This window comes from Moraxella tetraodonis (genome assembly GCF_022359095.1).
Taxonomy (GTDB): Bacteria; Pseudomonadota; Gammaproteobacteria; order Pseudomonadales; family Moraxellaceae; genus Faucicola; species Faucicola tetraodonis.
Genome location: NZ_JACSYB010000001.1, coordinates 2306859 through 2422201 on the forward strand (window position 1 = coordinate 2306859; position 115343 = coordinate 2422201).

Sequence of the window (115343 nt, forward strand, 5' to 3'; positions counted from 1 at the left end):
AAAACACAATTTTCTCTAACTTTTGTAACGCTGACGCGATATACTCAACATGCGGCGGATTTTCGGCAAATTCTGTGATTGCCATATCCACGATGAACTGTGGCTTTGACAACGCCCCACCGACTGCCATACCCGCCAAATCACGCTGCGGCGTAAACTGTAACACATCACCGAGTAACAGCTGCGAACGCTCACAGGCTTGCTTATAAACGGTGTAATGCTCAGGATACAGCGATTGGTACTTAAGTAAGGCGCGATGACGAAAAATACCTGACACCGGGACGGGCATGATGAGCGCTTGATAGCGGTCTTGAAACAAGGTTTTTTTATCGACTTGGGTCAGCACTACTTAACCTGCCAGTTATTGGTTGGTTGTTATTGGTTGGTTGTTATTGGTTGGTGGTTATTTGTTGGCGGCTTTTTGCTGTTCAAGCTGTGCAACTTGCTGTTCTAGCAGCTGGATACGCTCTTGTTTTTTACTACTCAGCTCATTCATCATACGCAGCTGGTCTTGCATCATGGTTTCTTGCTCTTTTAGCTGCGCGCTTTGCTCTGACAATCGACTCAGCTCTTCTTTGGCAAGCGCAGGATCTTCAGGCAGTGTCGGCGTAAGAATTTCTTCTGGCGTGATTGCCGGTAGCGCTGCGGTCGCATGGGCTGAGCTAGAGTTGGCATCCACTGCGACGGTTGACGCGGCAGGTAAGCTAGCGCTAGCTTGTGGTTTTACTATAGGCGCTGCAGTTTTGGGTATTGCGTGTGCTTGGGTCTGCGTCTGTGATTGCGCGGTAGAGTTGTTGGGCTCGCTTGACTGCCCCATAAAAAACCATGCCAAAGCAGCCAGTGCCAACCCTGCACCCACTAGCAACCCAAGTTGATTGCGTTTTTTTAACGTCAGTTTCGCTAGTGGTTGACTTGGGGGCCTTAAAAATGGGTTTGCTGTCTGGGCGATAACCGCTTTACTTTCGGGTTTTGTTTTGGTTAACACAACGGGTGGCGTCGTTTCGATAGCCTCGATAGTCTCGATAATTTTTTTATCACTACTTTGTGATGCGATGGGCTGTGCTTGCAGGCTATGCGTGTCTGGTTTTAGGCTTAGTTCTAGGTCTGGATTTGGGTCTGGCTTAGCTGCTAACGGTAGGTTATCAATATCAAATATCAGCGTGTTATCGGTTGTCTGTGACGGTACTGGCTGTGACACTGTCGCTGTATTAGCAGCGTCTTGGAGAGTCACAGTGGTGTTGGGTTCAACAACGCTGGGTAGCTCATCCAAATCAAAATCATCAAAACTCAGCTTTTTGGGCGCGACAGCATCATCCGCTTTTGTGTTATCTGCGGTATAGTCGGTTTTGCCATGAAGTAATTCGTCTTCCAACTGGTTTAAATCAATGGTATCTAGCGAAAACGCATCTTTGATTGCTGTCGTGTTTGGGGATGTGTCTGGGTAATTAGTCGCTTGCATCGGCGGCTGATTAGTTCTATCAAGCTGCAACGGATTATCTGACACGCCTATCATTGGATTTTCAGCCAGCTGTGATGATGGATTGGCATCTTTGCTAGTCGGGGCTGTAGAGTCATTGTCTTTTTTTAGGCTAAATAATTTCATGTTGGATCACTATCCCTATCCATGTCGGGCGGGTCAGATGTCTGTACGATTTCATGCTAGCGATGTATATGCCAAGCTGGCATGAAAATGATGGTGTACATTCGTTTGCTTGTTACTATAACAAACCGCAATCAAAAATAACAACTTTTGAGACAAAAACCTACTTTGAACGCCATACGTTGACCACCCTAATTGTATGACGGGCACTTAAATAGTTAACCTTGTCAAAATTTACCCAAACCGCTTAAACTTGGCTTATTTAAACCTGACAATACCCGCGCCATCGTCGCCATAATGAGCAGTTTCCTGATGATTGGATTGCTGAATGTCAACAATCTCATCGGGTGTTGGGCGACGCTCGGTATAGCCACATGCCGTACACTCGATATACTCATCATACTCGGGCTGATATAGCTGAATTTGAACAACTTTATCCAGTGCTTTACAGCTTGGACAAGCCACCCCCGCCAAAAATTGACGTTTGGGGCGATTGGATTGATATCTCATAGTTTCTTCTTTTTACTAGCCTGTATTTTGACAACCGTGTTACCAAGCTTGGGTATTGGCGTTATCAGTGTCATCGCTCAGCAGTTCATCATAGCTGCTGGTTAAAAATCCCGAGTGACGTAACAGCGCATCAATACGGGCTTCACGACCGCGAAATGCCTCAAAGTTGGCTTTTGCAGATTGGCTACCGCCTTTGGCTAAAATGTTATCACGGAAAGATTTGCCAGCGTTTTTATCAAAAATACTGGTTTCTTCAAACTTGCTAAAAGCATCGGCTGACAACAGTTCTGCCCATTTGTAAGAATAGTACCCTGCCGCATAGCCCCCTGCGAAAATATGGCTAAAACCATTGGCAAAACGGTTATAACTGGCGGTCGGCATAATCGACACATCGGCACGCACGCTGTCGAGTAACGCCAATAACTGTGGATAGTCGGGTGCTGGGGTTTTGGCATGCAATAACAAATCAAATAGCGCAAACTCTAGCTGGCGCAGTGTTTGCATGCCGCTTTGGAAATTTTTGGCAGCGAGCATACTTTGTAGCATGCTCTCTGGCAACGTTTCACCCGTATCGACATGACGGCTGATTAATGCAATCCCTTCAGGGTGCCATGCCCAGTTTTCCATAAACTGACTGGGTAGCTCAACTGCATCCCACTCGACGCCATTCACGCCTGCCACATCGCCCACATTCACTTCAGTAAGCAGATGATGCAGCCCATGTCCAAACTCATGAAAGAGCGTTAATACTTCATCATGGGTTAATAAGCTAGGTTTGCCGCGCTGTGCACCCGTTGGCGCAGGGCTAAAGTTTGCCACCATAAAACAAACGGGTAACTGCTGATAACCGCTATCATCGTGTTGATAACGCGCTTGAAAGCCACTCATCCATGCGCCACCGCGTTTGCCAGGACGGGCATATAAATCAAAATAAAAACCACCGATAAGCTGCTGATGTTCATCAAAAACTTGATAAAAACGCACGTCATCATGCCAGCGCTGCGTGCTTGCAGTTTTATCTTCAATCTGAATGCCATACAGTTTTTGCACAATCTCAAATAAGCCTGCGATGACTGTCGGCACTGGGAAGTACGGACGAACTTGTTCTTGCGATAGATTAAATTGACGTTGTTTGACTTTTTCTGCCAGATATGCGGTGTCCCAAGGTCGCACCTCATCGCCCTCATCACCGATGCCAAACGCCAAACCTTCAACCTGCAGTTGTTTTAAATCCTGCATGGCAAAGGGTCGTGCTTTGTCTGCCAAATCCCGTAAAAACTGCTCTACAGTGTCGACATTGTCCGCCATTTTGGTGGCAAGCGATAACTCAGCAAAATTGTCATAGCCCAATAACTGGGCTTTTTGTGCGCGTTTTGCCAAGATATCCGCCATAATATCGGCATTGTTAAATTCTGGCTGCGCTGACAATTCAGAGGCACGGGTGACATACGCACGATACAAGGTTTCGCGTAACTCGCGGTCATCGGCATAGGTCATCACCGCAAGATAGACTGGAATATCAAGAGTCGCGACATAAGGCGTTGCCAATACTTGCTCAGGGAATTTTTCTGTGTATCGCCTGCCCGCATCTGCCAGCATGGCAAGCGCAGATTCAGGCAGTCCTGCCAGTTGCGATTCGCTTAACGGTAAAAAGTAGCTTTGGGTGGCATCGAGCACATTATCGGAGAATTTGGCTGATAGCGTAGATAACTCGCTGGCAAGTGTGGCAAATTGCTGTTTTTGCGCCTGAGCCAAACCCACACCGGATAACTCAAAACTTTGTAGAGCCAAGGTCAACGAGCGTTGTCTCGCTGGCTCTAAACGCTCAAAAAATGACTGATCGCTCACCACACGCTGATAGCGTTGATACAGCGGGAGATGTTGACCAACCGCCGTGCCGTAGGCAGAAAGCGCGGGTAATAATGCATGATGCAGCGCACGGATTGGCTCATCGCTGACCACGCTATTTAAGTGCGATAGCAAGCCCCAACTGCGGTCTAATGCCAAATTCACATGGTCAAAGGCGATGATATCATTGAGCGCTTGTTGGCTGCTGAGTTGTGCATCGTTAACTTGGCTATTAGCTTGCCCAGCTTTGTTATCGAGGTCGGCTTCATCATCGAGCATAGTCAAAAACGCATGTCCATTCGCCAACGCCTCATCGATTGCCGTCTTGAGTCGCTCAAGCGCTAATTGATTAAATTCAACAAGGTGCAAATTTTTTGTCGGATTTTCTACATCGTTGATCATACTGTTTTCCAATTTTTTATCGCTCGTTGATGATTGAGAGTAAAAGTCGTCATTGCCCAAAATTTTAGCATAAAAACCGCAATGCTTGGCAAAGCTACCCCATTTTGCTACATAGGTTTGCTACATAAATGTCGACAACCATTATATTGTGACAATTTTTTGTCAAAACAAGCCAGCGGTACAATTTCACGTTAAAATAATGCCATGTTTATCACTGTGATTTTATTATGCGCTCACTAACACCTAAAAAAATAACATCTAAGCCAGTAGCATCTAACGAAATATTATCTAACGAAGTATCAGGCACCCAAACACCAAAAAACAGCCTAATCATCACCAGTTATAACATCCATAAAGGCATGTCACCCCTCAATCGTTTTGTCAAAATGGAAGGCATCGCCGCTGCCCTTAACCAAGTGCAATCGGATATTATCTGTTTACAGGAAGTGCAAGGTCAAAATCTCAAACGCGTGGTGAAATACAATGAATTTCCCGACCAATCCCAGCATGAATGGTTTGGCGAGTATTTACAGCTTGAAAACAGCTATGGCAAAAACGTCGAATATAACCACGGTCATCATGGCAATGCGGTGCTAAGTCGCCATCCGCTCGACCCCAAACACAATGTCAATATCACAGTGAGCCGCCTTGAGCAGCGTGGTGTGTTGCACTGCGAAATCCAGCCCAAAGGCTGGCACACGCCCATCATCGTGCTTTGCGCGCATCTAAACTTAAGGGAAAATGACCGTGAAAAACAATATGAGGTGATAAGCCAGTATATCAATAACGAAATCGACCAATCCACGCCGCTGATATTGGCAGGCGACTTCAATGACTGGAAAAAATTATCCTGTCAAAAGCTTGGCTGTGACCTTAATTTACAAGAAGCCGTGCTGACCCATCATGGCAAATTACTGCCCACCTTCCCTGCCAAGCTTCCGGTATTAAGCCTTGACCGTATCTATGTGCGCAATCTACAAGTACACCGTGCTTGGGTGCATAAGGGACAACCTTGGTCAAATCTCTCTGACCATTTGCCAATTAGTGCCGAAGTCAGTCTGCTGGCAAATTAAAAGATTAAAAGATTAAAAGATTAACAGATTAAACTTGCATGATTTTTGCAGAAGGTAGCCTAGCAATTTTTATAGACATGACTGTCAATTTTTGTCCTAGCGAAACCCGATTGGACGTTTTAAGCCACAGACTTTAGACGTCAGGCTTTAGACGTCAGGCTTTAGACGTCAGGCTTTACACGTCGGTTAGCCAAATTGACGCTACACTGGAAATCCTCATGCAATCAAAATTACTCATTATTTTTGCGATATTAGGCATCACCGCACTCGCTATTTTTAACCTAATATCATCACATCGTACCCAGCAAGTCATTGCATCCAATCAAGCCAATAGTAGTGCCGCCTCTGCGCCCTTAGCCATAGCATCAAACGATACGTCATCGATTGGCGAGCAGCCCAAACAAGTGCTTGATAAGGCAACAACAGATTTGAATCAAACCGCTCAGACCTCATCCAACAATTTGGCGAGCGCAGAGAAAACCACGCAATAATAACTTGGCGTATTAGCTGCTAGTACCGCCAAGCAAGACTGGTTAAAGCGCATCAAGCGGCTAAGATTAAGTCGCTAATATTAAATAGCTAAGATTAAGTAGTCAAAGACGTTTTTTGTTTTAGCAGGTATTTGTCTCAACGATAAAAAAAGGGCAAATTGCATTGCCCTTTTTTCATTAACGAGATTTGTTGCGCGCGTTACTTTTATTTTTAGCGCTTTTTGCTTTCCTGGTGCTCTCATTTGGCTTAGATTGAGAATTAGGATTAGATAGCGCGTTGGGATTGGATTGAACAGAATTAGAGGCCGCTTGCGATTGACCGCGACTTTTGCCTTTACCGCGATTATTAAATGACGATTTTTCCAGCTGTGCCACCAAATCAAAATCAATCTGCTGGGTCTCCATATTGACGGCAGCGACTTTGACACGGATTTTATCACCGAGTCCAAACACCAGTCCTGATTTTTCGCCAAATAACTGCTGCGCCTTGTCATCATAAACAAAGTAATCTTCGCCCAAATGCGAGATATGAATCAAGCCATCAATGAATAAATCGGTGAGAGTCACGAACAAGCCAAAATTGGTCACTGTGGTAACCACCGCATCAAACGCTTCACCGATATGGTCTTTCATATAATGGGCTTTGAGCCACTGCTCAACAAAACGGCTGGCTTCATCGGCACGGCGCTCTGTCATTGAGGTCTGTTCACCTGCATCTTCTAGAGACCAATCTGGCAGCGGCGCCTTTTTGCCAGTCACTTTCGCTTTGATGGCACGGTGTAGCATCAAGTCGGGATAACGGCGAATCGGTGAGGTAAAGTGGCTGTATTCCTCATACGCAAGCCCAAAGTGTCCAATATTAGTCGGTGCATAGTTGGCTTGCTGCATGGAGCGCAGTAGTACACTATGGATACTAATCGCATCAGGGCGCTCGCGTGTCGCTTCAATGATACGCTGATAATCTGCCTGTGTCGGGTTTTCTTCAGGAAATGACAAACCAAAATGCTTCACAAAGTCACTGACGCGAGCGGCTTTTTCTGCCTCTGGGGTATCATGATTGCGATACAAGACCGGCAATTCATGCTTGAGCGAAAACTCAGCCGCGCAGGTATTGGCAAGTAGCATCATCTCTTCGATGAGCTTATGCGAGTCACCACGCGTCCGTGCCACAATGGCGCTGATTTTGCCTGCTTCATCAAACTTGATATAAGTCTCTTGGGTTTCAAATTCCATCGCATGGCGCTGTTCGCGTTTGACCAATAGCACTTTGTACAAATCATAAAGCACATCAATCGATTTTTTGACCGCTTTATTACCGGTGATAGTGACAGGCACTTCGGCTTTGGGCGTTTCCCCTTGCGCTTGGGCAAAATAATCATTGACTTGGTTATAAGTCAATCGCGCTTGAGAGTGCATCACGCTTGGATAAAACTCATAGCTGGTCACGTTGCCGCTACGCGATAGTATGATGTCGGCTACCATACACAAGCGGTCAACACTTGGGTTTAACGAGCAAAGCCCGTTGGAGAGTTTTTCAGGGAGCATCGGCACCACAAAATGCGGGAAATACACTGATGTACCACGTTCATAGGCTTCTTGGTCAAGTACTGAGTTGGCAGTCACATAATGACTGACATCGGCAATCGCGACCACCAAGCGATAGCCACCGCCGCGACGTTTTTCGGCATAGACGGCATCATCAAAGTCGCGCGAGTCTTCGCCATCAATGGTGACTAGCGGCAAGGCACGTAAGTCGATACGGTCTTGATAGTCTTTTTGTGTCGGCTCTTTGTAGGCATCGACTTGCTGCATGACTTTTGGGCTAAACTCATGGGGAATATCGTAATTTAGCAGCGTGGTTTTGATAATCAATTCACGCTCGTTATCATCGACCAAGCTTTCAGTAATTTTCCCCGTCGCGTATTCATGCTGGGTGGGATAGTCGATGATATCGACTTTGACGGGATCACCCATTTTGAGTTGTAACGCTTCGACGTTTTCTTCCGTCACCGTAATCGGTTGATGATTGTTTGGGCTAATGAGTTCTACAAAGTAACCATCGTCATCTTTTGCAAGTTTGCCAATATATTGTAGCTGGGCATGGGATACCACTGACAACACACGACCCATCATACGACCACGGTTGTCGGTGCTAGTAGCGATGGCTTTTACTTTATCGCCATGAAATACCCAGCGCATTTCAGTTTCATTCAAAAACAAATCAGGCATATCCTCAAGCACGACAAAGCCAAAGCCTTTGGCATGGGCAGCGACCACGCCAGCCACAGCATCGTTCTCAGTCAATGGGCGATAAATGTAAGGATTGCCACCGTCGGCATCACGGCTTAATTGTCCATCACGCAGCATGGCTTTTAAGCGGTTGCCCAGTGCGTCGTACTCGTCGTCATCTAAATCAAAAATCGTCGCAAGCTCATGTTGGGTAGCTTGTCCGCGCTCAAGTAGGGTTTGCAAAATCAGTACACGGCTTGGAATCGGGTTGTCATAGTTGGCTGCTTCAACAGCGGCATTGGGATCTTGCCAATTTTTCATATTGTTGTCGTCTTTTCTTATCATTTAAAATTTGTCATTTAAACTTTGTCATGCAAATTATTTTATCACCTTCGTTAAATGCTAGGGGAAGTATTATCCATCACAGCGATAAAATCATGTTAAAATTTTGTTGCTTAGCTTAGCTTTAGTTCAGGCTTTAGCTCAGCTTAGGTTGATTTAGGATTTATCGCATTGTATATGGGTGCGTTGCAAGCGTTTTCAAATGGTTGGTTTTAATAATGGTTCGTTTTAAGTTTTAATTAAGCTTTAATTTTAATATAGCTGGCTTCAATAATGAGTGTTCAATGGCTAACAATGAATCGCCACAGTGACATAGACAGTGACATAGATTGGTCAAAAAAATAACAGAGGGGAACCCATGAAAGCAAGAATTTTAGCCGTTGGACAAAAAATGCCAGCTTGGGTACAGACGGGATTTGACGACTATCATAAACGTATTCAGCCCATGCTCAGCACCGAAATCGTTGAAATCCCCGCCTGCAAACGCGCCAAAAACCCTTCGCCTGCCGAACTTGAAAAATATGCCATCACCGAAGGCGGGCTAATCTTGCAAGCGCACCAAGCCAAAAATTCAGCAGGCAAACGCGAGCAGCTGATTTGCCTAGACGTCCGCGGTAAGAATCTATCAACCGAAGATTTAGCGGCTAAAGTTGGCGAAGCCATGCAGCTGGGTGATGACATGGCGTTTGTGATTGGGGGTGCTGATGGCATTTCAAAAGAGGTATTAGCCCATGCGACATTCAAATGGTCGCTGTCCAATCTCACCTTGCCGCATCCGCTCGTGCGCGTGCTACTGATGGAGCAGCTGTACCGCGCTATGACCATTATCCATCATCATCCGTATCATCGTGGTGATTATTTTTAAGTTTTTCCAGTTAACCTGTTATGTTTGATTATGTATGAAATCGCTGACATGGCTTGTTTTTGCGAATTTTTCCCTTATTTAACCTATCAATCCTTTTTAGTTAATCCTTATTAATTCGTTATCATTTCTATTTATCACTGCAACTTTAAGAAAATTGATGGAAAAAACCGAAAAACAACCAATCAGCCTGCAGCCATTTTTACCCAAAACACCGTACCCGCTTTATACCTTGCCCAGTCTGTTTATTTCACATGGGGCGCCGACGATTGCTATCGAAAACAACCGCACTACCCAAGCGCTCAATAAATTTGGGCAAAATCTGCCAAAACCACGCTTGATTATCATCATCTCTGCGCATTGGCAAAGCCAGCATCTAGAAATCAATGGCAATGCGGCGCCCGCTACTTGGCATGATTTTAGCGGCTTTCAAAAAGCGCTGTATACCATCGATTATCCTGTCAAAGGCGACAGCCTGATTGCTGAGCAGCTGGCACAGCAGTTGCAGGCTTTGGGCGTTAACACGTCCGTCAATCGACTGCGTCCGTTTGATCATGGGGTATGGTCGCCACTGGTGCATTTGTATCCGCAGGCAGATGTGCCGATTGTGCAGCTTTCGCTACCGCAGCATTTTGATAGTTATGCGTGTTTTCAGTTGGGGGCTTTATTGGCACCGCTGCGGGCAGAGCAAGTATTACTCATCGGCTCTGGCAGTGTCACCCATAATTTGGCGCAGGTACAGTTTGATAGCGGTGAGGTGGATGCTGAGGCACGTGAATTTAAATATTGGTTGATTCATCAACTCAAACAACATATGCCAACGGCTTTAGATTGGCGGTCACATCCATTTGCCCATCACAATCACCCCACCCCTGAGCATTTATTGCCGTTATTTTTTGCGGCAGGCGCAGGCACAAAGATGAGCATCGTGCATGAAAGTTTTGCCCATTTTAGTTTGGGTATGGATGTGTATCGGTTTGATTAATCCTTAGTCCACATCCGCCACATCGAGATTTTTGTCGATTTGAAATACCAAAAATGCGCCAATAGTCATGAGCATAAACATGGTAATACCCAGCTTGGCCACGGGATTAAAGGGCAGGATATTTAATACTAAGCCGCCAAAAATACCGACGACAAAGTTGAGTGAGCCTTGCAAGGCACTCGCCATGCCAGCGCGGCGTTTTTGAAATGCCAAAGCAATGGCACCTGAATTGGGCTGAGTGAGTCCTAACCCTGCAATACAACAAAAAATACTGGCGAGCACCAACGGTAGCCAAGCTTGCGTGCCAAAAACTAAGCCTAGCAGCATCAAACACGCTGCTGCGATTACTTGCATCACCGCCCCAAATCGCAGCAAGCTGACTAGACGATAACGGTTCACTAGCCATTGATTGACCTGTGTCAACCCAATAAAACCTGCCGCATTCATGCCAAAAATCCAGCTAAAATGCTGCGGCGTGACCCCATACCCTTCCATAATTAGCTCAGGTGCCGCGCTGATATACACAAACATCGAACCCATCAGCAGTCCTGCGCCAATCGCAGGATAATTAAACTGGGTATCTTTGAGCAAATCCCAGTATTGACTGAGCACGTCATTCATCGGACGGTTGTTGCGAAACTCATCGGTCAAGGTTTCATGCAAAAACAGCCGGGTCAGCACGATATTTAAAATGCCAAACCCCGCCAAAAACCAAAAAATCACCCGCCAACTGGCGACTTTTAACAGCAACGACCCCAAGCTTGGTGCCAAAATCGGCGCAATCCCCATCACTAGGACCATCAGCGAAAATGCCTTTGCCATTTGCTTGGGATGCAAGCGGTCACGAATCATCGCCCGCGACACCACCGTTCCCACACACGCACCCAACGCCTGTAGCGTTCGTGAGACAAACAACACGTATTCATTGGTGGTGGTTGCACACATCACCGAGGCAATCACATACAATACCATGCCCACATACAAGGGCTTGATGCGCCCAATCCGATCCGAAATCGGACCATAAAACAACTGCCCGACCACCAATCCCACAAAATAGGCAGGTACCGAATTAGACATAAAAGCCGTTGCTACGCCAAAATCTTTTGCCATACTGGGCAAAGCCGGCAAATACATATCAATCGACAGCGGACCGATAGCAATAATCAACCCCAAAATCATAATCCAAACTGTCGGATAGTCTAAGTCGTGCGATGGTTGAGGGTGCGGTGTTGGCGGTAGGTTCATAGTGATCAATTTAAATAAAAAAGCGTGTCTAAATAAAAAAGCAGGCAAAAATCATAAGTCGGCTATTATAAACAAATTTTCCTAAAATATTTTTCGTTATCGTTTAGTTTATGTGAGCAATCAACCATGCAGATTGGCTAAAACACAGCATAAAAAAGGCAGCCTTTGCTACCTTTTTTTAGCGAATACCTTGACAGCTTACTGCAAAAAAGTACCCAAACGTTGACCCATTGTCACAGGCACTGAATTATAAAGACCTGCACCCCAAGCCATGCCCGCTGATTTTGGTAATACCACAATCGCCGTTGAGCCCAAATAAAACCGCCCAAGTTCATCGCCTTTTTTCAGCGTCATGTGATGGGTTTGACGCTGCACGCGATCGCTACGTTTGATTTTGCCTGTGGCCACTGTTTCAATCCCTGCTACAATCATCGCCCCGACTAGCACAACGCAAGCTTTACCAAATTCGGTATCAAACACACACACGCAGCGCTCGTTACGGGCAAACAAATCGGTAATGTTTTCAGCGGTCTCGTTATTCACCGAGAATAGCTGTCCTGGCACATAGATGGTTTCTACCAAGGTACCGTCAAACGGCATATGCACGCGGTGATAATTGGTCGGTGCCAAATACACGGTGACAAAACTCCCCTCTTGCATGGCTTTGCCAAGTTCATAATCGGCGAGCAATTGCCCGACTTCATACGATTTGCCTTTGGCTTGCAGGATTTGGTCTTTATCGATTTGCCCCAATTGCGATATCATGCCATCTGCAGGACAGATCAGCGCATCTGAGTCATCATCAATCTTGCGCGCGCCGTCTTTGAGCTCACGAGTAAAAAAATCATTAAAACTGTCATACTGAGAAAAGCTACCGCGCGCATATTCCTCTAGCTTGATGCCATACACCGAAGCAAAGGTACGAATAAAGGTTTTTTTCACCATCGGATGACGGCTTTGGGCAAGACGACCTGCGATTTCACTGATTTTTTGTTGTGGGACAAGCGATTGTAACGTCGTAAACAAGGTCATAAGTTACTCGAGATTGGCATTTTAAAGTTGGCTTATTATAATCAAAATCCCCCTTAGAATCACGGTATATTAAACACTGGGCTACGAGCTAAGCGACAAGCTAGCTTTTAAGTTAAGCCGCTTACGCTCAAACTGACGGATAGGAAAAATCATGAAAGCAGTATTACAACGGGTGAAATTTGCCAAAGTAGCAGTTAACCACGCGCCTCACCCACAACAAATCGTCGGCGAGATTGCACACGGCGTACTGGTCTACCTTGGACTTGGGCATGATGATACGCTCGCCATGGGGCAAAAAATGATTGATAAAATCCTCACCTATCGCGTATTTGAAAATGAGCTAGGCAAAATGGATAAAAATGTGCAAGAGGTTAATGGCGGCTTACTGTTAGTGTCGCAGTTTACCCTCCTTGCCAATACCCAATCGGGTAGACGTCCTGATTTTAAGCCCGCGATGGCGCCCGATACTGCCAAAGCTTTGTTTGCCCAGATAGTAGCGTATGCCAAGACGCAATATGCAACCGTGCAAACAGGCGAATTTGGCGCAGATATGCAAGTCAGCAGTTGCAACGATGGTCCAATAAATTTTATTTTTGAACTGTGATGCGACCTGTATTAAGTACCAAAAATTGAGTCAAACACCGAATTTTTTACAACACCACAAATAAAAGCCATAAAAGCTTATCATTGTCATTTTTTTGTCATATTCTGAAGTTGTAATATGGGCATTGTAATATTGTTGTCATAAAATTATTTTGACAAACAGTTGCCTATTTTTATCGCTTGAGAAATTTATGAAAAATGAAACTATTTTGGTAGTGGAAGATGAGCCTGCCATTCGAGAAATGATCGTGACCACACTAGAGATGGCAGGATTTGATTGTTTGCAAGCCTCAGAAGTCTCTCAAGCCCATCATTTGGTGGTCGATCATCGCCCTAACCTCATCTTATTAGATTGGATGCTACCCAATGGGCTATCAGGCATTGATTTATGCCGCCGCCTAAAGAAAGATGAAATGCTCTCTGAAATTCCTATCATCATGCTCACCGCCAAAGGTGAAGAAGACAACAAAGTTCAAGGACTTGACGCTGGGGCAGATGACTATATCACTAAGCCGTTTTCCACCCGTGAATTGGTTTCCCGTATCAAAGCGGTATTGCGCCGTAGTAGCGCATTGTCAGGCGAAAAACCCATTGATGTGGGCGGCTTGTCGCTAGACCCTGCCAGTCAGCGCGTGAGTGCCAATAACAAAGCGGTAGATATCGGACCGACAGAGTATCGGCTACTTGCCTTCTTTATGAGTCATCCCGAGCGGGCTTATACCCGTACCCAGCTACTCGATCAAGTTTGGGGTGGCAATGTGTATGTCGAAGATCGTACCATTGACGTGCATATCCGCCGCCTGCGTAAAGTGCTTGAGCCATTTGGGTTTGCGGACTATATCCAAACTGTACGTGGCACAGGCTATCGCTTTTCTAATAAAATCGACTAACAATAGTCTGATTAATCGCATTGAAATTTTTGCCAACTTATCCCAACTTCGCTATAGTAAGCTTTCTCAATGGACGCTAGAAAAATTAATATGTGGTCGAGCATTTTACCCGTGGTGACAGTTGGGGTTGCAGGGCTGCTCATTGGCGGGCTATTAGGGTTTTGGGGTTGGGGACTGGCGATAGGGCTTTGCCTGTATCAGCTATATTTTTTATGGTCGATACAACGCTTTAAAGCATGGTACAACAAAAACCCCGATGAGCCGCCGCCTGCATTTGAGTCCAACCTTAGTGTCGTTGCCAGCAATATCTACCAAGTCAATCGCCAAGAGAAATTGGCGCATCAGCAAACCGTTTCGCTGGTGCAAAAAGTGCGTGACTCGCTGAGCGCATTGCAAGACTCGATTATTCTGATTGATAAAAACGACTGTATCGAATGGTGGAACAACTCTGCCGAGCGGCTTTTTCAATTTAAAGCGCCCGACCAAGGTCGCAATGTGTTGACCATTATTCGCAACCCGCTTTTTCATCAATATTATCACCACATTGAAGACTATCCAGATGGTGTGCGTATCCATAACCCGTCTAATATCGAGCGCTATGTGCAGTGCAAGATTACCAAATTTGGGCAAGAAAAATTACTGCTGATTTATGATGTCACCCGTTTTCAGCACTTAGAACAGATGCGAAAAGACTTTGTGGCAAATGTTTCGCATGAACTTCGCACGCCGCTTACCGTCATCATGGGGTATGTGGAGACTTTGAGTGAACAGCCTGAGTTAGATCCGCGTATTGCTCGCGCGTTTACTCAGATGATGCAGCAAAGTCAGCGCATGAATAACATCATCAATGACTTACTATTATTATCTAGGTTGGAAAATGATGAAAAGCCCGCTGAGCCCAAAGACATTGATATTCCCAAAATGCTGATGCAATTATTTGACGATGCGCAGATGTACAACAAGTCATACGACCATATGATTCATTTGCATATCGACAGCACGTTACATATTTTGGGTTATGAAGATTATCTGCGAAGTGCGCTCAGTAACTTGATTACCAATGCCATGAAATACACCCCCAAAGGTGGTGAGATTAGTATTAGCTGGCATGAGTATGACGCGGGGGTATGTTTTAGCGTGACCGACAATGGCATTGGTATCGAGCAGCGCCATATTCAGCGCTTAACCGAGCGTTTTTATCGCGTGGACACGGGTCGAAGCCGTGAGACAGGGGGTACCGGTTTGGGGTTAGCAATTGTCAAACATGTCTTGTATCAGCACCATGCCACTCTTGATATCACCTCCACAGTTGGCAAAGGCTCGACCTTTACTGTGACCTTTCCAAAATCTGCCAGCATCCCAACCCAATCCCTTAATCCTGCAAGCCCACAAAGTTAAAATTTACTTGTGGCTGACGTCCTTGCATGATATCAGCAATCGCTTTTGCTGAGCCGTTCGAGTGCGTCCAGCCCAAAGTGCCATGTCCGGTGTTGAGATACAAATTATCAATACGTCCTTGGCGATTGACCGCGCGACCGATAATCGGCACATTTGACGGTGTCATCGGTCGCAGCCCTGTCCAATAATTTGGCTGAGTCAAATCTACCGCATCCCCAAACACCTCTCTCACCCGCCGCGTAATCGCTTGGCAACGAACGGGATTTAGCTCAAGGTTAAAACCGTTAAATTCAGCCGTTCCTGCTACTCGCAAGCGATCGCCTAAGCGCGAGTATACCAGTTTAAACTCATCATCAATCAAGCTCACATAAGGTGTCTCATCGGGTCGCAACACGGGGTACGTGGCTGAATAGCCTTTGGCAGGATAGATGGGTAAATTGATACCCAATGCTTTGACTAAGGCAGGACTATAACTCCCTAACGCCAGTACATAAGCATCCGCGGACAGTATCTGTGACTGCGCTGGCAAAGCGGTATTGTCTCTACTATCAACGGACATTACTTCCACACCATCAATGTGTTGGTTATGATAAATAAGTCGTTTGATGGCGGTATTAAATAAAAATGTTACCCCTTGCTGTTGACAAAGTGCGGCCAAGCGATGGGTGAATTTTTGCGCATCCCCTGATTCATCAAGTGCGGTATAAGTCGCCCCCACCAATTCTTTGCCAATACCAGTTAACGCAGGCTCTAATTCTATCGCTTTATCCACACTAATGACTTGCCGATCACAACCCAATTGCTGCATCCGTTTAGTGGGTGCTATCGCTGCTTGAAACTCAGCATGATCGGTATAAAAATGCATAATACCGCGTGTCAAACAGTCATAATCAATGCCCGTTTGCGCCCTGACTTCGCCGAGTACTTGCCGAGAATATAATCCTAAATTGACCATCTGCACCAAATTAGCATCGGCACTTTTCGCATTACACTGCTGCAAAAACTGCCAACCCCATCGCCACAGCGCCATATCAGGGGCTGCATCTTGTCCCGCGTTGCCCGGCAAACCCAACAACCGACGCCAGCGAAACAACAATGGCGCATCTTCTCGAAATAACCATTTTAGCGCTTTATAGGGTGTATCAGGATTTGCCCAAGGCGTAGCATGTGACACAGATATTTGCCCACCATTGGCAAACGATGTTGACAATGCCGCGCTACTTTCGCGCTCGATTACCGTTACCTCAAACCCTGCTTGTCGAAGCTGCCAAGCAGTGGTGACACCCACCACCCCTGCACCCAGCACGATTACCTGCTTTGTCATAACTTGCCTTATTGTCGTTAGCTGATGAATATCTATAGATAAAAAATGTAGATTGACTAGCAATCAATAAAAAGCCCCCAGTTATCATGGAGGCTTTTTTTCATTTATAAATAACATGGACTGAAATTTTAATCTATCAGCGTGAGTACAAACCGTTATTTGCTTAATTTACTGCTGATTTCACGTAGCAATAGTACTTCTTCTGAAGGTTCTGGTGCAGCCGCTTCTTGTGCTTCGCTTTGACGGCGTAGGCGGTTCATGGCTTTCACCAACATAAAAATGATAAATGCCAAAATAATAAAGTTGATTAAGATGGTGACAAAATTACCATATGCAAATACAGGTACACCCGCTTTTTTGAGCCCATCATACGTCATGGCGGTGCCTGCAGGTACATCACCTAATACCACAAACATATTGGTAAAGTCGATTCTGCCACCCATAATCGCAGAGATAATCGGCATAATAATATCTTCTACCAACGATGTCGTGATTTTACCAAATGCGCCGCCAATGATGACACCCACTGCCAAATCCATCACGTTGCCTTTGAGGGCAAACTCTTTAAATTCTGACATCATACTCATATAACTTCTCCTACTTTCAAACTAATTGCTACAATCGTTGACTAAAAAGCCCTTATCATCATAAGGAATTGTGTAAAATTTTAAACCTTTACTTTGGCAGTGTGTAGATTAAATTAAAAAAGCTTGTAACAGGTACAAGCTTTTTGTAAATAAATGTTAGGCTTTCTCAAAATTTTTATCGCATAGACTCGCTATTATTTACGACCGTTACGTTTGCGCTCATTCTCAGTCAAGTATTTTTTGCGTAGACGAATTGATTTTGGTGTCACTTCAACCAGCTCATCATCTTCAATAAATTCAAGCGCTTGTTCAAGGGTGAAAATGATTGGCGGCGTTAAAATAATCGCATCATCGGTACCACTGGCGCGCACGTTCGTCAACTGTTTTGCTTTGGTTGGATTGACTACCATGTCATCGCTACGTGAGTTTTGACCGACAATCATACCTTCATAGACTTCAGTTTGTGGCGATACAAACATACGACCGCGTTCTTGAAGGTTAAATAGCGCATAGCCCAATACAGTACCATTCACCATAGAAATCAACACCCCATTTTGGCGTTTTGCCACATCGCCTGTTTTCACAGGACCATAATGTGAGAAACTTGAGGTCATGATACCGGTACCTGAGGTAATGGTTAAGAACTCAGAGCGAAAACCGATTAAACCACGTGACGGTACTACCGCTTCAATACGGATACGACCTTTGCCGTCAACTTCCATATTGGTCAATTCGCCTTTACGGTAGCCCATTTGCTCCATTACCGCACCTTGGTGCTGTTCTTCAACGTCAAAAATCACATTTTCAAACGGCTCTTGTTTCTCACCTTCGATTTCACGAACAATTACTTCTGGACGTGATACACCCAGCTCAAAACCTTCACGGCGCATATTCTCAATCAATACAGATAAATGAAGTTCCCCACGACCTGATACTTTAAATTTATCAGGACTGTCGGTATCTTCTACGCGAAGTGCCACGTTATGAATTAACTCACGTTCTAGGCGTTCACGAATATTGCGCGACGTCACGAATTTACCTTCTTTACCCGCAAATGGTGAGTTGTTGACTTGGAAAGTCATCGATACGGTTGGTTCATCGACACTTAGCGCTGGTAAGGCTTCTACGTTTTGTGGATCACAAATAGTATCAGAAATATTCAACGCATCGATACCCGTAATACAGACGATATCACCTGCCTGCGCCATAGGTACTTCGATACGGTCAAGACCATGATAACCCATGATTTGTAGGATACGGCCGTTACGTTTATTACCTTCTTTATCAACAATCGTTACAGGTGTATTGGTTTTAACTGACCCACGCTGAATACGACCGATACCAATCAAACCTTTGAAGTTATCATAATCAAGGCTTGAAATCTGCATACGGAATGGACCTTCCGTATCCACCTGTGGTGGCTCAACAACATTAACGATGGTTTCAAACAATGGCTGCATATCTTCTGCAAGCTCGTCAGGCGATAACCCTGCAATACCATTCATGGCAGAGGTATAAACGATTGGAAAATCTAGCTGCTCATCTGTCGCACCCAAATTATCAAACAAATCAAACACCTGATCCATGACCCAGTCTGGACGGGCGCTTGGTTTGTCAATTTTATTAATCACCACGATTGGCTTTAAGCCACGGGCAAATGCTTTTGAGGTCACAAAACGGGTTTGTGGCATAGGACCATCAACGGCATCAACTAATAACAACACGCAGTCAACCATCGACATCACCCGTTCAACTTCACCACCAAAATCGGCATGACCGGGGGTGTCGACGATGTTAATACGGTATTCAATGCCGTCTTTAGGATTGGTCCATTTGATCGCCGTATTTTTGGCTAAAATGGTAATACCACGCTCTTGCTCTAATGCGTTAGAGTCCATGACGCGTTCAACTTCTGCGGCACGCTCACCAAAAGTACCTGATTGTTGTAACAGTTTATCGACTAGAGTAGTTTTACCGTGGTCAACGTGGGCAATAATCGCAATATTGCGAAGATTTTTGATTGAATCTGACATAAAAAAATAGCTCTTGAAAATTCGGCTAGGAAGGGAAATTAAAACACGCGGTAGTATAACATCTTATCGTTAAAAATAGATTAAATTTATCTAAGTTGAGTTTATAGCTGATAATAAAAATAAAAAAAGCTACCAACGAGGGTAGCTTTTTTTATTTAATAACTAATTATTGTACGTTCATGTCTTTAGTTTGAACGGTTGTGCCAGATTTGTTACCAGTGATGATAGCATATACACGACGGTTCATTGCACGACCTTCAGCAGTATTGTTGTCTGCGATTGGGCGGTCATAACCGTAACCCACTGTGCTAATACGTTGTGGAGCAACACCAAATTGGTTAACTAACATTGATTTAACCGCATTTGCACGTGCTTCAGACAAACGTTGGTTATAGCGCGCAGATGGACCAGTTTTTGAAGCATGACCTTCAATAGAAGCTGTTGAATTTGGGTATTCATTCATTTTTTCAGCAACTTTTTGGATTTCTGGTTTGTACTGATCTTTGATGACAGTCTTGTCATTGTCAAAGAATACACGTAATTCCATACGTAATGCGTCATCCATTGATATTTCACGTGGGCAACCATCAGCATCTACAACAACGTTTAATGGTGTACCTGGGCATTTGTCAACGCTATTTGGTACGCCATCTTGGTCGTCATCACCATCAGTCACAACGATTGGCTCAACAGGTGTAGGCTCAACTACTGGGGCGGCTGGTGCCAAGTGACCACCTAGAACCACGTTAAGACCTGCTAACGCTAGACCTTCCCACCAATCGTTATCGAAGTTATAGATCGCACGACCTTCACCACGTAAACTTAATGCGTCATTGATACGGTAGTAAGCACCAAGACCTAAGTTACCGATAGTGTCTTTAGAAGTTGCTTTGCTGCCATCATCAAATGCCATTGAGGTTTTTGATTGACCTGCACCGATTAACACATATGGCTTGAATGGGCTGTTAGTATAGCCACTAAAGGTTTCAGTACCGATAGTAAAGTTACCTGAGTATGATTTTTGTTCAAACTTATGTCCGTTAACTTTATCGCCATTGCCATTTAATGCGTCAGAATCAGTTTCACCGTACTCTAATTCAAGTGCGATAGTAGGTGTCAATTCGATACCAATACCTGCACCAGTGTACAAGTCGTTATCTTGGTGAGTACCTGCGAATTGCTCGCCTTGTTTGTCTTCAGTATCACCAATACCATCTACATAGTGATAACCTAGTAGCAAAGGTGTAACGGTAACGCCTGCGTTAGCGGCTACTGGCATAACAGCTGCAGCAACAACTGCTAGAGCGATTTTATTTAGCTTCATAGAAGTCCTCCAAAGGATTGGCTCATTTTAAATTAAAATAACCTGATAGTTAATTCACAAAATAATACATCAAAAAACATGTACTTTATGAACTTGTTAAATATAGCTTAACGCCTAAAAATTGTGTTTACAACTCTTTTTTTTACATTGCTACACAATATTACACGAACATCACAATATGTTATATTTTTATTTTTTAGTAGCCAAGCTAATCGCTTACGCTCGATACTAAGAATTCAACAACCATCATGATTCGACATTACACATCAAAACTATACACTTCTCTCGAAAAGGATTTTAATACAGTCTATTTAAATTTACCATATCTTAAATTCATACTGTCACTAAATGATACATTCTAGTGACATTCACTTACTAAATAAAGGAGACATTTACGTTACAGTCACAACATTTTTTTCTTAATAATGTTTTAGAACCAGTAACAATAGGTATTTGAACATTTAAACCCATCTTAGCCTGTGAAAACCTTACTATGTAGAATAGACATTCCATTACCTGATAACATCAGTCGTTTAGTCGCTTTCATTCACTTTCTAGCCACCAGCCTTACCTTATAGTTCAATATTTGTTTGTTAATTCTTTTGAACTCTATATAATAATGAACTAAAATCGTTTATTGTGTTATTCCATCATGATCTAGCCGGTAGCTCTAATAGCATGAATGATTCGAAATCCAATGTGTTCTCAACAAAAAGACAGGGGTTTACTTTGATTGAAACAGTTGTCGTTGTGGCTGTTTTATCTATCATCGTAGCGATGGCTTCGATTACTATTATTAACAGCTTAAAGCAAATGGAAGCAAAAAACATTGCTTCAAGTTTAATGAATTTTTTAAGCAGTGCAAAACAAGAGGCGTTGATTTATCAAAACCCTGTGATAGCCTGTGTCGCCAATGATAACTTGGCTTGCGTGACAACTGGCGGTCATCAGCTGATTAGCTTTATCGATAGAAATAACAATAACAGCTATGAGGCAACGGTAGACAAACTCAATCATCAGCTTACGTTAGAGTTGTCCTGGGGGGTGCTGACGGCAAATATCTCGCTGAATAACAACTATATTATTTTTAAGCCAGAAAATGCTAGACCCATTGGTTATATGGGTAATATTCAATACTGCCCTTTAGATGGTAAGGTCGATAATCGACTAAAGGTAAGTTTTAGTAAAACAGGCATTATTAAATATAAGCCCTACTCAGTTGAACAATTTAATTGCCCCTAACAGCTAGGCTTTTGCCGTAAATGCTTTTCTCATTGCGCTCACCGCTTCGCTAAGTCCCATAAACACACTGTCTGCAATAATGGCATGACCGATGTTTAGTTCATGGATGCCACCCATATTAGCAATGGGTGCAACGTTGTCACGGGTAAGACCGTGCCCTGCATTGACCAGTAAACTTGCTTTTGCCTCGTGGGCATGAGTCACGGCTGTTTTGATACGGGTGATTTCATGGCTAATTTTAACTTGGTCATGTTGCAAACAATAGTCAGCATAAGCGCCTGTGTGTAGTTCAATGGCATCTGCCCCCAATGCAATGCTTTTATCAATTTGTGCCAACTCTGGATCAATGAATAGTGATACTTGAGTGCCGACCTGATGTAACTGTTGAATCGCACTGGCTATTTTGTGCTGATTACCAATCACATCAAGCCCGCCTTCGGTGGTCAGTTCTTGGCGTTTTTCAGGGACAAAGCACACCCAAGCTGGCTTAACATCACAGGCTATCGCAACCATCTCGTCAGTGACTGCCATTTCAAGGTTCATACGGGTGGTTATGACTTTGGCAAGCCGATAAACATCATCATCTTGAATGTGACGACGATCTTCACGCAAATGCAGCGTGATACCATCCGCCCCGGCCTGCTCACAAATTAACGCACCTGCCACAGGATCGGGATACGCCACGCCGCGCGCTTGACGCAGGGTTGCAATATGGTCGATATTGACACCGAGTAAGGGTTGATTGCTGGTCATGATATGCCCTATTTTGTCTATGATTGATACTGAGTAAGCTTATTGATATTGGGTAAGCTGCTGCCAAAGTTCTCGGCTTTGCAAGGTTTGATAATTGAGTAAATTATCCATCAAATGACGGTGCATGGCACTGACGCTATTGACCAATTGTTTGGCTAAATCAAAATCTTGTTGCATCATTTGGTTAAAGCTAGCTTCATCTTGCAAACATTGATACCAAATTAGCAGCTGCTCACCTGTTAATGCTATGTCGGGTTTATCCAAGGGTAAAACTGGCATAAATCCTTGCTGTAGCTGGTATAGATAACGCTGCGATGAGACTATTAAATCCCCTAATGCATCTTTAGCAAAATCGAACCCATAGCCTAATTGTTCAAACAATACATTTTCAAAGCGCCTTAAATGCCACTTTAAACGGGTCATGTCATGTGGCGATTGCGCTGGCTCGACAAACAGCGTTGCCATGTTTGCCACGCACTGCTGATATGCTTGCCATATCTCAGCAAACGGCTCTTCAATAGGCAATAGTTTTTGCAAAATCTCATTGAGATACATGCCTGCATACAGGCTTTGTCCGGTGAGGGTAATGTGATTTTGCAAAATTTGGCTTTGACTAAAGGTTTTTAGGCTGTTTTTACCATTGCCAAAAAATTGTATGGGGACAAATAGTGGTAAGTTTTTTTTACCGATACCATGTACCACCCCCCATTCTTCACTAAACAGGTAAATTAAACTACGGCTTTCACCATACGGCTTTTGGTGCAAAATATAACCTGTTAGCAGTTGATTGCGCATAGTAGCCTATAGCCTAGTAGCCCAAGCTCGTTAGCGCACGCTCATCATCTGACCAGCCTTTTTTGACTTTGACCCACAGCGTTAGCATCACTTTTTTATCAAACATTTTTTCCATGTCTTGGCGCGCTTCGATGCCGATTTGTTTGATTTTTTCGCCTTTATCACCGATGACAATCACCTTTTGACCTTGACGCTCGACAAAAATCGTGGCATCGATAAAGGTCACAGCTTTACGCCATTTGCCTGTTTTTGGGTCTTGATGCGCAGGCTCATCCTTAAAGGTGTCGATTTGTACCGTTAAATCGTAAGGAATCTCATCGCCAGATGCCCGCATCACTTTTTCACGAATGATTTCACTGGCTAAAAAGCGTTCTGAACGGTCAGTGACTTGTTCTGCATCATAGATGGGCGCTGCAATCGGTAAATGCTTACCGATGACTCGTACTAGCTCATCTAAGTTATGCGCACGTAACGCAGATACGGGCACGATATCGCTAAATACTTGGGTGTCATGCAGTTTTTGTAGTAGCGCGAACAGCTGAGCTTCGTCCTTAATGGTATCGCTTTTATTAACCACTGCAATCACAGGGACACCCAAATTTTGCACTTTGGCAAACACCAGCTCATCATCTTCCACCCATTTTAGGCTATCAATCACAAACAATACCGCATCAACGTCTGCCAAAGCCGAGGTTGCGGCTTTATTCATACGCTCATTGATAGCGCGCACTTCGCGGCTATGAATACCTGGGGTATCAACAAAAATCGCTTGTAGTTGCTCGTTGGTCAAAATTCCCATAATGCGATGGCGGGTGGTTTGGGGCTTTCGCGAGGTAATCGACAATTTTTGACCCAACACATGATTCATTAACGTTGATTTACCCACGTTTGGACGTCCGACAATGGCTACATACCCCGTGCGAAAATCCACCGCACGCGCGGGTGCTGATTCACTTTGCCCATTGAAGAATTGACTGATAACATCATGGTTGTTGTCCGCTGATGGATTGTTGGCAGCTGGGTCAGTGGTTGTTTGTTGGGTAGCGTCTGTTTGGTTAGACATAAAGTGGAATCTCAACATTGGTTTAAAGGGTACAAATTATTGTAGAAGAGTTTTGCGCAAATTTCAGTAAGCATTTCATCAAATTTGGGTGTTGACGGTACAGCAGGTTGGCAAATTAGCGCAGCGGGGGTAACAAATCACTGATTTTAGCCAGCATGGCTTCGGCGCAGCGCTGCTCGGCAATACGGCGACTTTCCCCTTGTGCTGTGACTAAAGCTTGGGTCGGTGCTATGGGTTTGGCGGTTTTATTGTCAAAAACAATGTCGACTTGGCAGCTGACCACAAAAATTTGATTGGGGGCATTGCCAATGGTTTCGGTCACTTCATAGCGGGGCAGCGCAAGTTGGTGTGCCTGCAACAGCTCTTGTAAACGGCTTTTGGCATCTTTTAGCACTTTTTGTTCTTTCACTTTTTCGAACAAATCTTCAAACCACGACAGCACACAAGCTTTAACCGTGTCAAAATTTTGACTATCAAGATAAATAGCGCCAATCAAGGCTTCAACGCTATCTGCCAAGATTGAGGCGCGCTGACGACCACCGCCTTTACGCTCGCCCACCCCTAAAATCAAATAATCTGACAGATTGAGCTGCTTTGCAATAATCACCAAAGTTTCTTCGCGCACAAGCGATGCACGTAAGCGACTGAGCCGACCTTCATTATAGTCGGGATAGCGCAAAAATAAGGCTTCTGCGATGATAACACCGAGCAATGCATCTCCCAAGAACTCTAATCGCTCGTAATTGTGTTCGCTATCAAATGAGCGATGCATGAGTGCCATAATGGGTAAATTCACATTATCGAACTGATAACCCATTTGATAAAACAGTGCGGTTAATTGACGCACTTGTGGCGGTAGTTTTTTGAGATTAAAGGTAGGGATAGTGATTGGTAAATTCATCTGCTTCAAATTGTTAGAAAAGTATTCGCCATTTAAATCATCACATGGCTATCACTTACTTAAGATTGGGGCTATAAGCTCAATAACTAATAACTATCGCTTGGCGACTTTGGCATCTTCTGCGCTAATGGTATCTTCAAAGCGATTGACGATATCGATGTTACCAAAAAAGTTGTTTGCTTCATCGTATTTCAATTTCACTGACATCGCACCTGGCGTATTATCCACCACTTCCACGACGTCCTCTGCCTTTTGGCTGAGACCATTGATATGCCATTGGGAATTGACATTACCTAAAAACTCTTTGACACTTTCTTTATTGTCATTGGACTTTTTGAGTTCAAAAGCCAACGATTTTTTGAGTTGGTAGTGACCGACTTGGGCAGGGATAATAGCTAAACCGATTTTGGCACACATGACGATGAGTACAATCATAATCACGATACCCGTAACGCTGGCGCCGCGCTGATGACTTGGTAGGTTCATGCCGTATTCTCCTTTTATCATCGCTCAAGATAGGTTAATGTAAGCTTTAGTTAATTAAATATTCTCAACAACAAAGGCTTTGATATCCAATTTTTTAAAGCAAGCGGTTAGTGTATTGCGCCATTGCGATTAAAAGTGGGTAAACTTAATCCACTGGCTTTGTGCGTCCACACATACACGGCTTTACCCGCTAGGTTCTCATCAGGTACAAACCCCCAAAAACGACCATCAGCACTGCGATCACGGTTATCGCCCATCACAAAATAGTGTCCTTCAGGCACTGTTAGTTGCCATTGTTGACCTTGGCTCGCCATCAATTGAGGTGAGGCTTGCTGCAAAAAGCTGGCATATTGAAACCAATTTTTGTCACCCAAATAGCGCACCAAATGTTGATGATTGCTACTGGGTGATTCTTGCACGTATTTGGCAGACAATTCTTCTTGATTGCCCAGTTGTGCTGCTTGCTCAGCTGTCACAAGCTCACCGGTCTCGGTTTTACCTGGCGGATATAGCTGCGCTGTCATCTTAGGGTCGGGAGTAAAGTTTGCTGGCGTGGTCGCAATCGCTTTGCCATTGACGCTTAACTGCCCGTTGTTAAAGCTCACCGTATCCCCACCCACGCCAATCACCCGCTTGATATAATAAATTTTTGGGTTTTCAGGATAGCGAAATACCACCACATCACCATGCTGTGGCGCGCCCAAATCAAGCACCTTGGTATTCACCAGTGGCAAGCGTATACCATACGCGTATTTGTTGACCGCAATAAAGTCACCCGTATAAAGGGTGGGCACCATCGACGATGAGGGGATATTAAACGGCTCAATCAAAAACGAGCGCACTACGAGCACAATCGCTAAAATCGGGAAAAAATCATACGCCCATCGCACCGGCGCAGTCGATTTCTCCAATCCTTTGCTTTGCTTTTGCTTTAGTACCAATTTATCCAGTAGCCAAATAGCGCCCAAAATCAAGGTCGCAGGGACAAGAATCAAATTAAAATCAAAATCCATACTTGCCTCTACGACTGATTATCCACTTTTAATACCGCCAAAAACGCTTCTTGTGGAATCTCAACACGTCCCACTTGCTTCATGCGTTTTTTACCTTCTTTTTGCTTTGACAGTAGTTTTTTCTTACGCGACACGTCACCGCCATAACATTTGGCAAGTACGTCTTTACGCATGGCTTTGACGGTACTACGGGCGATGATTTGGCTACCAATTGCCGCTTGAATAGCCACATCAAACATTTGACGCGGAATCAATTCTTTCATTTTTTCAACCAGCTGATTACCGCGATAGCGCGCTTGCTCAGCATGACAAATCATCGCCAATGCATCAACTTTTTCGCCATTAATCAGCACATCTACCCGCACCAGTTTATCTGTTTCAAAGCGCTCAAAGCCGTAATCAAGTGACGCAAAGCCACGTGACACCGATTTTAGACGGTCAAAAAAGTCCATGACCACTTCGCCCATCGGAATATCAAAGGTCAACTGCACTTGCTGTCCCATGAACTTCATATCAACTTGGATACCACGACGCTCGATACATAATGTCATCACGTTACCCAAATAATCGGGGGGCACCAGAATGTGACAGCGCGCAATCGGCTCACGAAACTCATCAATCAGACCTGGGTCAGGCATTTTTGATGGGTTATCGATTTGGATAATCTCACCACTCCGTTTTTTGATTTCGTAGATAACGGTCGGGGCGGTAGTAATCAAATCTAAATCGTATTCACGCTCAAGACGTTCTTGGATGATTTCCATATGGAGCATCCCCAAGAAACCACAGCGAAAACCAAACCCAAGTGCGTCAGAGGTATCAGGCTCAAAAAACAACGCAGCGTCATTGACTTGCAGTTTTTGTAGCGCTTCACGAAACGCCTCAAAGTCACTCGAATCAACAGGGAACATACCGGCATAGACTTGCGGCTTGACCTTTTTAAACCCTGGTATGCTATCTACATCTGGGGTTTTGGCAAGGGTAATGGTATCACCCACAGGCGCGCCGCCAATGTCTTTGATACCGGCAATCACAAAGCCTACTTCACCGGCTTCTAAGATATTGGTCTCAAACGATTTTGGGGTAAATACCCCAATCGATGTCACAATATGCGTGCCTTTGGTAGATTTGATATGGATTTTATCGTCTTTTTTGAGCGTGCCTTGACGCACACGTACCAATGACACAACGCCAAGATAATTGTCAAACCATGAGTCAATAATTAACGCTTGCAAAGGGGCATCACGGTCGCCTTCGGGCGCGGGAATACGCTCAACAATCGCTTGTAGCAAATCATCCACGCCCACGCCTGTCTTGGCAGACACGCGCGGTGCATCCATCGCTTCAATCCCGATAATGTCTTCGATTTCTTGAATCACGCGCTCGGGATCCACTTGCGGTAAGTCAATCTTGTTGAGTACCGGTAATACTTCAAGCCCCTGCTCAATTGCGGTATAACAGTTGGCAACCGACTGCGCTTCTACGCCTTGCGCGGCATCAACCACCAGCAAAGCGCCTTCACAAGCCGCCAGTGAACGCGACACTTCATACGAAAAATCAACGTGCCCTGGGGTATCAATAAAGTTAAATTGGTATTTGTCACCGTTTGGGTGGTTATAATACAGTGTGACAGATTGGGCTTTAATGGTAATACCGCGCTCGCGCTCAATATCCATCGAGTCAAGTACTTGCGCCTGCATTTCACGTGCTTGTAGACCACCACACATTTGGATAATGCGGTCGGCAAGCGTGGATTTACCGTGGTCGATATGGGCAATAATAGAAAAATTACGAATATGAGATAAGGCGGTCACAATTACCTACTAACAAAAAAGTATATGATTAAATTTGTAGAAAAATAGCCTTATTGTAACGTATTTTTCTACAATCACCTACTGAATTTATTGTGACAGCTTTTGGGAGATCATAAAAAAAGATAAGCTTTGGGTGTCAATATCCATTGCAAACGCAAAGCCCCAAACAAAGCCCAAACCCTCCCCAAGCTAGGCTTTTTTGACGACGCTGGATTTGAGTTTCATCGCGCCAAAACCGTCAATTTTACAATCAATATCATGATCATCGGTAGCATCATGGAGCAGGCGAATGGATTTGACTTTAGTACCCACTTTAATGGGGGTGCTTGCGCCTTTGACTTTTAAGTCTTTAATAACCGTCACACTATCCCCATCTTGTAGCACATTGCCGACAGCATCTTTAATAACTTGCTCGCTGTCTGCTTCGGTTTCGCCCGCTTGCCATGCCTGCTGCGCTGCTTCAAAGCCACACATCGGGCAAATCAATAAATCGCCATCTTGGTAGGTATAATTTTCTTTACACTTGGGGCATGGGGGACAGGCAGGTAAACTCATAGCACGCGCTCAATTATCTTAGAAAAAATTTAACAGTCGTTAAATGATGTATTGTACGCGATAAGTCACCCCAATAATAGTAATCAGCTAGTACAGACAAACCCTCTGACAAATGACCTAGTAACAGTACTTAGTCAAGCATAAGCTAGTAAAGCATGATTGCAGTCCGAGCCCAATTGTGCAAAACTTTGATTATAGTTTTTTTAGCAAATAAAAAGAGAGCCACCATGACAGATTTCGTCGTCTTTGATATAACCGGTGCCGATGCCCAAAAATTCTTGCAAGGACAATTAACCTGCAACGTCACCAAACTCAGCGAACAATACCAAGCGACCGCGATTAGTAATCTCAAAGGGCGTGTTGCGTTGGGTATTTGGATTAGAAAAATAGCGGATGACGCTTACCAAATCGTCATCAGCCAAGACTGTGCCGATGAGTTTACCAAGCATATCAAAAAATATGCGGCGTTCTCAAAACTTACCCTATCAGCCCCACGTGATATTTTTGCGGTTGTTGACAATGGGATACCTAGTTTTAGCGAATCAGAGAATGGCACTGACACCGACGTTCACCGCAAAGCATGGCAAAAAGCGAGTATCGCTACAGGCAATTACTGGATTGTCAAAGCCACCGCAGGCTTGTGGCAACCCCAAGAGTTGCGTCTACACCAACAAGGCGGTGTTGACTACGATAAAGGCTGTTATTTAGGTCAAGAAATCATTGCGCGGTTATATTTCAAAGCCAGCCCAAAAGCTTGGCTCCACCGCGTAGCAGGTACCGGTGATGTACCTAACGCAGGTGAAAAAATTGGCAGTGTCGATGTGGTCAATAGCATTGCCACTGACACAGGTTTTGAAGCCTTGGTCGTCGGACGTCCCGATGATATTGCTGCCAGTAACCTGACCATTCTTGAGTTACCTCAAGCACTGCAACAACCGGTTGCGCGCCAGCATTAAACACCCACCAAACTTGATTAACGTAAATAAGTGAAAATAAATGGGTTAAAATAAAAAAGGCATTTCGCTGATGCCTTTTTTAACCATTTTTTTAGGTTCATCAATACTTAACCCACTTCAAATCTAAACCATTTATAGCTAAACCACTTCGCCAGCCACAAACCCGCTTGCCCAAGCCCACTGGAAATTGTAGCCACCTAGCCAACCAGTAACATCGAGCACCTCGCCGATAAAATACAAATTCGGTTGTAACTGACTTTGCATAGTTTTTGAGGAGACTTTATCGGTGGCAACGCCGCCGCGTGTGACTTCAGCTGTACGATAGCCTTCAGTGCCTGATGGCGTCAAACGCCAAGCATTGAGCTGCTCACCAAGCTGCGCTAACTTCTCGTCTTTGATATTGGCAAGCTCAGTCTCAGCCATGTCCTGCCATAATAGACTTTGCAAAGTAGCCATCACTTTTTTAGGTAGTGCCGCCGCGCCTATGTGGTCATTTAGCACGGTTCTAATCAGCTGTTTTGGGTGCTGTTTTTTTTGCTCGGCTAAAAATGCTGCCATATCAAAGTTTGGGAATAAATTGATAAAAATCGGCTCGCCCACCTGCCAATAATTCGATAGCTGTAACATCGCAGGCCCGGATAAACCGCGATGGGTAAATAGCACGGGCAACCTAAAACTGATGCGCTCGTTAAACGCAATGACCTCAAAACTAACCCCCGATAACGATTTAATCGCATCGCCAATTTTATCGGTAAAGGTAAAGGGTACTAGTCCTGCCGATGTTGGCACAATGGTATGCCCAAATTGCTGCGCTACTTGGTAACCAAATCCTGTCGCACCCATGGTCGGAATTGACAGCCCGCCTGTGGCGACTACCAACGAGTGACAAGTTAAGGTTTGCTCGCTATTTTTTTGATGTGCTTGTTGATGAGGCTGTTGATTAGCCTGTTGACTAGCTGGTTGATTGACAGTTAACACAAACCCCGTATTGTCGGGTAACGCTTGGATTTGCTGGATGGTGGTTTTTAGTTGAATAGTTACTTGGTTGGCACGGCATTGGGTCAACAGCATTTGCAAAATATCATTGGCAGAGGTATCACAAAACAGTTGCCCATGCTCACGCTCATGATAGGGAATCTGATACTGGCTAACCATGCCAATAAAATCCCAATTTAAATAGCGTGACAATGCTGATTTGCAAAAGTGCGGATTGCTACTTAAATAATGTTTGGGCTCAATGTCATAGTTGGTAAAATTACAGCGCCCACCGCCACTCATAAGAATTTTCTTGCCCGCTTTATTGGCATGATCTACCACCAGTACCCGCCGTCCGCGCTTACCCGCTGTCAATGCACAAAATAGTCCTGATGCCCCTGCCCCGATGATAATGACATCATACGCAAACGTGAAGGGTGCGTTTGTCGACCCAGTGTGATTTTGAACCGTGTCAATCTTTGGTGAAGTATTTGATGAAGTATGTTGTTGCTGCATGATGACCGCTATTTATCAAGTAAAAGACCAAATGAGAATCCGCTTAAAATAAAGATATTTGCCCAAGATCTGAAAAAATATCCTTAAAATATCCGGAGTAACATTGCAAAATTTGTGATTTTTTGCCAAACTAAGGAAAAGGCACTCTAGAATCAAGGATTAGATTGTATTGCATTTTCATAGTGAGCGGACGTTTATTGATGGCTCGTTTTATCGCTCTGTTGCTAGCCCGTGTTACTGCCAACTTGTCAATGTTAGTTTATCAACGTGAAAATGTTGTTTTTGAAGTTAAGCCCGCTACCTATTTGAGCCGTTTGTCAGTTCGTAGCCAGTTAGAGTATTACCCCACCCCCCTGTCATAACAAGGAATGTTTTATGAAGAGCTACCCTCATAGCGCTGAATTTGCCGCTAAAGCCAACACTACTCCCCAAAAATACGCCGAAACCTATCAAGAATCTGTCGAAAATAACGAAGCGTTTTGGGCAAAACGCGCTGAATGGATTGATTGGATAAAAAAACCCACCAAAATCAAAAACGTCAATTATGACCTAAACAATTTTAGCATTAAATGGTTTGAAGATGGTGAGCTTAATCTATCGGTCAACTGTCTTGACCGTCATGTCGCTGAAAACCCTTACAAGCCTGCGATTATTTGGGAAGGCGATCACCCATCACTTCATAAAATTATCTCATACAAAGAGCTACATTCGGAAGTATGCCGCCTTGGTAGTGCACTGCGTCGTAAAGGCGTCAAAAAAGGCGACCGCGTCACCATTTATTTACCGATGATTCCTGAAGCGGCGGTTGCGATGCTGGCTTGTGCGCGGATTGGCGCGGTTCACTCATTGGTATTTGGCGGGTTTTCAGCAGACAGTCTAGCCAGCCGTATCATCGATAGCCAATCAAAAATTGTCATTACCGCTGATGAATCTGTGCGTGGTGGTAAACATACGCCGCTTAAACAAAATGTGGATCGTGCGCTAGACCATGACGGCACCGAATGTGTTGAAAAGGTCATTGTGGTGTACCGTACCGGTGAATCCATCCCAATGAGCGGTCGCCGCGATATTTGGTATCACAACTTAATCGACAATGCGTCTGAAGACTGTCCACCAGAGCCAATGAATGCCGAAGACCCGCTATTTTTACTTTATACTTCAGGCTCAACTGGCAAGCCTAAAGGCGTAGTACACACCACCGGTGGTTATTTGACCTATGCCCTATCCACCTTCCGTGACGTGTTTGATATCAAAGACAATGACGTATTTTGGTGTACCGCCGATGTGGGCTGGGTCACAGGTCACACCTATGTGGTGTATGGACCGCTTGCCAATGGCACAACGACCGTGATGTTTGAAGGAGTGCCGCAGTACCCAGATTGGGCGCGTATCGGTCATATTGTTGACAAGCATGACGTTACCATCTTGTATACTGCGCCAACCGCCATTCGCGCGATGATGAAAGAAGGTGATGATTACGTTCGTAAATCAAACCGTTCGAGCTTACGTCTATTGGGCTCAGTGGGTGAACCTATCAATCCTGAAGCCTGGAACTGGTACTATAACGTGGTGGGCGAAGGACGTTGTCCGATTGTCGATACTTGGTGGCAAACTGAAACAGGGGGTATTTTGATGACGCCAATCCCCAATACGGTTGATCTCAAACCAGGCTCCGCGATGAATCCGCTGTATGGCGTCAAGCCAGCGATTGTCGATGCCGAAGGTGCTGAATTAACGGGCGCTGCCGAAGGCAACTTAATCATCAAAGACAGCTGGCCAGGTCAAATGCGTACCATTTGGGGAGACCATAAACGCTTCTTAGAAACTTACTTTAGCACCTATCCAGGCGCTTACTTCACAGGTGATGGTGCCCTGCGCGATGAAGACGGTCATTATTGGATCACAGGTCGTGTGGATGATGTCTTAAACGTCTCTGGGCATCGCCTAGGTACAGCAGAGATTGAAAGTGCGTTAGTATCGCATCCTTCCGTCGCTGAAGCGGCTATTGTGGGTATGCCGCATGAGCTTAAAGGTCAAGGCGTTGCCGCTTACGTCATCTTAAAATCGGGCGAAGAGCCAAGCGAGATGCTCAAAGGTGAAATCAACCGTCATGTCCGTGGTGAGATTGGTCCAATCGCCAACTTAGACTCGCTCTACTTGGTCGAAGCCTTACCAAAAACGCGCTCCGGTAAAATCATGCGCCGTATTCTGCGTAAACTTGCCGCGCATGAATTTGAAGGTTTAGGCGATACTTCAACCTTGGCAGAACCAGAGGTAGTTGATAACCTCATCAATGTGGTTAAGGCCGATAAACAACCTGCTTAATGGCTTACCAAATTTAAAAAACGTCTGTAGCTACAGGCGTTTTTTCATGGTTTTTCAATTGTTAAATATTTTTAAAAATCCAATTCAAATTTTTAATTTTAATGATGATTTAATTAGACCCAATTGCTTACAATTTCAAGCTTAATCATGCGATAATTGGTTATGCTATAATGCCGACCAAAGGCATTTTTAATAAAACCAATATAACAAGGATAAACCGATGACTGATATGACTGCGGCCACAGCGCCATTAGATTTTACCAAACCCATCAAGTCGCGTGCTGCGGTAGCTTTCGCTGCGGGAGAACCATTACAAATCGTCGAAATCGACGTTGAGCCACCGCGTAAAGGTGAAGTACTCGTCAAAATCACCCATACGGGTGTTTGTCATACGGACGCATTCACCTTGAGTGGCGATGACCCTGAAGGGGTTTTTCCAGCGGTTTTAGGTCATGAAGGCGCAGGTATTGTGATGGCAGTCGGTGAAGGGGTAACCAGCGTACAACCTGGTGATCATGTCATTCCGCTATATACGGCTGAATGTGGTGAATGTTTATTTTGTAAAAGTGACAAAACCAACCTATGCGTCGCGGTGCGTGCCACCCAAGGTAAAGGCGTGATGCCTGATGGCACCACCCGTTTTAGCTATCAGGGTCAGCCAATTTATCACTATATGGGCTGTTCGACGTTTAGTGAATATACTGTCGTTGCTGACGTATCGCTTGCTAAAATCAATCCTGAAGCCAATCCTGAGCAAGTCTGTCTATTAGGTTGCGGTGTCACCACAGGACTAGGTGCAGTAAAAAATACCGCTAAAGTACAAGAAGGCGATAGCGTCGCGGTGTTTGGGCTTGGCGGTATTGGGCTTGCTGTTATTCAAGGTGCCAAACTTGCCAAAGCAGGACGCATTATTGCGGTTGATACCAATCCCGACAAATTTGAGTTAGCCCGTAAGTTTGGCGCGACTGATTTTGTTAATCCAAAAGATTATGACCAACCCATTCAACAAGTGATTGTTGAAATGACAGGTTGGGGTGTGGATCACAGTTTTGAATGTATCGGTAACGTCAACGTCATGCGCTCGGCACTTGAGTGTGCGCATCGCGGTTGGGGTCAAAGCGTGATTATTGGTGTCGCGGCTGCAGGTCAAGAAATTTCCACTCGCCCGTTCCAACTGGTGACAGGTCGCCGCTGGTTAGGCTCTGCATTTGGTGGGGTAAAAGGTCGCTCACAGCTGCCAGGTATGGTGGAGCAAGCCATGCATGGTGATATCCAACTGGCACCTTTTGTCACCCATACTATGGGTCTTGAAGATGTCAATACCGCATTTGAGTTGATGCATAAAGGTGAGTCCATTCGTTCAGTGTTGCATTACTAAACCATTACCAAACTTGGCATTATAAAGAATGGGAAATTCACCATGAAAAAAGTTGAATCGCATAAATTGCACGGTGGTGAGTTACAAGTGTGGCAGCATACCAGTGCTACCACACACACGGAGATGAAATTTGCCATCTATTTGCCACCCAAAGCCATCGTCAATGAAGCAACCAAGACTACTGAAACCACAGCTCAAAAATTTGCGGTGCTGTATTGGCTATCAGGACTGACTTGTACTGAGCAAAACTTTATTCAAAAATCTGGGTTTGCTGGGTATGCCAGTCGTCACAACGTGATTGTGGTGGCACCCGATACCAGTCCTAGGGGTGTCGATATAAGCGGTAACGATGTGCCTGATGACAGCGCTTATGACTTGGGGCAAGGAGCAGGCTTTTATGTCAATGCCACCCAAGCGCCTTGGGCAACGCATTTTCAGATGTATGATTATATCGTCGATGAATTGCCTAACCTAATCGAACAGCACTTCCCTGCCAGTGACCAGCGCAGTATTTTTGGTCATAGTATGGGTGGACATGGGGCGCTGATGATTGCCCTACGCAATCCCCAGCGCTATGCTAGCGTATCGGCTTTTTCCCCCATCGTCGCACCGTCACAAGTGCCTTGGGGACAAAAAGCCTTTAGCGCTTATTTAGGCGATGACCAAAGCACCTGGGCAAACTACGATAGCTTAGCGTGGATGAAGCAGTCGGCGCATGGTAAAAAATTACCGCTATTGATTGACCAAGGTAGCGGGGATGAGTTTTTGGCTGAGCAGCTCAAACCTGAGCTCTTTGCGCAAGCTGCCAAAGATGCTAATTATCCGATGACGCTACGTATGCAGGACGGTTATGACCATAGCTACTATTTTATCAGTAGTTTTATCGCTGACCATTTTGCGCACCACGCCGCTGCGCTTCAAGCTTAATCACACAATTTTAATCACACAATCACTTGTCACACCAGCTTGCTGAAAAGTGATTGACCATTTTGCCATCGCATTACCCCCTCCATCATTTAAAATAACCACAAATTTGCGATGATCATTTTGTCCGCGATCCTATCTGATAAGGAAGATTGTCATGGTTGACAAGCGCACTGATAGCACGGTAACCCCTACCCATAAAGAGCCCTATTTGCAAGGCGTTGTGTTTCGCTACAGCGTGTTTGCCATTGCATTTGCTATCCTTGCCCTGGGGATTGTGCTACTTAAATGGTGGCTGATAGTGATTGGTCTGGTGGGCTTTGTGGTGGGCATTTATGATTTGATGCAAGTACACCATGCTGTATTGCGTAACTACCCAATTTCGGGACATATTCGTTATCTATTGGAGGAGTTTCGACCTGAACTGCGCCAGTATTTGATTGAAGATGACCAAGCCGCCGTGCCGTTTTCGCGCCAGCAGCGTGCGCTTGCCTATCAACGTGCCAAAAACGTCAGTGATACCAATGCCTTTGGTACCTTAGAAAATCTATACCAGTCTGGCAAAGAATGGTTTTTACAATCCACCCTTAGCTATCCCCTCAAAGAAACCAATTTTCGTATTCTGGTGGGCGGTGAACGATGCCTACAGCCCTACTCGATGTCGGTGTTTAATATTTCTGCCATGAGTTTTGGCAGCCTGTCAGCCGCGGCAATCGAAGCGCTCAATCAGGGCGCAAAACTCGGTGGATTTGCTCATGATACAGGTGAAGGTGCGATTAGTCCGTACCATAAAAAACACGGCGGCGATTTGATTTGGGAGCTGGGTACCGGGTATTTTGGATGCCGTAATCATGATGGCACGTTTAGCGCTGAAAAATTCGCTGAACGCTCTCGCATTGAGCAAGTCAAAATGATTGAAATCAAGCTGTCGCAAGGGGCAAAACCTGGTAAAGGCGGGGTGTTGCCCAAAGAAAAAATTACCCCCGAAATTGCCGAAACCCGTGATGTGCTGATGGATGTAGACTGCATTTCCCCAGCGAGCCACTCAGCCTTTACCACCCCGCGTGAGATGGTGCAGTTTTGGCAACAGCTGCGTGAACTATCAGGGGGCAAGCCGGTTGGTTTTAAGCTGTGTGTCGGGCAGCCTTGGCAGTTTATGGCGATTGTCAAAGCCATGATTGAAGCAGATAATTACCCTGATTTTATCGTGGTTGATGGTGCAGAAGGCGGCACGGGGGCTGCGCCTGTTGAGTTTATGGATAATGTTGGCATGCCCCTACTTGATGGCTTTTTGCTTGTGCACAACACGCTAGTGGGTGCGGGGGTGCGTGACAAAATCAAAATTGGTGTCAGTGGTAAAATCATCTCTGCCTTTGATATCGCTCGCATGCTAGCGCTGGGTGCAGATTGGTGTAACTCCGCGCGTGGCTTTATGTTTGCGGTGGGCTGTATCCAATCGCGCGCATGTCATACCAACAAATGCCCAACTGGGGTTGCCACCCAAGACCCGTATCGTCAGCGGGCATTACATATTCCTGATAAGGCACAGCGGGTCTATAATTTTCATAAAAACACGCTTAAATCATTGGCAGCGATTGTCGGTGCGGTGGGTTTACACCACCCAAAAGATTTACAAGCGTATCATATCGCCAGACGCCTGGAAAATGGGCAGATTAAGCTATTATCCAAGTTTTATTATTTTACGGAACCTGGCGTGTTACTCAATTTATCGGCGCGCTCAGATGTTTTTAACCAAATGTGGGTCATGGCAAATCCTGATAGCTTTTTGGCAAATAATGAGGCGTTAATTGCTTACAATCACGATGTGCGTCACGCCCATGAGCACAACGAAAAGCACTTTAATGAAGGCAATTACCCTGAGCGTATCGACAGCTTTGATGAAACCGCAAATAGCTACTATACCTATGATGATGACCCTTCTTAATACTTTGTCCACAAAAAAACCGCTAATCATTAGCGGTTTTTTTGTGTCAGCTTAGCTTATTCCACCGTGACGCTTTTGGCCAAATTACGGGGTTTATCAACATCTGTGCCTTTGGCAAGCGCAACATGGTAAGACAACAACTGTACGGGAATGGTGTGTACTATGGGCGATAACACGCCAATATGACGTGGGGTGCGAATCACGTGCACGCCTTCACTATCGGAAAAATCACTGTCAAGATCGGTAAATACAAACAACTCACCGCCACGCGCCGAGACTTCTTGCATATTGGCTTTGACTTTATCAAGTAGGCTGTCATTTGGCGCTATCACCACCACAGGCATGTTTTCATCAACCAATGCCAGTGGACCGTGTTTTAACTCGCCAGCGGGATAGGCTTCTGCATGGATATAGGTGATTTCTTTGAGCTTTAATGCGCCTTCTAATGCAATCGGGTAATGAATACCACGTCCCAAAAACAGTGCGCTTGGCTTATCAGCAAATTTGCTTGACCAGCTGCTAATCTGTGGCTCAAGATTGAGCGCATATTGAATATCATTGGGCAAGCTGCGCAGCGCATTGGTGTATTCGACCAGTTTAGTGTCATCCACATAGCCGCGCACACGACCGAGCGTCACCGCCAAACCAAATAAAGCCACTAACTGGGTGGTAAAGGCTTTGGTTGAGGCGACCCCAATCTCTGCACCGGCTCGGGTGTAGACTACTAGCTCACTGGCGCGAGGCAAGGCGGATTCCATCACGTTACAGATGGATAGACTATGTTTGTGGCCCATGGCTTGTGCGTATTTCAGCGCTTCCATGGTATCTAGCGTTTCCCCTGATTGCGAGATGGTGATAATCAATTGTTTTGGATTGGCAATCACCTCACGATAACGGTATTCGCTAGCGATTTCGACATCGGTGGCAATTTTGGCAATACTTTCCAACCAATATTTGGCGGTCGATGCAGCATAATACGACGTGCCACAGGCAAGAATCTTAATACTGTCGATATCATTGAAAACGGCTTCAGCATTTTCACCAAAGTTGTTGGCGATAAACCCCGCATCCAAAAAGATTTCGGCGGTATCTGACACTGCTTTTGGCTGCTCGTAGATTTCTTTTTGCATAAAGTGGCTATAAGCCCCCAGTTCAAGAGACGCTAAGGACACTTGCGAAGTGGTGGCTTTGCGGGTCGCTGGATTGCCTTGTTTGTCAATCATTTGTGCCACGCCATCTGCGGTCAACTGGGCAATATCGCCATCTTCAAGATACATGATTTGACGGGTAAAGGCGACAACTGCTGAGACATCCGATGCGATAAAGGTTTCATGCTCACCTAAGCCAATGAGTAATGGACAGCCCATACGCGCCACCACCATGTTTTGTGGCATATCGTTGGCAATCACAGCAATCGCATACGCACCATGAAATTGCTGAGTCGCCGCTTGTACTGCATTGAATAAATCACCGCCGTTTTGTACATAGTGTTGGTGCACCGCATGGGCGATGACCTCAGTGTCGGTTTGTGACTCAAAATGATAGCCATTTTGCTGAAGGCGAGCGCGCTCGGCTTCAAAGTTTTCGATGATGCCGTTATGTACCACCGAAATCAAATCACCCGAGATATGCGGATGGGCATTTGGCTCAGTGACGCCGCCGTGGGTGGCCCAGCGTGTGTGACCGATACCGGTGTGACCATACACGCCGCGCTCTTTGGCAGCGGCTTCCATCAAGGCAACACGCCCCACTCGGCGCACGCGTTTGAGTCCTTCATCGGTTTGCACTGCAATACCCGATGAATCATAACCCCGATACTCTAGGCGTTTTAAGCCATCGGTTAAAAAATCTACCACATTGTCTTGCGCACGAATGGCGCCAACGATACCGCACATAACTGTTCCTTAGTATCCAGTTTTTGGTGTGAGCAATCAAATTTGACTGCTGTGAAAAACAATCCCCCCGTTTACACAGTCGTTAGATTGTTTTATTTTTGCTTAACCAAACGGCTTTATCGTATAAAGCAAGTTTATCGTATTAAGCAAGAATCTGTTAAATTTAGGCAAAAGTTCAAATATCAAGATTTTTTTTCAGGACGTTGCCAACCCTCAATCGTGACTTGTTTGCCACGGGCGATGGACAGTTTTTCAGCAGGGCAGGCTTTACTGATGGCACTGCCTGCCCCAATGGTGGCGCGGTCACCAATGGTCACAGGGGCAATCAGCACCGCATTTGAGCCAATTCTAACTTCATCACCGATTTCGGTTTTAAACTTATTGACGCCATCATAATTGGCAGTGATCGTGCCTGCGCCGATATTGGTCTTTTGTCCAATGGTGGCATCACCCAAATACGCCAAATGATTGGCTTTGGCGCCGCTTGCCATTTGGGTGTTTTTAAGCTCCACAAAGTTACCGATATGCACCTCTTTGTCAGTGACCGCATTGGGGCGCAGACGGGCAAATGGTCCGATTTGGTTGTCTGCGCCTACTACCGCATTGTCAAATAGACTATAAGGTTGCACCACAGTGCCACTGGCGATTTTGCTGTTTTTGATAATACAACCTGCGCCGATTTTGACGTTATCACCTATCTCACAATCACCTTCAATGATGACATTAATATCAATTTGCACATCTTTGCCAACTTTGAGCGAACCGCGTAAATCAAAACGGCTTGGGTCAATCAAATGTACCCCTTGTTGCATCAGCGCTTGGGCTTGATGCGTTTGCCAAGTACGCTCTAGATTTGCCAACTGCAGACGGTCATTCACGCCTTCGATTTCAAACTGATGGGTCGGCGATACGGTGGCGATTTCGATGCCATCATCCACCGCCATTTTGACGATATCGGTCAGGTAATATTCACCTTGGGCATTGTTATTGGTCAAGTTATTGAGATATTGATGCAAAATATCATTGGCGACACAGTACACACCGCTATTGATTTCAGTGATTTTTCTTTGCTCATCGTTGGCATCTTTTTCTTCGACAATGGCGATTACTTGATTATTGTCACGCACAATACGACCCAAACCAAACGGGTTGGCTAAGTTTAAGGTCAGCATGGCAAAACGGCTGTCTGTATTTGCCAATTTCTCTAAGGTATCGACGCCAATGAGTGGCACATCCCCGGATAAAATCAAGCTTTTCCCATCCATAGGCAACACCGGCAAAGTCATTTGCACCGCGTGACCCGTGCCCAATTGCTCAGCTTGCTCGACCCAATCAATTTGTTCATCGGCAAAGGCATCTTTGACTTGCTGACCTTCAAAACCATAGATAATGATATTTTTTTGGCTACCCAATTGTTTGGCAGTGGCGAGTACGTGATGTAGCAAAGGCTTGCCTGCCAGCGGTTGTAGCACTTTTGGCTTGCTCGATTTCATGCGAGTGCCTTTGCCCGCTGCCATGATGATGGTGGTTAAGTTGGTCATGGGAATCCCTTATCTTTTTTAAACTAATTTTAATGATACAACAGGTTAAACATAAGTAACGAGCACACTCACAAAGACTATTAGCACAACCCCTGCCATCAGCCCCGCCAAAATGTCATCAATCAAAATACCAAAACCGCCGCTCACATTTTTATCCACCCATTTAATCGGAAAGGGTTTTAAAATATCAAAAAAACGAAACGCGACAAATGCAGCAAAGTATAGTAGCAGTAAACTTAACTGATGACCTTGCAATAAACCATCATCGTAGAAATGCAGCCATAAAATTGGCAAGAGTGACACCCACATGCCAACCCATTCATCCCATACGATATGCGGGTCATCGTGTACGCCCATCAAATCAGACGTTTTACCGCAGATATAACTACCGACTAGAGCGCCCATCACTGTAACCGCCAAAAATCCCCAAAACCCCAGCGCTAACATCGGAATGGCAACCACCAGTCCGCCCACTGTGCCCCACGTCCCAGCAGCGCGCTTTGGCAATCCTGAGCCTAAGCCGATACCGAGCCAATAAATCAGCTTTTCCCAAACGCTCGCGGTTGGCGGACAAGGCGGGCAAACATTGGCTTTACGGACGTCGGGTTTATGCAGTTGAGTCATAGGGCGTTCTTTGGCTAAAAATGCTGATAGCCAGTGATTGAAAATTCAATTGGTTGGTTATTATAAGTCAGCCTCAAGCCGTTTTCTGTGACAATTTTGCCAATGGCAAAAATTTTATCCGAAAACTGTTGATTAAATTTGACAAAATTTTGCTCACTCATGGTAAAGCACAGCTGATAATCATCGCCGCCATTAAGCTGATGTTGCCACTTATCAGCATTTGGCAAAGCTTGTAATCGTGGGTGCATTGGAATATCGGCCAAATCGACCACCGCGCCCACCTGTGATGCGGTCAGGATATGACCCAAATCCTGCCCTAGCCCGTCTGAAATATCAATCATGCTATGGGCAAACCCACGTAATTTTTGCCCGAGCTCAACTTGCGGAACAGGTAAATCCAGTGCCGGCTGTAAAGCGATTGATTGTAAAGCAATATTGTGCTGCTCAGATTTTTCAGCGTTTAAAATCTGCTGTAAGGCAAAACTTGCTGAGCCAATCTCACCGCTGACACAGATGATATCACCGACTTTTGCGCCCCCTCTAGTAATAGCTTGCCCAGTTGGCACAAAACCCAGTGCAGTGACAGAGATGGTTAAGGTGTTTGATTGGGTGGTATCGCCACCGATGAGCTCGACATCAAATCGGTTGCAAATGTCCGCGATACCTTGGGTGAATGGTTTGAGCCAGTCATCCTGTACAAGCTTAGCAGGCAAGCTAATACCCAGCAATATCGCATAGGGCGTCGCTCCCATCGCTGCCAAATCGGATAAATTGACCGCGACCGATTTATAGCCGATGGCATAAGCGGATGTTGATAAGGGAAAATGCCGACCTGCAACCAGCGTGTCAATGCAGCTCACCAGTTCGCAATCACTTGGCATACTGCTTATCGCGCAATCATCCCCAATACCCACTTGGGTCAAAGGATTTTTGCGTGTACAGTGTTGAAAATGTTGATAAATCAAAGAAAATTCGGACATCTTAGCCATCCGTATCGAGCATAAAAGGGCGTAGCGAGTACGCCCTTTACGGTATTATTTTTCTTCTTCAGTGGTCGCTTGCGATGGCGGCTGCGGCGCATCCTCTGTTTTGGCTTTTTTGGCATCCGCTTCTACTTCAGGCATACGCGCGTCTTTGGCGATTTTATCCATCACCACGTGAATCATTTTATAACCATCTGATGAGCCAAAATGGGTATTGAGCTGAATCGCTTCATCAATCACTACTTTGTAAGGCACTTCCAAGTGCTGCTTCATCTCATACGCACCGACAAGCAATACCGCTTGCTCAACTTTATCTAGACGTGTCCAAGGGCGATCAAGTAGGCTGTCGATATAGGCGATTAAGTCATCGCTTTGCTCAATGATTTTGCTCAGTAGCTCATGATAATAGCCCAAATGCACCGTGTGCATGGCATTCTCACTGCGGGTGTGCGCTTCGATTTCGTGCGATGGATTGCCTGTCAACAGCCATTCATATAACCCTTGTACCACAAAACGGCGTGCTTTACGAATCGCGGTCAGGCTGGTTTTATAATTGACGGCGTTGTCTTGACTCGCCTGCTCTGGTGTGGTGTGGGTTGAATTGTCAGTCATATCGCTACCTTATTCACCAGCCATTTGTGCGTCAATTTGACCCAACACGTTAATCATCTCAAGCGCGACCATGGCTGCTTCTGAGCCTTTGTTACCTGCTTTGGTGCCAGAGCGCTCAATGGCTTGTTCGATGCTGTCTGTGGTCAAAATTGCATTAATGACAGGCACGTCATAATCCAACCCAATCGCGCCTAAGCCTTTGGCAGATTCACCAGCGACAAAATCAAAGTGCGGCGTGCTACCACGAATCACCGCGCCTAAACCGATGATAGCGTCAAATTTATCAGTTTGTGCCATACGGGCAACCGCCAGTGGAATTTCCCAAGCACCCGGTACACGCACGACAGTAATATTGCTACCTGCGATACCATGACGCAGTAAGGTATCAATCGCGCCGCTGACCAAACTTTCTACCACAAAGCTGTTAAAACGTCCTACCACCATACCGATTTTGGCGTGGGCATTGGTGTGTAGTTCACCGCTGATATGCTGTACTTGGGCGAGTTCGTTTTGAAGATTTGCCATGATGATTACCTTTAAATTGTAAAAATTAGAATCTGATTTTGCTAGGTATGATACCATTTTTGTTAGGTTTATTCATGTTATTTAGCATGACCCTAGGTTACTCTTGTTAAAATAAAAAATCCGCCATAGCGACGGACTTTTATACAACATAATTAAGCTTATTGGGTCAAAAAGCTTGGCAATACTTTATGACGTTTTTCCAATTCTTTGGCTTTTTTCTTACTGACACCGCCTAATACTTCAATGGCATGACGCAGGCGCTGCAACGTCATATCCGCCCCAATCAAATACATTGAATTCATCACAGGTGTGCTTGACTTACTACCTGCGATGGCAATAAAAAATGGCGACATAAAATCACGCAACTTAATGCCCATCTCGCCTGCCAAACCAGACAATACCGCTTGGATATTCTCCTCCGTCCATACAGGCAGGGTTTCTAACTGCCATTGCGCAAGTTGTAGAATCTCCACGGTTTGCTCAGTGGATAACACTTTATGCTCAAAGTCCACCTCACTAATCGTTGGCAAGTTTTGGAAATAAAAGCCCGACCAATTCACCGCATCCGACAACAAGTTAATGCGTGGCTGAATGGCTTTGGCAATTGCGGTAAGTTTGTCGCTGTCATTTGCCCAATCGAGAATTTTGGTTTTTAAGGCTTCAGGTGACAGTGAACGCAACCATTCGCCATTGAGCCAAGTGAGTTTTTCCACGTCAAAAATCGGACCGCCAAGCGACACCCGTTTGATGTCAAAACTGGCAATCATGTCATCCAACGTGAATTTTTCAGCTTCATTTGGCATCGAATAGCCCATACGTCCCAAGTAGTTGAGCAAGGCTTCTGGCAATACACCTGCATCACGGTAATAAGTGATAGACGTTGGGTTTTTGCGTTTGGATAGTTTGGATTTGTCTGGGTTTCTAAGCAGTGGCATGTGACATAGCACTGGCATATCCCAACCAAAATATTTATACAATAATTGATGCTTTGGAGCAGAGTTAATCCACTCTTCGCCACGGATGACGTGGGTAATCTGCATCAAATGGTCATCGACCACGTTTGCCAAATGGTAGGTTGGTAGACCGTCGGTTTTAAGTAGCACTTGCATATCCACTTGTGACCAAGGAATCTCGACCTCGCCACGTAGCATATCGTCAAATTTACATACACCCTCGTCTGGCACACGCATACGAATGACGAATGGCTTGCCTTCGGCGGCGAGCTTGTCCGATTGTTCACGGGAAAGTTTCGCATAGCGACCGTCATATTTTGGGGTTTCACCACGCGCCATTTGTTCGGCTCGCATTTGATCTAACTCTTCGGCTGTGGCAAAACAGCGGAATGCATGACCTTTGTCCAACAGTTCTTCGGCGTATTGTTTGTAGATGTCTTTGCGTTCGCTTTGGCGGTACGGTGCATGTGGACCGCCTACGTCTGGACCTTCTGCCCAGTCAAGACCGACCCAGCGCAGGGCGTCCAAAATCATTTGTTCAGATTGTGCGGTGGAGCGCGTTTGGTCGGTGTCTTCAATGCGTAGGATAAAGTCACCGCCATGCGCTTTGGCAAAAGCAAGGTTAAATAGCGCGATATAGGCAGTGCCAACGTGGGGAAAGCCTGTGGGGCTTGGGGCGATACGGGTGCGGACTTTTGACATGGATTTCTCAATTTTACAAAAATTTCAAATTAGCGGCTATTATAGCCGACTATCGAATTTTTATAAATTGAATCCTAGCGATGATAGGTGGCTGATAAAATATAAATTTGGAAGGCAACGCTAAATGCTAGATTGACTTTGGCATTTAGCGTTATTTTTGAAGACTCATTCAATTATTTATCCTTGCGATGGCGAATGATTTCGACAATCATTGGTACCACCGAAAACACAATAATGGCAATCATAATCCACGAAAAATGTTCTTTGACAAAGGGTAATTGACCAAAAAAATAGCCTAGCGTGGTAAAAGATACGACCCATAATACCGCGCCAACGATGTTATAGCGAGCAAACTGGGCATAATTCATGTTACCCATCCCGCCTACAAACGGCGCGAAAGTGCGTACAATGGGAATAAAACGGGCAATAATAATGGTGCGTCCGCCGTATCTTTCATAATAATCGTGGGTTTTTTGCAAATAGCTTTGCTTAAAAATCTTGGAATTGGGATTGGAAAATAACTTTTGCCCAAAGTGTTTGCCAATCTCAAAATTAACAAAATCGCCCAATACTGCCGCTACAATCAATAAACCAATCAGCACAAAGATATTCATATCGCCCACTGCGGCAATGGTGCCTGCCGCAAACAACATCGAATCCCCTGGCAAAAATGGCAACACCACCAGACCCGTCTCGCAGAACACAATGGCAAACAAAATCGCATAAATCCAATTGCCATAATTTTTGACCAATTCTTGTAAATGGTCACCAATATGCAAAATAAAATCAACCAACCACATGGGCTATCCTTATAATTTTAGACAAAATAACAAAATATAACTAATTTACAGTCGTTATATGAAGGCAACATTAAGAACGCATCATTATAGCAAGAATGGGTAAAAATTTTGTGTTTTTAGGCAAAAATCATCTTGACAGCAAAATCAGTTTTCAATAAAATACGCGCACTCTTAGGCAAAGCAGTCTAAATAATTCCCAAAAATGGGGCTATAGCTCAGTTGGTAGAGCACTTGCATGGCATGCAAGGGGTCAGCGGTTCGACTCCGCTTAGCTCCACCACTATTAAGTCTGCTTAGAGCACCTCGTGCGATTGCGTCCCCATCGTCTAGAGGCCTAGGACATCGCCCTTTCACGGCGGTAACCGGGGTTCGAATCCCCGTGGGGACGCCACTTATTTTAAAAAAGCCATTGTCTGACGGACGATGGCTTTTTTGTTTTTGCTGTCTGCTTGTCATAGGCGTTTTTGCTATCTAGTGTTGCCTTGCCACATCCTAGGTTAAATAGGTTACATAGGTTACATAGGTTACAGCATCTTGCTTTTTCCCATGCCCCACCCCACAAAATCAATTTTCCTTGCGCTCAGTTAACGCTTTGTCATCAAAATTAGCATATAATTGAGCGCGCACTTGCGTATGTGATAAATGACTTTTTGGCTATCTGCTTTGAGCTACATGATTTTAGCCACTAAATTTTACCACTTGAGTTTTGACTCGCTGATTTTAAGCTATTGGGAAACTGGGCGAAGACTATGGCAAATTTTAACACCCACATAAGCGTGGCTTTTGTCGCAAGTGGCGTCACTGGCTTGGTGATTTATAAAGCAGGGATGCTGACCGCGCCTGAATACTTGATGTGTGTGGTGGCTGGTACCATTGGTGGCTTGCTGCCCGATATTGATTTGGACCACTCGGTACCCGCGACCGTAGGATTTAATGTCGTATCGCTGTTGAGCGCATTTTTTATTGTTATCTTGTGTGTCGGGCAGTTTTCGTTGGTGGCATTGGCAGGATTGTGGTTAGCATCTTATTTGCTGATGCGCTACGGTGTGTTTAATTTATATAGCAAATTGACGGTTCACCGCGGTATCGTGCACTCGATTCCCTATCTAGGGATTATGGCGATGACCCTCGTGTACGCTAGCTTTTATGGGTTTAAGCAAGGCGCTGTTATCAGTTGGTTTTTGGGGCTGTTTTTGATGTTTGGCGCCATTGTTCATCTGCTGTTAGATGAGATGTTTAGCGTCAACCTGTTAGGGCTGAGTGTCAAAAAATCTTTTGGTACCGCGTTTAAAGTGTTTAAATTCGATCAAGTAGGCTGGTATTTGGGTTTATATGCCGTGTTGGCCGCCTTGATTGTGTTTGCCCCGCCGTTTAAAGTATTTTGGCAAACGCTACAAGACCCGATTAGTTGGCTTATTTTAAAGAAAAATATACTGCCTACCGCCATCAACCTACCGAACATTCATTAACATGATACATACGTCACCTTGCCCGTGCGGCTCTACACTGTCTTATGCTGATTGCTGTGCGCCCCTGCATGTGGGGCAAAAAACCGCCGACACCGCCGAACAGCTAATGCGATCACGCTACTGTGCATTTGTGCTTCAACATATCGAATATATCGTTGCCACCACCGCGCCTTTTCAGCAGTCGCTGCTTGATACCCAAGCGATTAGCGACTGGGCAAAGCAGACCAACTGGGCAGGACTTGAAGTCATCAACCATCTAGCAAAACTTGGCAAACGCCATGCACAAGTTGAGTTTAAAGCCTACTTTCACTTGCCTAATGCATCGGCTGTGCATTCCGCTGGTTTAGATTTAGCTGTTTTAGACAGCAGAGGTTTAGACAACAAAGGTTTAGACAGCAAAGGCGTCCATCATGAGCTATCCACCTTTGTGAATATTCCCACCCATGGCACCAGCCGTTGGTATTTTTTGGATCCGACAGTGGTCATGCCTGTGACCCAAAAGCAGCCTTGCCCCTGCGGCAGTGGTGAGAAATACAAACGCTGCTGTGGACAGTTTTTGGCTTAATCGCTGTACCATTGATAACAAAAACTTTAACAACCGCTCTACAATTTTTTTGTTTTTTAAAAGGGCTTTTTTGCTAGACTAATTTTATTTGCGATTTTGCCATAAAGACAACGATATTAAAGGAGAGTCTCATGCCAGCCCTACGCCAAGATATTGATCCAGACGGTTTATTAGAATACTCTGTGGTCTACACCGACCGCTCGCTCAATCACATGTCCAAAAAATTCCAAACCGTGATGAATGATTTGTCTACAAGTTTGAAAAACGTGTACAACGCCGATGCGGTGGCAATCGTGCCGGGTACAGGGACTTACGGTATGGAAGCGGTTGCGCGCCAGCTTGCCACTGACCAAACAGTGCTCATCATCCGTAACGGTTTTTTTAGTTTTCGCTGGACGCAAATCCTTGAAAAAGGTCGTATCACGGATGACGTGACTGTCCTGACCGCACACATCGGTGACAACAGCGATTCAATTGGGCAGCAACAGCAGTTTGAGCCAGTGGCAATCGAGACGGCTGTCGCTGAGATTCAATCCAAAAAACCTGCGGTGGTATTTGCCCCGCATGTCGAAACCGCGGCAGGCTTGATGCTGCCTGATGACTACATCAAACAACTTGCCGATGCGGTGCATAGTGTCGGTGGTTTACTGGTCATCGACTGTATCGCATCAGGCTGCGTGTGGCTTGATATGAAAGCGTTGGGCATTGATGTGCTCATCTCTGCGCCACAAAAAGGCTGGTCAAGCACGCCATGTGCGGGGCTAGTGATGATGAATGAAACAGCCGTCGCCAAAGTGGAAGCCACCGAATCAACCAGTTTTGGGCTGGATCTCAAACAGTGGCTCACTATCATGCGCGCTTATGAAAATGGCGGTCATGCATATCATGCGACGATGCCAACCGATGGGCTGACCAAATTCCGCGATACCGTCAAAGAAGCCGAAGCGATTGGACTTGATAAGCTCAAAAGCGCCCAATTTGAATTGGGTCAAAAAGTGCTCTCTGTTCTCAATCAACACCATATTATTAGCGTCGCAGCTGAAGGCTACCAAGCGCCCGGTGTGATTGTGGTCTACACTGACCGTGATGATATGCACAAAGGTGCAGCATTTGCAGCCCAAGGCTTACAAATTGCAGGCGGCGTCCCACTGAAAGTTGGCGAACCCGACAGCTTTAAAACATTCCGTTTGGGGCTATTTGGGTTAGATAAATTAACGGATGTGGACGGTACAGTCAGCCGTTTTAAGCAAGCGCTTGAGAAAGTATTAGCTTAATTATCAGCGTATGCATTAGCGCATTGATTAGCAGAACAACGGTTTATTTTAAAAGCTCTGTGAATTTAAAAGCTCTGTGTAACAGGGCTTTTTTATTGCTTTAAAATTACTTATACAGCCTTTTTGCTATGCGAAAGGTATTGCAATGGGCTTCCACCACATCGTCGATGTTTTCTGAGTAACCGCCACCCATCACCACCGCCACTGGAATTCCATGGGCTTTGGCTTGGCTAAATACAAACGCATCACGCTTGGCACAGCCGTCACGGGTGAGCGCAAGTTTACCGAGCTTATCGGTGGCGAGCACATCCACAGCAGACTGGTAAAACAGCATATCGGGTTTCACTTTTGCAATAAGTCTGGGCAGCGTCTCCATTAATATTGCTAAATACGCCTCATCGCCTGTCTCGTTTGGCAAATCAATATCCAAATCGGATGCTTGCTTGCGAAACGGATAGTTTTTTGCGCCATGCATACTGAAGGTGAATACCCGAGGTTCATTTATCATCAAATGCGCTGTACCGTTGCCTTGATGCACATCCAAATCCACGGTCAGAATTTGGGTCGCCTGTCCACGCGCCAACAATAAATTACTCGCCACTGCCACATCGTTAAACACGCAAAACCCTTCGCCATGATCGGCAAAGGCATGGTGGGTGCCGCCTGCAATATTGAGCGCGACACCGAATTGTTTGGCGAATAACGCACATTCATAAGTGCCGTGGGCAATCACACGTTCCCGCTCAACGAGCCTTGGCGTCATCTCAAAGCCGATGGCGCGCGCGTCTTTGGCGGGCAATGTTTGCTGTTTTAGATGCTGCCAGTACCTTTGTGTATGTGTGGTGAGAATTTCGTCTTCGCTCAATCGCTGCGGGGCAAAAAAATTGGCTTGGGTCAATGTACCCTCCGCCAATAACCGCTCCGCAATCATCGGATATTTTTGCATAGGGAAACGGTGATGCTCGGGGACGTCATATTTAAAAATATCAGCATAAGCGACTTTTATCATATTATAAGCTTGCCCCTACTTTGCGGGCGATGGCAATGCCTTCTTCAATGGTTAAGCAGGTCGGATTATCAGGCGTATCTTTAAATAAAATATCGCCATCCCGAAACATCAAACATTCATCCACATACAGCTGTTGCCAGTGTTCGTTGTAAGTCAAAGGAATGGTAGTAATCAAGGTGACTTTATCGGTCTGCGAGGTCACTTCACTAAAATCAATCGCCAGCTCACTGTCAGCGAGTTTCGCCTCACCAAAGGGCGCTTTACGGGTGATAAAAAACAGCAAGCTCCCTGCATAGGCTAGCTGCCAATCGCCATTGCTAATGAGACAATTAAACAAGCCCAACGCCGATAACTCACGACAAATCATGGTCAGAAACTGGAATAACACCTCGTCACTGGGCGGCTCACTAAACTGTGATTTGAGTCGATTGAGCAGATAACAAAACGCCATCTCCGAATCGGTTGTACCTACGGGCTGATACTGGACAGGCACAGGGCTGAGCTGGTCAATAAAATCCATCTGTAATTGCCCATTATGCGCAAATGCCCATTCCTCGCCCCACACCTCACGGACAAATGGATGAGTATTAGCCAAGCAATTTGTGCCTTGCGTGGCTTTGCGAATATGGCTAATCACATTCATCGCCTTAATCGGATAACTATTGACTAAATCTGCCACCGGTGAGCAGAAACTTGGCTTGTCATCGTGAAATTGACGTACTCCAGCTTTACCATTACCCTTTGATGGGTCGGGATTTTTTTCAAAAAACACAATACCAAACCCATCGGTATGGATATCGGTCTGCCCGCCCCGCTGACGAAACCCCGCAAAGCTAAAATGAATATCGGTGGGTGTGTTACAATTCATACCCAGAAGTTGGCACATGGTGATTAGGGTTCCTTTCTACTGCAATTTTGCTGAGTCGTTATTGTCTACCAAGTCGTCATCCGCTAGTTGCGAGGTGTCATCGATATTATCGAGCAAAGCTTTGGCTTGCTCAACATCTTCAGGGGCAACCCATAGCACACCGCCTGTGTTCAATCCCATCAAATCAACGAGTTGGGTCTGTACGTTGATGCCGTTGTTTTGTAAATAGATGGCGTGGGTTTCTGCCAATAAGTTGGTCGGGTATTCGGCAAGTTTCTGCCAGTTGTTAGTATCATTCATCTTACTATTCCGAGAATTATGTATATTTTGGTAAAATTAAATTGAAATCAATCATAAAAATGCTATTATTAATAGGTAGTCTGACCTAGGGCTAGACCCTACAGTAGGACTCATCGGGTTCGGCGAAAGCTGAACCCTTTTCTTTTTAACGTATAACTATGCCTAACGGATGACTTTTACTTGCTTGTTTTAATAAAACTGGCATTAGTCTATCAAGATAATTTCTACCACCTTTCTTTTTAACATATTGATTAGTAAAAAATTTCTGCCCCAAGAAATAAGCATTAACATCGGCTAATTGAATAAAATAAGAATGTGCAGAATCACGATGAATTGCATCTTCTATTACCCATTGTGTGGGCATCATACGATAGCCTGAGCCCAAGTTAAAGCTATTTGGGACAGGATTATATCTTCTCATTCGTCGGGTTAAATTTCTTAATTTTATCTCATCAGTTTTATCAACAAATAACAAAGCTGAATCAGTTGCATTGTTTGAACCAATAAAATTGTGATGATAAAGTGTATTTTCGATACGCTGAATAAGCGTTTGCCAAGCAAGGCTAAAAATATCACTATTTAAAGATTTATTCTTTTTGTTTACCACCACGTTCACAATTTGATAATTAAGTAAACTTGCTTGAAAATCAATAACATCTCGTAACAGCCTGAGCCGTAAAGACTTAGGAATTCTCTGAAAATCACCAGGTTTGTGAATAAAATGAGAACAGTGAATTTCTTCTCGTAATTTAAAACCATAGCTTGCTCTCAGTTCTTTTCTAAAGCCAATCACTGAATTTAACGTGGTTTGCCAATGACTTTCATGAACTACGATAGCACTTAAACAAAAATAATTCGATGGACTATTTACCAAGCCAGTATCACCGCTTTCATCCACATACACAAGAAACATTGAATATCCTTATTTCACGCTCGCCCAATGAAAGCTGGCTAGGCGTTTCATCAAATCAGGATTTTTCACCATAATATTATCGCCCGTGCGACCTTGCTGACGGTTATAATAAATCACATTCAAACGCAGCAGCCAAAACGTCACGCCCGCCATAGCAAGCATAACTGGCAATGCCTTTTTCTCATCATCGCTCAAAGCGCGTTTGCTCTCGTAGCCTTGTAAAAACGCTTGCATTTTGGCGTCATCAAAATTCACCGCTTCGCCATCATTGGCGTTACCCCAAGTGGTGCAAAAATCATTAATGGTAATCGCCACATCCATCACAAAATGTTCAACACTGACTTCGGTAAAATCAAGCAAACCTGTGAGTATTGGCTGGGTTTCATCACTAAAATCCCACAGCGTGTTATCGGCAAACATGTCCAAATGACATAAACCTGTTGGCAAATTTTTGCTCGCTACGGTTTCGTACGCTTGCCAAATATCATTCATCAGTTTGGCTTCATCGCTTGGCATAAACTTGGTTTCACGGTCACGCACCAGATGCCAAGGATATAACTCAACGCCATAGTTTTGTGCAGGGGTCAAGGTTTGCAAGGTTTGGTGAAGAACGGCTAAAGCCTCGCCCATTTGACGGCACATATCAGGCGTGGTTGCTTTCGGGTGACCGCCCGAGAGTTTTGGTGATACCACAATAGCTTTATTGTCAAAATACAGCAAAAACTCGCCGTTTTTGGCGGCTAGCGGTGCTGCTACGGGTAGCTGGTCTTTTAGGCGGTTTAGGATAATTGCCATTTTTTGAATTTCATGCGGTTTGCGTTCTTCAAACAAGGTAAATACATAAGACGGCTCGCCGGCTTTGTCCTTGGTTGTTTCAATAAACCAATTACTGTTTTTGATACCCTGTGTGATAGGTATGGCTTTGGCAAAATCCACGCCAAATTGTTGGCAAAAATCACTAAATTGTTGGTCAGTCAACTGGGTATATACAGACATAAGGCATCCTTGAAGCGCAGCACACCGATAAAACTGCGGTAATGGCAAAGTAAATTTGATAAACTTACGGCTATTATAGAAGGAAATCGAATATGTTAGCAAAACGAATTATCCCTTGCCTTGATGTTGACAATGGCCGGGTGGTCAAAGGTGTGCAATTTGTCGACATCAAAGACGCGGGCGACCCTGTTGAAGTGGCGCAGCGCTACAACGAACAAGGCGCGGATGAAATCACTTTTTTGGATATCACCGCTACCCATCATGGACGCGACACCACCTACCATACGGTTGAACGCATGGCAGAGACCGTGTTTGTACCGCTGACCGTGGGCGGCGGGGTGCGTAAAGTCGATGACATTCGTCACTTGCTAAACGCGGGCGCGGATAAAGTATCGATTAATTCAGCGGCAATTTTTAACCCTGAATTTGTCGGTGAAGCGGCAGCGCGTTTTGGCAGTCAGTGTATCGTGGTAGCGATTGATGCCAAAAAAGTGGGTGACAATCAATGGGAAATTTTTACCCATGGGGGACGCAAAGCGACTGGCATTGATGCGGTGGCATGGGCGGTCAAAATGGCAGGGTTTGGGGCGGGTGAACTGCTTGTGACCTCGATGGATTCAGATGGCACCAAAAACGGCTATGATATCGCCTTGATGAAACGCATTACCGATAGCGTAAATGTGCCAGTGATTGCCTCAGGTGGCGTCGGTAATTTGCAACATTTGGCAGATGGGGTGCTGCAAGGCGGTGTTGATGCGGTACTCGCGGCGAGTATTTTCCATTTTGGCGAATATACCGTGGGGGAAGCCAAGCAGTTTATGGCACAGCAAGGCATTGAAATGCGATTATAATGGCGAGCCTTGTGAGAACGATAGCCGTTGGTAATAACTAAAAGCGCACAGCAAAAAATAGCCCAAACTAGCCAAAACTGCTATGATATTGGCAATTTCGATAATGACTAAATTGCCATGTTTCCACTAATTTTAACTCACCCGCAATGGGATCCTGTCGCTCTGCATTTGGGACCTGTCCAAGCCCACTGGTACGGGCTAATGTATTTACTGGCTTTTGCTGCCGCTTATGCGTTGGCTTGGTATCGCACTAAATCACGCCCAGACTGGAATGCCGACATGGTCGCTGACCTGGTATTTTATGGGGCGATGGGCGTGATTCTAGGCGGCCGTATCGGCTACGTGCTGTTTTATCAATTGAGCGAATTTTTAGCCAATCCGATGTATTTGTTCAAAATCAACCAAGGCGGCATGTCGTTTCATGGGGGATTTTTGGGTGTCGCCATCGCAATGCTATTTTTTGCCCGCAAATACAAAAAAAACATTTGGAATGTGCTAGATTTTATTATTCCCTGCGTACCAACCGGACTGCTGTTTGGTCGTATTGGCAATTTTATCAATGGCGAATTGTGGGGTCGGGTGTCTGATGGTGGTTACAACTGGCTGATGCTGTTCCCGCAAGCGGTCAATGAAGACAATGAACTGCTCAAACAAACCCCTGCCCTGCAAAGTCTTGCGCAAACCTTTATGATTGATGGCAACAATTATTTGTTACTCCCCCGCCATCCGTCACAGCTGTATCAGGCTTTCACTGAAGGGGTGGTACTGTTTGTTTTGGTTTGGTGGTTTGCCAGCCGTCCGCGTCCGCGTATGGCAGTTAGTGGTTTGTTTGTGATGGGCTACGGTATTGCGCGTTTTATTACCGAATTCTTCCGCCAACCTGATGCTGACCAAGGTTTTATTTTATTAGGGTGGATGACAAAAGGGCAAATGTTAAGCCTACCGATGATTATCGGTGGTTTGGTTTTATTGATTTGGGCGTACAAAAACCAAATCTATGATTGGGGCAGTCAAAAGAATGTGGACTAACAAAGAAAATTAACCAAGGAACTCATCACCCATGATTACGTCAAAAAATGAACAAGCCTATTTGGATTTACTTAAACTGGTGCTAGATAACGGCATACAAAAAGGCGACCGTACGGGTACCGGTACCATCAGCTATTTTGGCGCGCAGATGCGGTTTGATTTGAATGAGGGTTTTCCACTACTGACCACCAAAAAAATCCATACCAAAAGCGTGATTTATGAGCTGCTTTGGTTTTTAAAAGGCGATACCCATGTCCAATACTTGCAGGACAATGGCGTACGCATTTGGAATGAATGGGCAACCGCCGAGCAAACTGCCCGCTTTGGCAAGCCTGAAGGCGAACTTGGCGCGGTGTACGGACACCAGTGGCGCAACTTCGGGGCAAGTAAAAAAGCGGACGGCAGCTACCATTCAGACGGTTTTGACCAAATCAGTTGGGTGGTGAATGAAATCAAAAACAACCCAAACTCGCGCCGTTTGATTGTCTCTGGCTGGAATCCTTTGGAGGCCAACGAAGTGGCCTTGCCCCCTTGTCATACCCTGTTTCAGTTTTTTGTCGCCGATGGCAAATTATCTTGTCAGTTGTACCAACGCTCGGCGGATTTGTTTTTGGGTGTACCGTTTAACATTGCCAGCTATGCCTTGCTTACCCATATGATAGCCCATGTGACCAGGCTTGGCGTCGGTGAGTTTGTGTGGACGGGTGGTGATTGTCATATCTATAACAATCATTTACAGCAAGTGCATGAGCAGCTTAGCCGCGCGCCGTTTGCGCTACCCAAACTTTGGCTCAATCCTGACATTACTGACATTTTTGCCTTTGATTTTAACGATATAAAAATTGAAAATTATCAAAGCCATGCCACAATTAAGGCTGAAGTCTCCGTATAAGCTTGCAGCCCAATGCCAAAACTCACAACAATAAGGATAAATCATGAGTTATTCTAATGTGGAAGTCGCCCAAATCGTGGCGATGAGCCAAAACCGCGCCATTGGCAAAGACAATCAATTGCCTTGGCATATATCTGAGGACTTGAAACATTTTAAAAAACATACCAATGGCGGTATCGTGATTATGGGTCGTAAGACCTTTGAATCCATGGGGGCAAAACCCCTGCCCAACCGTACCAATTTTGTGATTACCACCAATTTGGACTACCAAGTGGATGATGATGCCGTCATTGTGATGCACAACCTAGATGACGCACTGACCCAAGCCTCGTCGCTCGCCCATGGTAAAGGTTTGCAAACGATTTGGGTAATTGGTGGCGAAAAAGTCTTCCAACAAGCCCTACTGTTTAGTGATCGCTTAGAAATCACCCAGGTCGACACTGTGATTGACAACGCAGCAGCATTTTATCCAGAGATTACCAGTGATTTTGTCAAAACATCAGAAAGTGAAAAATTCACGGATGAGCAAAGTGGGTTAAGCTATCAGTTTGTCACTTACCAAAAAGCTTAAGCTTGACAGTGACGACTCAGCGCACAGAAAAAACCACGTTATATAACGTGGTTTTTTATGCAGCTGTAGTTTTTTTATTTAGATATTGATGTTTTATTTTGATTGTTCTTGAGATTTGACCGCTGAGGCAACAGGTGGTGCGATATTTGGGGTGTCACCTGTTTTGGCTTTAATCTCTGCTTTGGCTTCAGCCGTTGAGGCATTACGCGCTTCAATGGTCGATGTTTTTGCAGTAGCCGTTGGTGCAGAAGATGGCGTCATAGAAGCATTGTCTGGGCTAGCAACCGTGGCGTTTGGACCTGTTGCGGTGTCTGCATTGGCAGTGGCGGTGGTGGTTTCACCCGCCGCAGGTGAGGTTGCCGCAGGCGTCGAACCCGCTGGTTTGGCAGCGGCAGCAGCAGATGCAGCGGCTTTGGCTTCTACTTCAGCATTGAGTTTTGCAACGTCAACGTGGTTACCAGCGGGGCGAACAATTGCTGAAATAAGGATTAATAAAACCACGCCTAGAAACGCTAAAACGCCAATTAAAGAATAACTAAGTTCTTTTTTGACATTGTTTTCCACGACTTCATGATGAGCCATCGTAAACCTCACTGTAAATCATTGGGGCAAGAGTTGTTGAATCTAAATAAATTCAAGTCTAATTTTTAACTATTATACGGAACTTTGTAACCATTATATACTAAATTTTTGCAATTGGTGACAAAACCTTACTGCATCTAAGGTTTTAACGTGTTTTACGAACCAGCCAACTAATCAGTAGCAATAGCGCTGCCAGTGCCAAGATAGGATAACTACCCCAGCGCATAAATGGCGTATTGCCAACGCGCGATTGGATCTCACCCCGTAGCACCGTGCGCTCAAAGGCTGGCGCTTTGGCAACAATATTGCCTTTATCATTGATGATTGCGGTCACGCCTGTATTGGTCGCGCGCATAAACCAGCGACCGGTTTCAATCGAGCGCATTTGCACCATTTGTAGATGCTGTAATGGACCTGCCGATGTGCCAAACCAGGCATCATTGGATACCGTCAATAAAAAGTCGGTATTTTTGGCATTGCGGCGGGTGGTATCAGGATAGGCGACTTCATAACAAATCGCCACGCCAACTGGGTGGTTTTTGACTTGCAAGGGTGCTTGGTGCGCAGACCCACTGCGAAAACTCATGGTACCGCTCATCAAGTTTGGTAATGCCCAATCTAACATACCTTCAAACGGGATATATTCGCCCACAGGTACCAAATTTTGTTTCTTGTATAAGCCTTTGGCATCGGCGCCCAAAGCAATCACACTGTTGTAAAATGGCTCGTATTTATCAACTTTTGGATCGTATTCATTGACATCCACATACGGAATACCAGTGAGCCATGCGGTATTGCTTTCGCGGGCTTGGGCAGCAATTTGGCTGATAAAGGGCATGGCGTCGGTCTGAAACATCGGAATCGACGACTCTGGCCATAAGATAATGTCCTGCCCCCATTCTGTTTTACTTAAACCTGCATAGATACCCAGCGTTTGGATTTGGTATTCTTGCAGCCATTTTAAGTCCTGCGGAATATTGCCTTGTACTAAGGAGACTTTCAGATTTGGTGTGCCTTTGGGGGTCGTCCATTGCGGGGCAATAAGCCACAGCGCCACGCTTGCCAGTAACATCAAAGACGAGGGAATTAAAAAACGGTATTTTTTTCGCGCCGCTTCCACTAAACTTGCTGAGACAAACACGGATACAAAGCTCAGCGCCAACACCCCAAAAATTGGGGCAAGGCTCGTCAGCCAAGGTTGCGCTGTATAAGCATAGCCCACAAATAGCCAAGGAAAACCTGTAAATAGCCAGGTTTTTAGCCACTCTTGTACCACCCATAATGACGCAAAGCTTAACGGCTGTTTTGCCACAAAGCGATTAAAAATGACCGCCAAGGCACCATGAAACAATCCCATCCCCAAGCCAACAAAACCAATCATCAGCAAGGCTAACAAGGTAGGGGTATCACCATAGGTATGAATCGAGGTAAACAACCAAAACGCGCCCACGCTCCACAATCCCATGCCATACATTTCACCAAGCCAAAACGCCCGCCAATTTGACATTGTGGGCAATAATAGCCAATACAGCACCAGTGGCGACAACAGTGCCACTAGCCAAAAATTGTAAGGCGCTAACGCAAAGATAAATACCGCACCCGCAAGCCAAGCCAGCACCAGTTTGGGTAACAGCGGCTGTTTGGTATTTGCAGATTTGGCACTATCGTGATGAGATTGTACAGAAAGTTGCTTTTTTAGGGACTGGGTAGTAAGACGCATTGGCGAGTATTGCCTTTAAGGTTAAACGGTTTTGCAAACATAAGTAATGGGACTAATCGTCGAGCTGATTATACCCTTTAACCAGTTCAATTTCTTGGATAAATCGACCATCTGCTGACAATACTGTCAAACGACAATCGTCAATAAAGACGGTTTGACCCAACACCTCATTGACTTCGCCAAGCTCTTGCATGACCAGTCCGCCCATACTAGTGACATCCTCACTATCAAAATGGGTACCTAGCTGTTCATTACAGTCTGAGACTGAGGTGATGGATTGCACAATCCATGTATCAGGCTGGTTAGGCACAGGCACTATATGGTTGATATCGGTATCTTCTTCGATGTCGTCATGCTCATCGATGATATCACCGACAATTTCCTCGAGTAAGTCTTCCATCGTCACCACGCCTGATGCCACCCCAAACTCATCGATGACGATTGCCATATGAATTTGATTTTTTTGAAATAGACGCAGCAGGTTGTCAGAACGCGCAGTTTCACTGATATAAATTGGCTGACGTACAATCGCTTCAAGATTAAAATGGTCAATATTTTGACCTTGCGCCTTGGCGACCAAAAACGGAATCAAATCTTTGGCAAGTAAGATACCCATCACTGTGTCTTTATTGTCATCGGTAAATACAGGATAACGCGAGTGGGCGGTTTCCATATAGAGCGACATGATGTCTTGCAAGTTTTGGTGCTGGGTGATGCCTGCAACGTGGCTGACAGGGGTCATGATTTCTCGCACTTGAATGGCGGGTAAATCTAGCACGCCCTCTAACATATCGACGGTGTCGGGCGCCAAAAATCGACGCGAATCATGTACCAATTTGACTAGTTCATCACGGGTTTCAGGGGCGGTGGATAGCCAGCGTTTCAGACCGCGTGACCAGCTACTGCCTTGTTGTTTGTTTGACAGGTGTGAACTCGAATTGTCGTCTGACATAGCCGACGAGACCCTCATATGGCGAAAGATTTTTTTACCTTACCTTAACCCCATGATGATTGCAATGGTATTTTTCTTAATTTTATTGTATTTATTGGCTGATTTTACTCACCCATCAGCTTGTTGAATGCTAGTAAAGCCTTGAATAAATAAGCACTATTGGCGAATCCAATGAATTACCCGTTCTTCTTGCTCTAGTTCAGAAACCTCTGTTTCGGACTGACAGCGTCCCGCCACGCTGATATTTTTTTGGCGCATCATGGTTTGTGTCACGGCGGCATCTTGGGTAAGTAATAAATGCCAGCTTGGTAGTGGTTGCCCGTAGTACAAGCGCTTGTAGGCGCAGCTTGCCGGTAGCCAGTACATCTCGCCAATGTTATCGATGGTTAGGCTGATGCAGTCGGGCACATAGTCGCGCCTTGTTGGATAATGCTGGCAAGCCCCTGTGTTACAATCAAGCAGTCGACAGGCAACATCACTGTATTCAACTTCATCGGTGTCATCGTCTTTAAATTTAATCAAACAACACGCCCCACAGCCATCGCACAAGGCTTCCCATTCAGCTTGGGTCAATTGTTCTAACGAAAATCGCTCCCAAAATTGCGGGCGTAAGGTAACAGATTGGCTCATTATGTTTTCAACTTTTGGCTTGTATAAAACAGTGACAGTATTATAACGGAAAATGCGATGATTTCAGTATACAGTAGTGCCTGTATTAACCGTTGCACTGACTTGCCACGCTTTGAGTAGCGTATGAATCCAGCGTTTTTATAACGCCAGTGTCTTATAACAATAGCAACCAATCATATCATTTACCATAACATAAGGATTTATGATGCCAATTCAAATTTTACAACTCGAATCTACCACCAGCGATGGCGTGGAGCTCAAAAGCTATGTCTGTCTACCAGAATCAGCGAGCCACGACAATCCTGCCCCAGCGATTTTGGTGGCGCCTGAATGGTGGGGCGTCGTTGAGCACCCACAAAAAGTCACTGAGCGTTTAGCCGAAGCGGGTTTTGCTGCCGTCGCCATGGATGTGTATGGCGAAGGTAAACTGACCACAGATGCCGCCCAAGCCAATGAATGGATGAGCCAAATGCTCGCTGACCAAGACATGTTGATGGCGCGCTGTAAACTCATTATGGATGACTTTACCGACCTCGAAGCCGTTGACACAAACCGTCTGGGCGCAATTGGTTTTTGCTTTGGCGGCAAAATCGCCTTAGACATGGCGCGTGAAGGCTTCCCGCTTAAAGCAGTGGCGACTTTCCACGGCAACCCTGCCCCAAAACAACCGGCACAAAAAGGCAAATTCACCGCCAAAGTATTGGTCGCACATGGTGAAGCCGATAGCATGGTGTCAATGGATGCGATTGAAGGGCTAAAAAAAGAGTTGGATAACGCCGATGTAGAGTACACAGTCGATGTATACGAAGGCGCCAAACACGGCTTTACCAATCCTAATGCTGACAAACGCGCCGAAGAAAATGGCGTGGATTTGGGCTATGATGCAGATGCGGCAAAAGCCAGCTGGGATGAAATGATTGCGTTTATGCAAGACAATCTTGTATAACATACAGCCGCTGCATCGTTAGCCCCAAAAGCAATATCCATCATGATATTGCTTTTTTTATGTCTACGTCTCAGTTTGAGTCCAGCTTTGTTAAGTCTGTTGTCAGTCACTATTGAATCCCAACTAGAAAGTCTTATATAGCTATCACGATAGTAACCCGATGGTGAATTTTGAACGCACATCCGAACACAAATCCCTCAACGATGCCAAGTCCCAATCAGCACTTAAGCCACAACCATACCCAAGCGCATACCGAAACGCAGCTTGATAGTTTTGCACCGCGTATTTTGACCTGGTTTGACCATAACGGGCGTCATGATTTGCCGTGGCAGCAGCATCAGCTTGACACGCCAGACCCCTATCCTGTGTGGTTATCTGAAATCATGCTACAGCAGACCCAAGTGGCGACGGTGATTCCTTATTTTGAGCGCTTTATGGCAAGTTTTCCCACGGTGCAGGATTTGGCAAACGCATCTTGGGAGCAAGTCGCTGAGCACTGGGCAGGACTGGGTTACTATGCACGTGCGCGCAATCTGCATAAAGGTGCCAAGCAGCTGGTGGATATCATCGAGCAAACTGGCAAATTTCCGCAAACGGTTGCCCACTGGGAGCAGATTTCAGGGGTAGGTAAATCTACGGCAGGTGCGATTGTGGCGATGGGTGTCAGAGCTGACCAATATGGCGGTGACAGAGGAGTGATTTGCGATGGTAATGTCAAACGTGTGCTGACCCGTTGGGCGGGTATTGACGGCGATATCACCAAAACTGCCACAACCAAAGCGCTTTGGCAACTTGCCGAGCGCCTAACACCGACCCGTGACAGTGGGCACTATGCGCAAGCGATGATGGATATAGGGGCGACGCTATGTACCAAAGCCAAACCTGCCTGCCTACTGTGTCCCGTGCAAGCCGACTGCGTGGCAAATGCCCAAGGTAAGCAAAGTTTTTATCCGGTAAAAAGTAAAAAATCCCCCAATCCGTCTAAGTTTTCGCTAGCGTTAAAGCTGGTTTGCGATGACAAAACCTTGTGGCTACAACGTCCTGACAATGGGATTTGGGGTGGACTGTGGTGTTTACCATTGGCATTTGTCAAAAAACAATCGGGCGAAAAAAACCCAGGTGCGCCGCTACTGGCAACCTGGCAGCAAGAGGCGACGTTTGAAGCAGAATACAACACCGCTGAGCAGATTATTTTTGAGTTCTTACAAGCTGAGCAACTGCTAAATATCCAGCAGGTTAACTTAGATAGCCCTGATACTGTCAAACATAGCCTTACCCATTTTCATTGGTTTTTGACCCCGCTCACCATGACGCTGACGATAGAGCAGGGTATGCGGCTGACGCAAACACTGCAACAAGCGCTGCAAACGCTATCATGGGTAGATGATTCAGCGCAAAACAGCTTAGCCAAACCAAAAGCCATGCAGCTATTGACAAGGGGTTAATGCGTGTAAAATCGTCGCAGGCATTAAATCAGGGATGATGGTTATGTTAAGATTGGCCTGCTGTAATAACATTTGCTCTGCAATACGCGACTGCAATACCAAATAATAACAGCTGGCAGCCATTTCAGTGTTTGCTGTTAGTTGTTGCCAATTTTGCCAGGCGGTCAAACTTGAGATGAGTACAACGATGGGTTGGTTATGGGTCTGCGTTTGCTGCCAAACCGCGAATGCTTGGGTGGTTGCGCTTGGTAAAATCCGTTGGTACAAGTTTAGCAAATGCACTTGCACACCTTTTACCGCCAATGTATCTGCCAATAATTCTCGTCCGCCGATGCCGCGCCATACCTGCAAATAATCGCCTTTACCAAGCGCTTGGATTACCGGCAAATTTAATAGCCCTTCATTGTTTTGCGCGCGTTTTTCATCAGGAAAAATAATGGTAGGTGGTGGCAACTCTGTGAGCTGCTGCCAGGTCTGGTTAAAGTAATTCGCGGTTTTGTCACCCACCGCCACCCATGTAATCTTTTTGGACAATTCAGTTAGCTTGACCAAGGTGGCAAGCCTCGCTAAGCCATACTTTACTGCCGCTTCACTGACTAGCACCACCACTTGATAATGGTCAATCGATTGTAAAACTGCTGTCTCTGTCACTGTCAACGGCTTTTCTACCAATGCCAACAGCGGCAGCTCAGTCACTGTAACGCCATGGTGGCGCAAAAATAGGCTTAGCATCTTGGCTCGCTGATCAGGTCTGGTATTGATAAATTGCATGGCTATGCGTATCATTCAATATCAGTGGTCTTGATAAATCTGCGCCAAGATTTTGTCCGCACCTTGTGCAATGAGCGCTTCAGCCACCACCACGCCCATGGCTTCAGCAATTTGCTCAGACTCCCGTACGTCATCAACTAACGCGTTATGATGCTCGGCTTTTAACAAGGTTTTACCATCCACACTGCCGACACGACCCTGTAAATAAATTTGTCCATCTTGAATGGTAGCAAAGCCTGCAATCGGTACTTGGCAACCACCCTGTAAATGACGATTCATGGCGCGTTCTGCCATCACGCATAGACGGCTTGGCTCGTCATTGAGCGGTTTTAATAGTGCCAGCACATCGGCATCATCACTTCGGCATTCAATGGCAAGCGCACCTTGTCCGACCGCGGGCAGACTGATATGCGTATCAAGTTCATGGCGAATACGATCGGTAAGCCCCAAACGCGTCAAGCCACTGGTTGCCAAAATAATGGCATCATACTCACCTGCATCTAGCTTGGCTAAGCGCGTGCCTACATTGCCGCGTAGGCTGATAATCTCTAAGTCAGGACGATATTGCTGGATTTGGCATTGACGCCGTAAACTTGATGTACCAAGTTTAGCGCCTTGTGGCAACGCATCTATACTTTCATAGTGATTTGATATAAACGCATCGGTTGGCTGCTCACGCTCACAATATGCGCCAAGCGTCAGACCTTCAGGGAGCACCATGGGTACGTCTTTGAGCGAATGCACGGCGATATCGGCACGTTTTTCATATAAGGCTTGCTCAAGCTCTTTGACAAATAAGCCTTTGCCGCCGATTTTGGCCAGCGGGGTATCTAGGATTTTGTCGCCTTGGGTGACCATCGGTACTAGATTGACGGTCAGGCTTGGGTACAGCGCTTGCAACCGCGCTTGGATGTGTTCGGCTTGCCACAATGCAAGCGGGCTTTGGCGAGTGGCGATATTTAAAGTGGTTAACGTAGTCATAGCAGTATCTTTTTTAGCATTCGATAAAAATGCCTAACTCTCTAAGCTAGGCATTTGTCAGATGGGTATCTGTCATTAATTCAGCGAGTTAGGCAACAGTATAGCAAAATGTCAGGATAATTTCTCTGGCTGCTCGCTAAAGCATACGGAAACATGCGAAAGACGACACTACATACACTACATTGATTGGATTTTATCGCGTAGTAATGGCAAATGACGGCGGCTGATGGCAAGTTTGTCGGACAAGCCTTTGAAACACACTTGGTACTGGCCTTGGTCAATCGCTTCAAGCATTTCTAGGTAGTTAAGATTGATTAATGCATTGCGATGGATACGAAAGAACGCATCACCAAATTCTTGTTCAAGCTCTTTGAGCGTTTCATCAATTAAAACCGTGCCACCTTTATGACGGATTTGCACGTATTTTTGGTCGGCTGTAAAATAATAGATATCTTGCAGCGCAATCAGCTCCACCCCGCGATGGGTACGCGCCGCAATATGCTGACGATTTGACTGTGCTAGCGGATCTTCTAATCGACTGATTTCATTGAGCTGTGCATTACTAAGCAATGACGCTCTCGATAGTACCTGTAACAATTCTTCTTTGTTGGCAGGCTTTAACAAATAGCCAACCGCGTGTGCTTTGAATGCGGCAATCGCGTAATGGTCATACGCGGTCACAAAAATAATGGCGGGCGCATTATTAAGCTCATTGAGCTCTTGGGCGCAGCGGATACCATCCATTCCTGGCATCCGAATGTCTAACAAAATTACATCGGGTGCGAGTTCTTTGACTTTTGCAATGGCCTCCATACAGGTGGCTGCCAGGGCAATTACCTCATGTCCCTCTTCTCTTACGATACGTGCCAACCTCTCTCGGGCTAGTGGCTCATCGTCACAGATCACAATTCTCACTGTTTACTCCTTTGCTCCTTTGAGGTCAAAAACACATGCCTTTAACCCTACAAATCTTACTTACTTCAAAATCTTATGCCAAATCCAACACAACCTCTTTGTGAGCAATCAAACCCTTATAAAATAGCGCTTAACTGATTAGATAAACTAATAAACGCATTTTATTAAGTAGATGCTAATATATCATAGTTTGTTAAATAAAATGTAAAATGCCGCGTTAGATTGGTGACTTTTTTATGCCAATTCCGACTAACAACATAAATGGGCTAAAAAGCTGCGACATCTTTGAGGGGATAGCGAATTTGAGTGATTAGCAATTGACCAGATAATTCAAAGTGAATACTGGCTTCATGACCAAAATACTGACGCAAAATTGCCACTTGGCTATTAAACTGCAGTTTTTGGCGAATATCTTGACAAATCAGCTGATACGTCGTTGCCGGTAGCTCAATTTCGATATCAATTTTGGCAACATCGTTTTGCCAATCGATACTAATAATAATGTGAATGGGGTCGGTACTGTTTTCAACAATCAGTACGATCAGTTTTTCAATCACTATTTGTAGCGATAACGAGGTAATCACCATGTCATAGAGCAAATCTTCATCGGGCAGATGCCAGGTTACCTTCAGCTTTTTATCAAAACGGTATTTTTCGATGCTCAAATAGCTTTCGCATAGCTCCATCTCATCAAGTAGCGCAATCTCACGCGTCTCATCAAAGCTCACCCGATACAGATTTGAGATATGACAAATCATTCTCTCTGCTTCATACGCATCGGTTTCTATCAGATATTGCATAGTATTGAGTAGATTAAAGAAAAAATGCGGGGTGATACGCGCCTTTAACTGCTCGTTTTGCTCGATGAGTTTCTGTTGGTTACGCAGTTCAGCGCGGCGAATATTTTGGTACTGTATCTCAAAAAAGGTGAGCAGCACCGCTATCATCAAAAAGGCACATAAAGTATTCACCAGGGTTTCTAGTATCAGCGTATTTAAACTGACTTCATAGCCCAGTGTGAAAAATAACAGCAACCGACCTAGCAAACTCAGTACCGGCACGATAATAAACGAAGTCGATAGCAGATAGCCGGTGATTTGTTTTGAGCGCCAATTAAATTCTCTGAATTTTTTGGCAGAATTCGCCAAAAAAACCATTTCACCCGTCACAACTAAGCTAGTAATCACCACCGTTTCAATGCTATGGCGGATAATCAAACTGATATCATGGGTAAAAGTTAACAGCGTTACAATCGAAACCAGTGAATAAAACGCGATATAGCTTGCCCACAGTTTGATGGTCTGTTTTTCGCTCATATTGGGCAGGAAAAAGGTGCTGGTGAGCGGCTCTTTAATCCGCTTGAGTGAAATTTGTGAGGCATCCTCAGTTTTTGCTATACTAGCCCTAGATTTTGCAGAGGGAAATAACAGCTCCAGCAATCTCATTGTTTTTATTCCTTTCACACTTACACAAAAAATGGACGTATTATGAGCAATCAAATTTCCGCTGATTCTAGCACATCTAGTATGTGGGGGGGACGTTTTAGCGAAGCCACCGACAGTTTTGTCGCTGAATTTACCGCGTCTGTCGGATTTGACCAACGTTTTGCCAATCAAGACATCGCAGGCTCGATTGCTCATGCCACCATGCTGGCCAAAGCAGGTATTATTACCGAGGCGGAAAAAGACCAAATCGTTGGCGGTTTAACCCAAATCAAACAAGAAATCGCCGATGGTAAATTTGCGTGGTCGGTGGCGCTTGAAGACGTGCACATGAATGTGGAGTCTCGTCTGACCGCTATTATTGGTGATGTCGGCAAAAAACTACATACAGGGCGTAGCCGTAATGACCAAGTTGCGACCGATATTCGTTTATATCTGCGTGACCAAACCGATATTATTTTAGGATTGTTAAAACGTCTACAAACGGGCTTACTTGATTTGGCAAGCGAGCATACCGACACTATCATGCCAGGCTTTACCCATCTGCAGACCGCGCAGCCTGTCAGTTTTGGTCATCATGTGATGGCGTGGTTTGAGATGCTAATGCGTGATAGCGAACGCTTGATTGATGGTCGAAAACGTATCAACCAAATGCCATTAGGCGCCGCAGCGCTAGCAGGTACGACTTATCCGATTGAGCGCGAATTTACTGCCGAGCTATTAGGCTTTGAAGGGATTTGTCAAAACTCATTAGATGCGGTATCCGACCGTGATTTTGCGATTGAATTTGCCAGTAGCGCAAGCCTGTTAATGATGCACTTGTCACGTATGAGTGAAGAAATCATCTTGTGGATGTCAGCGCAATTTGGGTTTGTGGTCGTCCCCGATCGTTTTTGCACGGGCTCATCGATTATGCCACAAAAGAAAAACCCCGATGTGCCAGAGCTGGTACGGGGTAAAGCTGCACGCGTGTTTGGCGATATGATTACCCTATTGACCTTGATGAAAAACCAACCGCTGGCTTACAACAAAGATAACCAAGAAGATAAAGAGCCGCTATTTGACGTGGTAGATACTGTAACCGGCTCACTACTTGCCTTTGCTGATATGCTGCCAAACTTGATTCCAAACAAAGAAAATATGCGTGCCGCGACCATGAAAGGGTATGCGACCGCCACCGATTTGGCGGATTATCTAGTGCGTAAAGGCTTAGCCTTCCGCGACGCGCATGAAGTAGTGGGTAAAGCAGTAGCGTTAGGTGTGCAAAAAGGCGTAGATTTGAGTGAATTATCACTCGATGAGCTTCAAAGCTTTAGCGACTTGATTGGTGAGGACGTATTTGAATATCTGACCCTTGAAGGTTCGCTCAATGCCCGTAACCATATTGGTGGTACAGCCCCAAATCAAGTCAAAATGGCGATTGAGCGTGGGCGTGAGCGTATCGAACAATTAGGTCATTAATATGCCAAAACTGTTCTCGTATGGCACATTACAACAAGAAAATGTACAGCTTGCCACCTTTGGGCGTACACTGGTAGGTAGTAAAGACCAACTCATTGGCTACCAGTTGGGTGAAATCGAAATCACTGATGACGATGTGGTCGCCAAAAGTGGCAAACGTTTTCATCCGATACTACTTAAAACCAATAACCCAACCGACAAAGTGGCAGGTGTGATTTTTGAGATTACCGAGGATGAGCTTGCCCAAGCCGACCGCTACGAAGTCGATGCCTACGCACGAGTAGAAGGTCACTTTGACAGTGGTGCTACTGCTTGGATTTATGCCGATGCTAGCGACACAGCCTAGCAACTATTAAAAGGATAACAAATGGAAACTTATAACCCCGCTGACCACATGGTCATGTGCCGTAAATACAAACAAAAGCTACCCAAAATGCCAAAACCACCGTTCCCAAACAAGCTTGGCGAAGAATTGCAAAACACCGTGTCAGCCAAGGCGTGGAACGAATGGCTAGAGCACCAAACCATGCTCATCAATGAAAATCACTTGAGCATGATTGACCCAGAAGCCAAAAAATTTATTACCGAGCAGCGCAATAAATTTTTGGATAATGAAGACTATGAACGCCCAAAAGGCTGGACAGCGCAAAAATAACCTTTAGCATGTATTCAACAAGTCTTTGACAAGGATTTTCAATGTCTCAATCGATTGAAACTATTGACCAAAAAACACGCTTAAAATCTATTTTAGGCGGGTCAGCGGGTAACATGGTCGAATGGTACGACTGGTATGCGTATGCAGCTTTTACCTTATATTTTGCCCCTGTATTTTTTCCAAAAGGCAACCAAACGGCTCAATTGCTGAGTGCCGCAGCGATTTTTGCGGTGGGCTTTGTCATGCGACCGATCGGTGCATGGATAATGGGCGTTTATGCGGATAAGAAAGGTCGTAAAGCAGGTCTTACGCTATCAGTAACATTAATGTGCTTAGGCTCATTGATGATTGCGGTTACCCCAAGTTATGACAGTATTGGGATTTTCGCCCCAATACTGTTGGTGACTGCTCGTTTAATTCAAGGTATCAGTGTTGGTGGCGAATATGGGGCTAGCGCCACTTACCTTAGCGAGATGGCGGGTAAAGATAGACGCGGATTTTTCTCTAGTTTTCAATATGTTACGCTGATTTCTGGGCAGTTAACAGCGCTGGTACTTCTGATTATTCTACAGCAAGTTTTAACCCCTGCTGAACTCAAAGCTTGGGGTTGGCGGATTCCGTTTGTCATTGGTGCTTTGTTGGCGTTTTTTGTATTTTATATTCGCCGTGGCTTGCTTGAGACGGAATCCTTTAATAAAGTTGATACCAGTAGTTCGCAAAAAAAATCCGGCGCATTGGCTTTATTTAAAGAACACCCGAAAGCGGCATTTACGGTCATTGGATTGACGGCAGGCGGTACATTGGCATTTTATGCTTACACCACTTATTTGCAAAAATTCTTGGTCAACACGTCAGGGTTTAGTAAAGAGTCGGCTACCCAAATCACCGCTATTGCGTTATTTATTTTTATGCTCTTGCAACCTGTCGCTGGGGCATTATCCGATAGAATCGGGCGTAAACCGCTGATGATAGGATTTGGTGTGATGGGGGTGTTATTTACTTACTTTATTTTTAGCACCTTAGCAGGCACGACAGACCCGTGGATGGCGTTTGCGTTATGTTTGTTTGGTTTGATAATTGTCACAGGCTATACGTCAATTAATGCAGTCGTTAAAGCTGAAATGTTCCCTGCGCATATTCGTGCGTTGGGCGTGGCGTTACCCTATGCGATTGCCAATACTTTGTTTGGCGGTACAGCCGAGTATGTGGCATTGTCCTTCAAGCAAGCAGGCCATGAAGAATGGTTTTTCTTATATGTGACGATTATGATTGGGATTTCATTGATTGTTTATACTCGTATGAAAGATACCAAAGAGCATAGCTTAATTAATCATGACTAGCCCACCCATAAAAGGCTAAAGTTAGCTAACAAAAAACCCCAAATAGATTTATTTGGGGTTTTTGCTTTTTTGGTGTTGATTAAACCATGACAATCAAAGTTTAACCCATTTAGGCAAATAATAAATAACGCAGTTAAAGCCTTAAGCTTGCGCTTCTTCTTTACGCACTGACAGTTTTTCACGGATACGTGCTGATTTACCAGAACGGTCACGTAGGTAGTAAAGTTTGGCACGGCGTACATCACCACGACGTTTTACTTCAATCTTTGCAATTTGTGGTGAATGGGTTTGGAACGCACGTTCAACACCTACACCACTAGAGATTTTACGTACGGTAAACGCAGAGTTTAAGCCGCGGTTACGTTTAGCGATAACAACACCTTCAAATGCTTGTAGACGCTCACGGTCGCCTTCACGCACTTTTACTTGTACGACAACAGTGTCACCAGGACCAAAACTTGGTACGTCTTGCTTAAGCTGGCTATTTTCGATTTGTTGAACCAAAGGATGTTTGTTACTCATGAGATTTTCTCCTCTCACTGGGGACAGAGGCTAAGCTGACTAAGGTTAGTTGATGTCAGCAAATGCGCATACTCCCCGCTAATTTTATGTGCCTTGATAGCAATCGACACGATTAGGGCATCCGTCAAGTGGATGAATCTGGGTTGCTGTCTTTAGCAGATTGCGCTGCTTCTTTCAGCCATTTTTGTTGCTGTTTGGTTGGCACAAAGGCTTGCCACAAATCAGGACGTCTTAACTGGGTGCGTGTTGCCTGCTGAATAAATCGCCACTTGGCGATGTTGGCATGATGCCCTGACAACAGCACGTCAGGCACTTTCATCCCTTGATATTCAGTCGGTTTGGTATATTGTGGACAATCTAGCAAGCCATCCACGAAGGAGTCTTGCTGCGCCGATAAATCATCGCCCATCACATTGGGCAAACGGCGTATCACACTATCCATCAACACCATCGCGGGCAATTCACCGCCTGTCAACACGTAATCACCAATTGAGCATTCGATATCGACAGACTGACTCAGTAGTCTTTCATCGATGCCTTCATAACGACCGCATAATAAAATCAAGCCGTCATATTGGCAAAAATCAAGCACCCTGCTTTCGCTCAGTGTCTTGCCTTGTGGCGATAAATACACCACAGGACAGCTTTTACCACGCGCATTGGCTTGCGTTTTGGCGTAGTCGATGGCTTTTTGTAACGGCTCTGCCATCATTACCATGCCAGGACCCCCACCAAACGGACGCTCATCGATACGCCGATAATTGTCTGTGGTAAAGTCTCTGGGGTTAATCAGCAAGATTTCCGCTTGCTTGCGAGCCATCGCCCGCCCAGTGATGCCAAAATCAGTAATACTAGCAAACATTTCGGGCAAAATGGTTATTACCGCAAAAAACATACGCTACACTCACTTTAGCTTGACATTAACAACGCCTTGTTAATTGACAACTCCCATCGAATAAATGCTAGGTCCCCGTCAGGGACGTACACGCAAATGTTAATCATCAATGTTAGTTATCAACGTTTAATAATCACTGCCCCAATCGACCATCAGGGTTTGCTTGGCTAAATTCACCTCGCCAATGGTCTGTTTGTGCCAAGGAATCAGTCGTTCTTCGCCATCCACACTATCAGCAGTCGGCTCGACTACCATAATGGCATGAGCCCCTGTTTCAAACAGCTCTTTTACACGTCCTAAAATGACATTTTCTGACTGGCTAATCACCGTCAAACCAATCAAATCTGACCAATAATATTCGTCTTCTGCAAGCTCGGACAGATTGTTTTTTTCTGCCCAAAGGCTCACGCCAAACATAGTTTCTGCGATATTGCGGTCGGGTACTTCGTTAAGTTGTACCACGTAGCCTTTACCTTGTTGTCGCCAGTTTTTTACCGTTAAGGTCTTTTGACCCATGGCAGTATTGATGACCCAAGGCTGCATATGAAATATCGCTTCACGGTCTTCAGTAAAGCTAAATACCCATAGCCAGCCATGAATGCCATAAGGCTTTTTTAGCTCGCCGATTTTAAATAGCGATGCGTTAGCCTCATTGGTATGCAAGTCTGTCGGTTGTTTTGCCATATTAAAGTCCGCTCTACTTAATTTTTATAAAAAATTAAGCAGTTGCTTGTGCTTTGCTAGCTGCTTTAAATAAAGCGGCAACACGGTCAGAAGGTTGTGCACCTTTGTTGATCCATGCTTGGTAAGCGTCAGCGTTGATGCGTAGTGGCACTTCTTGACCTTGCGCTAGTGGGTTAAAGAACCCGATGTTTTCGATGTAACGACCGTCACGGGCATTGCGTGAGTCGGTTACCACGATTTGATAAAATGGGCGTTTTTTCGCACCACCGCGTTGTAAACGGATAACTACCATAATGTTCTCTCTGTGAATGCAATCAATTGAATCTAGTTCAGTGGTTAGAGCCTAAAAGACCCAAACAATTGAAAAAACGGCATAAATACAGTTTTAGCAAAGTTTAGGTACACCAAAAAGGGCAATAGTTTAGCATATTTTTATCAAAATCAATAGCTTTTTGGGGTAAATTTTGACTTTTTATATTTAGCGCAAGTTTAATCACATTGAAGCGATAGCATCATTCACAAGTCGATAAAACCAGTCCATAAAACCAATGCATAAAAAAAAGACGCTTATTTGCGCCTTTTTTACAATTTAATAGCCGATTATCGTATTATCTTATCATCGTTTCAATCAGCACATACACCCCTGCCCCGACCAGATAGCCAATCAGTGCAAGCCAAGTGATTTTTTTCATGTACCACATAAACGGGATTTTCTCCATACCCATCGCTGCCACGCCCGCGGCTGAGCCGATAATCAAACAGCTGCCGCCTGTCCCCGCACAATAAGCTAAAAACTCCCAAAACATGCCATCTTGACGAAACAGCTCAAGGCGCGCGGCTTCAGCTGCCGCCGCTTGCGCGATACTGGCATCGGTGGTCAGCGGATACATATTCATTGCCCCTGCTACCAGAGGCACGTTGTCCACGATTGAGGATAATAAGCCAATCATGACATTGATGACATACACATTGCCAAAAGTGGCATCCAGCCATTTTGCTACGTCACCGAGTATGCCCGCAGTGGCAAGCGCTGCCACCGCCAATAAAATACCGAGGAAAAATAAAATACTGGGAATATCGATACGGCTTAATACGCCTTCAACCCCGATACGCTCACGGATATAATTATCTTGGTGACGGTGCATGATTTCAGTGACCATCCACAGTACTGCCAAGCCAAATAACACGCCGACATAAGGGGGCAAATGGGTAAGGGTTTTAAAAATTGGCACAAATGCCAATGCCCCCAACCCCAGCAGTAACACTGTCATGCGCGTTTTTTGACTAATGCTATCTTGGGCGTTTGATTTGATGGTAGCACGTAAGCTTTCGATACGCTGCTCTATAGGCATACTAGCCAATTCACTGTCAGATTCTTGTCCGCTTGGCAGTATAGGCGCGGTCACGGTTTGACCCTTTAGCTGCATCATCACCAAACCCATGGGGATTAACGTACATACGATACTTGGGATAAACACATTTGCCATAATGCCCGTTGCGGTAATCTGCCCGCCAATCCATAGCATGGTGGTGGTAACATCACCCACAGGTGACCAAGCGCCGCCTGCATTGGCCGCAATCACAATAAGACCTGCAAAATACCATCGCATTTTTTGGTCATCGATGATTTTTGACACCAGTGATACCATCACAATGGTGGTGGTTAAGTTATCGAGTAACGATGAGAGAAAAAAGGTGATAATCGTAATAATGGCGAGTAGCTTACTGGCATTTTTGGTATGGATTTTATCGGTAATCACTCGAAAGCCATCATGCGCATCAATCAGCTCAACAATCGCCATCGCCCCCATCAAGAAGAACAAAATCTCGGCAATTTCTGCCAAATGCTCACGTAACTGCTCGCCGACAAAATGCAAAGAATCTTGATGATTGGCAAGACTGGCGGTCACTGAATGGTTGGCAACAAGCGTATCGATACCAAAGCTCAGCAGTACCCATAACGCAATCGCAGTCAGTAGCGCGCTGGCAGCTTTGTTGACATGGATGTTGTGCTCAAAGGCAATCGCCATGTACCCTAATATAAAAATCCCTGCTATCACCACGTATAACATTATCGCTACCCCTGTTATGCTAATACCCACATGCAAAATATCTTAACCTTATTTGGCATTATACGGTAAAATTATCGCCAAATTCTAGCGACACGCATTTTGACTAACCTAGCTCAACTTTGCGCCAACTGACAACAGGACAACCCCATGACGACGTTATCAACTACGCCAACTTTAATTATCCCTGCCATTGACCTCAAAGACGGCAAATGTGTCCGCCTAAAACAGGGGCGTATGGAAGACGATACCGTATTTAGTGACGACCCTGTCGCAATGGCAAGCCGCTGGGTAAAAGAAGGCGCTCGACGCCTGCATTTGGTGGATTTAAACGGTGCTTTCGATGGCGTGCCTGTGCATAAAGACGTCGTCACCGCGATTGCCAAAGCCTATCCAAATTTACCCATTCAACTCGGTGGCGGTATCCGTAGCCTTGACACCATCCGTCATTATCTAGAAGCAGGTTTGACCTATATTATTATCGGTACCAAAGCGGTCGAACAACCTGAATTTGTTGAACAGGCGTGTCAAGAATTTGCCGGTCATATCATTGTGGGTATTGATGCCAAAGACGGTATGGTAGCGACGCACGGCTGGGCAAATGTCACCAATGTCAAAGCAGTGGATTTGGCAAAACGCTTTGCCGATGCAGGCGTATCTTCTATCGTCTATACTGATATTGCGCGTGATGGCATGATGCAAGGCGTCAATGTCGAGCAAACGGTCAACTTGGCAAAAGAAGGCGGTATTCCGGTGATTGCCTCTGGTGGGGTGACGGATTTACAAGACATCGAAAACCTAAAACCCTACAGTGATTATCTAGAAGGCATCATTACAGGTCGTGCCATTTATGAAGGCACTCTCGATATTGCTGCGGCGCAGGCGCTTCTCGATAGCTAGCAGGCGCTACTCGATAGCTAAATGATATTTAATTCGCTATATGGCGGAAGGTCAGATTAATTCTACCTTCCGTTACTTTTTTGGTCTTAGGCAGGCTGTGCAGCCAATGGCGCTGGGTCTGTCCGCGCATGACAATTAGCTGTCCATTTTGCAAGGGAATCTCGACTTTTTCCTTGGTGATGCGGTGCTTAAATACAAATTTACGGGTTGCCCCTAATGAAACAGACGCGATAATGGGTTCATTGCCCAGTTCGCTTTCATTATCGGCATGGTAGCCCATACCATCATCGCCTGTGGGGTAATAATTAAACAAACAGGCGTTAAAATTTGCGCTCATCTGTTGCTCAGCCAGTAGCAATTCTATGTGCTGTTTTAATGCCAAAACATCCGCAGTCCAAGGTGTTGCCGTCTTGCGTTGTCCAGAATAGTGATAATCGTTTTCACTCATCCACACGATTTGGCGGTGGGTGACATGGGTTTTGCCAAAAATTGTGACAACGTCATGCTGCCAAGGTAACTGCGTTAAAAAATGCCGATAAAGCGCATTGGGCTCATAAGCGGGGCTGTCAAAAACCTGCCCAAAATCATTGACAATGCCATCGTAGGGCAACAAATTCTCGTTGGGATTGGCGGCAAATAAACTCATGTTAGCTTGTCAACTTCAGCTTTTGAAAAATGAGCTTGGCGCATAATTCTGGTGCTTCAAGTGGCAGTAAATGTCCATAGTCATTGAGCACCGTCATTTGCTCCTTGGGCACGAATGTATCCCACATTTGACGTACTTGTTGACTGATAAACATCGACGGCTTACCGATAATTAACTGCACAGGCACTTTGTTGTCGGCAAGAAGCTGTTGTAACGGTTTCATAATCAGCGGTGTACCAAAATAATTGGCGAGTTCTTGCTTGGGTGAAAAACGTAGCGTGAGTTCAGCCTGCTCACCTGCCTCTAAACTATTTTTGGCATAGGTTAAAAGGTGTTCATCGGTGATACGTTTGTATGCTTTATGACGGCGAAGAAATTGATAATACGCATCCACACTGTGCCAGTTGGCTTGTTTGACTTGGGTACTTTTAAAGGGTTCTCGGGTCATTTTCACCATGCGTGGCACTAGGCTATAAAGCTTGCCTTGCTGGTTGGTAAAGGTAACAGGCTCAAGCAAGTAAAGCGCGCTAAACAAGTCCGGGCGTTTGGCAGCTGCCATGGTGGTGGCAGTTGCCCCTTGTGAATGCCCGATACCGATGACGGGCTTGCCGTCTCGCTCTGCTAGGGTCGCTTGCAAGAACTCAATCAAGACATCCGCATCTTGTTCCCGCGTCAGCGCGTTTTCAGTCGGTTTATCGTACCATTCCCCCCGCATGGTTAGCGCGGTGATATTAAGATGTTGCGCTAAGTCGCTCAAGAGTGGCTCGTACACGCCTAAGGCAAAGCCGTTACCGCCGTAAAAATGGGCAGTCTGGCTGGCGGTGGGGGTTTTGATGTTATAGTATTTGGCGTTTTTGCCATTTAGATTGATGCGTTGTTCTTCCATGCCAATTGTCCTAATTAATCACTTAATCACTTAGTCACTTGATTATAAGACCCAGTGAAAAGTTATGACTACCCCTTTTGTGACTTGCCATTCACCCCTGCCATTGGGTTATATCAAATCTAGCGTAAGTTAGCCGTACCTTTATTTAATCATCTTCCCCCAAAAACCCGCCACTTTGTCTTGCCCATAATTTGGCGTACACACCATTTTGAGCCAATAGCTGGGCATGGCTACCTTGCTCGACGATTTGCCCTCTATCCATCACCACCAATCTATCCATCGACGCAATCGTCGATAATCGGTGAGCAATCGCAATCACGGTCTTGCCTGCCATCATATCGTTAAGGCTGTCAGTGATGGCGTATTCCACTTCGCTATCGAGTGCTGAGGTCGCTTCATCCAGCAGCAGAATCGGCGCATTTTTGAGCATCACACGGGCGATGGCGATGCGCTGGCGTTGTCCACCCGAGAGTTTGACCCCTCGTTCACCGACTTGGGTATCCAAGCCGACATTGCCTTTGGCATCGCTTAAATGTTGGATAAACTCCCACGCATGCGCTTGTTTGGCGGCGCTGATGATTTGCTCATCGGTGGCATCTGGGCGACCATAGGCAATATTTTCTCGCACGGTGCGGTGCAGTAGTGAGGTATCTTGGGTGACCATGCCGATTTGTTGGCGTAAGCTCTCTTGGGTGACATCGCTGATGTTTTGATTGTCAATCAAAATCGCGCCACCGTCGACATCATAGAAACGCAGTAGCAAATTCACCAAGGTTGATTTACCTGCCCCAGAGCGTCCCACTAGACCGATTTTTTCACCTGCCTTAATTTCAAGGTTAAAATCATCGAGTAGTTTTTGCTTGGCATCGGTGTCATTGGTTTTATTGCCACTGCGACCATAATTAAAATCGACATGGCTAAAGTTGATTTCGCCTTGCGTGATGAGTAAATCCCTAGCATTCGGCTTATCTACCACGGTATGCGGTTTTGACAAGGTTTTCATGCCGTCCTGCACGGTACCGATATTCTCAAACAATGCCGCCGTTTGCCACATTATCCAGTGGGTCAAGCCGTTAAGACGCATCGCCATCGCAGTCGCTGCCGCAATCGCTCCCACGCTCAAGCCGTTGTAATACCACAGGTACAAACCGAGGGCTACCGTAGTACCGACCAATACCACATTAATCAAATGATTGACCAGTTCAAGGCGGGACACCCAGCGCATTTGGTCATGCACCGTATCCAAAAACTGGCTCATCGCATCTTTGGCATAAGTTAGCTCACGGCGAGAGTGGCTAAATAATTTTACCGTCGTGATATTGGCATACGCATCCGTAATCCGCCCTGTCATCAAGGCACGCGCATCGGCTTGGCGACTGGCAGAGTTTTTAAGCTTGGGGATAAAATACGCCACAGTGGCAAAGAACATCACCATCCATAACAGAAATGGGATGAGTAACCAACCATCAAGGTGAAATAAAATAATGCCACTACTGACAAAATACACCAATACATACACCAGCATATCGGCAATGGTCATAATGGTATCGCGCACCGCAAGCGCGGTTTGCATCACCTTGGCAGATACCCGCCCGGAAAACTCGTCTTGATAAAACTGCATGGATTGACCGAGCATTTGACGGTGAAAACGCCAGCGCATCTGCATCGGGAACACGCCTTGCAAGGTCTGAAAATGAATCAGCGAACTTAACCCAACCAAAATCGGGCTGACCACCAACACGGCCGCCATCATTAGCAAACTATCGCCTTTTTCTGCCCACAGATTAGCGGGCGTATAAGCACCCAGCCAGTTGACGATATCGCCAATCCACTTATAAAGTAGCGACTCATACACGCCTATCAAGCCTGTCAAGAACATGAAGGCAAAAATCCAACCACGCAGACCCTTGGTACACGCCCACAGAAACTTCAGAAAATTATCCGTCGGTAGGTTGTAATTGTCTTCTGGATAGACTTCCAGACGATTTTCAAAAAAACGAAATAAACCCATAATTGATTATCAGTAGTTTAAAATTATCTGTGTTATTTTAGCAGATATTGAGGATTGATAGCAGGGTTGCCGACGGCTAGCTACAATCCTTTACATACAAGTAAACAATTTTCAACTTAATCCTAAGAGGTAGTTATCAAAACTTTTTTATCGCCATAAAAAAGCCATTATTCTAGAATAATGGCTTTTTTTGAGGCTTTTTTTGAAGCTTAGTCAACCGCTACAATATTGGGTAAAAGTGCTAAAATAAAGCAATACAAATGATATTTTTATGAAGCCTTATAAAGTTTGTGCGATAGATTGATGATAAGGCAAATTTACTGCGGTTAATTCGCCTTTTTTTATCCACTAATCAAACCGATAAATATCCATACCCAGATTGTAGTGAGCAAAGCTTTCATGCACCACCGACATCACATCCCCTGCGCCCCGCGCAAAAAATACAGGCAGTAAATGCTCGGGCGTTGGGTGATTGTGGCGCGCCAAGCTATGCGTCTGCCAATCAAACATCGTTTTGTCATTGGCTTTTAGCTGATCTATTATCCAGTATTTAAAGGTTTTGGCTTGCGGCTCAATCTGTTGGCTGTTAAAACGCACGCCATACAAGTTATGGGTAATACTGCCCGATGCCACAATCAACACCCCTTGTTGCCGTAGCGGCGCAAACAACTGCCCAAGCTGATACAACTGACTGGGGCTAAACCCGTGTGGCAATGACACCTGCACGATTGGCACATCGGCATTGGGGTACATGTGTAGCAGCGGTGTCCAGACACCATGATCAAATGGTTGATTGTCGACCACTTTAACCGCCACTTGCATTTGCGCTAGCTGCTTGGCGATACTTTGCGCAGCGGCCGGATGACCAGCTGCGGGGTACTGGATTTCAAATAGCGCTTTAGGAAAACCGCCAAAATCATGTAAAGTGCTAGGCGCTGGATTGGCGTTGATTAGCCACTCGCCACTTTCCCAGTGCGCCGACATGATGATGATAAGCTTTGGCTTGGGTAAAGCTGCACCGAGCTGACGCAGCGCCTGAGTAAATGGCGTATCTTCAATCGCAATCGTCGGTGCGCCATGCGAGATAAATAAACTCGGCAGCGTTGGCTTGTCAATGCTTGCGCCTAATACATCAGTTAATGTTAAACCATTCATGGCGACCTCCTATTGTTATCACCTAAGACTTTTATTAGCTAAAATTTTTATTACCTAAGATTTTGATTAATTAGGCACTGACAGCTTGTCCGCGATTATCGAGTGAGAAAGCACCCGCGCCTGCAACAGATAAGTATAAGAAAGCAAAGCTATACAGTACAGCGGCTTCCCTTTGGTTGAGCAGTGGCAACCAAAAATTCTCAATACCCGCGTGCATCATAAAGTATGCCACCGCCATTTGACCTGACAGAATAAAAGCGACAGGACGCGTAAAGCACCCCAAAATCAGTAACACGCTACCGACCAATTCTAACACGCCTGCTAAGCCCATCAGCGAAAACAATTGCAAGCCATCAAACATCGCCACATGCGGCACCCCAAATAATTTTGCCATGCCATGTAGCATAAAGGTGTAGCCCAGTACGATGCGAAGCAAGCCAAGTACATAAGGTTGATATCGAGAAACATTGTTCATTGTTGTGTCCTATTAGTCTAAAGTTAAAGTCATGACTATATGTGATAACGCCATTATATTGATATCTTATTAAGAGAAAAACACATAAAATATTGATATATTATTTCTTAATAGTTGATAATTGAGATGACGCATTCAAGCGTTAACTCACTTAAGGATACGCATGGATACGCTCAAAAGCTTGCAAGTGTTTCGCACCATCGTAGAAAAAGGCAGTTTTACCAAAGCCGCTGATGCACTCGATATGTCGCTTGCCATGACCAGCAAACACTTACAACACCTTGAAGCCTATGTGCAAGCCAAGCTATTACATCGCAACAACCGTAATTTGAGCCTCACTGAAGTCGGTCAACGATACTACGCTGAAGCGGTACACGCCCTAGATATTTTGCAGCAGGCAAAAACCAAGGCACATGATGGCAGTGTATTGCCGGAAGGAAAACTGCGAATCATTGCACCGGTATGGTTTGCCACGCCCTATTTTGTCAATCTGCTTGCCAAATTCCAGCAAGATTACCCAAAAATTGAGCTAACAGTTGATTTGGAAAATCGCTTCACCGATTTGATTGCTGCAGGCTATGACCTAGCGCTGCGGGTGGTCAACACGCCACAAGATAATTTAATTGTGAAACCGCTCGGTAAAATAGATTTTTATTATGTCGCAAGTCCGCGTTTTCTTGCGCAGCACGAGCCGCCTACGTCTGCAGAGGCGCTCAGTAACCTGCCAGGGATTTTACCCAACTATACGCACATGGCAACCACACTCAAACCCTATAACAGCAGTAATAACACCGTGATGATGGCACAGATGGCGCTGACAGGCATGGGCGCTGCGATATTGCCCGAATGGCTGATTGAGGATGAGATTGCGCAAGGGCGACTGGTCAAATTGTTTGAGCAGCCATTTAGCAGCGTATCAATCTATGCGGTCTATATGAATCGAGCATTTTTAAATTTAAAAATACGCTTATTAATTGATTTTTTGGGGGAGAACTTAATAAAAAACGATTAGCCTGTTAACTGTTTCTATACTTTAAGTCACGAGCCTTAGCGTCGAGTAATCAACGAAGCCGGCATCCGACTAGTTCATGTTGTTTGAATTGTACAAGTTGGGTATTGACTATTGCTATTAGTATGCGCATTATCTGGTGATGTATTGCAATAATTTTTAATAAAAAAATTTTTCATATAACAACAATTTAGTAGAAAAATCTTCGTTTAATTTTTCACCAAAATATTTCTCTTGCATCAATTTGGTTAATGTCATGATTTTTATGCGCCTATGGTATAGATTTTTTGTTTTACACTGCACCAACTTCAATAATTCGATTAATTTTGGTGCAAAATTGAGCGATTTTTAATCTATTTTTCAACTATTTAACTGCCTTTTGCTTTGTTTTTTTGGCATAAAATTTGATGAATTATTTAATAAGTTATTTATAGAATAATCTGTCAAGAAAATATCTGCCATCGTGAGGCAAAAACTATTCCATCTTTTGTCATACATAAGGAGCCAATAATGCCAATTGCCAAAGCATTTGATGAACTGCAACTCGCCGATGGGCAATATAGACACTCGGCACAACAGGTGGGTGCTTGGCTTCAAGAGATGAATTCAGACACATTAATTAGTTTGAATAACCAAGCATCGGATATTTTTTATCGCCGCGGCGTGACCTTCACTGTGTATAGCGATGCCAGCAACATTGAGCGCATGATACCGTTTGATATCATCCCGCGTATTATTGACATTCAAGAATGGCAAGTGATGGAACAAGGCTGCCAACAACGTATCCGCGCGCTCAATCAATTTATCCATGATATTTATCACGAACAGACGATTGTCAAAGAAGGCATTGTGCCAAGCGAGTTTGTATTTAAAAACAGTGGTTACGAGCCGTGGATGCTGGGTATCAACTTGGATAAACCCGTCTATGCCCATATCAGCGGCATTGATTTGATTCGCGATCAGCACGGACAATACTGTGTGCTCGAGGACAACTTGCGCACCCCTTCTGGCGTCTCTTATATGCTTGAGAGCCGCAACGTGTCGCAAACCCTACTAAGCAAACTCTACCAATCTCAGTCTGTATTGCCGGTGGCGGACTATCCAAAACGCTTAAAGGCGTGTCTATCAAGCACCACCAACAAATACGACCCACAAATCGTGGTACTCACCCCAGGGCGTTTTAACAGTGCGTACTACGAACATGCGTTTTTGGCGCGTGAAATGAATGTGCCTTTGGTGCATGGCTATGATTTGATTGTAGAAAACAACCATGTCTATATCCAAGGGGTACGCGGCAAGGTACAAGTGGATGTGATTTATCGCCGTATTGACGACCCATTTTTGGACCCGTTGGCGTTTTTACCCGATTCAATCTTGGGGGTGTCAGGGCTGATGAGTGCGTATCGCGCAGGTAATGTGGTGATAACCAACGCCCCAGGCACAGGGATTGCTGACGATAAAAGCCTTTATCCATTTGTACCCAAAATAATTGAGTATTATTTGGGTGAGAAACCGATTTTACCCAATGTACAAACCTATCAATGCAGTGATGCCGATGAGTTGGCATATGTGCTCGACCATATGCCAGAGTTGGTGATTAAAGAAACGCAGGGCTCGGGGGGGTATGGGATGCTGATAGGACCGACATCAAGCAAAGAACAAATTGCCGCTTACCGCAAACGCTTACTAGACAACCCAGCAGGGTTTATCGCCCAGCCGACCATTAGCTTGTCCACCAATCCAACCGCGGTTGCCAGTGGCATCGCACCGCGCCATATTGATTTGCGCCCTTTTGTGTTGTCACATGGCGATGGCACAGTGGATATTGTACCTGGCGGATTGACGCGGGTGGCAATGACCGAAGGCTCATTGGTGGTCAACTCATCCCAAGGCGGTGGGGTAAAAGACACTTGGGTGGTCGATACCGTCAATGGCAAACTCAGCGGCAAACAAGGCACCGCTCATTTGGGTACCATTCAAACCAACCATGAACGAAAATCGCAATCATCGACTTTATTGGCGTATGAAAATATCAACCATAACCGCTTAATTTTGCTGTTATCGACAGCGAGCTATTTAGTGTGGCTAGGTCGATACAGTGAGCGCTTACGCTACTATGAACAAATCATTACACGGCTGTCAAATGATCAGTGCAGCCAAACAGATGTCGATGCAATCGTGCACAATCTTGGCTTGCCGATTTCAGCCGATGCCGATGCCCTATATGAATACCTTGCCAACAAAAAGGTGCCTGAAACCATTGGCTTTATCGAGCAAAATGTCCAAGACGTCAAAGGCGTTATTGGCAAAGATACGGCTGAACTCTATAACCTCATCAAACGGTTAGCCAATACGGGAGCGTACCGCGCTGCTAGCCTACAGCTATATGCCTGCAATGCATCGATGCAACAAGAAAACCCGATTGTGGTCACCTTTTGGCAACTCGGACAATGTTTTGAATCGCTGGACTGTCATATATTGATGAAAAAAGATTGCCGTGAGTGCGTGCAAAAACTTAAAGAAGTTGTTAATACCTTGCCAGAAAACACCCGCTGGCGTGAGCTGGATCGATTGGTCAATCAACTGTTAAAGTCTAATCAATCAAAAGATTTTCAGTCACTATCGGGCGCGTTTTCAAATATTTTACAGCAAGGTGTATAAGCCAAATCTATTAGATGACTACCATCATTTTGACAAAAATAAGCAGTTAGTGAGAGTACAATGAGACTTATAATCAGCCACCAAACCAATTATTTTTATGAACAACTTGCCTTACGCAGTGTGCAATACATCCGCATGACGCCGATGACACTACCCCACCAGACCATCCATAACTGGCAAGTGATGCTGCCTAAAGTCGCACAAATGCAAACGGACGGCTTTGGCAACCAATGGCTCACCCTAAGCCGTCACGAACCGCACAACAACTTGCAAATTCAAGCCTTTGGTGAAGTAGAAATTAACGCTGATACCTTATTTATCCCTGACAATCAGCAAGTGCCGTATCAGATTTTTGCCGTACCCACCAAGCTGACCCAATGCTCTGAAGCCATGCGTGAATTTGCCCATGACGCGCTTGAGCAGTTTTTGCAAAGTGAAGACATCGATGCCCAGTTAACTATCCTCAAGTCATTGGCAAAAGACTTGCTCGATAAAATGCCTTATACCAAAAGCGTGACCCATGTCGGCACCACAGCAGAGCAAGCGTTTGCGATGGCGGCTGGGGTGTGCCAAGACCATACCCATGTATTTTTGGCGCTGCTACGGGATAAAGGCATTGCAGCACGCTATGTATCGGGTTATATTTATGAAGCGACCCAAGCGCATATGGCAAGCCATGCCTGGGCAGAAGTCTGGCTTGCAGGTAATTGGTACACCTTTGATATCTCTAACCAACATTTTACCCCCAATTCTCATGTCTACATCGCCTTTGGGCGTGACTATGCCGATGCGGCGCCAGTGCGCGGGGTGAGAACAGGGGGCGGTGACGAGCGACTGTATAGTCAAGTCATGGTATCTACAAGCCCCCAGTACATACCGCAGCTTAACGCGCAGTTTGCAGCGCAGCAGTAATTTGCCACTATTGATTCACCAATATTTGCTAAAAAAGGAACAACCATGACCTATTGTGTGGGTATCCGACTCAAAGACGGGATGATTTTCGCCAGTGATACTCGCACCAACGCGGGCGTCGACCAAATATCAATGTTTCGCAAAATGTATCAATACGGCATTGAAGGCGAGCGGTTTTTGGTGCTACAAACCGCAGGCAACTTGGCTACGTCACAAGCGGTATTTACCAAATTAGATAACGCCATCAAACTTGCGCAAGAGCGTAATCTTCATACCGTCCCTACCCTGTATGATGCCGCGCAATTGGTGGGTGAGTGCTTACGAGAAACCACCATCCATGCGCAAACCATCGCACAAGAAACGGATACCAAGTTTAGAAGCAGTTTTATTTTGGGTGGGCAAATCAAGGGACAATCACCCGAAATTTATTTTATCTACCCTGAAGGCAATTGCATCAGAGCAACAACCGATACGCCTTTTTTCCAGTTAGGCGAAAGTAAATACGGCAAACCTATTTTAGACCGTTCCATGAATTATGACGCATCACTCAAATCAGCGATGCGAGCCATTTTGATTTCTTTTGATTCAACCATCCGCTCCAACTTATCCGTCGGTATGCCCATTGACGTGTTGGTCTATCACAATGACAGCTTACAGATGCCACAAGGTTATCGCATTGATGAAAACGATGAATACTTTGCCAGCATCCGCCAACACTGGTCAGATGGGCTGAGAAAAATTCTAAATGAACTTGAAGACTCACCGATGAGCTATTGGCAATAGCAACTGTCACACAGTTAAAAATCAACCCACGTCAAGCCATCTAGCAAGTTCTTCACTGCGTCATCCCCTGTCGATTTATACCGCTCTTGAGACATAATGCGCTACCGTTTATATCGACCTGTCTTAGACAATTGTCTTGTCATAGATAATGTAAATACCTTGGGTTTTTGGTAGGCGGTTATTTTGGTGGGTATGGTATGATGTGATTTTTTATGATTGTTTGGTTTTTATGCTATGCAGCTAACTGATTTGGCACCTTGGGGTGAATCACTCAGAATCGCCGTAGAAGTCATTGGCACCATTGCTTTTGCCTTGTCAGGTATCTTGGCAGGCGTGCGCAAACGTATGGATATGTTTGGGGTAGCGGTGCTGGGATTTTTATCGGCGTATGGGGGTGGCACGCTGCGTGATACTTTGCTAGAGCGGCGGCCGTTTTTTTGGGTGTCCCAAGAGCTGATGTTATGGCTGGTGTTTGCGCTTTGTATTGTGGTAATGCTAGTCAATAGCCGCCGCCCGTTTCGTATCACGCCTGCGGCGATTCAATTGGCAGATGCGTTAGGGTTGGGCTTGTTTGTTGCCTCTGGGGTACAAGCGTCACTGGCAAGCGGTATGCCAATGGCGGTGTCAGTCATCATGGGGATTATCACTGGGGTATTTGGCGGGGTGATGCGCGATATCGCCTGTGGTGAGATGCCCACCGCGTTTTTTGACCATCGTCCTTATGCCATGTGTGCGTTGGTTGGCGGCTGGGTGTATGCGATTTTGGCAGTTTACAGCTCGCTTGCCGCTTGGGTGATTATGTTTATCAGTACCATCACTACCACAGGGCTGCGTATTGCCGCGCTGGCGTTTAATTATCATTTACCCGGTTGGAAAAAAAGCGCCTCTTAGCCAACAGATTGGGTAGTTAACAGATTAGGTAGCCATCAGACTTGGCAGCTATCAGATCTGTCAGTCATCGGATGTGACTTGACTGCGGCAATCCGTTAATGAATTCAAGGCTTTATCAAGCGGCTAAATCAAGCAAATAATACCGATGCTCGCATTTGATGACGTCAAGCTTGTAAGTCAGATAGGCATGATGGTCGGTTGGGGTTGGGATGTCAAGTGCTGCAGCCGCAAGATAATGATACAGCAAAATCTCGTTATATCATTATCTAAGCTTAGCGTATGCGGTTTTGGACAATAGTCGCTGTCGGTATCTAGATGGCTTACTTTTGCCAGATTGAAATAAATACTACTTACACCAATCGCTCGACCGCTTTTTTCTTCCAAACAAATTGGTAGTACAAGCCTTGTAACACGCTCATCACTATAAAATTCGCCACATACGCCCACCAAATGCCTTGCAGTCCAAAATGACGACTGAGTAAAATCGCACTGGGAATCTCTACCAATAAGATAGTGCCGATACTGATAAACATGGGCTGCCACACCATGCCCGTCGCACGCATCATGCCACTAAAAATCATGCCACTGCTAAAGAAAAGCAAACTCCATAACACAATGTGCAATAACTGCTGCGCCAGTACAATCACGCCTTCCACCGTGATAAACATCGCCATCAAATAACGGGAAAAAAGATACGCCAAAACAATCAACCCGCCAGTAATAATGAGATTGGTCATCATGGCAGTGCGAGTGACGCAGTTTAGGGCAGTCACTTTACCTGCGCCAATCGCTTGCGAGGCATAAATTGATGCCGCTATCGCAATCGACATGGCAGGAAATTGCACATAGCTCAACACTTGGTTGACTGCGCCATAAGCTGCGGTGGCATTGGTACCAAAGCCATTGACCAGCCCAATAATCACCAAGCCAGATATCGCGCCCGTGACCATCTGAAACGCGGTAGGTAACCCCAACCGAATCACTTTACGCGCGATGTCGGGTTGGATGCGTATATATTTGAGTAATTGAGTATCAATTTGTAAGGGGTGATTTTTGGCACGGGTATAAAAAAACAAAAACAGCAATACCAACAACTGTGACAATAAAGTCGCAATCGCAGGGGCTTGGATATCGAGCTTGGGTAACCCGAACCAACCTTGAATGAGCGCAGGCGTCACCACAATCCCAATCACAATAGAAATACCCACGGCAAACAGGGGCGTCACCGAATCGCCAACCCCACGCAATAACGAAGTATAAGCGATAAATAAAAACAGTAGCGGACTTCCTGCCAACATCAATTTGGCATAACGGTTTGCCAAGCCTTGAATCTCAGCAGGGACGCCCATCTGCACAATAATCAATTGACTGAGCAAGCTACCTGCAATCGCAATCATCACCCCTAATATCAAAATAATTGCAAAGCTATTGCCCGTAATTCGTTTGACCAAATCCAACTCTTTAGCACCCCAAGCCTGCCCTACCAAAATTGATGAGCCTGAAGCGATACCGATGATAAATGCCATCAAAAAAAACAGCACTGGGGCAAACACCGATACGGCGGCAATCGCCTGTACCCCTAGCATCTGCCCAACAAAAATGGTATTAATCGTCCCTGACAGCGATTGCAAGATATTGGTCAGCAGCAAAGGCAACAAGAAAAACAAAAACGGTCGCCATAGCGTGCCGACCGAACTAAAATCTGGAAGTTGTTGTGATTTTTTCATACCGTCAAATTTGCTTAATGATAATTGCTTAATGATGATAATGATAACGATGGCTATTTTAATTATTTTTTTATTACTGACCTGCTAGGTAAGTTTTATACAGTGTTAGATAGCAAAACAAAGCGTATCGAAAGGCCAAAAATCTACCGACGCTGGCAAAATTTCGTTCATAGTAAACGATTGCTCAACAACATATCGCAATAAAATGTTAACTATCTTTCCTTATCACCCGTCATGTTACCGCTTACTTTAACAAAGATAACAAACGACACATATTCTCAAACTTTTATGGTCGATAACTCTGTTAAACTTTACCCTGTGCTTTGGTGCATAAGTGGCGATAACCAGCCGCTTTGATAATGACAGAATCAAAAAAATTCACTAAAAAAGAGAACAATAATGACAACCGACAACCAAACCGATACCCAGCAATTTCGCAGCGAAAAAGACACCATGGGCGCTGTCAACGTCCCTATAGATGCCTACTGGGGCGCGCAAACCGAGCGTAGCCGCAATAACTTTAAAATCGGTGGCGAAACCTTGCCACAGCCGCTGATTGAAGCCATGGCACTGGTCAAAAAAGCCGCCGCCATCACCAATGCCAAATTAGGGCGTATCAGTGATGATAAACGTGACCTTATCGTGCAGGCCGCCGATGAAATCATCAACGGGGCACTGCGTGACCAATTTCCTTTGGTGGTTTGGCAGACAGGCTCTGGCACCCAGTCAAACATGAACATGAATGAAGTGCTTGCCAACCGCGCCAATGAACTTGCCGGTCAAAGCAAAGGTCGTTATCAGCCGATTCATCCCAATGACGATGTCAATCATGCTCAGTCTACCAATGACAGCTTTCCCACCGCGATTCGGGTAGCGGCGGCGCGTCAGATTGTCTATCTGCTTATCCCCGCGGTGCAAAAACTGCGGGACACCTTAGCAAGCAAAGCTGAGCAGTTTGCTGGCATTGTAAAAATCGGACGCACCCATCTGCAAGATGCCACCCCTTTGACGCTAGGACAAGAGTTTAGCGGCTATGTCAGTCAGTTAGATCATGCGCTCATTCGTCTGGATGCCGCGCTACAAGGTCTGTATGAACTGCCTTTAGGCGGTACTGCAGTCGGTACAGGATTAAACGCTCACCCCGATTATGCCGAGCAGGTCGCGCAAACCTTAGCTGCGTTGACCGATGTGCCGTTTGTCACGGCGCCCAATAAATTTGAAGCGTTAGCGGCCAGAGACGCTGAGGTTTTTGCCTCAGGTGCCCTAAAAACTTTGGCAGCGAGCCTTAATAAAATTGCCAATGATGTGCGCTGGCTGGCTTCAGGTCCTAGATGTGGGATTGGTGAGCTTAAAATCCCTGAAAATGAGCCAGGCTCATCCATCATGCCAGGTAAAGTCAATCCGACCCAGTCTGAAGCCATGACGATGGTCGTGGCGCAAGTGATGGGTAACGATGTCACCATCAATATGGCGGGGGCTTCGGGTAATTTTGAACTCAATGTGTTTATGCCAGTCATCGGCTACAACCTACTACAATCGATTCGCTTACTTGCCGATACTTGTGACAGCTTCAATGACCATTGCGCGGTAGGCATCGAGCCTGTGACAGAAAAAATTGATTATTTCCTACACAACTCATTGATGTTAGTCACCGCACTCAATCGCCATGTCGGCTATGAAAATGCAGCAAAAATTGCCAAGACTGCTTATAAAGAAAATAAAACCTTAAAACAAGTTGCCGTTGAACTGGGTTTATTGACTGACGCCCAATTTGATGAATGGGTCAAACCTGAAGCCATGACTAGTCCAAAGTGATATAAGCGTTGATGGGGCATAATCCCATTGTTTGATAAATCAATTTTTATCAGCAAATTTTTAGCCAGATGACAGCCATCTGGCTAAAAGCTAACGCTCGCATCATTGGCTATTTACTAAATCGCAACTAGCTCCCTGATGCCTTTTTCTGGCATATCACCACCCATGCCTTGGGCAATGACTTGCCCCCGTGCCATAACCGTATAATTGTCGGCAAGTTCTTCAGCAAAGTCATAAAACTGCTCGACCAAAATAATCGCCATATCGCCTTGGTCAGCCAAGCGACGAATCACCCGCCCGATATCTTTGATAATCGATGGCTGAATCCCTTCAGTCGGCTCGTCCAAAATCAGCACCCGTGGCTCAGATGCCAGCGCCCTGGCTATCGCTAATTGTTGTTGTTGACCGCCTGACAAGTCACCGCCCCGGCGCTGGCTCATTTCATCGAGCACAGGAAAAATCTCGTACAAATGGCTTGGGACTTTATTGGCTTTGCTGCCTTTAAACTTTGCCATGCCAATCAAGATATTTTCTTCTACGGTTAAGGTTGAAAAAATATCTCGCCCTTGTGGCACATACGCCATGCCTGCGCGCACGCGGTTTTCGGGCGATAATTTGCTGATGTCTTTGCCATCGAGCAAAATTTGACCCGATTTAATCGGTAAAACTCCCATCAGGCACTTTAACAGTGTGGTTTTACCCACGCCATTGCGACCGAGTACCACAGAACACTCACCCACAGGCGCAGTCAAACTGACATCGCGCAAAATATGACTACCGCCATAATATTGATTGATTGTGTTTACTTCTAACATCGCTATCCCCTATCGCCCTAGATATTTTTCGATGACATCGTCGTTGGCTTGTACTTCAGCAAGCGTGCCTTCTGCCAAAATCGCCCCTTGTGCCAATACCGTCACTTGCTCACTGATGGTGTCAATAAAGCTCATGTCATGCTCAACCACCACCAAGGTATGGTCTTTTTTGAGCTCCAAACATAGCTCGGCAGTGCGTTCGGTTTCGGCATCGGTCATGCCTGCCACTGGCTCATCGAGCAAAATCAGCTTGGGGCGCTGCATCAGTAGCATCCCAATCTCCAGCCATTGTTTTTGCCCGTGCGACAACAATCCTGCAGGTTTATTGACAAACTCACCCAAGCGAATCGTCGCTAAAGTCTGCTCAAGGGCATTTTGGGCATCTGGGTCAAGCTTGCTAAACAGGCTTTTTTTGACCCGCTTATCTTTGGGTGCGGCAAGCAGTAGGTTCTCCATGACGGTAAAATTTTCAAACACCGTGGGTTTTTGAAATTTTCGCCCAATGCCAGCTTCGGCAATTTGCTCGGTGGTCATGCTGGCAAGATTGTGGGTTTGTCCAAAATACACTGACCCTTCCGTGGGGCGAGTTTTACCGGTAATCACGTCCATCAGCGTGGTTTTGCCCGCACCGTTAGGTCCGATGATACAACGCAGCTCGCCTTCTTTGATGTACAAAGATAAGTTGTTTAAGGCGCGAAATTTATCAAACCACACGCTGACATCTTCCATATATAGGGCAATGCCTTTGCTAAAATCCGCTTCTTGTGACTTTAGCCGTCCGTAGTTACTCTCAGCAAAGTCATTGATATTATTATCGTTTGTATTCATAACAGACTCTTTGATGTGTTATTAATGGGGTGTTTATGGGCTATCAGTCATCGGGTATAATCAAACTAACTACTGGGTTGCAGGCGGTCAGCATGACGCCACTGTCGCCCTTGAAGCCCCTGCCGCCTAAGATTCTTTTTTTGTTTCTGCGTTTGTTTCAATGTTTGTTTGTATGGCTGTTTCCATATTTTTTACGCTTGGCTCGACCGTTTTTTTGCCATGCGTGATTTTATCCAATAGACCAATAATGCCTTTGGGTAAAAACAAGGTGACGACCACAAACAACCCGCCCAAAATCAATAGCCAAGCTTCGGGATACGCCACGGTAAAGTAAGTTTTCACCGCATTGACCACACCTGCGCCCAATATCGCCCCAATCAGCGTGCCGCGTCCACCTGTAGCGACCCAGACCGCCATTTCAATCGAGTTGACAGGGTTCATCTCACTGGGATTGATAATGCCCACTTGTGGCACATACAACGCGCCAGCAATCCCTGCGATAATCGCCGATAACACCCACGCAGATAGTTTGTACCATAGGGTACGGTAGCCAAGGTATTGCAAACGGTTTTCGCTATCACGCACGGCGCCCAATACGCGACCATACGGCTTGTGCATCAAATAACGTAAGCCAAGGTAGGCAAGCATCAGCACGAATGCTGTGGCAAAACATAGCAGCGTGCGCGTCATGGGAGCAGCGATGTCCATGCCCAAGATAGTTTTAAACCCGGTAAAACCGTTGTTACCACCAAACCCAGTTTCGTTACGGAAAAATAGAAGTGATGCGGCAAACACCATGGCTTGGGTGATAATCGAGAAATACACGTCTTTGATTTTTGAGCGAAAGGCAAAAAACCCAAATATAAAAGCCACCAATGCCGGCACCAGCACGACCAATATCATCGCCCAAGCAAAGTTGTCTGTGCCTGCCCAAAACCAAGGCATTTTATCCCAGCTTAAAAACCGCATAAACTCCGGCAAGCTGTTGCCTGATGCTTGGCGCATCAGATACATACCCATTGCATACCCGCCAAGGGCAAAGTACAAGCCATGCCCAAGGCTCAAAATCCCCGCATAGCCCCATACCAAATCCAGTGCCAATGCAACCATCGCCAGACACATGATTTTGCCAATCAAAGTGACCCAATAAGCGGATAAATGCAGCGCCGAATCGGCAGGTAGCAAATGCAACCAAGGCAACACCATCAACACCGCAAAACAGCCCATAATTGCCAAGCGACTCACTGGTTTATCTGCAAATAATTGTAAAATACGCATTCTTTCACTCTCCAATGATTACTCGACAAAGCGACCTTTAAGGGCAAACAGACCTTGTGGGCGTTTTTGGATAAATAGCACCACCAGCACCAACAAAATGATTTTGGCAATCACCGCACCCATGCCAATCTCAAGCACCGTGCCACTCACGCCTAGACCCAAGGCGGCCAGTACTGCCCCCCAAATTTGACCGACACCGCCGACCACCACCACCAAGAAAGCATCGATGATGTAGTTTTGCCCCAAATCAGGACCGACGTTGCCCACTTGCGCCAAAGCACAGCCTGCCAAACCTGCCAAGCCAGAGCCGAGCCCAAACGCCATCATATCGACACGCGCCGAGCGAATACCCACCGCGCGCGCCATTTGCCGGTTTTGGGTCACAGCACGTACAAACAGACCAAAGCGGGTGTATTTGAGTAAAAACACCAGTAATAACAATACGATAATGGTAAAACCGATAATGGCAATACGGTTGTATGGCAACATCAAGCTTGGGGTCAAGGCGACAGCGCCGCTTAGCCATGAAATATTGGAGACTTCGACGTTTTGCGCCCCAAAAATCATGCGAACTAACTGCATCAGAATCAAACTCACGCCAAACGTGGCAAGCAAGGTTTCTAACTGTCTGCCATATAGCGGACGTATCACCACCCGCTCAATAATCATGCCAATGACGGCGCTCACCAAAAACGCCAGCGGAATCGCGGCAAGCATGTACCAATCGACATAGCCTGCCAAATGGCTTTTAAAAAAACTTTGTACCACATAGGTGGTATAGGCACCAATCATAATGAGCTCACCATGCGCCATGTTAATGACACCCAATAAACCGTAAGTAATGGCAAGTCCCAACGCCGCCAACAACAAAATACTGGCGGTGCTGAAGCCAGAAAACACGTGTCCTGTCCACTCACTGGCTTTGATACGCGATTTGACTTTGTCTTGGGTGGTTTGTAAGGCTTGTTTGAGCTCAGGGGAATGGCTGGGTTGTTTTGCCATCCCTTCGATATCGGCTAACACATCGGGGCTGTTACTGGACGCCAAGGTTTTTAATGCCGCAATCTGGGTCATCTCATCGCCCGATTGCAAATCCATACGTGCTTGCAGTTGCGCCAATGCTGCTTTTACCGTACTGTCTTTTTCATTGGCATAAATATCGGCAACGGTTTTTTTATCGAGCGTGGCGATATTGTCGGCTAGGATATCCACCGCTTTAAGGCGCTCGCTGGCATCGTCGGATTTGAGTTTGGCTTTGGTTTGCCCTAAGGTCAACGCCGAACGCAGCGCGTTATTAAGCGTGACTTGGTTCAGGTCGCTTGGCCAATTGCTTACCAAGGTGTGCGCAGGATAGTGGTAGAGTTGGTCGGTATTTTCTAAAGTATAGACATTGCCGGCATCATCACGGTACAGCTCGTCTCTGTTAATCAGCTCGACCAGTTTGTCATAGGATTGGCTCGTGCCTGTCCAGTTGTTGAGCATGGCTTGACGCCCCGCAAAATCAGCGGCTACGAATTTTTGAATATCATCGCCTGCGCTGGCTGTGGTGCTTGTGTCTGACGTGCTTGTGGCTGCGGTAGTTGGGGCTGCTGTGGTTACTGTACTGGTTATCGTAGTGGCCGAAGCGGTAGTTGCCTGTGCATTACTCACGCTTGGCAACGCAATGCCCATCGTGGTCGCTAGCGACATGCCGAGCACAATTTTTTTACTTTTTTGCAAAAACTGCCCGAGAGAATGATTACCATTGAGCATGATGGTCGCTCCTTAGTTTATATGATTAGTCCATCTGTTTGGTGGTGTGACGGATCAATGTTTAAATCAATCAATGTTTAAATCAATAAAAGGTGAAATCGTAAAATTTTGGCAAAAAAATAAGCCATACCAGCTGGGGTATTGATGCACGGTATGGCTGTCACAACATCGATTGTTAACTTCATTCAAGCTTATTGGAAAGGCTTATTTTGGGATACTTATTTTGGGATATAAGGACTCCAAGGTTCAGCTTTAATGGCATCTTTGGTTTTGTAAACCACATCAAACTGACCATCGGCACGGATTTGCCCAATCATCACAGGTTTGTGTAAGTGGTGATTTTCGGCATCCATGGTTAGCGTGTAGCCTGATGGCGCAGCAAAGCTTTGACCTGCCATGGCAGCACGGACTTTATCCACGTCGGTGGAGCCCGCTTTTTCAACCGCTTGTTTCCACATATTGATACCCACATAGGTGGCTTCCATTGGGTCATTGGTCACTACTTTATCGGCATTTGGCAGTTTGTGGTCAATGGCGTATTTTTTGTAAGCATTCACAAACTTGATGTTTACAGGGTTTTTGACCGATTCAAAATAGTTCCATGCTGCCAAGTGTCCGACTAATGGGGTGGTGTCGATACCGCGAAGTTCTTCTTCACCCACAGAGAACGCCATCACAGGAATATCCGCCGCTTTGATGCCTTGGTTACCAAGCTCACGGTAGAAGGGGACGTTTGAGTCACCATTGATGGTGGAGATAACTGCGGTCTTTTTACCCGCTGAGAATTTTTTAATATTACCCACGATGGTTTGGTAGTTGTTAAAGCCAAATGGGGTATATTCTTCCATGATATCGCTATCTGCCACGCCTTTAGACTTTAAGAACGCCCGTAAAATTTTATTGGTGGTACGGGGATACACATAGTCAGTACCCAGTAAGACGAAGCGTTTGGCACCGCCGCCTTCTGGTGACATCAAGTATTCAACCGCAGGAATGGCTTGTTGGTTTGGCGCGGCGCCAGTATAAAAGATATTTTTGGACTGCTCTTGTCCTTCGTACTGCACAGGGTAGAACAATAAGCCGTTTAATTCTTCAACCACAGGCAACACGGATTTACGAGAAACCGATGTCCAGCAACCAAAGATAACCGCGACTTTGTCTTGTGTCAGCAGTTGGCGCGTTTTTTCGGCGAACAATGGCCAGTCTGAGGCAGGGTCGACAACCACAGGCTCAAGTTTTTTGCCCATCACCCCACCTTTGGCATTGATTTCATCAATCGCCATCAACGCGGTGTCTTTGAGCGATGTTTCAGAAATTGCCATGGTACCTGAGAGTGAATGCAAGATACCCACTTTGATGGTATCCCCATTGCTAGGGGCAGGCGCACTACCGGTGGCAGCAGTGGTTGACGTGCCACTGGCTGGTTTGGCGTCACTTGATGATTGCGGTTTTGAACAACCTGTCAACATCATACTGCCCGTTACCGCTAGGGCAACCAAGGATCTGCCAAATGCACGACGGCTTAATTGACGCTCAGTCGTGGTTAGCTCGGTGGTTTTTTTGTCTAACATGTGTCACTCCTAAAATAGATGGATTGCCGTTTTAAGGTAGAGCGTAACGGATAGGCTTTGGCTATCGGTTGCTGATTGTCTTAACTGACTATAGTGACAATTCAATTAGTGTGCCAATCTGCATATTAAAAGCTATTTTTGAAAATTTTATCAATTAAATCAAAAGGTTGAATTGTTATAGTTAAAGAAAGTTATTTTAAAAAATCGCCCATTGGCTAAATGCTGCTCCTTGGTAAAAAGTGGGCAAACTTTGGCGACCTTAGCGATTTCACCAATCTGATGAACTGGAATGGTTTTTTGCACTATTACCATTCATCTAGCATTACTCTAGCATTACTCTAGCATTCCTATGGCATTGCTCTAGCATTCAACTAGCATTGATTGACGCTAAATAACGCTTTATCGCCAGTGTCTTTATGACAGTACCCAATTTGTTGCATAAAAAAAGTGCAAGCCAGACAGCTTGCACTTTTTATCAAAAACGTTGTTAATCCCTAGTTAGCCAATACCAGTGCCATACCCAATGCCGCTATAATTGAAGGTAGCCAAGACAGCTTGGGATGCGCATGGGCTTGTGCTTTTACCCAATTCATCACCCCTGCACCCACAGCAAACAAGGCGGACATCGCGGTTATCATGCCTAAGCCAAATCCTTGACTCACGCTACTGACTGGCATCTCCACAGCATGCGCCATACCATGAAATAGCGTCAAACCAAATAAGCTGATCGCCATCATAAGCGAAAAGCTTTTCTGATTGGCTTGTGCTATCTTGGTACGCTGCGCCAAAACTGCGACCGCTGTCAACACCACCGATAGCAAAATCGCACCTTCAATAATCGATGAGCCAATCGCCACATGAGCTAGTTGCACCAAAGCAAAGCCTAACAGTAAGCTTGTCACCAATAAGCCTAAACCCAGTTTTTTGTGACGGGCAAACACCATGCCCATGCCAACTGCAAGCACCACGTGGTCAAGACCAGAGATAGGGTGCATGAGCCCTGCGGTGACGGCAGCCATTAAATCTACTGAACTTGCACTTGCATGATGGGTTAAACCATGACCAACATGCGCCATTGCCACACTTGAAAGGCTAAAAAGCGCGGCTGCCAACGCCGTTTTTTGGGTTAAAGTTTTCATTATGTCTCCTTGATTTTATTGAATTTTTTACATATTTTCGCTTGAGCTTGGTAAATGTTGGACAGGCTGTGACGGAATCTCTAGCGCTCTTAGCATGCCCTGTTGTTGGATAAATTTGATAATGTCATCCAAACCGTCTTGGGTTTTCATGTTGCTAAACACAAACGGCTTATCGCCGCGCATTTTTTTGGCGTCTTTGTCCATAATCGACAAATCCGCGCCCACGAGTGGCGCAAGGTCGGTTTTATTGATAATCAGCAAATCTGATTTGGTAATCCCGGGTCCACCTTTGCGGGGGATTTTGTCGCCTGCACTCACATCAATCACATAAATAGTCAAATCCGACAACTCTGGGCTAAAGGTCGCCGCCAAGTTATCACCACCTGATTCAATGATAATCAGCTCAAGACCGTCAAAGCGATTTTGCAAGATGGCCACGGCATTAAGATTAATCGATGCATCTTCACGAATCGCTGTGTGCGGACAGCCGCCCGTTTCCACGCCGATAATCCGCTCAGCGGGCATGGCATCGTGGCGGGTCAAAAACTCCGAATCTTCTTTGGTATAAATATCGTTGGTAATCACCGCCATGTTGTACACGTCTTTGAGACGGCGGCACAGACTCAAGGTCAAAGCGGTTTTGCCAGAGCCAACAGGCCCGCCAATGCCAAGGCGTAACGGGGATAAGCGAGGCTGTTGGGTTGGGGTTTTTTGGGTAAAGCCAGTCATGGTGTTTCCTTGTGATTGATGTTAAAGACGGGTTGTTAAAGACAGGGGTTTTAGGAACGAAACAGGCGACTATATTGTTGTTCATGATGACAGGATAATTCTGCCAACGACGGTACAGACGCTGATAGTTGCAAGTGGTTGATTAACATCAGTAATGTTTGGGCATGCTGCTGTGCCTGTAAAAATTGTGGCGCAATGTCTTTTAGAGCAGCCATAGCCGTTTGCTGATGATTGATGGCTGTCAATGCCGTTTTGACTTTGCTGGCTTGCGTTTGGCAAAGCTTGGCAATCGGTTCATCCATCGCTTGCCCCAATTGCCAAATAATACGTTGCCCTGCCATTTGTCCCAGCGGTAAGGTTTTGACAATCGCCAAGGTCAGATTTTCCATTTGAGCAAACGCATAGGTCGTCAGGCTATCGGCTATCGGCAGTTGCCAAAAATACGCCAAGCGGGCAAATAACGGTAAATAGCCTTGCGCTATCCAATCTTGTGGCATCGCAAGGTCGAGCACGCCATCAAGCCAGGCACAAAATGCCTGCGCCAATTGTTGACTCTCTAATAAAAACTCATGGCTATCACGGCTTGCCGCGTAAAAATTGGCTAGACTATCCACCAAGCTATCGTGAGTTGTTTGCGCTGACAACTGCATCATACTTGCCATCAGCGGCAGTTCAAAATTGAGTAAGACCTCTTGCTGATACGCTTGCAAAAACGCCAAACTGCTGGCTTCATCATGGATAAAGCCTTGCTCAATGGCAGACTCCACGCCTTGGGAATAGGTATAACTGCCAATCGGCAAATTGCTCGACGCCAGCATCATCAGCTTAAGCAATTGTTGTGGCGGTGTCGTCTGTGTAAGGTGTGATATTGTTGTCATCGTTTTCATGAAAAAAACGTGGCTTTGGTTAAATCACCGACGATTGTGCTTTGCGTATCTGCGTGGCTTAACCGATTATCATGTCCATGTCCATGTGCGTGTGAATGTGAATGTGAATGCCCATATGCCCCTGTTTCGGGTTCAAAAGCATGTTCCACCTCGCTCACGGTTAAGCCTAATTTCACTAGCATATCGGCAAGCACATAATCGGGCTCAAAATACAGGGCGTAATCATTGTCATGCTGAACCAACATCAAAGGCACATGACGGTTGCCCAAATGGTACGCCCCGCGCATCAGTTCAAAAGCATTGTCGGCGGTGACTTTGGTGAGGGTTTGCGGTTTGGCAAAAATTTGTATGATGTCGCCTGACGCATTTTGCACCACATCACCGTCTTTGAGCGTACCTGTGCGTGGTAGGTCGATACCGACCGCTTCACCATTTTGCTGGGTGGCACGAAAGCGTGACCGCTGGCGCGTGTCAAAATCGAGCTGCAAAAACTGCCCTTTTGCTTGTTGGTTAACCAAATCGGCTTGCTGTTGGTCAGTTAACTGTTGCACGCGCTGATTATAAATTTTCATCATTATCCTTTGTTAAATTTTCTACCTACTTAGAAGTTTGCCCATGACAACCGCATTTTTGACAACGACCCGCTTTAAATTGATGTTCACAGTTGTTATAGCCCATACAGTAAATGCGATTAGTTTGGGCAAAGATTTTTCATTGGCGATACACTGTTAAAAAACTCACTGCCACATTCATCACAGAGTAGATGAGATTGTTCGGTTTTAGTCATCACATTGGCATTCATAGCTAAAATCACATTTAAAATAAGAAATACCGCTGTGCCATTGGCAACACAGCTGACGGCTCGCAAGTGAGAAGCTCACCATCGGCACGTACTTCATAGGTTTCTGGGTTAATCGACATCTCAGGGCAATAGCTATTAAACCGCATATCTTTTTTGCGAATGTTACGAATACACTGCACAGGGCGAATCACTTTTTGCAAGCCGAGCTTGTGTTGGATATTGTTGTCAAAGGCGATTTTGGATACAAAAGTGATACTGGTTTGGTGTGTGGCTTTGCCAAGGCTTGCGAACATCGGACGATAATGCACCGGCTGCGGGGTTGGAATGGAGGCATTGATATCACCCATCGGGTAAGCGGCGATGCTACCACCTTTTAAAATCGTGTCAGGTTTCACCCCAAAGAATTTGGGCGACCATAGCACCAAATCCGCCCATTTACCGACTTCCACCGAACCGACTTCCTCGGCAATACCGTGGGTAATGGCAGGATTAATGGTATATTTGGCGATATAGCGTTTAATGCGAAAATTGTCATTTTCTGTCACTGTATCTTCGGTCACTGTATCTTCTGTCACTGGGTCGATGTCATGAAGCTCACTGTTAGACGCATTTTGGCTCACTGTGTCGGGTGCTAAAAATCCGCGTTGGCGTTTCATTTTATCCGCCGTTTGCCAAGTGCGGATAATCACCTCGCCCACCCGTCCCATCGCTTGCGAATCGCTACTCATCATCGAGATTGCCCCCAAATCGTGCAAAATATCTTCAGCGGCGATGGTTTCTTGGCGGATACGGCTCTCAGCAAAGGCAATATCTTCGGCAATCGCAGGGCTCAAATGGTGACACACCATCAGCATGTCCAGATGCTCATCAATGGTGTTGATAGTAAACGGACGTGTGGGGTTGGTCGAAGACGGCAACACATGCGGCTCGCCAATCGCCCGCAAAATATCAGGGGCGTGCCCGCCGCCTGCGCCTTCAGTGTGAAAGGTGTGAATACAGCGGTCTTTAAAGGCATTTAGCGTGCTTTCTAGATAGCCACTTTCGTTGAGCGTATCGGTGTGAATCGCCACTTGCACATCATACTCTTCGGCAACGCTCAAGCAGTTATCAATCGCTTGCGGCGTGGTGCCCCAGTCTTCATGCAGTTTTAGCCCGACCACGCCCGCTTCGATTTGCTCGATAATCGGCTGCGGCAAGCTAACATTGCCTTTGCCCAGTAGCCCAATGTTCATGGGCATATCATCAAGGGCTTTGAGCATGGTTTCGATATGGTATTTGCCGTTGGTGCATGTGGTGGCAAGCGTGCCTTGGGCAGGCCCTGAACCACCGCCAATCATGGTGGTTACCCCAGACATTAAGGCAACCTCCGCTTGCTGTGGCGCGATAAAGTGAATATGGGTGTCAATCCCGCCCGCGGTCAAAATTTTGCCTTCACCTGCAATAATCTCGGTGCTTGCGCCAATGGCGATGGTGACATTGGATTGAACATCGGGGTTGCCCGCCTTGCCAATCGCCCAAATTCGGCTGTCTTTTATTGCCACATCGGCTTTATAAATCCCGGTATAATCCAAAATAAGCGCGTTGGTAATCACGGTATCAGCCACCTCAGCAAATGGGCGCTGCCCTTGCCCCATGCCATCACGAATCACTTTGCCACCACCAAATTTGACCTCTTCACCATAGCTGGTAAAGTCTTTTTCCACTTCGAGCCACAGCTCGGTATCAGCAAGACGCAGTTTATCCCCCACGGTTAAGCCAAAATGCTCGGCATACATTTGGCGAGGTACGGATTTTTGTGATTTTGGCAAACTTGCGGTATCCACAGATGCGGTGGCTTGCCCCATCACCCGCCCAGCAAACCCAAAAATCGCCTTGTTGCCACCAAACTCGACCAGTTCAACTGTCCGCGCTTGCCCGGGCTCAAAGCGCACTGCCGTACCCGATAAGATATTTAAGCGAAACCCGAGCGCCTTGTCACGGTCAAACGCCAGTGCGTCATTGGCTTCGGCAAAATGGTAGTGAGAGCCGATTTGAATCGGTCTGTCGCCGGTGTTTTTGACCAAAATAGTTTGGACGGCGCGCCCTTCATTAAGGATAATGGCTTGGTCTTTTAGCTTATATTCGCCAACTTTCATGGTTTACCCCTTATACTGTTTAAATTACACAATCGGTTGGTGAATGGTCACCAGTTTGGTACCATCGGGAAAGGTTGCTTCCACTTGCACATCGTCAATCATCTCAGCGATGCCATCCATCACATCCTCAACCCTAAGCCACGTGGTGCCTTCGCCCATCAACTGTGCCACTGTTTTGCCCTCTCTTGCCCCTTCGAGTACCAACATACTGATATAGGCTATTGCTTCTGGATAGTTAAGTTTTAAGCCACGTTGTTTGCGGCGTTCGGCAACCAATCCTGCGGTAAAAATGAGTAATTTATCTTTTTCGGCGGGGGTTAAATGCATGGGTTACTCCAATTATTTTTTCAGTGTTAAAAATTAGACCGTCACTGCCACTACGTCGCCCAAATTCGGGGCAAATGACTGGCTTGTTGCCACATTAAAGTGCGAATTTCACCACGAACTGCACCAAAACTGTCAAAACATTGGCGGACATCATCCCCCAAATAGCGAATAATCATCACCTCCCCTGTTTGGGTGCAAGAGACAGGCAAGCTATGGTGGTCGATAAATAATCGTAATTGCTTGACCCATTCAATCAGCTGTTTTTGCGCATCAACACTTGGCACAACCCATAAGCTGGCAAAGACGGTATGGTTATTTAGACCCACGGGTGAGCCAAACCAATCGTGTTCGGCACAGTGATGTAAGGTATCAGCAAGCAGCAATTTGGGCTGCTCATCCACGCGCCAAAATAGGTTTGATAACCGCATCTCGCCTGTACTGTAGCGCTCGCCATGATGCTCTCGCCCTAACAGGTTAATTTCCCAAGCGATAACACTGGCAGCTGGGCTGATAAAAAACTGATTGGTGGCATGGGCAAAACTTGCGTTATAAAAACAGTTTTCTTGCGGTAGCCATTCAAAACGGCTGTCGTCTTGCAGATAAACCGTGAAATTTTGCGCGGCATAACTATTTAAATCTTCTTGGGTTGTTTGAGATTTTTCGAGTTTTTTGGTTGGCGGACTGTCATCGGTTTGCTTGTTAGCGGTGTAACTCGGTAAATTACCGTACCATTTATTTGCCCCTGGCGTGGTAATCACGGCGTGGGCGTGATGTTTTACGCCAATGTCAATATCGAGTTTATCGCCTAAGGCGATGCCTGCGGGTGGATACAGCATGATGACATGACAAATACCTTGCTGTTCACCGCTTTCAGGATACAAGGCTTTTTGTACCCGCAAGGCGCCTTGGTGGTGGCGTTGTACCAAATTGGTGCGAGCATGCTCACCCGCATGTTGGGTGTCAAAAGCTAAGGTAAGGACTGAGTGCCAAGCCATATCTATCTAACTATATGAAAAATATATAGTTAGATAGAATGCAAGGGCTGTGCCACATTGGGGCAGTGAGCATTGATACCAATATGGTGAAGCCCAAATCAGGGATGTTTACACGGTTTGGGCTGTTATTAGACTTGAGTATCGACTTCTGTCAATTGCCGATGCCGCTGCATGGGCAATTTGATAGAGTTTAGGAGGGTGGCTAAAAGGATTAATATCATCCCTGAGTACTGCATGCCATTGAGCGATTGGTGCAGTAATACGATCGACAATACAATCGCGGTAAACGGCTCAAACACAGTGAATACCGAGGCTTTGGTTGCAGGGAGTTTGTGCAAGGCTGACATATACAAGAAAAACGGAATCACGGTACCCACTAGGCTTAGCCCCATCACCCACAACCAAGTGATGGCAGGCATGGTGAAGGCTTTGGCATAGGTTTGATAGGTCATCGGTAGCAATAATAAAGCTATCGCACTAATCACCACTGAGCTAAAGAACACCAAGGTCGGTGGATAGTGTTTGTGTAAGGCTTTTTTTCCTAAAATGCCATACAGTGAATAGCACACCCCAGACAATAAACCAAACACAATCCCCCAACTCAATGTAAAATTTTCACTCAGCGTTGTCAGTGCCACGCCCAATACCGCGATGCAAGCTAAGGTAAATGATTTTTTTGTTATCGGCTCTTTTAATAAAAAAAATGCCAGTACCAGACTAAAAATCGGCGCCGTATATAGCAGCGATACCGCAATGCCCGCGCCCACAAAATTGACCGCGATAAAATAGCAAACCGTCATGCCTAGCACACCAATCAACGATTGCAGGCTCAACTGTAATATCTCGCCGACTGATAACTGCCTAATAGACGTCCACAACGATGGCAATAACATCAGTAGCATCATAGCAGCGGTCACCACTCTTAAAATGGCAATTTGCACACTATCAAAACCCAGTTGATGTAGATAGGTGGTAAAGATACCCAGCGTGCCCCAACAGATAGCCGCCACAATGACTTGCAAGCCACCCATCGTCGCATGATTGAGCGTGTTACGGGATTGGTTGGTAGCGAAAGCGGGTTTACGAGTCACTGGCAATTCCTAAAAAATGGGGGATAAAAAAAGTGATTCTAGCAAACAAGGTTGGCTAAAACCACTTTGGGAAAAAACTTAAATTAACTTCATGGGGTTATTGATAACTGTGGTTAATCAATTATTTTTCTAACGTCTTTTTAACGTTTTTCTAACCTTTTTCTAACCTTTTTCTAATATAGACACACTATCGGATTTTTTATACATCACCGTTGCTACCAGTGCAATTACGCTTGCTATCACCAATAACCAAGCTGGCGCGATTTGACTGCCTGTTTTACTCATTAACCAAGTTGCCATCAAGGGGGTTGTGCCACCAAGTAGCGCATTGGCTGAGTTAAAGGTGAAAGCAAAACCTGAATAACGTACCTCGACTGGGAAAATCTCACTTAAAAATGCCGGGAGTGTGCCGTCATTGACGGATAATAACAGCGAGAACACCAGTTGAATCAACACAATGGTTAAAAACCCACCCATGCTTAGCATATGAAACAAAGGCACGGTCAACGCGATAAACAATACAGATGCGATGATCAGCATGGTTTTGCGACCGTATTTGTCTGACAGTTTACCCATGGTGAAAATCATACCGATATAAGCGACTAATGAAATGGAGGCAGCTAGCAGCGACTGCGTTTCATTGATGTGCATTTGGGTCGATAAATAAGTCGGCATATAGCTTAGGATTAAGTAAAAAGCTACCGCATTCAAACTACATAACATAAAGGCAATACACAAGGTTTTTTTATGGTTGGCAAACAAATTTTTGATTGGCACCGGTTTTTCAATGGTGCTTTCTTCAAACGCCTTAAAAGCCGGGGTTTTTTCAAGATTCAACCGCATATATCGACCCACTAGACCCAGCGGTGCAGCCAATAAAAACGGAATACGCCATCCCCAAGTTTGTACAAAGTCAGCATCCATAAAGGCGGTCATAGCTGCCGCAATCAGTGAGCCCAGTAATAGACCCGCGGATGTACTGGCAGGTACGATACTGGTATAAAACCCTTTTTTGTCGGGCGGCGCATACTCTGCCATAAATGCTGATGCCCCTGCATACTCTCCCGAGGCTGAAAAACCTTGAATCATACGCAGCAATAACAACAACACAGGCGCTAAGATACCCACGGTGGCATAACTTGGCAACAATCCGATTAAGAAAGTAGCACCCGACATAATCAAAATCGACCAAGATAAAGCCGCTTTTCGACCGTATTTATCGCCAATATGTCCCCAAAAAATACCCCCAAACGGACGGACAATAAAGGATAGCGCAAAAATTGCATAAGTTGACATCAATGCGACGGTTGCATCGGTTTTAGCAAAAAATACGCTAGCGATGACAGTGGCAAAATAGCCATACGATGCGTAATCAAACCACTCGACAAAGTTACCAATAAAACTGGCTTTGGCGGCTTTTTTGAGTAACACAGGATCTTTAACATACGGCTCGGCAGCTGGTTGTTGCATTGCTACGGCAGTGGGTGAAAGTGCAAAAGTTGTCATTTAGTTTCCCCTTGGTTGGTAGTAAGTCATGCTAAAGTAAGCTAACTGATAATGTTATGCGCAGGACCATAGGCGAAGCCTGTGATATTGTCAGCGCCTGTTTCAGTTAAAACCAAAATATCATGTTCACGATAACCGCCTGCCCCTGCCATACCTTCTGGAATCATAATCATCGGTTCCATTGAGATGACCATATTTGGCTCAAGTACCGTATCAATGTCTTCACGCAGCTCTAAACCTGCTTCACGGCCATAGTAGTGTGACAACACGCCAAATGAGTGCCCATACCCAAAGGTGCGGCGGTCTAAAATGCCATATTCGGCATAGATTTTGTTGAGCTCTAAGGCGATATCACAGCAACGAACGCCAGGTTTGATGAGTTTTATGCCTTCTTCATGCACTTTGCAGTTAATTTCCCAATATTTGAGCGTGGCTGCATCAGGTTCACCAAAATACAGCGTACGCTCTAGCGCCACATAGTAGCCTGCAATCATCGAAAAGCAGTTTAAGCTTAAAATATCATTGCGCTGTACTTTGCGATTGGTCACAGGATTGTGCGCGCCATCGGTGTTGATACCTGATTGAAACCACGTCCAAGTATCCATGAGCTCGACATGCTCAAAGCGTTGCCCGATTTCTCGTACCATCGCTTGCGTAGAGGCTAACGCTACCTCATACTCAGGAACCCCTTCATGCACGGCGTTGACGAGCGCTGCCCCACCAATGTCACAAACCTGTGCACCTTGCTTGATAAGGGCGATTTCCTCGGCTGATTTCACCATTCGCATTTTCATGCAAGCTTGACTAATATCGACAAATTCGACATTGGGCAAGGCGTCTTGTAGTTTTTTCAAACGTTCGACGGGTAAGTGATCGTATTCAATCCCCACTCTGCCTTTGTTGTTGATTTGACTTGCCACGGCTTTAAAGTAGTTATCGCGTTGCCAGTCGGTATAAACGATATTGTCATCGCCCATGGTACGTCGCCAAGGCTGTCCACCGTCGATATTGGCGGAAATAGTCACTACTTTGTCTTGGTCGATGACCAGACCATAGAAGCGTCCAAATGAGCAATATAAGAAGTCTGCGTAGTAGTTGATATTGTGATAGGAGGTGAATAACACGCTATCAATGTCGCTTTTTGCCATATAGGCTTTAAGCTTTTGTTGGCGGTTTTGGTATTCTTGGGCGCTAAAAGTCGGCTTGACCTTCTCGCCATTTTTGATTTGGATTAAGCTTGGCATGCTAAGTGCAGTATCTAGGCTAGCCGCTTTATTTATCATATGTTCAACTGACTGATTCATTGTTTGCGCCTCACGAGGTTTAGGTTGATGTTAAGAAATTCTTCGCTCTCCACATCCTCATCATACGCAAATTTAAAAAATCAGTTTTTCATAAGGCGACATTTTTTTGACTAATTACGACAACACGGCTTGTCCATTTATACTTCACTTATGACAGCGAATATTAAAAAAATTGGTTTTTTATTGATTGATGGCTTTACCATGATGGCTTTTAGCAATGTCATCGAGCCGTTACGAATGGCAAACTATATCAGTAGTCAGCCCGTATATAGCTGGATTATTAGTGGTTTTGCAGGTCATCAGACCAGTGCCAGTAATGGGGTACAAGTCACTCATACCGCTGAAATCAAACATCTATTTGATTGTGAACTCGTGTTTATCTGCGGCGGCTATGAAGCCGAAAATTTAATGACAGACGCACTAAAGGGGATTGTGGAGCGTTTAGCCGTTCGGGATATTGCGTTAGGTGGGCTTTGTACGGGGGCAATAGCGCTTGCGAATGCAGGGTTGTTAGCCAATCAATCGGCCTCGCTGCATTGGGAAAATGTTACACTGGCTCAGGAACAATTTGGCAATGTAAAATTCTTAAACCATATTTTTACCATTGGTGATCGGCTCTATACCTGCTCTGGCGGAGTATGTGCGCTTGATATGACCCTGCACATCATCAAGCAGCACTTCGGGCGAGAAATCGTTGAAAAAATTCAAGACATGTTTGTCATCACCGCTATCCGAGAGCCAGCGAGCATCCAGCATTTACCCAAACCAAAAACCCTCAGTCATAGCTACGCTCATGTCATCGATGCTATCACGTTAATGAAAACCAATATCGAAGAACCGCTCACGCTAGCGGACATTGCTAAATACGTCGGCATCTCTGAAAGACAACTACAGCGGCAATTTGCCAAACAGCTAGGGGTCTCACCCCAACAGTATTATCTGAATTTACGATTAGAGCATGCTAAAAACCTACTCAAACATACCACCATGCCAGTGACCACCATTTCAATGGCGACTGGCTTTTTTAATCTGGCATCTTTTTCCAGAGCCTTTCAACAGCAGTTTCATATGTCAGCCAGTGATTTTCGAAAAGCGCTGTAAGGGTTAATGCGTCTTGTGCTATCGCTTAATCAGGTGGTTGCTTTTATTATTTAAAAACTTATTCATCCCACTGCCAATGAATCGCCAATTGCTCCAGCACTGTTTTGACTTGTGGTTGATGTGACGCATCGCCATCTAGGTTGACTAGCACAATAAACCCATAAGTAGAATCGTCTTTGCTGCTGACGGTAGCGTCGATATGATGTTGTTGCAATAACTTATTGACAGCCATCACACTCACTTGACGTTTTAGTGCAGGTTTAAATACTTTACCCACGGCGGTTAAGGGTAATGCATCGATCACGTAGATGGCTTTAGGAATCGCCGCTTTTTCGCCAAGGTTTTGTTGGCTTTACGATTAAATTGAGTAGTTATGGATAATACTTATAAATGACATAAAAAAGCATATTAATCTTAAATCATTAATGTAAAATTAGTTCTATTTTGGTTTTTAATTATCACTAATTTGACATTGTTTTAATTTTAATCTAAAACTACTAGTTGATAATTTTATTTGGTGTATTGATTCAGTCCATGCGTTAATCTATCAATAATCATTTCTCTAAGCTTAACAGGCTCAAGCACTTCTGACATATGCGACATACTGATTAGCCAATCTTCAAGCCTTACGGTATTCATCACGGTCGCTGTAAGTAACAAGTTTTTTTCATCTAGCTTTTCTAACGTCTGATCGTTTGACAGTGGTCGCTCGGTCAGATGTTGGGCAGCAATATGATTAATTTTAAGCCTTAATATAATTGGCTTTCCTCGCTGCGTTAAATGGGTTTCAAGCATGCCCTTTCGACTTAATTCTTCCAAACTTAAATCATTCACCCAATTGGGTATTGGCTCTTCTAAAATCTGTACTGATTGGATGCGTATGATAGCGTAATTACGGTTAGCATCTAAATAGACTTTTTCAGGCGTTGATATACTCTCCTCCACTTTGTAAAAAGCAGTTAGGTAAATCATATTATCGATAAATATCAATCCTCTTGGATAAACCCACCGCGTAACAGGCTCATTTGCCCATTTTGCTAGATAACTTATTTCTAACCTTTTGCCATCGATGATCGCTTGATGAATAGTTTTTAGAATATGCTCATCGTATTTAGGCGCTTGCAATAAACTTGGTATCGTAAATAGGTGGTTTTTCCATTGCCCAAGCTGACTAATTTGATATTGCAGATTTTGATGATTTTTGACGTTGGCGATTTTGGCAGTTAGGGTGTTGTGAATATCTTTCGGTAAATAGTTGGCAGTAAATTTATCGAGCATTTCCCAAAAGAATAGGTTTTCGTTGTCAAAGCTGTCTAAGGTAAAGTTGGGGTGAAGGTAGTATTTTGGGGTTTTACCTGCGATTGAACCTTCTTCCCATGCTGGCATACGACAAATTGAGTTATCGCCAAACAGTGAATACAATGAAAGCAAGTCTTGCTCTAGGAGTTTGGCTCGGCTCTGTGTTTTTTCGCCTGTGGGGTTAAAACTGGTTAATAGCTCGCTTAGGGTTTTGGCATTTTTTTCGCCTTTGGGTAAATGTTGATACAGTAAAATCAAGCGTTCGCCACGGTTTTTTTCCATGATACTAGGCATTATTTTTCCTAAAATGCTAAAGTTTGGCTAAATCAAAATGTTGCACATTGCCATTTAAATCGACTTGATAAATCCTCATTTGACTAACTTCAATCGCTGTCAGATAACCACCGCCATGTGCAAAGGTATCGACACAAATTAAGCCATTTTGATGGTAAACTTTACCGTTTTTTTGTGCCGAATGTCCGCAAATGATGGTTTTGCCTGAGATGTGATCTTCTTGTCCATCGAGCGGAATAAATCGCCAGCGTAAACTGTCACCGGTTTGTTTATCCATTGGTAGGTGTGGCAAGGGTGTGGCATGGGTAAAGATAAAATCATCTGTTTGGAAATAAGGCAGACTCGTTTTTAACAGTTTGTAGTAAACATAAGGAATTTGCAGTAGCCCTTGCAAATCAATGGTTACGCCAAAAGATTGTAGGGTTTCGATACCGCCAAATTTTAGCCAGTATTTGAGATATTCTCGTTCGTATACTGCACCTAGCATCATTTCTTCGTGGTTGCCCTTTATCAAAATAACATGACAAAGCATCTGATATTGCATGATAGTATCAAGCACGCCTTTACTATCTGCTCCCCTATCGATGACATCGCCTAAGAAGATAAGGATGTCATCAGATTGGATATCTAGGGCGGATAGCAAGATGTTAAGTTGCTCGTTAAAGCCGTGTATGTCGCCAATGGCGTAAGTTTTAGGCATTTGTAGAATAAAATTTTCAGGCAGTTATTAGATTAGACAAACTGTTTTAGTTTTTTTCCCATTGCCTCAATATCAGAATGACTTTTTAGACCCTTATTTGGTGCATTTGGAAATGGTAAAACAGCAATGATTGTTCCGTTATTATTTTTTTTCCATTGCAGTGTTAAGTTACCAACTTCTTCAATATTAAATTCATCTTCATTATCAGCAAAAGCTAGATTAAATTCATGAGCGTAGGTTTTACCAAAACAAATAATAAGTTTGGGAGCATATTTTTGAACCCACCATTGTATGACTGGAAAACGATTTTCTTTACACCATTGCAAATAATCTTTTTTAGTTTTAAAGCCGCTGACTTCTGCAATTTCATTCGTCCAAAGATTGGCATTTGTCTTTTTGAGAGCTATTGGATAAAGATTCATTTTAAAATAGGAAGAATGTCCATTTTCCAAAAACGGCATTTCTATTTCTACAAATTTTTTATAGTTAGCAATATTGTAATTCCGCATTACTGCAAGCAATTTATAAACAACCATATTATATCGATAAAAATCTAAAACGCCCTCTGCACTATAACCAAAATTTGGTGAGCCATCCCACGTCTGATTGATATAGTTTTTTAACTCTTCGGCTGTTTGACCGCCACCCCATTCAATACCACAAATCCAAATTGATTGATTGTTAGGTGAACCAATCGTACCACCATCACAGCCGGAAAAATCTAAAAGCCAATTTTTATCCATTACATACTCCTAAGTTAAATAATATTGAAACTTAAAAAAATTTCAGTTTTAAACAAAGTTCTAGCTTGATTCTATTACTTCATTTAGTAACATTAAACTATCTAATGCCCCCATATCCACCCCAAGGCAATTTTTTTTACTAGGCACTTGCGGTTCTCGCAGATTAACACGCAGTAAGCTTACTGATTCGTTGACTGGGTGATTAATTAATCGCTCACCAAAATTACGCACACTTGGTACAGCCGTCCCCGCCCCTAACTCAATAATAGCTAGATTGTTAACTTGCTTCAGCCAAGCCATTAACTTCTGCTCTTTTTCGTCTTGCATTTGCGATTGCCAATGCCAATCGCTAAACATCAAGATGTTGGGGCGCGCCATACCACCACAGTGTGGACAGGTTGGAAATTCATTGATTAGCTGGCAATATTCTTCATCGACTACGGGCTTGAAATCGTCCGCTGACCAAATAGCTTGCATGCAATTATCCAAACACTGCAACCAATGAATCGAACCATGACATTCAAATACTTGGTCATTCTCAAATCCGACCTTTTGGAACTCACCATCGACATTACTGGTAAACACAAAGGCATCGTTTTTAAGATTGGGTAATGTATCTGACCATTGTTTGAGTAGATGAAAGCCTTGGTGTGGTTCTACTGCTCGGTAAGCATTAAGGCGTAGTCCATAAAACCCCCATGCCAATTTTGGATTGGTGTGGAACAGTTCTGGCGTCGCCATATCGATAAAGCTTTTGCCCAGATGCTTAAGCGGTGGATAGGCTTTCCAAAAGCCTTGATCGCCCCGAAAGTCAGGTAAACCTGAATCCACGCCCATCCCTGCGCCTGCGGTGATGAGTAAGCCATCAGCTAGTTTAAGGTGTTCGGCAAAATCAATTAATTTGCTTTTATTATCCATTTTTATTCCTTTGCCATTGTCGTCTGAGATATTCTTTAATTGAATTACCGGTTCCTTGAATTGGCTTAGTTGATTGCTTTGGCATATTTTGTTCTCTAGTGACTGATTCAATATCATTTTCTTCATCCGAATAAACTAGGAACATACAAATACAACAACCCTGCTCACCCTCTTTCCAAGAATCAAATTCCTCAAAAAAATTAACTTGATAAAAAATACCAACCTCATCGACATCAATATTTTCTTGCACTTGATTATTAATAAATTCTTGTTGGTCAAAATTGAAACCACTATCTGTAAAAGTGTTAACCAATACAGCTTTTAACGTATAGTTAGAAGTGTGAGCCTTAATTTTTTTTATCAGTTGCTCGCAAGCAACCGCTATATAATCATCACCAGTTGCAGAACTATGTAGAAATTGAATACTTGTTCCATATGAAAGTGCCGTTTTCACGTCATACCAGTCTATACCGATAAAATTACCATATGCATTCATAAAAGATAGGCCATAAATTGCCAACTCTATTTCATCTGAGCCACAATAAATAATGTTGTCTGCAATTTTTAAGCAGTCGTAACGCTTACCAGTGGTATTTAGAGCAATAAGAACTTCGGTTTCTGTAGTTTCTCGATAATTTTGCAGTTCTTCGATATTAACCTCATCACTGGCGATGAAATAGGTGATGAGATTGAAACTATCCGCTAATTTGTTAGGCTCATATAATTTGTGTTCCCATTTCTTGCCATTGTCTCTTTCAGTAAACGCAGCAAAATCTAAATATTCAAGCATAATAAATTCCCGTTTTTTTAAATGGTTTAGTGAGTTAACTTTCCTTAAAATTCTTTATGTTTTAGCACTTCAAATATGCTTGATTAGACTATCATTAGATTTATCAGCATAAATCAAGAACATACAAACACAACAACCTCTCTCACCTGATTTCCAATCGGCAAACTCATCAAAAAAACTTAATTGGTAAAATGTAGTTGCATCATTAAGCACTAAATTTTTATCTATTTGTTGGATAATAAAATCTTGCTGCTCACAACCAAAACTAATATCCGCAAACATATTAATCATCACGTTTTTAATCGGATAGTTGGATGATAGTCTCTGTAGTTTTGAGATAAACTGTTCACATCCTAAAGCCACACAATTTTCACCACCTGCTACACCATGTAAAAATTCAATATTTTTGTTACCAGAAATTGCCCATTTTACTTCGTCCCAACTCATACCAATGATGCCACTACCGCTATGTAGTCGTTGAAATGCTTGAATAACCAATTGCACTTCATCTGGTGAACATGAGATGACGTTATCCGCAAGTTCTAGGCAGTCATAATTTTTATTCGTTGTATTCATCGCAATCAAGCATTCAGTTTTTGTTTCCTGCCGATAGCGTTGCAAATCTGCCATATCAATATCATCACTTGCCACAAAAAAAAGTGACTTC

The 115343-nt window shown here is 45.1% G+C and carries 108 protein-coding genes, 2 tRNA genes and 1 pseudogene (2 of these 111 cut by a window edge); 36 read left to right on the top strand and 75 right to left on the bottom strand.

Annotated features, from left to right (window positions below):
- The 4 genes from H9W84_RS10155 to H9W84_RS10170 all read right to left on the bottom strand — a co-directional run.
- Window positions 1–346 carry the 5' portion of a hypothetical protein gene (locus tag H9W84_RS10155; RefSeq protein ID WP_239743419.1) on the bottom strand. The gene continues 155 nt to the left of window position 1, outside the view, so 346 of the gene's 501 nt are visible here — the first part of the coding sequence; the start codon lies at window positions 344–346; its stop codon lies beyond the left edge, outside the window.
- Between the two features lie 57 nt (window positions 347–403).
- Entirely contained in the window at window positions 404–1603 is a 1200-nt protein-coding gene (locus H9W84_RS10160) for a hypothetical protein (protein WP_239743421.1), read from the bottom strand.
- A gap of 255 nt (window positions 1604–1858) precedes the next feature.
- Complete coding sequence (locus H9W84_RS10165) at window positions 1859–2110, bottom strand: YheV family putative metal-binding protein (RefSeq protein WP_065253813.1); 252 nt, start codon at window positions 2108–2110, stop codon at window positions 1859–1861.
- Window positions 2111–2149: 39 nt separating this feature from the next.
- On the bottom strand, window positions 2150–4360 hold the full coding sequence (locus H9W84_RS10170; RefSeq protein ID WP_239743422.1) for a M3 family metallopeptidase: 2211 nt from the start codon (window positions 4358–4360) through the stop codon (window positions 2150–2152).
- A 227-nt stretch (window positions 4361–4587) separates the two neighbouring features.
- Between H9W84_RS10170 and H9W84_RS10175 the strand changes: the two genes are divergently transcribed.
- A complete protein-coding gene (locus H9W84_RS10175) occupies window positions 4588–5433 on the top strand; it encodes an endonuclease/exonuclease/phosphatase family protein (protein ID WP_083106406.1) in 846 nt (281 codons plus the stop codon).
- Window positions 5434–5651: 218 nt separating this feature from the next.
- Complete coding sequence (locus H9W84_RS10180) at window positions 5652–5924, top strand: hypothetical protein (RefSeq protein ID WP_239743424.1); 273 nt, start codon at window positions 5652–5654, stop codon at window positions 5922–5924.
- A gap of 177 nt (window positions 5925–6101) precedes the next feature.
- On the opposite strand, the gene rnr is transcribed toward H9W84_RS10180, so the two are convergent.
- Window positions 6102–8498, bottom strand: coding sequence for a ribonuclease R (gene rnr, locus H9W84_RS10185; RefSeq protein ID WP_239743426.1), 2397 nt, complete (start codon window positions 8496–8498; stop codon window positions 6102–6104).
- A 355-nt stretch (window positions 8499–8853) separates the two neighbouring features.
- Here rnr and rlmH point away from each other — a divergent pair, with 355 nt between their 5' ends.
- Together rlmH and H9W84_RS10195 are read left to right on the top strand one after the other, a co-directional pair.
- A complete protein-coding gene (gene rlmH, locus H9W84_RS10190; RefSeq protein WP_007115101.1) occupies window positions 8854–9360 on the top strand; it encodes a 23S rRNA (pseudouridine(1915)-N(3))-methyltransferase RlmH in 507 nt (168 codons plus the stop codon).
- Between the two features lie 157 nt (window positions 9361–9517).
- Window positions 9518–10342 (top strand): DODA-type extradiol aromatic ring-opening family dioxygenase, encoded by an 825-nt coding sequence (locus H9W84_RS10195; RefSeq protein ID WP_239743428.1) that lies wholly within the window; start codon window positions 9518–9520, stop codon window positions 10340–10342.
- A gap of 3 nt (window positions 10343–10345) precedes the next feature.
- Here the strand turns inward: H9W84_RS10195 and H9W84_RS10200 are convergent, their stop codons facing one another.
- Both H9W84_RS10200 and asd read right to left on the bottom strand, forming a co-directional pair.
- Window positions 10346–11587: a multidrug effflux MFS transporter gene (locus H9W84_RS10200; RefSeq protein ID WP_239743429.1), complete on the bottom strand. Its 1242-nt coding sequence runs from the start codon at window positions 11585–11587 to the stop codon at window positions 10346–10348.
- Between the two features lie 198 nt (window positions 11588–11785).
- A complete protein-coding gene (gene asd / locus H9W84_RS10205; RefSeq protein WP_239743431.1) occupies window positions 11786–12619 on the bottom strand; it encodes an archaetidylserine decarboxylase in 834 nt (277 codons plus the stop codon).
- A gap of 151 nt (window positions 12620–12770) precedes the next feature.
- On the opposite strand from asd, the gene dtd reads away from it, so the two are divergent.
- The 3 genes from dtd (at window position 12771) to phoR (ending at window position 15510) form a co-directional block, all read left to right on the top strand.
- Window positions 12771–13223, top strand: a complete 453-nt coding sequence (gene dtd, locus H9W84_RS10210) for a D-aminoacyl-tRNA deacylase (RefSeq protein ID WP_007115105.1) — start codon at window positions 12771–12773, stop codon at window positions 13221–13223.
- A 190-nt stretch (window positions 13224–13413) separates the two neighbouring features.
- Window positions 13414–14112, top strand: a complete 699-nt coding sequence (phoB, locus tag H9W84_RS10215) for a phosphate regulon transcriptional regulator PhoB (protein ID WP_007115106.1) — start codon at window positions 13414–13416, stop codon at window positions 14110–14112.
- Window positions 14113–14202: 90 nt separating this feature from the next.
- Complete coding sequence (gene phoR / locus H9W84_RS10220) at window positions 14203–15510, top strand: phosphate regulon sensor histidine kinase PhoR (protein ID WP_186303420.1); 1308 nt, start codon at window positions 14203–14205, stop codon at window positions 15508–15510.
- Here the strand turns inward: phoR and H9W84_RS10225 are convergent.
- The 4 genes from H9W84_RS10225 to H9W84_RS10240 all read right to left on the bottom strand — a co-directional run bounded on the left by H9W84_RS10225 (window position 15485) and on the right by H9W84_RS10240 (window position 20778).
- The gene (locus tag H9W84_RS10225; protein WP_239743433.1) at window positions 15485–16834 is read right to left on the bottom strand and encodes a D-amino acid dehydrogenase; all 1350 of its coding nucleotides are present in this window, start codon (window positions 16832–16834) and stop codon (window positions 15485–15487) included. The two genes, phoR and H9W84_RS10225, sit on opposite strands and share 26 nt — an antisense overlap.
- Before the next feature lie 155 nt (window positions 16835–16989).
- Entirely contained in the window at window positions 16990–17421 is a 432-nt protein-coding gene (gene mscL / locus H9W84_RS10230) for a large conductance mechanosensitive channel protein MscL (protein ID WP_007115109.1), read from the bottom strand.
- Between the two features lie 194 nt (window positions 17422–17615).
- Window positions 17616–19454, bottom strand: a complete 1839-nt coding sequence (typA, locus tag H9W84_RS10235; RefSeq protein ID WP_076775898.1) for a translational GTPase TypA — start codon at window positions 19452–19454, stop codon at window positions 17616–17618.
- Between the two features lie 166 nt (window positions 19455–19620).
- Window positions 19621–20778: an OmpA family protein gene (locus H9W84_RS10240; protein WP_096489451.1), complete on the bottom strand. Its 1158-nt coding sequence runs from the start codon at window positions 20776–20778 to the stop codon at window positions 19621–19623.
- Window positions 20779–21456: 678 nt separating this feature from the next.
- On the opposite strand from H9W84_RS10240, the gene H9W84_RS10245 reads away from it, so the two are divergent.
- Window positions 21457–22020: a pilus assembly FimT family protein gene (locus tag H9W84_RS10245; protein WP_239743435.1), complete on the top strand. Its 564-nt coding sequence runs from the start codon at window positions 21457–21459 to the stop codon at window positions 22018–22020.
- Between the two features lie 3 nt (window positions 22021–22023).
- On the opposite strand, the gene pdxJ is transcribed toward H9W84_RS10245, so the two are convergent.
- The 8 genes from pdxJ to H9W84_RS10285 all read right to left on the bottom strand — a co-directional run bounded on the left by pdxJ (window position 22024) and on the right by H9W84_RS10285 (window position 29400).
- Window positions 22024–22773, bottom strand: coding sequence for a pyridoxine 5'-phosphate synthase (gene pdxJ / locus H9W84_RS10250; protein WP_239743437.1), 750 nt, complete (start codon window positions 22771–22773; stop codon window positions 22024–22026).
- Window positions 22774–22812: 39 nt separating this feature from the next.
- The gene (gene recO, locus H9W84_RS10255; RefSeq protein WP_239743439.1) at window positions 22813–23568 is read right to left on the bottom strand and encodes a DNA repair protein RecO; all 756 of its coding nucleotides are present in this window, start codon (window positions 23566–23568) and stop codon (window positions 22813–22815) included.
- A gap of 13 nt (window positions 23569–23581) precedes the next feature.
- Window positions 23582–24631, bottom strand: a complete 1050-nt coding sequence (gene era / locus H9W84_RS10260; protein WP_239743441.1) for a GTPase Era — start codon at window positions 24629–24631, stop codon at window positions 23582–23584.
- 115 nt (window positions 24632–24746) lie between these two features.
- Window positions 24747–25532: a ribonuclease III gene (gene rnc / locus H9W84_RS10265; protein WP_239743443.1), complete on the bottom strand. Its 786-nt coding sequence runs from the start codon at window positions 25530–25532 to the stop codon at window positions 24747–24749.
- Between the two features lie 93 nt (window positions 25533–25625).
- Window positions 25626–26018, bottom strand: a complete 393-nt coding sequence (locus tag H9W84_RS10270) for a DUF4845 domain-containing protein (RefSeq protein ID WP_239743446.1) — start codon at window positions 26016–26018, stop codon at window positions 25626–25628.
- A 107-nt stretch (window positions 26019–26125) separates the two neighbouring features.
- Window positions 26126–27031, bottom strand: coding sequence for a signal peptidase I (gene lepB / locus H9W84_RS10275; protein ID WP_239743448.1), 906 nt, complete (start codon window positions 27029–27031; stop codon window positions 26126–26128).
- An 8-nt stretch (window positions 27032–27039) separates the two neighbouring features.
- Window positions 27040–28845, bottom strand: coding sequence for a translation elongation factor 4 (gene lepA, locus H9W84_RS10280; protein ID WP_076774812.1), 1806 nt, complete (start codon window positions 28843–28845; stop codon window positions 27040–27042).
- Between the two features lie 189 nt (window positions 28846–29034).
- Window positions 29035–29400, bottom strand: a complete 366-nt coding sequence (locus tag H9W84_RS10285) for a zinc ribbon domain-containing protein YjdM (RefSeq protein ID WP_159375429.1) — start codon at window positions 29398–29400, stop codon at window positions 29035–29037.
- Window positions 29401–29627: 227 nt separating this feature from the next.
- Here H9W84_RS10285 and ygfZ point away from each other — a divergent pair, with 227 nt between their 5' ends.
- The gene (ygfZ, locus tag H9W84_RS10290) at window positions 29628–30356 is read left to right on the top strand and encodes a CAF17-like 4Fe-4S cluster assembly/insertion protein YgfZ (protein ID WP_239743449.1); all 729 of its coding nucleotides are present in this window, start codon (window positions 29628–29630) and stop codon (window positions 30354–30356) included.
- Between the two features lie 138 nt (window positions 30357–30494).
- Here the strand turns inward: ygfZ and H9W84_RS10295 are convergent, their stop codons facing one another.
- A complete protein-coding gene (locus H9W84_RS10295; protein WP_239743450.1) occupies window positions 30495–31847 on the bottom strand; it encodes a BaiN/RdsA family NAD(P)/FAD-dependent oxidoreductase in 1353 nt (450 codons plus the stop codon).
- 375 nt (window positions 31848–32222) lie between these two features.
- Between H9W84_RS10295 and acs the strand changes: the two genes are divergently transcribed.
- From acs to H9W84_RS10315, 4 genes are all read left to right on the top strand, one after another.
- Window positions 32223–34172, top strand: coding sequence for an acetate--CoA ligase (gene acs / locus H9W84_RS10300; protein WP_060996106.1), 1950 nt, complete (start codon window positions 32223–32225; stop codon window positions 34170–34172).
- A 268-nt stretch (window positions 34173–34440) separates the two neighbouring features.
- Window positions 34441–35550, top strand: a complete 1110-nt coding sequence (locus H9W84_RS10305) for an S-(hydroxymethyl)glutathione dehydrogenase/class III alcohol dehydrogenase (RefSeq protein ID WP_239743764.1) — start codon at window positions 34441–34443, stop codon at window positions 35548–35550.
- Window positions 35551–35592: 42 nt separating this feature from the next.
- Window positions 35593–36477: an S-formylglutathione hydrolase gene (fghA, locus tag H9W84_RS10310; protein ID WP_239743452.1), complete on the top strand. Its 885-nt coding sequence runs from the start codon at window positions 35593–35595 to the stop codon at window positions 36475–36477.
- 154 nt (window positions 36478–36631) lie between these two features.
- A complete protein-coding gene (locus H9W84_RS10315; RefSeq protein WP_239743454.1) occupies window positions 36632–38419 on the top strand; it encodes an FMN-binding glutamate synthase family protein in 1788 nt (595 codons plus the stop codon).
- 56 nt (window positions 38420–38475) lie between these two features.
- Here the strand turns inward: H9W84_RS10315 and glmS are convergent, their stop codons facing one another.
- The 8 genes from glmS to H9W84_RS10355 all read right to left on the bottom strand — a co-directional run bounded on the left by glmS (window position 38476) and on the right by H9W84_RS10355 (window position 47054).
- Complete coding sequence (gene glmS / locus H9W84_RS10320) at window positions 38476–40314, bottom strand: glutamine--fructose-6-phosphate transaminase (isomerizing) (protein ID WP_062333550.1); 1839 nt, start codon at window positions 40312–40314, stop codon at window positions 38476–38478.
- Between the two features lie 182 nt (window positions 40315–40496).
- Entirely contained in the window at window positions 40497–41855 is a 1359-nt protein-coding gene (gene glmU, locus H9W84_RS10325) for a bifunctional UDP-N-acetylglucosamine diphosphorylase/glucosamine-1-phosphate N-acetyltransferase GlmU (RefSeq protein ID WP_239743455.1), read from the bottom strand.
- 45 nt (window positions 41856–41900) lie between these two features.
- A complete protein-coding gene (locus tag H9W84_RS10330) occupies window positions 41901–42479 on the bottom strand; it encodes a phosphatidylglycerophosphatase A family protein (RefSeq protein WP_239743457.1) in 579 nt (192 codons plus the stop codon).
- 14 nt (window positions 42480–42493) lie between these two features.
- Window positions 42494–43459: a thiamine-phosphate kinase gene (gene thiL / locus H9W84_RS10335; RefSeq protein WP_239743459.1), complete on the bottom strand. Its 966-nt coding sequence runs from the start codon at window positions 43457–43459 to the stop codon at window positions 42494–42496.
- Window positions 43460–43513: 54 nt separating this feature from the next.
- Window positions 43514–44074: a transcription antitermination factor NusB gene (gene nusB, locus H9W84_RS10340; protein ID WP_100274173.1), complete on the bottom strand. Its 561-nt coding sequence runs from the start codon at window positions 44072–44074 to the stop codon at window positions 43514–43516.
- A gap of 9 nt (window positions 44075–44083) precedes the next feature.
- Window positions 44084–44599, bottom strand: coding sequence for a 6,7-dimethyl-8-ribityllumazine synthase (ribH, locus tag H9W84_RS10345; RefSeq protein ID WP_007115135.1), 516 nt, complete (start codon window positions 44597–44599; stop codon window positions 44084–44086).
- A 158-nt stretch (window positions 44600–44757) separates the two neighbouring features.
- Window positions 44758–46254 carry a glutamate--tRNA ligase gene (gene gltX / locus H9W84_RS10350; protein ID WP_239743461.1) on the bottom strand — a complete coding sequence of 499 codons (1497 nt, stop codon included), beginning with the start codon at window positions 46252–46254 and terminating at the stop codon, window positions 44758–44760.
- 173 nt (window positions 46255–46427) lie between these two features.
- A complete protein-coding gene (locus H9W84_RS10355) occupies window positions 46428–47054 on the bottom strand; it encodes a DedA family protein (protein ID WP_095356697.1) in 627 nt (208 codons plus the stop codon).
- Window positions 47055–47258: 204 nt separating this feature from the next.
- On the opposite strand from H9W84_RS10355, the gene H9W84_RS10360 reads away from it, so the two are divergent.
- The 5 genes from H9W84_RS10360 to H9W84_RS10380 all read left to right on the top strand — a co-directional run bounded on the left by H9W84_RS10360 (window position 47259) and on the right by H9W84_RS10380 (window position 50362).
- A tRNA-Ala gene (locus H9W84_RS10360) sits at window positions 47259–47334 on the top strand.
- Window positions 47335–47369: 35 nt separating this feature from the next.
- Window positions 47370–47445: transfer RNA gene (locus H9W84_RS10365), tRNA-Glu, on the top strand.
- Window positions 47446–47803: 358 nt separating this feature from the next.
- On the top strand, window positions 47804–48523 hold the full coding sequence (locus H9W84_RS10370; protein ID WP_239743463.1) for a metal-dependent hydrolase: 720 nt from the start codon (window positions 47804–47806) through the stop codon (window positions 48521–48523).
- A gap of 1 nt (window position 48524) precedes the next feature.
- Entirely contained in the window at window positions 48525–49088 is a 564-nt protein-coding gene (locus tag H9W84_RS10375) for a YchJ family protein (protein ID WP_239743464.1), read from the top strand.
- Between the two features lie 131 nt (window positions 49089–49219).
- Entirely contained in the window at window positions 49220–50362 is a 1143-nt protein-coding gene (locus H9W84_RS10380) for an aminotransferase class V-fold PLP-dependent enzyme (protein ID WP_239743466.1), read from the top strand.
- Window positions 50363–50468: 106 nt separating this feature from the next.
- Here the strand turns inward: H9W84_RS10380 and H9W84_RS10385 are convergent, their stop codons facing one another.
- From H9W84_RS10385 to H9W84_RS10405, 5 genes are all read right to left on the bottom strand, one after another.
- Window positions 50469–51371, bottom strand: coding sequence for a histone deacetylase family protein (locus tag H9W84_RS10385; RefSeq protein WP_239743468.1), 903 nt, complete (start codon window positions 51369–51371; stop codon window positions 50469–50471).
- 1 nt (window position 51372) lies between these two features.
- A complete protein-coding gene (locus H9W84_RS10390) occupies window positions 51373–52257 on the bottom strand; it encodes a class II glutamine amidotransferase (protein ID WP_239743469.1) in 885 nt (294 codons plus the stop codon).
- 18 nt (window positions 52258–52275) lie between these two features.
- On the bottom strand, window positions 52276–52539 hold the full coding sequence (locus H9W84_RS10395) for a hypothetical protein (protein ID WP_239743472.1): 264 nt from the start codon (window positions 52537–52539) through the stop codon (window positions 52276–52278).
- 145 nt (window positions 52540–52684) lie between these two features.
- Complete coding sequence (locus tag H9W84_RS10400) at window positions 52685–53452, bottom strand: DUF3800 domain-containing protein (protein WP_062333511.1); 768 nt, start codon at window positions 53450–53452, stop codon at window positions 52685–52687.
- 9 nt (window positions 53453–53461) lie between these two features.
- Window positions 53462–54448, bottom strand: coding sequence for a homoserine kinase (locus H9W84_RS10405; protein WP_239743474.1), 987 nt, complete (start codon window positions 54446–54448; stop codon window positions 53462–53464).
- Between the two features lie 92 nt (window positions 54449–54540).
- On the opposite strand from H9W84_RS10405, the gene hisF reads away from it, so the two are divergent.
- The 4 genes from hisF to H9W84_RS10425 all read left to right on the top strand — a co-directional run bounded on the left by hisF (window position 54541) and on the right by H9W84_RS10425 (window position 57791).
- A complete protein-coding gene (hisF, locus tag H9W84_RS10410) occupies window positions 54541–55299 on the top strand; it encodes an imidazole glycerol phosphate synthase subunit HisF (RefSeq protein WP_036600629.1) in 759 nt (252 codons plus the stop codon).
- Window positions 55300–55428: 129 nt separating this feature from the next.
- Window positions 55429–56328 carry a prolipoprotein diacylglyceryl transferase gene (gene lgt / locus H9W84_RS10415; RefSeq protein WP_036600642.1) on the top strand — a complete coding sequence of 300 codons (900 nt, stop codon included), beginning with the start codon at window positions 55429–55431 and terminating at the stop codon, window positions 56326–56328.
- Window positions 56329–56359: 31 nt separating this feature from the next.
- On the top strand, window positions 56360–57220 hold the full coding sequence (locus H9W84_RS10420) for a thymidylate synthase (RefSeq protein ID WP_239743476.1): 861 nt from the start codon (window positions 56360–56362) through the stop codon (window positions 57218–57220).
- Between the two features lie 43 nt (window positions 57221–57263).
- Complete coding sequence (locus H9W84_RS10425; protein WP_007115148.1) at window positions 57264–57791, top strand: dihydrofolate reductase; 528 nt, start codon at window positions 57264–57266, stop codon at window positions 57789–57791.
- 93 nt (window positions 57792–57884) lie between these two features.
- On the opposite strand, the gene H9W84_RS10430 is transcribed toward H9W84_RS10425, so the two are convergent.
- From H9W84_RS10430 to H9W84_RS10445, 4 genes are all read right to left on the bottom strand, one after another.
- The gene (locus H9W84_RS10430) at window positions 57885–58373 is read right to left on the bottom strand and encodes a hypothetical protein (RefSeq protein ID WP_065253848.1); all 489 of its coding nucleotides are present in this window, start codon (window positions 58371–58373) and stop codon (window positions 57885–57887) included.
- Between the two features lie 145 nt (window positions 58374–58518).
- Window positions 58519–60093, bottom strand: coding sequence for an apolipoprotein N-acyltransferase (lnt, locus tag H9W84_RS10435; RefSeq protein WP_239743478.1), 1575 nt, complete (start codon window positions 60091–60093; stop codon window positions 58519–58521).
- Window positions 60094–60145: 52 nt separating this feature from the next.
- Complete coding sequence (locus H9W84_RS10440; protein WP_239743481.1) at window positions 60146–61045, bottom strand: CBS domain-containing protein; 900 nt, start codon at window positions 61043–61045, stop codon at window positions 60146–60148.
- A gap of 156 nt (window positions 61046–61201) precedes the next feature.
- A complete protein-coding gene (locus tag H9W84_RS10445; protein ID WP_239743483.1) occupies window positions 61202–61675 on the bottom strand; it encodes a YcgN family cysteine cluster protein in 474 nt (157 codons plus the stop codon).
- A 205-nt stretch (window positions 61676–61880) separates the two neighbouring features.
- Here H9W84_RS10445 and H9W84_RS10450 point away from each other — a divergent pair, with 205 nt between their 5' ends.
- Both H9W84_RS10450 and mutY read left to right on the top strand, forming a co-directional pair.
- Window positions 61881–62621: a dienelactone hydrolase family protein gene (locus H9W84_RS10450; protein WP_239743485.1), complete on the top strand. Its 741-nt coding sequence runs from the start codon at window positions 61881–61883 to the stop codon at window positions 62619–62621.
- 170 nt (window positions 62622–62791) lie between these two features.
- The gene (gene mutY, locus H9W84_RS10455) at window positions 62792–64066 is read left to right on the top strand and encodes an A/G-specific adenine glycosylase (protein WP_239743487.1); all 1275 of its coding nucleotides are present in this window, start codon (window positions 62792–62794) and stop codon (window positions 64064–64066) included.
- Here mutY and H9W84_RS10460 read toward each other — a convergent pair.
- The 4 genes from H9W84_RS10460 to H9W84_RS10475 all read right to left on the bottom strand — a co-directional run bounded on the left by H9W84_RS10460 (window position 64049) and on the right by H9W84_RS10475 (window position 68178).
- On the bottom strand, window positions 64049–64837 hold the full coding sequence (locus H9W84_RS10460; RefSeq protein ID WP_239743489.1) for a uroporphyrinogen-III synthase: 789 nt from the start codon (window positions 64835–64837) through the stop codon (window positions 64049–64051). The two genes, mutY and H9W84_RS10460, sit on opposite strands and share 18 nt — an antisense overlap.
- A gap of 21 nt (window positions 64838–64858) precedes the next feature.
- Window positions 64859–65818, bottom strand: coding sequence for a hydroxymethylbilane synthase (hemC, locus tag H9W84_RS10465; RefSeq protein WP_239743491.1), 960 nt, complete (start codon window positions 65816–65818; stop codon window positions 64859–64861).
- 177 nt (window positions 65819–65995) lie between these two features.
- Window positions 65996–66733 (bottom strand): LytR/AlgR family response regulator transcription factor, encoded by a 738-nt coding sequence (locus H9W84_RS10470; protein WP_239743493.1) that lies wholly within the window; start codon window positions 66731–66733, stop codon window positions 65996–65998.
- Window positions 66734–66999: 266 nt separating this feature from the next.
- Window positions 67000–68178, bottom strand: coding sequence for a histidine kinase (locus tag H9W84_RS10475; protein WP_239743496.1), 1179 nt, complete (start codon window positions 68176–68178; stop codon window positions 67000–67002).
- Between the two features lie 81 nt (window positions 68179–68259).
- On the opposite strand from H9W84_RS10475, the gene argH reads away from it, so the two are divergent.
- The 4 genes from argH to H9W84_RS10495 are packed head-to-tail and all read left to right on the top strand — an operon-like array spanning window position 68260 to window position 71631.
- Window positions 68260–69636 (top strand): argininosuccinate lyase, encoded by a 1377-nt coding sequence (gene argH / locus H9W84_RS10480; protein ID WP_239743766.1) that lies wholly within the window; start codon window positions 68260–68262, stop codon window positions 69634–69636.
- A gap of 1 nt (window position 69637) precedes the next feature.
- The gene (locus H9W84_RS10485; protein WP_007115981.1) at window positions 69638–69982 is read left to right on the top strand and encodes a gamma-glutamylcyclotransferase family protein; all 345 of its coding nucleotides are present in this window, start codon (window positions 69638–69640) and stop codon (window positions 69980–69982) included.
- A 21-nt stretch (window positions 69983–70003) separates the two neighbouring features.
- Window positions 70004–70291, top strand: a complete 288-nt coding sequence (locus H9W84_RS10490) for an oxidative damage protection protein (RefSeq protein WP_007115982.1) — start codon at window positions 70004–70006, stop codon at window positions 70289–70291.
- Between the two features lie 41 nt (window positions 70292–70332).
- Window positions 70333–71631 carry an MFS transporter gene (locus H9W84_RS10495; protein ID WP_239743498.1) on the top strand — a complete coding sequence of 433 codons (1299 nt, stop codon included), beginning with the start codon at window positions 70333–70335 and terminating at the stop codon, window positions 71629–71631.
- 141 nt (window positions 71632–71772) lie between these two features.
- Here the strand turns inward: H9W84_RS10495 and rplS are convergent, their stop codons facing one another.
- The 5 genes from rplS to nhaD form a co-directional block, all read right to left on the bottom strand.
- On the bottom strand, window positions 71773–72153 hold the full coding sequence (gene rplS, locus H9W84_RS10500) for a 50S ribosomal protein L19 (protein WP_007115984.1): 381 nt from the start codon (window positions 72151–72153) through the stop codon (window positions 71773–71775).
- Window positions 72154–72277: 124 nt separating this feature from the next.
- Window positions 72278–73048: a tRNA (guanosine(37)-N1)-methyltransferase TrmD gene (trmD, locus tag H9W84_RS10505; RefSeq protein ID WP_239743499.1), complete on the bottom strand. Its 771-nt coding sequence runs from the start codon at window positions 73046–73048 to the stop codon at window positions 72278–72280.
- 126 nt (window positions 73049–73174) lie between these two features.
- The gene (gene rimM / locus H9W84_RS10510) at window positions 73175–73732 is read right to left on the bottom strand and encodes a ribosome maturation factor RimM (protein WP_062333456.1); all 558 of its coding nucleotides are present in this window, start codon (window positions 73730–73732) and stop codon (window positions 73175–73177) included.
- Window positions 73733–73766: 34 nt separating this feature from the next.
- Entirely contained in the window at window positions 73767–74024 is a 258-nt protein-coding gene (gene rpsP, locus H9W84_RS10515) for a 30S ribosomal protein S16 (RefSeq protein ID WP_007115987.1), read from the bottom strand.
- A 316-nt stretch (window positions 74025–74340) separates the two neighbouring features.
- Window positions 74341–75804, bottom strand: coding sequence for a sodium:proton antiporter NhaD (gene nhaD, locus H9W84_RS10520; protein WP_239743501.1), 1464 nt, complete (start codon window positions 75802–75804; stop codon window positions 74341–74343).
- A 147-nt stretch (window positions 75805–75951) separates the two neighbouring features.
- On the opposite strand from nhaD, the gene hisA reads away from it, so the two are divergent.
- Window positions 75952–76701: a 1-(5-phosphoribosyl)-5-[(5-phosphoribosylamino)methylideneamino]imidazole-4-carboxamide isomerase gene (gene hisA, locus H9W84_RS10525; protein ID WP_239743504.1), complete on the top strand. Its 750-nt coding sequence runs from the start codon at window positions 75952–75954 to the stop codon at window positions 76699–76701.
- A gap of 28 nt (window positions 76702–76729) precedes the next feature.
- On the opposite strand, the gene H9W84_RS10530 is transcribed toward hisA, so the two are convergent.
- The 5 genes from H9W84_RS10530 to H9W84_RS10550 form a co-directional block, all read right to left on the bottom strand.
- A complete protein-coding gene (locus H9W84_RS10530; RefSeq protein ID WP_203172476.1) occupies window positions 76730–77347 on the bottom strand; it encodes an alpha-ketoglutarate-dependent dioxygenase AlkB family protein in 618 nt (205 codons plus the stop codon).
- Window position 77348: 1 nt separating this feature from the next.
- Entirely contained in the window at window positions 77349–78233 is an 885-nt protein-coding gene (locus H9W84_RS10535; protein ID WP_239743506.1) for an alpha/beta fold hydrolase, read from the bottom strand.
- Window positions 78234–78378: 145 nt separating this feature from the next.
- A complete protein-coding gene (locus H9W84_RS10540; protein WP_076774733.1) occupies window positions 78379–80244 on the bottom strand; it encodes an ABC transporter ATP-binding protein in 1866 nt (621 codons plus the stop codon).
- 348 nt (window positions 80245–80592) lie between these two features.
- Window positions 80593–81399: a DODA-type extradiol aromatic ring-opening family dioxygenase gene (locus H9W84_RS10545; protein WP_239743508.1), complete on the bottom strand. Its 807-nt coding sequence runs from the start codon at window positions 81397–81399 to the stop codon at window positions 80593–80595.
- 70 nt (window positions 81400–81469) lie between these two features.
- Window positions 81470–81874, bottom strand: coding sequence for a DoxX family protein (locus tag H9W84_RS10550; RefSeq protein WP_239743511.1), 405 nt, complete (start codon window positions 81872–81874; stop codon window positions 81470–81472).
- A gap of 163 nt (window positions 81875–82037) precedes the next feature.
- Here H9W84_RS10550 and H9W84_RS10555 point away from each other — a divergent pair, with 163 nt between their 5' ends.
- The 5 genes from H9W84_RS10555 (at window position 82038) to H9W84_RS10575 (ending at window position 88130) form a co-directional block, all read left to right on the top strand.
- Window positions 82038–82886, top strand: coding sequence for a LysR family transcriptional regulator (locus H9W84_RS10555; protein ID WP_239743513.1), 849 nt, complete (start codon window positions 82038–82040; stop codon window positions 82884–82886).
- Window positions 82887–83393: 507 nt separating this feature from the next.
- Complete coding sequence (locus tag H9W84_RS10560) at window positions 83394–85544, top strand: circularly permuted type 2 ATP-grasp protein (protein ID WP_239743515.1); 2151 nt, start codon at window positions 83394–83396, stop codon at window positions 85542–85544.
- 60 nt (window positions 85545–85604) lie between these two features.
- The gene (locus tag H9W84_RS10565) at window positions 85605–86456 is read left to right on the top strand and encodes a transglutaminase family protein (RefSeq protein WP_239743517.1); all 852 of its coding nucleotides are present in this window, start codon (window positions 85605–85607) and stop codon (window positions 86454–86456) included.
- Between the two features lie 45 nt (window positions 86457–86501).
- Complete coding sequence (locus tag H9W84_RS10570) at window positions 86502–87239, top strand: proteasome-type protease (protein ID WP_203172483.1); 738 nt, start codon at window positions 86502–86504, stop codon at window positions 87237–87239.
- Between the two features lie 234 nt (window positions 87240–87473).
- Entirely contained in the window at window positions 87474–88130 is a 657-nt protein-coding gene (locus tag H9W84_RS10575) for a trimeric intracellular cation channel family protein (protein ID WP_239743519.1), read from the top strand.
- Window positions 88131–88245: 115 nt separating this feature from the next.
- On the opposite strand, the gene H9W84_RS12125 is transcribed toward H9W84_RS10575, so the two are convergent.
- Together H9W84_RS12125 and H9W84_RS10580 are read right to left on the bottom strand one after the other, a co-directional pair.
- Window positions 88246–88377 (bottom strand): hypothetical protein, encoded by a 132-nt coding sequence (locus H9W84_RS12125; RefSeq protein ID WP_275579729.1) that lies wholly within the window; start codon window positions 88375–88377, stop codon window positions 88246–88248.
- 103 nt (window positions 88378–88480) lie between these two features.
- Window positions 88481–89857, bottom strand: a complete 1377-nt coding sequence (locus tag H9W84_RS10580; RefSeq protein ID WP_239743521.1) for an MATE family efflux transporter — start codon at window positions 89855–89857, stop codon at window positions 88481–88483.
- 399 nt (window positions 89858–90256) lie between these two features.
- On the opposite strand from H9W84_RS10580, the gene fumC reads away from it, so the two are divergent.
- Window positions 90257–91672, top strand: coding sequence for a class II fumarate hydratase (gene fumC, locus H9W84_RS10585; RefSeq protein WP_239743524.1), 1416 nt, complete (start codon window positions 90257–90259; stop codon window positions 91670–91672).
- Between the two features lie 116 nt (window positions 91673–91788).
- On the opposite strand, the gene urtE is transcribed toward fumC, so the two are convergent.
- From urtE to H9W84_RS10660, 15 genes and pseudogenes are all read right to left on the bottom strand, one after another.
- Window positions 91789–92487, bottom strand: coding sequence for an urea ABC transporter ATP-binding subunit UrtE (gene urtE / locus H9W84_RS10590; protein WP_138018348.1), 699 nt, complete (start codon window positions 92485–92487; stop codon window positions 91789–91791).
- A 9-nt stretch (window positions 92488–92496) separates the two neighbouring features.
- A complete protein-coding gene (gene urtD, locus H9W84_RS10595; RefSeq protein WP_219333376.1) occupies window positions 92497–93315 on the bottom strand; it encodes an urea ABC transporter ATP-binding protein UrtD in 819 nt (272 codons plus the stop codon).
- A 228-nt stretch (window positions 93316–93543) separates the two neighbouring features.
- Window positions 93544–94593, bottom strand: a pseudogene (urtC, locus tag H9W84_RS10600) (urea ABC transporter permease subunit UrtC); the annotation flags it as partial.
- A gap of 18 nt (window positions 94594–94611) precedes the next feature.
- Window positions 94612–96264 (bottom strand): urea ABC transporter permease subunit UrtB, encoded by a 1653-nt coding sequence (urtB, locus tag H9W84_RS10605; protein ID WP_420846673.1) that lies wholly within the window; start codon window positions 96262–96264, stop codon window positions 94612–94614.
- Window positions 96265–96563: 299 nt separating this feature from the next.
- Complete coding sequence (gene urtA, locus H9W84_RS10610; RefSeq protein ID WP_060996033.1) at window positions 96564–97817, bottom strand: urea ABC transporter substrate-binding protein; 1254 nt, start codon at window positions 97815–97817, stop codon at window positions 96564–96566.
- A gap of 593 nt (window positions 97818–98410) precedes the next feature.
- Entirely contained in the window at window positions 98411–99055 is a 645-nt protein-coding gene (locus tag H9W84_RS10615; protein WP_239743526.1) for a HupE/UreJ family protein, read from the bottom strand.
- 27 nt (window positions 99056–99082) lie between these two features.
- Window positions 99083–99784 (bottom strand): urease accessory protein UreG, encoded by a 702-nt coding sequence (gene ureG, locus H9W84_RS10620; RefSeq protein WP_239743528.1) that lies wholly within the window; start codon window positions 99782–99784, stop codon window positions 99083–99085.
- A 50-nt stretch (window positions 99785–99834) separates the two neighbouring features.
- A complete protein-coding gene (locus H9W84_RS10625; RefSeq protein ID WP_239743529.1) occupies window positions 99835–100662 on the bottom strand; it encodes an urease accessory protein UreF in 828 nt (275 codons plus the stop codon).
- 5 nt (window positions 100663–100667) lie between these two features.
- On the bottom strand, window positions 100668–101243 hold the full coding sequence (gene ureE / locus H9W84_RS10630) for an urease accessory protein UreE (RefSeq protein ID WP_239743531.1): 576 nt from the start codon (window positions 101241–101243) through the stop codon (window positions 100668–100670).
- Between the two features lie 244 nt (window positions 101244–101487).
- A complete protein-coding gene (gene ureC / locus H9W84_RS10635) occupies window positions 101488–103608 on the bottom strand; it encodes an urease subunit alpha (protein WP_239743533.1) in 2121 nt (706 codons plus the stop codon).
- A gap of 24 nt (window positions 103609–103632) precedes the next feature.
- Window positions 103633–103935: an urease subunit gamma gene (gene ureA / locus H9W84_RS10640; RefSeq protein ID WP_060995978.1), complete on the bottom strand. Its 303-nt coding sequence runs from the start codon at window positions 103933–103935 to the stop codon at window positions 103633–103635.
- Between the two features lie 50 nt (window positions 103936–103985).
- Entirely contained in the window at window positions 103986–104930 is a 945-nt protein-coding gene (locus tag H9W84_RS10645; RefSeq protein WP_239743535.1) for an urease accessory protein UreD, read from the bottom strand.
- A 128-nt stretch (window positions 104931–105058) separates the two neighbouring features.
- Entirely contained in the window at window positions 105059–106021 is a 963-nt protein-coding gene (locus H9W84_RS10650; protein WP_239743538.1) for a DMT family transporter, read from the bottom strand.
- 162 nt (window positions 106022–106183) lie between these two features.
- Window positions 106184–107491 (bottom strand): MFS transporter, encoded by a 1308-nt coding sequence (locus H9W84_RS10655; protein ID WP_050325664.1) that lies wholly within the window; start codon window positions 107489–107491, stop codon window positions 106184–106186.
- Between the two features lie 77 nt (window positions 107492–107568).
- A complete protein-coding gene (locus H9W84_RS10660; RefSeq protein ID WP_420846674.1) occupies window positions 107569–108810 on the bottom strand; it encodes an aminopeptidase P family protein in 1242 nt (413 codons plus the stop codon).
- A 171-nt stretch (window positions 108811–108981) separates the two neighbouring features.
- On the opposite strand from H9W84_RS10660, the gene H9W84_RS10665 reads away from it, so the two are divergent.
- Window positions 108982–109932: a GlxA family transcriptional regulator gene (locus H9W84_RS10665; RefSeq protein ID WP_239743541.1), complete on the top strand. Its 951-nt coding sequence runs from the start codon at window positions 108982–108984 to the stop codon at window positions 109930–109932.
- Between the two features lie 58 nt (window positions 109933–109990).
- Here H9W84_RS10665 and H9W84_RS10670 read toward each other — a convergent pair whose 3' ends face one another.
- The 7 genes from H9W84_RS10670 to H9W84_RS10700 form a co-directional block, all read right to left on the bottom strand.
- A complete protein-coding gene (locus tag H9W84_RS10670; RefSeq protein ID WP_239743543.1) occupies window positions 109991–110236 on the bottom strand; it encodes a hypothetical protein in 246 nt (81 codons plus the stop codon).
- A 206-nt stretch (window positions 110237–110442) separates the two neighbouring features.
- Window positions 110443–111525, bottom strand: a complete 1083-nt coding sequence (locus H9W84_RS10675; RefSeq protein WP_239743545.1) for a helix-turn-helix transcriptional regulator — start codon at window positions 111523–111525, stop codon at window positions 110443–110445.
- 16 nt (window positions 111526–111541) lie between these two features.
- On the bottom strand, window positions 111542–112225 hold the full coding sequence (locus H9W84_RS10680; RefSeq protein WP_060995972.1) for a metallophosphoesterase family protein: 684 nt from the start codon (window positions 112223–112225) through the stop codon (window positions 111542–111544).
- A gap of 32 nt (window positions 112226–112257) precedes the next feature.
- On the bottom strand, window positions 112258–112968 hold the full coding sequence (locus H9W84_RS10685) for a hypothetical protein (RefSeq protein ID WP_239743548.1): 711 nt from the start codon (window positions 112966–112968) through the stop codon (window positions 112258–112260).
- Window positions 112969–113028: 60 nt separating this feature from the next.
- Window positions 113029–113886, bottom strand: a complete 858-nt coding sequence (locus H9W84_RS10690; RefSeq protein WP_239743550.1) for an SIR2 family NAD-dependent protein deacylase — start codon at window positions 113884–113886, stop codon at window positions 113029–113031.
- Entirely contained in the window at window positions 113879–114676 is a 798-nt protein-coding gene (locus H9W84_RS10695) for a hypothetical protein (protein ID WP_239743553.1), read from the bottom strand. Before H9W84_RS10695 ends, H9W84_RS10690 begins: the two co-directional genes overlap by 8 nt.
- A gap of 69 nt (window positions 114677–114745) precedes the next feature.
- On the bottom strand, window positions 114746–115343 hold the 3' portion of the coding sequence (locus H9W84_RS10700) for a hypothetical protein (protein ID WP_157797668.1). It continues 32 nt past the right edge of the window; 598 of the gene's 630 nt are visible here — the last part of the coding sequence; its start codon lies beyond the right edge, outside the window; its stop codon occupies window positions 114746–114748.

Excerpts from the sequence above, each read along its gene's own strand:
- urtD (WP_219333376.1), bottom strand. The coding sequence starts at position 93,315 with ATGAATACAAACGATAATAATATCAATGACTTTGCTGAGAGTAACTAC.
- nusB (WP_100274173.1), bottom strand. The coding sequence starts at position 44,074 with ATGACTGACAATTCAACCCACACCACACCAGAGCAGGCGAGTCAAGAC.
- H9W84_RS10565 (WP_239743517.1), top strand. The coding sequence starts at position 85,605 with ATGAGACTTATAATCAGCCACCAAACCAATTATTTTTATGAACAACTT.
- fumC (WP_239743524.1), top strand. The coding sequence starts at position 90,257 with ATGACAACCGACAACCAAACCGATACCCAGCAATTTCGCAGCGAAAAA.
- H9W84_RS10375 (WP_239743464.1), top strand. The coding sequence starts at position 48,525 with ATGATACATACGTCACCTTGCCCGTGCGGCTCTACACTGTCTTATGCT.
- rimM (WP_062333456.1), bottom strand. The coding sequence starts at position 73,732 with ATGGCAAAACAACCGACAGACTTGCATACCAATGAGGCTAACGCATCG.
- H9W84_RS10370 (WP_239743463.1), top strand. The coding sequence starts at position 47,804 with ATGGCAAATTTTAACACCCACATAAGCGTGGCTTTTGTCGCAAGTGGC.
- H9W84_RS10625 (WP_239743529.1), bottom strand. The coding sequence starts at position 100,662 with ATGACAACAATATCACACCTTACACAGACGACACCGCCACAACAATTG.
- asd (WP_239743431.1), bottom strand. The coding sequence starts at position 12,619 with ATGACCTTGTTTACGACGTTACAATCGCTTGTCCCACAACAAAAAATC.
- H9W84_RS10240 (WP_096489451.1), bottom strand. The coding sequence starts at position 20,778 with ATGAAGCTAAATAAAATCGCTCTAGCAGTTGTTGCTGCAGCTGTTATG.
- H9W84_RS10495 (WP_239743498.1), top strand. The coding sequence starts at position 70,333 with ATGTCTCAATCGATTGAAACTATTGACCAAAAAACACGCTTAAAATCT.
- H9W84_RS10690 (WP_239743550.1), bottom strand. The coding sequence starts at position 113,886 with ATGGATAATAAAAGCAAATTAATTGATTTTGCCGAACACCTTAAACTA.
- ribH (WP_007115135.1), bottom strand. The coding sequence starts at position 44,599 with ATGGCAAATCTTCAAAACGAACTCGCCCAAGTACAGCATATCAGCGGT.
- H9W84_RS10685 (WP_239743548.1), bottom strand. The coding sequence starts at position 112,968 with ATGGATAAAAATTGGCTTTTAGATTTTTCCGGCTGTGATGGTGGTACG.
- H9W84_RS10170 (WP_239743422.1), bottom strand. The coding sequence starts at position 4,360 with ATGATCAACGATGTAGAAAATCCGACAAAAAATTTGCACCTTGTTGAA.
- dtd (WP_007115105.1), top strand. The coding sequence starts at position 12,771 with ATGAAAGCAGTATTACAACGGGTGAAATTTGCCAAAGTAGCAGTTAAC.
- H9W84_RS10445 (WP_239743483.1), bottom strand. The coding sequence starts at position 61,675 with ATGAGCCAATCTGTTACCTTACGCCCGCAATTTTGGGAGCGATTTTCG.
- glmS (WP_062333550.1), bottom strand. The coding sequence starts at position 40,314 with ATGTGCGGTATCGTTGGCGCCATTCGTGCGCAAGACAATGTGGTAGAT.
- argH (WP_239743766.1), top strand. The coding sequence starts at position 68,260 with ATGTGGGGGGGACGTTTTAGCGAAGCCACCGACAGTTTTGTCGCTGAA.
- H9W84_RS10200 (WP_239743429.1), bottom strand. The coding sequence starts at position 11,587 with ATGAACCTACCGCCAACACCGCACCCTCAACCATCGCACGACTTAGAC.
- ureA (WP_060995978.1), bottom strand. The coding sequence starts at position 103,935 with ATGCATTTAACCCCCGCCGAAAAAGATAAATTACTCATTTTTACCGCA.
- H9W84_RS10440 (WP_239743481.1), bottom strand. The coding sequence starts at position 61,045 with ATGTCAGACGACAATTCGAGTTCACACCTGTCAAACAAACAACAAGGC.
- H9W84_RS10675 (WP_239743545.1), bottom strand. The coding sequence starts at position 111,525 with ATGCCTAGTATCATGGAAAAAAACCGTGGCGAACGCTTGATTTTACTG.
- gltX (WP_239743461.1), bottom strand. The coding sequence starts at position 46,254 with ATGTCAAAAGTCCGCACCCGTATCGCCCCAAGCCCCACAGGCTTTCCC.
- H9W84_RS10395 (WP_239743472.1), bottom strand. The coding sequence starts at position 52,539 with ATGAATGATACTAACAACTGGCAGAAACTTGCCGAATACCCGACCAAC.
- hemC (WP_239743491.1), bottom strand. The coding sequence starts at position 65,818 with ATGACTACGTTAACCACTTTAAATATCGCCACTCGCCAAAGCCCGCTT.
- rnc (WP_239743443.1), bottom strand. The coding sequence starts at position 25,532 with ATGAATTTACCAATCACTATCCCTACCTTTAATCTCAAAAAACTACCG.
- H9W84_RS10560 (WP_239743515.1), top strand. The coding sequence starts at position 83,394 with ATGCCAATTGCCAAAGCATTTGATGAACTGCAACTCGCCGATGGGCAA.
- H9W84_RS10425 (WP_007115148.1), top strand. The coding sequence starts at position 57,264 with ATGAGTTATTCTAATGTGGAAGTCGCCCAAATCGTGGCGATGAGCCAA.
- H9W84_RS10545 (WP_239743508.1), bottom strand. The coding sequence starts at position 81,399 with ATGAATGGTTTAACATTAACTGATGTATTAGGCGCAAGCATTGACAAG.
- urtB (WP_420846673.1), bottom strand. The coding sequence starts at position 96,264 with ATGGGCATTGCGTTGCCAAGCGTGAGTAATGCACAGGCAACTACCGCT.
- ureG (WP_239743528.1), bottom strand. The coding sequence starts at position 99,784 with ATGACTGGCTTTACCCAAAAAACCCCAACCCAACAGCCTCGCTTATCC.
- H9W84_RS10270 (WP_239743446.1), bottom strand. The coding sequence starts at position 26,018 with ATGAACCTACCAAGTCATCAGCGCGGCGCCAGCGTTACGGGTATCGTG.
- rnr (WP_239743426.1), bottom strand. The coding sequence starts at position 8,498 with ATGATAAGAAAAGACGACAACAATATGAAAAATTGGCAAGATCCCAAT.
- ureE (WP_239743531.1), bottom strand. The coding sequence starts at position 101,243 with ATGAAAATTTATAATCAGCGCGTGCAACAGTTAACTGACCAACAGCAA.
- H9W84_RS10245 (WP_239743435.1), top strand. The coding sequence starts at position 21,457 with ATGAATGATTCGAAATCCAATGTGTTCTCAACAAAAAGACAGGGGTTT.
- H9W84_RS10315 (WP_239743454.1), top strand. The coding sequence starts at position 36,632 with ATGGTTGACAAGCGCACTGATAGCACGGTAACCCCTACCCATAAAGAG.
- H9W84_RS10490 (WP_007115982.1), top strand. The coding sequence starts at position 70,004 with ATGGAAACTTATAACCCCGCTGACCACATGGTCATGTGCCGTAAATAC.
- rplS (WP_007115984.1), bottom strand. The coding sequence starts at position 72,153 with ATGAGTAACAAACATCCTTTGGTTCAACAAATCGAAAATAGCCAGCTT.
- H9W84_RS10550 (WP_239743511.1), bottom strand. The coding sequence starts at position 81,874 with ATGAACAATGTTTCTCGATATCAACCTTATGTACTTGGCTTGCTTCGC.
- H9W84_RS10380 (WP_239743466.1), top strand. The coding sequence starts at position 49,220 with ATGCCAGCCCTACGCCAAGATATTGATCCAGACGGTTTATTAGAATAC.
- H9W84_RS10695 (WP_239743553.1), bottom strand. The coding sequence starts at position 114,676 with ATGCTTGAATATTTAGATTTTGCTGCGTTTACTGAAAGAGACAATGGC.
- H9W84_RS10660 (WP_420846674.1), bottom strand. The coding sequence starts at position 108,810 with ATGATAAATAAAGCGGCTAGCCTAGATACTGCACTTAGCATGCCAAGC.
- phoB (WP_007115106.1), top strand. The coding sequence starts at position 13,414 with ATGAAAAATGAAACTATTTTGGTAGTGGAAGATGAGCCTGCCATTCGA.
- urtE (WP_138018348.1), bottom strand. The coding sequence starts at position 92,487 with ATGTTAGAAGTAAACACAATCAATCAATATTATGGCGGTAGTCATATT.
- glmU (WP_239743455.1), bottom strand. The coding sequence starts at position 41,855 with ATGACCAACTTAACCACCATCATCATGGCAGCGGGCAAAGGCACTCGC.
- typA (WP_076775898.1), bottom strand. The coding sequence starts at position 19,454 with ATGTCAGATTCAATCAAAAATCTTCGCAATATTGCGATTATTGCCCAC.
- H9W84_RS10535 (WP_239743506.1), bottom strand. The coding sequence starts at position 78,233 with ATGGAAGAACAACGCATCAATCTAAATGGCAAAAACGCCAAATACTAT.
- acs (WP_060996106.1), top strand. The coding sequence starts at position 32,223 with ATGAAGAGCTACCCTCATAGCGCTGAATTTGCCGCTAAAGCCAACACT.
- H9W84_RS10225 (WP_239743433.1), bottom strand. The coding sequence starts at position 16,834 with ATGACAAAGCAGGTAATCGTGCTGGGTGCAGGGGTGGTGGGTGTCACC.
- H9W84_RS10295 (WP_239743450.1), bottom strand. The coding sequence starts at position 31,847 with ATGCAGCAACAACATACTTCATCAAATACTTCACCAAAGATTGACACG.
- H9W84_RS10330 (WP_239743457.1), bottom strand. The coding sequence starts at position 42,479 with ATGACTCAACTGCATAAACCCGACGTCCGTAAAGCCAATGTTTGCCCG.
- nhaD (WP_239743501.1), bottom strand. The coding sequence starts at position 75,804 with ATGTTATACGTGGTGATAGCAGGGATTTTTATATTAGGGTACATGGCG.
- hisF (WP_036600629.1), top strand. The coding sequence starts at position 54,541 with ATGTTAGCAAAACGAATTATCCCTTGCCTTGATGTTGACAATGGCCGG.
- thiL (WP_239743459.1), bottom strand. The coding sequence starts at position 43,459 with ATGTCCGAATTTTCTTTGATTTATCAACATTTTCAACACTGTACACGC.
- ygfZ (WP_239743449.1), top strand. The coding sequence starts at position 29,628 with ATGACAGATTTCGTCGTCTTTGATATAACCGGTGCCGATGCCCAAAAA.
- H9W84_RS10555 (WP_239743513.1), top strand. The coding sequence starts at position 82,038 with ATGGATACGCTCAAAAGCTTGCAAGTGTTTCGCACCATCGTAGAAAAA.
- H9W84_RS10195 (WP_239743428.1), top strand. The coding sequence starts at position 9,518 with ATGGAAAAAACCGAAAAACAACCAATCAGCCTGCAGCCATTTTTACCC.
- H9W84_RS10405 (WP_239743474.1), bottom strand. The coding sequence starts at position 54,448 with ATGTCTGTATATACCCAGTTGACTGACCAACAATTTAGTGATTTTTGC.
- lnt (WP_239743478.1), bottom strand. The coding sequence starts at position 60,093 with ATGCGTCTTACTACCCAGTCCCTAAAAAAGCAACTTTCTGTACAATCT.
- ureC (WP_239743533.1), bottom strand. The coding sequence starts at position 103,608 with ATGAAAGTTGGCGAATATAAGCTAAAAGACCAAGCCATTATCCTTAAT.
- trmD (WP_239743499.1), bottom strand. The coding sequence starts at position 73,048 with ATGTTTTTTGCGGTAATAACCATTTTGCCCGAAATGTTTGCTAGTATT.
- H9W84_RS10285 (WP_159375429.1), bottom strand. The coding sequence starts at position 29,400 with ATGAGTTTACCTGCCTGTCCCCCATGCCCCAAGTGTAAAGAAAATTAT.
- era (WP_239743441.1), bottom strand. The coding sequence starts at position 24,631 with ATGTCTAACCAAACAGACGCTACCCAACAAACAACCACTGACCCAGCT.
- mscL (WP_007115109.1), bottom strand. The coding sequence starts at position 17,421 with ATGAGTATGATGTCAGAATTTAAAGAGTTTGCCCTCAAAGGCAACGTG.
- H9W84_RS10580 (WP_239743521.1), bottom strand. The coding sequence starts at position 89,857 with ATGAAAAAATCACAACAACTTCCAGATTTTAGTTCGGTCGGCACGCTA.
- H9W84_RS10460 (WP_239743489.1), bottom strand. The coding sequence starts at position 64,837 with ATGCAATTTATCAATACCAGACCTGATCAGCGAGCCAAGATGCTAAGC.
- H9W84_RS10485 (WP_007115981.1), top strand. The coding sequence starts at position 69,638 with ATGCCAAAACTGTTCTCGTATGGCACATTACAACAAGAAAATGTACAG.
- H9W84_RS10530 (WP_203172476.1), bottom strand. The coding sequence starts at position 77,347 with ATGAGTTTATTTGCCGCCAATCCCAACGAGAATTTGTTGCCCTACGAT.
- H9W84_RS10160 (WP_239743421.1), bottom strand. The coding sequence starts at position 1,603 with ATGAAATTATTTAGCCTAAAAAAAGACAATGACTCTACAGCCCCGACT.
- H9W84_RS10575 (WP_239743519.1), top strand. The coding sequence starts at position 87,474 with ATGCAGCTAACTGATTTGGCACCTTGGGGTGAATCACTCAGAATCGCC.
- H9W84_RS10645 (WP_239743535.1), bottom strand. The coding sequence starts at position 104,930 with ATGGCTTGGCACTCAGTCCTTACCTTAGCTTTTGACACCCAACATGCG.
- lepB (WP_239743448.1), bottom strand. The coding sequence starts at position 27,031 with ATGGATTTTGATTTTAATTTGATTCTTGTCCCTGCGACCTTGATTTTG.
- fghA (WP_239743452.1), top strand. The coding sequence starts at position 35,593 with ATGAAAAAAGTTGAATCGCATAAATTGCACGGTGGTGAGTTACAAGTG.
- H9W84_RS10475 (WP_239743496.1), bottom strand. The coding sequence starts at position 68,178 with ATGAGATTGCTGGAGCTGTTATTTCCCTCTGCAAAATCTAGGGCTAGT.
- H9W84_RS10385 (WP_239743468.1), bottom strand. The coding sequence starts at position 51,371 with ATGATAAAAGTCGCTTATGCTGATATTTTTAAATATGACGTCCCCGAG.
- H9W84_RS10390 (WP_239743469.1), bottom strand. The coding sequence starts at position 52,257 with ATGTGCCAACTTCTGGGTATGAATTGTAACACACCCACCGATATTCAT.
- recO (WP_239743439.1), bottom strand. The coding sequence starts at position 23,568 with ATGCGCAATCAACTGCTAACAGGTTATATTTTGCACCAAAAGCCGTAT.
- H9W84_RS10180 (WP_239743424.1), top strand. The coding sequence starts at position 5,652 with ATGCAATCAAAATTACTCATTATTTTTGCGATATTAGGCATCACCGCA.
- H9W84_RS10540 (WP_076774733.1), bottom strand. The coding sequence starts at position 80,244 with ATGGGTTTATTTCGTTTTTTTGAAAATCGTCTGGAAGTCTATCCAGAA.
- H9W84_RS10615 (WP_239743526.1), bottom strand. The coding sequence starts at position 99,055 with ATGAAAACTTTAACCCAAAAAACGGCGTTGGCAGCCGCGCTTTTTAGC.
- rpsP (WP_007115987.1), bottom strand. The coding sequence starts at position 74,024 with ATGGTAGTTATCCGTTTACAACGCGGTGGTGCGAAAAAACGCCCATTT.
- H9W84_RS10655 (WP_050325664.1), bottom strand. The coding sequence starts at position 107,491 with ATGCAACAACCAGCTGCCGAGCCGTATGTTAAAGATCCTGTGTTACTC.
- H9W84_RS10430 (WP_065253848.1), bottom strand. The coding sequence starts at position 58,373 with ATGGCTCATCATGAAGTCGTGGAAAACAATGTCAAAAAAGAACTTAGT.
- H9W84_RS10355 (WP_095356697.1), bottom strand. The coding sequence starts at position 47,054 with ATGTGGTTGGTTGATTTTATTTTGCATATTGGTGACCATTTACAAGAA.
- H9W84_RS10175 (WP_083106406.1), top strand. The coding sequence starts at position 4,588 with ATGCGCTCACTAACACCTAAAAAAATAACATCTAAGCCAGTAGCATCT.
- rlmH (WP_007115101.1), top strand. The coding sequence starts at position 8,854 with ATGAAAGCAAGAATTTTAGCCGTTGGACAAAAAATGCCAGCTTGGGTA.
- H9W84_RS10665 (WP_239743541.1), top strand. The coding sequence starts at position 108,982 with ATGACAGCGAATATTAAAAAAATTGGTTTTTTATTGATTGATGGCTTT.
- phoR (WP_186303420.1), top strand. The coding sequence starts at position 14,203 with ATGTGGTCGAGCATTTTACCCGTGGTGACAGTTGGGGTTGCAGGGCTG.
- H9W84_RS10450 (WP_239743485.1), top strand. The coding sequence starts at position 61,881 with ATGCCAATTCAAATTTTACAACTCGAATCTACCACCAGCGATGGCGTG.
- urtA (WP_060996033.1), bottom strand. The coding sequence starts at position 97,817 with ATGATGTTGACAGGTTGTTCAAAACCGCAATCATCAAGTGACGCCAAA.
- H9W84_RS10680 (WP_060995972.1), bottom strand. The coding sequence starts at position 112,225 with ATGCCTAAAACTTACGCCATTGGCGACATACACGGCTTTAACGAGCAA.
- H9W84_RS10420 (WP_239743476.1), top strand. The coding sequence starts at position 56,360 with ATGATTACGTCAAAAAATGAACAAGCCTATTTGGATTTACTTAAACTG.
- H9W84_RS10165 (WP_065253813.1), bottom strand. The coding sequence starts at position 2,110 with ATGAGATATCAATCCAATCGCCCCAAACGTCAATTTTTGGCGGGGGTG.
- H9W84_RS10400 (WP_062333511.1), bottom strand. The coding sequence starts at position 53,452 with ATGTTTCTTGTGTATGTGGATGAAAGCGGTGATACTGGCTTGGTAAAT.
- hisA (WP_239743504.1), top strand. The coding sequence starts at position 75,952 with ATGACGACGTTATCAACTACGCCAACTTTAATTATCCCTGCCATTGAC.
- H9W84_RS10570 (WP_203172483.1), top strand. The coding sequence starts at position 86,502 with ATGACCTATTGTGTGGGTATCCGACTCAAAGACGGGATGATTTTCGCC.
- pdxJ (WP_239743437.1), bottom strand. The coding sequence starts at position 22,773 with ATGACCAGCAATCAACCCTTACTCGGTGTCAATATCGACCATATTGCA.